The sequence below is a fragment of the Serratia sp. H402Y genome (genome assembly GCF_051172415.1).
Taxonomy (GTDB): domain Bacteria; phylum Pseudomonadota; class Gammaproteobacteria; order Enterobacterales; family Enterobacteriaceae; genus Serratia; species Serratia ureilytica.
In genome coordinates this window covers 1-115343 of record NZ_JBPIYZ010000007.1, presented here as the reverse complement: position 1 = coordinate 115343, position 115343 = coordinate 1, and the positions used below count along the sequence as shown (strand labels likewise).

98 protein-coding genes and 2 tRNA genes (1 of these 100 running past the window's edge) are annotated in these 115343 nt (G+C 61.5%); 50 read left to right on the top strand and 50 right to left on the bottom strand.

Annotation, left to right across the window (positions count from 1 at the left end):
* On the bottom strand, positions 1 to 381 hold the start of the coding sequence (gene asd, locus ACSBQS_RS22975) for an aspartate-semialdehyde dehydrogenase (protein WP_016930397.1). The gene continues 723 nt to the left of window position 1, outside the view; 381 of the gene's 1104 nt are visible here — the first part of the coding sequence; it begins with the start codon at positions 379 to 381; the stop codon falls past the left edge of the window.
* Between the two features lie 394 nt (positions 382 to 775).
* On the opposite strand from asd, the gene ACSBQS_RS22970 reads away from it, so the two are divergent.
* Positions 776 to 1369, top strand: coding sequence for a YhgN family NAAT transporter (locus tag ACSBQS_RS22970; RefSeq protein ID WP_025159894.1), 594 nt, complete (start codon positions 776 to 778; stop codon positions 1367 to 1369).
* Between the two features lie 30 nt (positions 1370 to 1399).
* Here the strand turns inward: ACSBQS_RS22970 and gntK are convergent, their stop codons facing one another.
* The 4 genes from gntK to ACSBQS_RS22950 all read right to left on the bottom strand — a co-directional run bounded on the left by gntK (position 1400) and on the right by ACSBQS_RS22950 (position 5671).
* The gene (gntK, locus tag ACSBQS_RS22965; protein WP_046687937.1) at positions 1400 to 1927 is read right to left on the bottom strand and encodes a gluconokinase; all 528 of its coding nucleotides are present in this window, start codon (positions 1925 to 1927) and stop codon (positions 1400 to 1402) included.
* Positions 1928 to 2028: 101 nt separating this feature from the next.
* Complete coding sequence (gntT, locus tag ACSBQS_RS22960) at positions 2029 to 3345, bottom strand: gluconate transporter (protein WP_004930830.1); 1317 nt, start codon at positions 3343 to 3345, stop codon at positions 2029 to 2031.
* A gap of 340 nt (positions 3346 to 3685) precedes the next feature.
* Positions 3686 to 4681 carry a gluconate operon transcriptional repressor GntR gene (gene gntR, locus ACSBQS_RS22955; protein WP_004930833.1) on the bottom strand — a complete coding sequence of 332 codons (996 nt, stop codon included), beginning with the start codon at positions 4679 to 4681 and terminating at the stop codon, positions 3686 to 3688.
* A gap of 294 nt (positions 4682 to 4975) precedes the next feature.
* Positions 4976 to 5671 carry a pirin family protein gene (locus tag ACSBQS_RS22950; RefSeq protein ID WP_033651758.1) on the bottom strand — a complete coding sequence of 232 codons (696 nt, stop codon included), beginning with the start codon at positions 5669 to 5671 and terminating at the stop codon, positions 4976 to 4978.
* Positions 5672 to 6060: 389 nt separating this feature from the next.
* Here ACSBQS_RS22950 and ACSBQS_RS22945 point away from each other — a divergent pair, with 389 nt between their 5' ends.
* Together ACSBQS_RS22945 and ACSBQS_RS22940 are read left to right on the top strand one after the other, a co-directional pair.
* Positions 6061 to 6576 carry a GNAT family N-acetyltransferase gene (locus tag ACSBQS_RS22945; protein WP_197750111.1) on the top strand — a complete coding sequence of 172 codons (516 nt, stop codon included), beginning with the start codon at positions 6061 to 6063 and terminating at the stop codon, positions 6574 to 6576.
* Entirely contained in the window at positions 6569 to 7750 is a 1182-nt protein-coding gene (locus tag ACSBQS_RS22940; RefSeq protein WP_434991363.1) for a P1 family peptidase, read from the top strand. Before ACSBQS_RS22945 ends, ACSBQS_RS22940 begins: the two co-directional genes overlap by 8 nt.
* Before the next feature lie 60 nt (positions 7751 to 7810).
* Here the strand turns inward: ACSBQS_RS22940 and iolE are convergent, their stop codons facing one another.
* From iolE to iolD, 4 genes are read right to left on the bottom strand one after another with little or no spacing between them, the layout of a single operon-like run.
* The gene (iolE, locus tag ACSBQS_RS22935; RefSeq protein WP_197666850.1) at positions 7811 to 8707 is read right to left on the bottom strand and encodes a myo-inosose-2 dehydratase; all 897 of its coding nucleotides are present in this window, start codon (positions 8705 to 8707) and stop codon (positions 7811 to 7813) included.
* A gap of 59 nt (positions 8708 to 8766) precedes the next feature.
* Positions 8767 to 9651 carry a sugar phosphate isomerase/epimerase family protein gene (locus ACSBQS_RS22930; RefSeq protein ID WP_033645316.1) on the bottom strand — a complete coding sequence of 295 codons (885 nt, stop codon included), beginning with the start codon at positions 9649 to 9651 and terminating at the stop codon, positions 8767 to 8769.
* Between the two features lie 31 nt (positions 9652 to 9682).
* A complete protein-coding gene (locus ACSBQS_RS22925; RefSeq protein WP_047026504.1) occupies positions 9683 to 10705 on the bottom strand; it encodes a Gfo/Idh/MocA family protein in 1023 nt (340 codons plus the stop codon).
* Positions 10706 to 10746: 41 nt separating this feature from the next.
* Complete coding sequence (gene iolD / locus ACSBQS_RS22920) at positions 10747 to 12687, bottom strand: 3D-(3,5/4)-trihydroxycyclohexane-1,2-dione acylhydrolase (decyclizing) (RefSeq protein WP_033651763.1); 1941 nt, start codon at positions 12685 to 12687, stop codon at positions 10747 to 10749.
* A gap of 546 nt (positions 12688 to 13233) precedes the next feature.
* On the opposite strand from iolD, the gene ACSBQS_RS22915 reads away from it, so the two are divergent.
* A complete protein-coding gene (locus ACSBQS_RS22915) occupies positions 13234 to 15165 on the top strand; it encodes a bifunctional 5-dehydro-2-deoxygluconokinase/5-dehydro-2-deoxyphosphogluconate aldolase (protein ID WP_099784937.1) in 1932 nt (643 codons plus the stop codon).
* A gap of 203 nt (positions 15166 to 15368) precedes the next feature.
* The gene (locus ACSBQS_RS22910) at positions 15369 to 16205 is read left to right on the top strand and encodes a MurR/RpiR family transcriptional regulator (protein ID WP_004930856.1); all 837 of its coding nucleotides are present in this window, start codon (positions 15369 to 15371) and stop codon (positions 16203 to 16205) included.
* 38 nt (positions 16206 to 16243) lie between these two features.
* Here ACSBQS_RS22910 and iolB read toward each other — a convergent pair whose 3' ends face one another.
* On the bottom strand, positions 16244 to 17065 hold the full coding sequence (iolB, locus tag ACSBQS_RS22905; RefSeq protein ID WP_033645320.1) for a 5-deoxy-glucuronate isomerase: 822 nt from the start codon (positions 17063 to 17065) through the stop codon (positions 16244 to 16246).
* Between the two features lie 77 nt (positions 17066 to 17142).
* Complete coding sequence (locus tag ACSBQS_RS22900) at positions 17143 to 18648, bottom strand: CoA-acylating methylmalonate-semialdehyde dehydrogenase (RefSeq protein ID WP_046687940.1); 1506 nt, start codon at positions 18646 to 18648, stop codon at positions 17143 to 17145.
* 556 nt (positions 18649 to 19204) lie between these two features.
* Here ACSBQS_RS22900 and ACSBQS_RS22895 point away from each other — a divergent pair.
* Positions 19205 to 20647 (top strand): sugar porter family MFS transporter, encoded by a 1443-nt coding sequence (locus ACSBQS_RS22895; protein ID WP_342165017.1) that lies wholly within the window; start codon positions 19205 to 19207, stop codon positions 20645 to 20647.
* A gap of 31 nt (positions 20648 to 20678) precedes the next feature.
* On the top strand, positions 20679 to 21515 hold the full coding sequence (locus ACSBQS_RS22890) for a TIM barrel protein (protein ID WP_197666847.1): 837 nt from the start codon (positions 20679 to 20681) through the stop codon (positions 21513 to 21515).
* A 35-nt stretch (positions 21516 to 21550) separates the two neighbouring features.
* On the opposite strand, the gene fetB is transcribed toward ACSBQS_RS22890, so the two are convergent.
* From fetB to ACSBQS_RS22865, 5 genes are all read right to left on the bottom strand, one after another.
* The gene (fetB, locus tag ACSBQS_RS22885) at positions 21551 to 22324 is read right to left on the bottom strand and encodes an iron efflux ABC transporter permease subunit FetB (RefSeq protein WP_033645324.1); all 774 of its coding nucleotides are present in this window, start codon (positions 22322 to 22324) and stop codon (positions 21551 to 21553) included.
* Positions 22311 to 22988, bottom strand: a complete 678-nt coding sequence (gene fetA, locus ACSBQS_RS22880; protein ID WP_033645325.1) for an iron efflux ABC transporter ATP-binding subunit FetA — start codon at positions 22986 to 22988, stop codon at positions 22311 to 22313. The genes fetB and fetA overlap by 14 nt, the downstream gene beginning before the upstream one ends.
* Before the next feature lie 189 nt (positions 22989 to 23177).
* Positions 23178 to 23465: a FaeA/PapI family transcriptional regulator gene (locus ACSBQS_RS22875; protein ID WP_033645326.1), complete on the bottom strand. Its 288-nt coding sequence runs from the start codon at positions 23463 to 23465 to the stop codon at positions 23178 to 23180.
* Between the two features lie 37 nt (positions 23466 to 23502).
* Positions 23503 to 24612 carry an FKBP-type peptidyl-prolyl cis-trans isomerase N-terminal domain-containing protein gene (locus ACSBQS_RS22870; protein ID WP_434991362.1) on the bottom strand — a complete coding sequence of 370 codons (1110 nt, stop codon included), beginning with the start codon at positions 24610 to 24612 and terminating at the stop codon, positions 23503 to 23505.
* 29 nt (positions 24613 to 24641) lie between these two features.
* On the bottom strand, positions 24642 to 25055 hold the full coding sequence (locus ACSBQS_RS22865; protein WP_033651770.1) for a hypothetical protein: 414 nt from the start codon (positions 25053 to 25055) through the stop codon (positions 24642 to 24644).
* Positions 25056 to 25812: 757 nt separating this feature from the next.
* Here ACSBQS_RS22865 and ACSBQS_RS22860 point away from each other — a divergent pair.
* From ACSBQS_RS22860 to ACSBQS_RS22820, 9 genes are all read left to right on the top strand, one after another.
* Positions 25813 to 26343: a fimbrial protein gene (locus ACSBQS_RS22860; RefSeq protein ID WP_019455211.1), complete on the top strand. Its 531-nt coding sequence runs from the start codon at positions 25813 to 25815 to the stop codon at positions 26341 to 26343.
* A gap of 91 nt (positions 26344 to 26434) precedes the next feature.
* A complete protein-coding gene (locus ACSBQS_RS22855) occupies positions 26435 to 26986 on the top strand; it encodes a fimbrial protein (RefSeq protein ID WP_033651771.1) in 552 nt (183 codons plus the stop codon).
* An 86-nt stretch (positions 26987 to 27072) separates the two neighbouring features.
* Positions 27073 to 29559, top strand: coding sequence for a fimbria/pilus outer membrane usher protein (locus ACSBQS_RS22850; RefSeq protein WP_046687943.1), 2487 nt, complete (start codon positions 27073 to 27075; stop codon positions 29557 to 29559).
* Between the two features lie 24 nt (positions 29560 to 29583).
* Positions 29584 to 30330, top strand: coding sequence for a fimbrial biogenesis chaperone (locus tag ACSBQS_RS22845; RefSeq protein WP_033645332.1), 747 nt, complete (start codon positions 29584 to 29586; stop codon positions 30328 to 30330).
* 11 nt (positions 30331 to 30341) lie between these two features.
* Positions 30342 to 30953: a fimbrial protein gene (locus ACSBQS_RS22840; RefSeq protein ID WP_033645333.1), complete on the top strand. Its 612-nt coding sequence runs from the start codon at positions 30342 to 30344 to the stop codon at positions 30951 to 30953.
* Between the two features lie 14 nt (positions 30954 to 30967).
* Entirely contained in the window at positions 30968 to 31972 is a 1005-nt protein-coding gene (locus ACSBQS_RS22835; RefSeq protein ID WP_033645334.1) for a fimbrial protein, read from the top strand.
* Between the two features lie 18 nt (positions 31973 to 31990).
* Positions 31991 to 32530, top strand: a complete 540-nt coding sequence (locus tag ACSBQS_RS22830; RefSeq protein WP_046687944.1) for a fimbrial protein — start codon at positions 31991 to 31993, stop codon at positions 32528 to 32530.
* A 109-nt stretch (positions 32531 to 32639) separates the two neighbouring features.
* Entirely contained in the window at positions 32640 to 33263 is a 624-nt protein-coding gene (locus ACSBQS_RS22825) for a LuxR C-terminal-related transcriptional regulator (RefSeq protein ID WP_033645336.1), read from the top strand.
* Between the two features lie 79 nt (positions 33264 to 33342).
* Complete coding sequence (locus ACSBQS_RS22820) at positions 33343 to 34836, top strand: PLP-dependent aminotransferase family protein (protein ID WP_033651776.1); 1494 nt, start codon at positions 33343 to 33345, stop codon at positions 34834 to 34836.
* On the opposite strand, the gene ACSBQS_RS22815 is transcribed toward ACSBQS_RS22820, so the two are convergent.
* A complete protein-coding gene (locus ACSBQS_RS22815) occupies positions 34833 to 35747 on the bottom strand; it encodes a DMT family transporter (protein WP_342165065.1) in 915 nt (304 codons plus the stop codon). The genes ACSBQS_RS22820 and ACSBQS_RS22815 overlap by 4 nt on opposite strands.
* 297 nt (positions 35748 to 36044) lie before the next feature.
* On the opposite strand from ACSBQS_RS22815, the gene ACSBQS_RS22810 reads away from it, so the two are divergent.
* From ACSBQS_RS22810 to ACSBQS_RS22800, 3 genes are read left to right on the top strand one after another with little or no spacing between them, the layout of a single operon-like run.
* Positions 36045 to 37283: an SrfA family protein gene (locus ACSBQS_RS22810; RefSeq protein WP_197666846.1), complete on the top strand. Its 1239-nt coding sequence runs from the start codon at positions 36045 to 36047 to the stop codon at positions 37281 to 37283.
* A complete protein-coding gene (locus ACSBQS_RS22805) occupies positions 37283 to 40228 on the top strand; it encodes a virulence factor SrfB (RefSeq protein ID WP_182074194.1) in 2946 nt (981 codons plus the stop codon). Before ACSBQS_RS22810 ends, ACSBQS_RS22805 begins: the two co-directional genes overlap by 1 nt.
* Positions 40225 to 42417, top strand: coding sequence for a virulence factor SrfC family protein (locus ACSBQS_RS22800; RefSeq protein ID WP_434991361.1), 2193 nt, complete (start codon positions 40225 to 40227; stop codon positions 42415 to 42417). The genes ACSBQS_RS22805 and ACSBQS_RS22800 overlap by 4 nt, the downstream gene beginning before the upstream one ends.
* 33 nt (positions 42418 to 42450) lie before the next feature.
* On the opposite strand, the gene ACSBQS_RS22795 is transcribed toward ACSBQS_RS22800, so the two are convergent.
* Entirely contained in the window at positions 42451 to 43350 is a 900-nt protein-coding gene (locus ACSBQS_RS22795; protein WP_123062028.1) for a LysR substrate-binding domain-containing protein, read from the bottom strand.
* A 141-nt stretch (positions 43351 to 43491) separates the two neighbouring features.
* Here ACSBQS_RS22795 and ACSBQS_RS22790 point away from each other — a divergent pair, with 141 nt between their 5' ends.
* The 4 genes from ACSBQS_RS22790 (at position 43492) to ACSBQS_RS22775 (ending at position 46370) form a co-directional block, all read left to right on the top strand.
* Positions 43492 to 44502: an aldo/keto reductase gene (locus tag ACSBQS_RS22790; protein ID WP_047026514.1), complete on the top strand. Its 1011-nt coding sequence runs from the start codon at positions 43492 to 43494 to the stop codon at positions 44500 to 44502.
* A 53-nt stretch (positions 44503 to 44555) separates the two neighbouring features.
* Positions 44556 to 45353, top strand: coding sequence for an SDR family NAD(P)-dependent oxidoreductase (locus ACSBQS_RS22785; protein WP_033645342.1), 798 nt, complete (start codon positions 44556 to 44558; stop codon positions 45351 to 45353).
* Positions 45354 to 45389: 36 nt separating this feature from the next.
* The gene (locus ACSBQS_RS22780; protein ID WP_047026516.1) at positions 45390 to 45806 is read left to right on the top strand and encodes an SRPBCC family protein; all 417 of its coding nucleotides are present in this window, start codon (positions 45390 to 45392) and stop codon (positions 45804 to 45806) included.
* Between the two features lie 144 nt (positions 45807 to 45950).
* Positions 45951 to 46370, top strand: a complete 420-nt coding sequence (locus ACSBQS_RS22775; protein WP_342165000.1) for a VOC family protein — start codon at positions 45951 to 45953, stop codon at positions 46368 to 46370.
* Here the strand turns inward: ACSBQS_RS22775 and ACSBQS_RS22770 are convergent.
* Complete coding sequence (locus ACSBQS_RS22770; protein ID WP_047026517.1) at positions 46367 to 47050, bottom strand: Crp/Fnr family transcriptional regulator; 684 nt, start codon at positions 47048 to 47050, stop codon at positions 46367 to 46369. The genes ACSBQS_RS22775 and ACSBQS_RS22770 overlap by 4 nt on opposite strands.
* A 158-nt stretch (positions 47051 to 47208) precedes the next feature.
* Here ACSBQS_RS22770 and ACSBQS_RS22765 point away from each other — a divergent pair, with 158 nt between their 5' ends.
* Positions 47209 to 48150 (top strand): nucleoside hydrolase, encoded by a 942-nt coding sequence (locus tag ACSBQS_RS22765; RefSeq protein ID WP_033645346.1) that lies wholly within the window; start codon positions 47209 to 47211, stop codon positions 48148 to 48150.
* A 9-nt stretch (positions 48151 to 48159) separates the two neighbouring features.
* On the top strand, positions 48160 to 49152 hold the full coding sequence (add, locus tag ACSBQS_RS22760; RefSeq protein WP_069100681.1) for an adenosine deaminase: 993 nt from the start codon (positions 48160 to 48162) through the stop codon (positions 49150 to 49152).
* Between the two features lie 29 nt (positions 49153 to 49181).
* Here the strand turns inward: add and ACSBQS_RS22755 are convergent, their stop codons facing one another.
* Positions 49182 to 50381 (bottom strand): NAD(P)/FAD-dependent oxidoreductase, encoded by a 1200-nt coding sequence (locus ACSBQS_RS22755; protein ID WP_434991360.1) that lies wholly within the window; start codon positions 50379 to 50381, stop codon positions 49182 to 49184.
* A gap of 300 nt (positions 50382 to 50681) precedes the next feature.
* Here ACSBQS_RS22755 and pitA point away from each other — a divergent pair, with 300 nt between their 5' ends.
* A complete protein-coding gene (gene pitA / locus ACSBQS_RS22750; RefSeq protein ID WP_033645348.1) occupies positions 50682 to 52184 on the top strand; it encodes an inorganic phosphate transporter PitA in 1503 nt (500 codons plus the stop codon).
* 73 nt (positions 52185 to 52257) lie between these two features.
* On the opposite strand, the gene uspB is transcribed toward pitA, so the two are convergent.
* On the bottom strand, positions 52258 to 52593 hold the full coding sequence (gene uspB, locus ACSBQS_RS22745) for a universal stress protein UspB (protein WP_004930978.1): 336 nt from the start codon (positions 52591 to 52593) through the stop codon (positions 52258 to 52260).
* 433 nt (positions 52594 to 53026) lie between these two features.
* Here uspB and ACSBQS_RS22740 point away from each other — a divergent pair, with 433 nt between their 5' ends.
* The 10 genes from ACSBQS_RS22740 (at position 53027) to ACSBQS_RS22695 (ending at position 64157) form a co-directional block, all read left to right on the top strand.
* The gene (locus ACSBQS_RS22740) at positions 53027 to 53800 is read left to right on the top strand and encodes an SDR family oxidoreductase (protein WP_033651782.1); all 774 of its coding nucleotides are present in this window, start codon (positions 53027 to 53029) and stop codon (positions 53798 to 53800) included.
* 94 nt (positions 53801 to 53894) lie between these two features.
* Entirely contained in the window at positions 53895 to 54803 is a 909-nt protein-coding gene (locus tag ACSBQS_RS22735) for a LysR family transcriptional regulator (protein ID WP_033645350.1), read from the top strand.
* A 267-nt stretch (positions 54804 to 55070) separates the two neighbouring features.
* On the top strand, positions 55071 to 55508 hold the full coding sequence (gene uspA, locus ACSBQS_RS22730; protein ID WP_004930988.1) for a universal stress protein UspA: 438 nt from the start codon (positions 55071 to 55073) through the stop codon (positions 55506 to 55508).
* Positions 55509 to 55708: 200 nt separating this feature from the next.
* Positions 55709 to 57052 carry an NADP-specific glutamate dehydrogenase gene (gdhA, locus tag ACSBQS_RS22725; protein WP_016930438.1) on the top strand — a complete coding sequence of 448 codons (1344 nt, stop codon included), beginning with the start codon at positions 55709 to 55711 and terminating at the stop codon, positions 57050 to 57052.
* A 329-nt stretch (positions 57053 to 57381) separates the two neighbouring features.
* Positions 57382 to 58368, top strand: coding sequence for an autoinducer 2 ABC transporter substrate-binding protein (locus ACSBQS_RS22720; protein ID WP_033636379.1), 987 nt, complete (start codon positions 57382 to 57384; stop codon positions 58366 to 58368).
* A gap of 105 nt (positions 58369 to 58473) precedes the next feature.
* The gene (locus tag ACSBQS_RS22715) at positions 58474 to 59973 is read left to right on the top strand and encodes a sugar ABC transporter ATP-binding protein (RefSeq protein WP_028128101.1); all 1500 of its coding nucleotides are present in this window, start codon (positions 58474 to 58476) and stop codon (positions 59971 to 59973) included.
* Positions 59966 to 60955, top strand: a complete 990-nt coding sequence (locus tag ACSBQS_RS22710) for an ABC transporter permease (RefSeq protein ID WP_015379367.1) — start codon at positions 59966 to 59968, stop codon at positions 60953 to 60955. The genes ACSBQS_RS22715 and ACSBQS_RS22710 overlap by 8 nt, the downstream gene beginning before the upstream one ends.
* Before the next feature lies 1 nt (position 60956).
* Complete coding sequence (locus ACSBQS_RS22705) at positions 60957 to 61910, top strand: ABC transporter permease (protein WP_016930441.1); 954 nt, start codon at positions 60957 to 60959, stop codon at positions 61908 to 61910.
* Positions 61911 to 61920: 10 nt separating this feature from the next.
* On the top strand, positions 61921 to 63558 hold the full coding sequence (locus tag ACSBQS_RS22700; RefSeq protein ID WP_047026520.1) for an FGGY-family carbohydrate kinase: 1638 nt from the start codon (positions 61921 to 61923) through the stop codon (positions 63556 to 63558).
* Positions 63558 to 64157, top strand: a complete 600-nt coding sequence (locus tag ACSBQS_RS22695; RefSeq protein WP_342164991.1) for an SIS domain-containing protein — start codon at positions 63558 to 63560, stop codon at positions 64155 to 64157. Before ACSBQS_RS22700 ends, ACSBQS_RS22695 begins: the two co-directional genes overlap by 1 nt.
* Positions 64158 to 64185: 28 nt before the next feature.
* On the opposite strand, the gene rsmJ is transcribed toward ACSBQS_RS22695, so the two are convergent.
* From rsmJ to ACSBQS_RS22675, 4 genes are all read right to left on the bottom strand, one after another.
* Positions 64186 to 64932 (bottom strand): 16S rRNA (guanine(1516)-N(2))-methyltransferase RsmJ, encoded by a 747-nt coding sequence (gene rsmJ / locus ACSBQS_RS22690; RefSeq protein ID WP_342164989.1) that lies wholly within the window; start codon positions 64930 to 64932, stop codon positions 64186 to 64188.
* A gap of 8 nt (positions 64933 to 64940) precedes the next feature.
* Positions 64941 to 66983 (bottom strand): oligopeptidase A, encoded by a 2043-nt coding sequence (prlC, locus tag ACSBQS_RS22685; RefSeq protein ID WP_033645356.1) that lies wholly within the window; start codon positions 66981 to 66983, stop codon positions 64941 to 64943.
* Between the two features lie 118 nt (positions 66984 to 67101).
* On the bottom strand, positions 67102 to 67563 hold the full coding sequence (locus ACSBQS_RS22680) for an HIT family protein (protein ID WP_042785540.1): 462 nt from the start codon (positions 67561 to 67563) through the stop codon (positions 67102 to 67104).
* Positions 67564 to 67579: 16 nt separating this feature from the next.
* Positions 67580 to 67984, bottom strand: a complete 405-nt coding sequence (locus ACSBQS_RS22675; protein WP_047026522.1) for an ASCH domain-containing protein — start codon at positions 67982 to 67984, stop codon at positions 67580 to 67582.
* Positions 67985 to 68119: 135 nt separating this feature from the next.
* Here ACSBQS_RS22675 and ACSBQS_RS22670 point away from each other — a divergent pair, with 135 nt between their 5' ends.
* A complete protein-coding gene (locus ACSBQS_RS22670; protein ID WP_033636386.1) occupies positions 68120 to 68962 on the top strand; it encodes a 23S rRNA (adenine(2030)-N(6))-methyltransferase RlmJ in 843 nt (280 codons plus the stop codon).
* A 130-nt stretch (positions 68963 to 69092) separates the two neighbouring features.
* On the top strand, positions 69093 to 70445 hold the full coding sequence (gene gorA, locus ACSBQS_RS22665) for a glutathione-disulfide reductase (RefSeq protein WP_033645358.1): 1353 nt from the start codon (positions 69093 to 69095) through the stop codon (positions 70443 to 70445).
* 77 nt (positions 70446 to 70522) lie between these two features.
* Here the strand turns inward: gorA and ACSBQS_RS22660 are convergent, their stop codons facing one another.
* From ACSBQS_RS22660 to ACSBQS_RS22650, 3 genes are all read right to left on the bottom strand, one after another.
* Positions 70523 to 71041 carry a DinB family protein gene (locus ACSBQS_RS22660; RefSeq protein ID WP_197666842.1) on the bottom strand — a complete coding sequence of 173 codons (519 nt, stop codon included), beginning with the start codon at positions 71039 to 71041 and terminating at the stop codon, positions 70523 to 70525.
* 67 nt (positions 71042 to 71108) lie between these two features.
* On the bottom strand, positions 71109 to 71960 hold the full coding sequence (locus ACSBQS_RS22655; protein WP_197666841.1) for a PhzF family phenazine biosynthesis protein: 852 nt from the start codon (positions 71958 to 71960) through the stop codon (positions 71109 to 71111).
* 30 nt (positions 71961 to 71990) lie between these two features.
* Positions 71991 to 72623: a LysE family translocator gene (locus tag ACSBQS_RS22650; RefSeq protein ID WP_122004537.1), complete on the bottom strand. Its 633-nt coding sequence runs from the start codon at positions 72621 to 72623 to the stop codon at positions 71991 to 71993.
* A 141-nt stretch (positions 72624 to 72764) separates the two neighbouring features.
* Here ACSBQS_RS22650 and ACSBQS_RS22645 point away from each other — a divergent pair, with 141 nt between their 5' ends.
* From ACSBQS_RS22645 to ACSBQS_RS22635, 3 genes are all read left to right on the top strand, one after another.
* A complete protein-coding gene (locus ACSBQS_RS22645; protein ID WP_434991359.1) occupies positions 72765 to 74132 on the top strand; it encodes a PLP-dependent aminotransferase family protein in 1368 nt (455 codons plus the stop codon).
* Positions 74133 to 74272: 140 nt separating this feature from the next.
* On the top strand, positions 74273 to 74767 hold the full coding sequence (locus tag ACSBQS_RS22640) for a molybdopterin-dependent oxidoreductase (protein ID WP_033645359.1): 495 nt from the start codon (positions 74273 to 74275) through the stop codon (positions 74765 to 74767).
* Complete coding sequence (locus ACSBQS_RS22635; RefSeq protein WP_116286893.1) at positions 74764 to 76548, top strand: ATP-binding response regulator; 1785 nt, start codon at positions 74764 to 74766, stop codon at positions 76546 to 76548. Before ACSBQS_RS22640 ends, ACSBQS_RS22635 begins: the two co-directional genes overlap by 4 nt.
* Here the strand turns inward: ACSBQS_RS22635 and ACSBQS_RS22630 are convergent.
* From ACSBQS_RS22630 to ACSBQS_RS22615, 4 genes are all read right to left on the bottom strand, one after another.
* Complete coding sequence (locus tag ACSBQS_RS22630; RefSeq protein ID WP_033645361.1) at positions 76538 to 77389, bottom strand: helix-turn-helix domain-containing protein; 852 nt, start codon at positions 77387 to 77389, stop codon at positions 76538 to 76540. The two genes, ACSBQS_RS22635 and ACSBQS_RS22630, sit on opposite strands and share 11 nt — an antisense overlap.
* A 456-nt stretch (positions 77390 to 77845) precedes the next feature.
* Positions 77846 to 80950, bottom strand: coding sequence for an autotransporter outer membrane beta-barrel domain-containing protein (locus ACSBQS_RS22625; protein WP_434991358.1), 3105 nt, complete (start codon positions 80948 to 80950; stop codon positions 77846 to 77848).
* A gap of 118 nt (positions 80951 to 81068) precedes the next feature.
* Complete coding sequence (locus ACSBQS_RS22620) at positions 81069 to 84092, bottom strand: autotransporter outer membrane beta-barrel domain-containing protein (protein ID WP_434991357.1); 3024 nt, start codon at positions 84090 to 84092, stop codon at positions 81069 to 81071.
* Positions 84093 to 84572: 480 nt separating this feature from the next.
* Positions 84573 to 85211, bottom strand: coding sequence for a TetR/AcrR family transcriptional regulator (locus tag ACSBQS_RS22615; protein ID WP_033645365.1), 639 nt, complete (start codon positions 85209 to 85211; stop codon positions 84573 to 84575).
* 263 nt (positions 85212 to 85474) lie between these two features.
* On the opposite strand from ACSBQS_RS22615, the gene ACSBQS_RS22610 reads away from it, so the two are divergent.
* Positions 85475 to 86692 (top strand): Tm-1-like ATP-binding domain-containing protein, encoded by a 1218-nt coding sequence (locus tag ACSBQS_RS22610; RefSeq protein WP_033645366.1) that lies wholly within the window; start codon positions 85475 to 85477, stop codon positions 86690 to 86692.
* 91 nt (positions 86693 to 86783) lie between these two features.
* On the opposite strand, the gene spy is transcribed toward ACSBQS_RS22610, so the two are convergent.
* Entirely contained in the window at positions 86784 to 87275 is a 492-nt protein-coding gene (gene spy, locus ACSBQS_RS22605; RefSeq protein ID WP_033645367.1) for an ATP-independent periplasmic protein-refolding chaperone Spy, read from the bottom strand.
* A gap of 542 nt (positions 87276 to 87817) precedes the next feature.
* On the opposite strand from spy, the gene pdeR reads away from it, so the two are divergent.
* A complete protein-coding gene (pdeR, locus tag ACSBQS_RS22600) occupies positions 87818 to 89812 on the top strand; it encodes a cyclic di-GMP phosphodiesterase (protein WP_033645368.1) in 1995 nt (664 codons plus the stop codon).
* Positions 89813 to 89828: 16 nt separating this feature from the next.
* Here the strand turns inward: pdeR and ACSBQS_RS22595 are convergent, their stop codons facing one another.
* Positions 89829 to 90695 (bottom strand): crotonase/enoyl-CoA hydratase family protein, encoded by an 867-nt coding sequence (locus ACSBQS_RS22595; RefSeq protein WP_033652699.1) that lies wholly within the window; start codon positions 90693 to 90695, stop codon positions 89829 to 89831.
* 341 nt (positions 90696 to 91036) lie between these two features.
* Between ACSBQS_RS22595 and yhjD the strand changes: the two genes are divergently transcribed.
* The 3 genes from yhjD (at position 91037) to ACSBQS_RS22580 (ending at position 94577) form a co-directional block, all read left to right on the top strand.
* Positions 91037 to 92056, top strand: coding sequence for an inner membrane protein YhjD (gene yhjD / locus ACSBQS_RS22590; protein WP_021505224.1), 1020 nt, complete (start codon positions 91037 to 91039; stop codon positions 92054 to 92056).
* A 329-nt stretch (positions 92057 to 92385) separates the two neighbouring features.
* Entirely contained in the window at positions 92386 to 93708 is a 1323-nt protein-coding gene (locus tag ACSBQS_RS22585; RefSeq protein WP_016930463.1) for an MFS transporter, read from the top strand.
* Positions 93709 to 93809: 101 nt separating this feature from the next.
* Positions 93810 to 94577, top strand: coding sequence for a CDP-diacylglycerol diphosphatase (locus ACSBQS_RS22580; RefSeq protein ID WP_033652698.1), 768 nt, complete (start codon positions 93810 to 93812; stop codon positions 94575 to 94577).
* Here the strand turns inward: ACSBQS_RS22580 and ACSBQS_RS22575 are convergent, their stop codons facing one another.
* Both ACSBQS_RS22575 and pdeH read right to left on the bottom strand, forming a co-directional pair.
* Positions 94578 to 96617 (bottom strand): AsmA family protein, encoded by a 2040-nt coding sequence (locus ACSBQS_RS22575; protein ID WP_033645371.1) that lies wholly within the window; start codon positions 96615 to 96617, stop codon positions 94578 to 94580.
* A gap of 91 nt (positions 96618 to 96708) precedes the next feature.
* Positions 96709 to 97500 carry a cyclic-guanylate-specific phosphodiesterase gene (gene pdeH / locus ACSBQS_RS22570; protein WP_042785549.1) on the bottom strand — a complete coding sequence of 264 codons (792 nt, stop codon included), beginning with the start codon at positions 97498 to 97500 and terminating at the stop codon, positions 96709 to 96711.
* 236 nt (positions 97501 to 97736) lie between these two features.
* On the opposite strand from pdeH, the gene ACSBQS_RS22565 reads away from it, so the two are divergent.
* Positions 97737 to 98672 carry a sugar kinase gene (locus tag ACSBQS_RS22565; protein WP_033645373.1) on the top strand — a complete coding sequence of 312 codons (936 nt, stop codon included), beginning with the start codon at positions 97737 to 97739 and terminating at the stop codon, positions 98670 to 98672.
* A gap of 54 nt (positions 98673 to 98726) precedes the next feature.
* Here ACSBQS_RS22565 and ilvC read toward each other — a convergent pair whose 3' ends face one another.
* A complete protein-coding gene (ilvC, locus tag ACSBQS_RS22560; protein WP_033636408.1) occupies positions 98727 to 100202 on the bottom strand; it encodes a ketol-acid reductoisomerase in 1476 nt (491 codons plus the stop codon).
* A gap of 168 nt (positions 100203 to 100370) precedes the next feature.
* Here ilvC and ilvY point away from each other — a divergent pair, with 168 nt between their 5' ends.
* Entirely contained in the window at positions 100371 to 101261 is an 891-nt protein-coding gene (gene ilvY / locus ACSBQS_RS22555; RefSeq protein WP_197666836.1) for an HTH-type transcriptional activator IlvY, read from the top strand.
* 10 nt (positions 101262 to 101271) lie between these two features.
* On the opposite strand, the gene ACSBQS_RS22550 is transcribed toward ilvY, so the two are convergent.
* The 10 genes from ACSBQS_RS22550 to ACSBQS_RS22505 all read right to left on the bottom strand — a co-directional run bounded on the left by ACSBQS_RS22550 (position 101272) and on the right by ACSBQS_RS22505 (position 111645).
* The gene (locus ACSBQS_RS22550; protein WP_434991356.1) at positions 101272 to 101973 is read right to left on the bottom strand and encodes a DUF2461 domain-containing protein; all 702 of its coding nucleotides are present in this window, start codon (positions 101971 to 101973) and stop codon (positions 101272 to 101274) included.
* Between the two features lie 21 nt (positions 101974 to 101994).
* Positions 101995 to 102573 carry a hypothetical protein gene (locus ACSBQS_RS22545; protein ID WP_172756018.1) on the bottom strand — a complete coding sequence of 193 codons (579 nt, stop codon included), beginning with the start codon at positions 102571 to 102573 and terminating at the stop codon, positions 101995 to 101997.
* Positions 102573 to 103568, bottom strand: a complete 996-nt coding sequence (locus tag ACSBQS_RS22540) for a hypothetical protein (protein ID WP_033654501.1) — start codon at positions 103566 to 103568, stop codon at positions 102573 to 102575. The genes ACSBQS_RS22545 and ACSBQS_RS22540 overlap by 1 nt, the downstream gene beginning before the upstream one ends.
* Before the next feature lie 112 nt (positions 103569 to 103680).
* On the bottom strand, positions 103681 to 105225 hold the full coding sequence (gene ilvA / locus ACSBQS_RS22535; protein ID WP_015379394.1) for a threonine ammonia-lyase, biosynthetic: 1545 nt from the start codon (positions 105223 to 105225) through the stop codon (positions 103681 to 103683).
* 5 nt (positions 105226 to 105230) lie between these two features.
* The gene (gene ilvD / locus ACSBQS_RS22530; RefSeq protein ID WP_015379395.1) at positions 105231 to 107081 is read right to left on the bottom strand and encodes a dihydroxy-acid dehydratase; all 1851 of its coding nucleotides are present in this window, start codon (positions 107079 to 107081) and stop codon (positions 105231 to 105233) included.
* Between the two features lie 106 nt (positions 107082 to 107187).
* Positions 107188 to 108114, bottom strand: a complete 927-nt coding sequence (locus ACSBQS_RS22525; protein ID WP_033645378.1) for a branched-chain amino acid transaminase — start codon at positions 108112 to 108114, stop codon at positions 107188 to 107190.
* A 23-nt stretch (positions 108115 to 108137) separates the two neighbouring features.
* Positions 108138 to 108395: an acetolactate synthase 2 small subunit gene (ilvM, locus tag ACSBQS_RS22520; protein WP_004929955.1), complete on the bottom strand. Its 258-nt coding sequence runs from the start codon at positions 108393 to 108395 to the stop codon at positions 108138 to 108140.
* Positions 108392 to 110038, bottom strand: coding sequence for an acetolactate synthase 2 catalytic subunit (gene ilvG / locus ACSBQS_RS22515; protein WP_187048471.1), 1647 nt, complete (start codon positions 110036 to 110038; stop codon positions 108392 to 108394). Before ilvG ends, ilvM begins: the two co-directional genes overlap by 4 nt.
* Positions 110039 to 110180: 142 nt before the next feature.
* A complete protein-coding gene (gene ilvL / locus ACSBQS_RS22510; RefSeq protein ID WP_013814970.1) occupies positions 110181 to 110279 on the bottom strand; it encodes an ilv operon leader peptide in 99 nt (32 codons plus the stop codon).
* A 133-nt stretch (positions 110280 to 110412) separates the two neighbouring features.
* Positions 110413 to 111645, bottom strand: a complete 1233-nt coding sequence (locus tag ACSBQS_RS22505) for an MFS transporter (protein ID WP_434991355.1) — start codon at positions 111643 to 111645, stop codon at positions 110413 to 110415.
* Positions 111646 to 111986: 341 nt separating this feature from the next.
* Here ACSBQS_RS22505 and ACSBQS_RS22500 point away from each other — a divergent pair, with 341 nt between their 5' ends.
* Positions 111987 to 113510, top strand: a complete 1524-nt coding sequence (locus ACSBQS_RS22500; protein ID WP_434991354.1) for a YifB family Mg chelatase-like AAA ATPase — start codon at positions 111987 to 111989, stop codon at positions 113508 to 113510.
* Between the two features lie 28 nt (positions 113511 to 113538).
* Here the strand turns inward: ACSBQS_RS22500 and ACSBQS_RS22495 are convergent, their stop codons facing one another.
* Positions 113539 to 113877: a DUF413 domain-containing protein gene (locus ACSBQS_RS22495; protein WP_004929946.1), complete on the bottom strand. Its 339-nt coding sequence runs from the start codon at positions 113875 to 113877 to the stop codon at positions 113539 to 113541.
* A 119-nt stretch (positions 113878 to 113996) separates the two neighbouring features.
* On the opposite strand from ACSBQS_RS22495, the gene hdfR reads away from it, so the two are divergent.
* Complete coding sequence (gene hdfR, locus ACSBQS_RS22490) at positions 113997 to 114824, top strand: HTH-type transcriptional regulator HdfR (protein WP_033645382.1); 828 nt, start codon at positions 113997 to 113999, stop codon at positions 114822 to 114824.
* Between the two features lie 269 nt (positions 114825 to 115093).
* Here the strand turns inward: hdfR and ACSBQS_RS22485 are convergent.
* A tRNA-Trp gene (locus tag ACSBQS_RS22485) sits at positions 115094 to 115169 on the bottom strand.
* Between the two features lie 51 nt (positions 115170 to 115220).
* Positions 115221 to 115297, bottom strand: a tRNA-Asp gene (locus tag ACSBQS_RS22480).
* Positions 115298 to 115343 lie beyond the last annotated feature (46 nt).

The following is a 115343-nucleotide window of genomic DNA, read 5'->3' as shown; positions in this document are numbered from 1 at the left end:
GATGCCTTTGTCCAGGCCCTGCTGAATCACCGCGTGGTTGACCGGATCCAGAATGATGATGGCGTCATCCTGCATGCGCAGCGACGAGGCTGCGTCGATCCAGTAACCCTGCCAACCGCTGGCGCGCAGCTTAGGATAAACTTCGTTGGTATAATCGCCGCCCTGACAGGTAATAATGATATCGAGCGCGCTCAGGGCGTCGATGTCATAGGCATCCTGCAGCGTGCCCTGCTGGCCGCCGAAGGCCGGCGCGGCAGAACCGTGCTGCGAGGTGGAGAAAAAGACCGGGCGAATGGCGTCGAAATCGCGCTCTTCCGTCATGCGTTGCATGAGAACCGAGCCGACCATTCCGCGCCAACCGATGAAACCAACGTTTTTCATGATATCTGTGTCCCGCCCGGATAAGGGCTTATTAGGTGATAACGAGTTGTGTGCAATATCTCCTCACCTTACAAAATGTCGGCGCGGGCGCAAAGTGAATTTATTCGATGGCTGGGGATTTCTCAGCAATCCTTCTTATATAGCCGTCGTCTTTCAAACTGCAGCGTTGTTACCTGCACGTAGTTACGTGGCCCATCCGTGGGCCACGCCCCAAGGGGCCGCTGCGAGCAGCGTTCAAATCTGCTCCCGGCAGATTTGTCATACCCCAGTCACTTACTTGAGTAAGCTCCTGGGGATGCGATCGCTGGGCGCCTAGCTGCAATTTGAAATCCATAGGGTATAGGCAAGGACGCGGCCGAAAAGGCCGAGGCGTTTTCCCAATCACGAGGGCACCATGACAGAGATGATTTCCGCTACGGTATTGCTGTTTTTAATTATGGATCCGCTGGGCAACCTGCCGATTTTCATGTCGGTGCTCAAACACCTGGAACCGCGCCGCCGCCGCGTGGTGTTGATTCGCGAGCTGCTGATCGCCCTGCTGCTGATGCTGATCTTCCTGTTCGCCGGCGAGAAAATTCTGGCGTTCCTCAACCTGCGCACCGAAACCGTCTCCATTTCCGGCGGCATCATCCTGTTTCTGATCGCCATCAAGATGATTTTCCCCTCGCAGGAAGGAAACAGCTCCGGGCTGTCCGCCGGCGAGGAGCCGTTCCTGGTGCCGCTGGCGATCCCGCTGGTGGCCGGGCCGTCGATTCTGGCTGCATTGATGCTGCTGTCGCACCAGTATCCGCATCAGCTGCCCCATCTGGTGGCGGCGCTGTTGATCGCCTGGGGCCTCTCTGCGGCCATTTTGCTGATGTCGAACCTGTTCCTGCGCCTGCTGGGCAGCAAAGGCGTCAGCGCGCTGGAGCGGTTGATGGGGCTGATTCTGGTGATGCTGTCGACCCAGATGTTCCTGGACGGCGTGCGGGCTTACATGAAGCTGTAGGCGCCTGGCGGCGCCGACAACGGCCCGCGCTCAGCGGGCGGTAACGCGGCGAATATAGGCGAGCGTATCGGCGACCACGCCGTCCAGCGGCTGGTTGATGTCGATCGCTTGCACATCCGGCTCCTGCTCGCCCGGCTCTTCCAACGTGGCGAACTGCGAAACCAGCATCTGCGGTTTGAAGAAGTGACCTTTGCGCTGCTTCAGGCGCTCCTCGATCACCGCCTTGTCGCCTTTCAGGTAGAGGAAATGCAGGTTGCTATTCCCTTCGCGCAGGCGGTCGCGATAGCTTTTCTTCAGCGCCGAGCAGACCAGCAGCGACACGGGATTGGTGCGTTGCATGGCGAAGATGGCGTCGTTCAAGGCCGCCAGCCACGGGGCGCGATCGTTGTCGTCCAGCGCATGCCCGGCAGCCATCTTGTTGATGTTAGCGCGCGGATGCAGGTAATCGCCGTCCAGCATGGCGGCATCGGCCTCGCGGGCGACGGCGCTGGCTACGGCGGATTTGCCGCTGCCGGACACGCCCATCAGGATAAATACGTGATTCTGCGGATTGCTCATTGTGTCATGCCCTTATGGGAACTGGCGCAAACGCGCCAAATGCGTCCCGACTGATAAAGATACTTTGGAACGCCGACGCCCCTCAGGGCGCCGGATAAAGATTATACGACCGTCGCCAGCAGCAGGCAGCCCACCAGGCCGCACACCGAGATGATGGTTTCCAGCACCGACCAGGATTTGATGGTTTCCATGATGCTCAGGTTGAAGTACTCCTTGAACAGCCAGAAACCCGGATCGTTGACGTGCGAGAAGATAACGCTGCCGGAACCGACCGCAATCACCATCAGCTCAGGGCTGACGCCGGTAGTGGCGATCAGCGGCGCCACGATGCCGCCGGCGGTGATTGCCGCCACGGTGGCGGAACCCAGCGCCAGACGCAGCGCGGCGGCGATCGACCAGGCCATCAGGATCGGCGAAACGTTGCTGCCTTCCATCAGACCGGCGATGTACTTCTCGACGCCGCTGTCCACCAGCACCTGCTTGAAGGCGCCGCCGCCGCCGATGATCAACAGCATCATGGCGATGATTTTAATCGAATCGGTGATGGTGCCCATCACTTCATCCATGGTGCGGCCGCGGTTCAGGCCGAAGGTGAAGATAGCGATCAGCACGGCGATCAGGGTCGCCATCACCGGGTCGCCGAAGAACTCGGCGAAGCGCAGCAGGCTGTGGCCCTTCGGCAGCACCATTTCAGCGACCGCGCGCAGCGCCATCAGGATCACCGGCACCAGCGACGTGGCGACGCTGACGCCAAAGCTCGGCATCTCCGCGTCGGTAAAGGTTTTCGGGTTGTACAGGCCTTCCGGCACCGGCTTGTCGATGCCTTTCAGGAAGCGGGCATAGACCGGGCCGGCCAGGATCACCGTCGGGATCGCCAGCAGCGTGCCGTACAACAGGGTTTTACCCATGTCGGCATGGAAGATGGTGGCGATGGCGGTCGGGCCCGGGTGCGGCGGCAGGAAGCCGTGAGTCACCGACAGCGCGGCGGCCATCGGCACGCCGACGTACAGCAGCGGAATGCGCGCGGAGGCGGCGATGGTGAACACCAGCGGCAGCAACAGCACGAAGCCCACTTCGTAGAACAGCGCGAAGCCGACGGTGAAACCGGTCAGCACCACCGCCCATTGAATGTGTTTTCTGCCGAACTTGTCGATCAGCGTGGTGGCGATGCGCTGTGCGCCGCCGCAGTCCGCCAGCAGCTTGCCGAGCATGGCGCCGAAGCCCATGATCAGCGCCAGGCTGCCCAGCGTGCCGCCCACGCCGGCCTTGATGGAGCCGATGACCTTATCGACCGGCATCCCCTGTGCAATCCCGACCGCCAGAGCAACCAGAACCAGAGAGATAAAGCCGTTCAGCTTGAAGCGGATCATCAGCAGCAGCAGCAGCGCTACGCCGCCTGCAACAATCACTAATGGCATAGTTTTTCTCCAACCTTTTATCGCGACTCTCTTTACGATAGGCGTAAAGCGTGCGGTTGTTTTATTTTTAGGCTCTTTCCCGGTGTTTAAGAAGAGCTGTAGGTGTTGTTGATTCAGAGGTTCAGTCTTGCAGCAAGATGACCGCCCACTCGTTGTTACCGGTATCATGATACCGGTAACAACATAAGCCTCGGAACCGGGTAAGCGGCTAAAATTCGCGTTCTGGGACAGAGATCAAACTTATGTCGGCAACGAGCGGCGGGCTTACAGGCGGGATAACCAGCGCGCCTCAGGGCGCGCTGCAAAAAGAAAGGGTGTTAAAACAGAACGTTAAAATGGCTCAGATGCTGCCGCCGGGGATCACGGTGAAACCGACGTCCACCATGCGCGGACACACCGTTTCCCCGCGCAGCCGGGCCAGCAGGCGCTCGGCGCCGATCTGCCCCATGCGCTCGCGCGGGGTCAGCACGCTGGCCAGCTTCGGCACCATCACCTGACCGATGTCATGGCCGTGGAAACCGGCGATCGCCATGTCCTGCGGGATCGACAGCCCCTGTCGCTGGCACTCGAAGGCCGCGCCGATCGCCAGGTCATCGTTGGTGCAGAAGATACTGTCGATCTGCGGATAATCGCGCTGCGCCTGGCGCAGCAGCTCGCCGCCGGCGGAATAGGAGGAAGAACGCGCGGTCATGATGCTGTACGGCTCCAGGCCGGATTCACGCATCGCCTGCTCATACCCCTGTTGTTTGATGATAGTACGTTCATCCTGACGGGCGCCGAAGTAGACCACGTGACGGTGGCCGTGCGCGATGATTTGCTGCGTCATCTGGCGCGCCGCCTCGAAGTTGTTGAAGCCCACCGCCAGATCGATGCACGGCGAGACGCAGTCCATCAGCTCTACCACCGGAATGCCCGCCACCTCGATCATCTTCAGGGTGCGCGGCGTGTGGTGGCGCTCGGACAGGATCAAACCGTCGATATTGTAAGACAGCAGCGAGGTCAGACGCTCTTCTTCGCGCTCCGGCAGATAGCCGTAGTGCGCCAGCATGGTCTGGTAGTTGTGCGCGTCGGTCACGCTTTCGATGCCGCGCAGCACTTCGGCGAACACCTGGTTGGTCAGCGACGGCAACAGCACGCCAATCGCCCGGCTGGTGGCGTTGGAGAGAATGTCCGGCGCGCGGTTGGGGATGTAGCCCAGCTCATCCAGCGCGACGGCGATTTTTTGCTGCAGGGCGGCGGAAACCTGGTCGGGATTGCGCAGATAACGGCTCACCGTCATCTTGGTCACGCCCACCTTGTCCGCCACATCCTGGAGTACCGGCCGTTTTTTCTTCATTATCAATGAACTGACTAACCGTGAATGGGCAGTCATTTTAGCAAAAAAAACGGCGCGCCGATATTGTCGGTTATGCGACGGCCAACGCAAAAAGGGCTCACACCGTGAGCCCTTCATACGCAGACAAAGGGGGAAAAAGCGTGGTTTCTCCCCCTTTGTGACGAGCAGCCGAAAATCAATAAATTGATTTTCCTTGTTTTTATATGTTTTGCCGGCGTTAAGTCAGGCAACGTCGGCAGGCGAATCACTCACTTCAAGGGCTCACACCGTGAGCCCTTGATATTTACCGCTTAATCACACCGGCGGCAGATCGAACAGCAGGATTTCGCTCTCTTCGTCGGCCTGAATCGTCAGCGCCGATTCATCCCACACCGCAAACGCGTCGCTGATGCCGGCGGCCTGGCCATTGACCGAGACCTTGCCGCGCACCACCTGGATCCAAATGCGGCGTCCGGCGTCGATCGCGTATTCCGCCTGCTCACCTTTATTCAGCGCCCAACGCGACAGCGTCATGTCCTGGAACACCTTCAGCGAGCCGTCACGCGCATCCGGCGACAGCACCAGCTGACGGCCCTGCGGCGCGTCGAACATGCGCTGTTCGTAGCGCGGCTCCAGCCCGACCTGATCCGGGATGATCCAAATCTGGTACAGGTGCAACGGACGATCCTGATTGGCGTTGTACTCGGAGTGACGCACGCCGGTGCCCGCACTCATGATCTGGAATTCGCCGGCCTGGATCTGCTCCTTGTTGCCCATGCTGTCCTGGTGTTCCACCGTGCCGCTCAGCACGTAGGTCAGGATTTCCATGTCTTTATGCGGGTGGGTACCGAAACCCTGCCCTGCGTCGATCACATCTTCGTTGATCACCCGCAGCGCCGAGAACCCCATAAAGTTCGGATCGTAGTAATCGGCAAATGAGAAGGTGTGCCAGCTATCCAGCCAGCCATGATTGGCGTGGCCGCGGTCTTCCGCTTTACGTACATAAATCATATTCAACTCTCCTCAATGTTTTTTTACAGTCTAGTCCTGCCAGCAGAATAAGAAAGCGTAAAAAACTCATGCCTCTGTTCAAAAATTTCGATGAAATGAAACGGCGGATGGGCAGCGGATTTGTTGAAAGCGGGAACGACTGAAAAATGGCAAAAAAAAAGCCAGCACCCGAGCTGGCTAAGTAAACACTGGAAGCAATGTGAGCAATGTCGTGCCTTCGCAGCGAGAGTATCAAGGGTTGATGCCCTCCCCGGAACGCATCGCAATAATAATCATTATCATTCGCACCTGTAAAGCGTTTTTTTTGACCCGTTTAAATAATATTGACTCAAGGCAGTAAACGGATAAATTCAGAGGTTATTCAACCGGTAAGCGACAGGAGCAGCGAGATGAGCGAGATCGTGATACGCCACGTGGAAACAACGGATGCGCAGGCCCTGCATCATCTTTATTCTCAGACGCCCGTCTACCGCGATACGCTGCAGCTCCCGCTACCGTCCGTCGACTCCTGGCAGAAGCGCCTCGCCAATCCCGAACCGGGCACGCATAACCTGGCCGCCATCATCGACGGGCAGCTTGCCGGCCAGTTGGTTGTGATGCTGAATCAGCGCGTTCGCCGCCGCCACGTCGCCACCTTTGGCATCGGCGTCGATCCGCGCTACCACGGTAAAGGCGTCGGCAGCCGCCTGATGCAGGCGATGCTCGACCTGTGCGACAACTGGGCGGCCATCGAGCGCATCGAACTGACGGTGTTCACCGATAACCCGGCGGCCATCGCGCTGTACCGCAAATTCGGCTTTGAGATAGAGGGCACCAGCCGCGCCTATGCCATGCGCGACGGCGTGCTGGTCGATGCCTACCATATGGCGCGTCTGCGCTCCGGGCAGCCACGCGCAGATGCGTGATCTCATCCCCCCGCAGGGGCCGCTGCGCCGGCCCCTTAACATCAACCGCCGAACTTTTTTACAAGCGCTGGCCGGCCTGACCGCCGCCGCCGGCATGTTCTCTCCCCTCACCCCATTAGGTGCCGCTATGCCAACTTCCGCCACCGGGCGCCCTGGCGCCCGCAACCTGATTACCGATGTGCCGGGCCTGAAGGTCGGCGTGGCGCAGGACAGCCGGGTGCGCACCGGCGCGACGGTGATCCTGCCGGACAGCCCAGCGATGGCCGCCGTGGACGTGCGCGGCGGCGGCCCCGCCACCCGGGAAACCGACGCCTTGGGCGAAGACAATCTGGTGCAAACCATCGATGCGCTGACGTTCAGCGGCGGTTCAGTTTACGGCCTGGCGGCGACGGACGGCGTCGCGGCCTGGCTGGGGCAACAGGGCCGAGGCTACGCGCTGCGCCCAGCGCCCGGCGTGCCGGTCTCCCCGATCGTGCCCACCGCCTGCCTGTACGATCTGGCCAACGGCGGTGACAAAAACTGGCAGCTCACGCCGCCGTATCGCCAGTTGGGCATCGACGCGGTCGGCAAGGCTGGATTGGACTTTCCGCTGGGCACCGTCGGCGCCGGCTACGGCGCCATGACCGGCATGGGCAAGCTGAAAGGCGGCCTCGGTTCGGCGTCTATCGTCGCCGCCAACGGCGCTACCGTCGGCGCGCTGGTGGCGGTCAACAGCCTGGGTGCGGTGGTAGCGCCCGGCACCCGCGCCTTCTGGGCGACGCCCTATGAAATTGACGGTGAATTCGGCAACGGCGGCGCGGCGGCGCTGGCGCAACTGCACGCTCAGGGCGAAGACTGGATGGTGCAAGAGCCGCAGGGCGGCAGAAAGAACACCACCCTGGCCTGCATCGCCACCGACCTGGCGCTGACGCGCGTGGAGTTGAAACGGGTGGCCATCATGGCGCAAGACGGCATGGCGCGCGCTATTCGCCCGCTGCACAGCCCGTTTGACGGCGACGTGGTGTTCGCCCTGTCCACCGGGCGGCGCGAGGTACAGGGCAGCCGCGAACTGGCGGTGCTGCAGATCGGCGCGCTGGCGGCGGACACCCTGGCTCGGGCGATCGCCCGGGGCGTGTATGCCGCCACGCCGTGGCCGGGCAGCCAGGTTGCCACCTGGCGAACGCTCGGCGGCTAACGCGCCGCCATCAAAAAGGGGCGCTGGCGGCGCCCCTCGAGTTTTATTGCCCCTTACCGCTTAAATGCCGGCGGTTTCCCGAATATAGCGGCGCGCTTTCACCGCATACTCGAACGGGTTGGCCAGCGCCGGATCCTGCTCGGCCTCCACCACCATCCATCCCTTGTAACCGCGCTCGTCCAGCAGCTTGAACACCGGCCTGAAGTCGATCACGCCATCACCCGGCACGGTGAAGGTGCCCTTCTTCACGCCGTCGAGGAAGCTCAGCTTGTTGGCCTTCACTTCCGCCACCACCTCATCGCGCACGTCCTTCAGATGGACGTGGTTGATGCGCGGCAGATACTTCTCCAGGATCGCCATCATCGCCTGCTGGCTGCCTTCCGAATAGTAGGCGTGGCCGGTATCGAACAGCAGGTAGACGTCGTCGTTGACCATACTCATGTAGCGATCGATTTCGGCGGTGGTCTGAATGCCGGTGCCCATGTGGTGGTGCAGACACACCTGCATGCCTTTGCCGGCGGCGATCTTCGCCAGCTCGTTGTAACCGGCGGCCACCCGCCGCCACTCTTCATCGCTGAAGTACGGCTTCTCTTCGAACACCCCTTTGGTGGTGCCCTGAATGCTCTTGCTCTGTTCGGAACAGCCGATCACCCTGGCGCCCATGGCATGCAGGAAATTCATGTGGTTGATAAATTCATCGATGGTTTTGTCTTTCTGACCATCGGCGAAAAAGGTGCTGAACCAGGCGTTGCAGATCTGGATGCCGCGAATATCCAGCATCGGCTTCAGCACCGCCGGATCGCGCGGATATTTGCTGCCCACTTCGCTGCCGGTGAAGCCGGCCAGCGCCATTTCGCTGACGCACTGCTGAAAGGTGTTTTCCTTGCCCAGATCGGGCATGTCGTCGTTGGTCCAGCCGATCGGCGCAATGGCCAATTTCACGTTGTCTTTATTCATGGTCTGCCTCGGTCCTTGGAGGGCCGCCGGTGCAAACGCCGCCGGCGAGCCGAATAAGATTAGTTGCCCAACAGCTCTCTTTCGATGCGCTCTCTGGTCGCCACCGCCTGGCTCGGCATCTTTTCCGGATAGCCGAACAGCGAGGTGCAGATGATCGATTCGCCGCCGACCTTGAAGCTGCGGTTGGCGAATTCCATGTCGCGCAGCGTCTGGAACAGGGCGTCGAAATTCACCTCGCCTTCGCCGATGCCGACATGCTGGTGCACCGCGGCGTCAACGCCCGGCGGGTTGACGATATAGCGGCAGTGCTTGGTGTGATTCATGGTGTCGGCGATCAGCACGTGGGAAAGATCGTCCCCGGCGTACTTCAGCATGCCGGCCACGTCGCCCTGCCCCTTGTCGTAGTAGAAGGTGTGCGGCACGCTGTAGAGGTATTTGACGTGGTCGCTGCGCAGCGATTTCACCAGATCGGCGGTTTCGTTGCTCAGCTCACAGAAGTCCCACGGATGCGACTGGATCTCCATACGGATGCCCTCACGCTCGACGATCGGCAGCAGCTCCTCCATCGAGCGATACCACAGCTCCTCGCAGATCTCCGGCTCGTTGGGGTTACCGGCCAACTCGGTGTTGATCACCTGCACGCCCATCTCCACCGCGATTTCGATCATCCGTCGCCAGTTTTTGACCGCCGCCTGGCGGCGATCTTCCCCCGGCCCGGACCAGCGATACACCACGATAAATGAGGATATTTCCACGCCGGTCGCTTTCAGGGCGTTTTTATACTCCGCCATGATTTCGCGGCTGGCCTTCGGATGCTTGTAAAACGGGTTGATCTGCGGGTGCGGCGACTGCTCGATGTACTTATAGCCCCAGTCCGCCACCTGCTGAACCATTTTGGTCACGCCCAAATCCCGGATAACGTCGACATCAAAAGCGATCTTCATGGTCACTCCTCTGCAATCGTGGGTACGGGGTTCAAGCCGATGGCTTGTTGTAAAACGCCGGGCGCGCCGGCAGGGTCACCGGTACGATCTCGCCGCTGAGCTGGGCCGCCACGCAGGCGTCGGCGGTCACGGCGGCGGCGTAGCCGTCCCAGGCAGAAGGCCCGGTCAGTTGGCCCGCGGCCACGTCGTTGATGAACCCCTGCAGCTCGACGTCATAGGCGTCGATAAAGCGATCCTTCCAGTCGGTCAGGATTTCGGTCGACAGGCGGGCGCCGCTACGCAGCTGCACCGAGGACGGCTCCGGCAGTTTGGCGATGCCGGTTTCCCCCACCACTTCACACTGAATGTCGTAGCCGTACTGACAGTTAACGAAAATCTCGACGTCGATGCGCGTGCCTTTGGCGGTTTCGAACAGCACAATCTGCGGATCTTTCAGATGCGGGAACGCCTTCGGGCTCTTGCGCGGGAACACCACCTGCACCGACACATAGTCGTCGTCGAGCAGCCAGCGCAGCACGTCGATTTCGTGGATCAGGGTGTCGGTGATCGCCATATCGGTGGTGTAAGCCTCGCCGACCGTCGGGTTGCGGTGCGCACAGTGCAACATCAGCGGTTCGCCGATCTGGCCGCTGGTCAGCACCTGTTTCAGCGCGCGATAGCCCTGGTCATAGGGGCGCATAAAACCGACCTGCACCAGCCGCTTGCCGTACTTCGCTTCGGCATCGACGATGTTTTTGCAGCCCTGCGCGGTCACCGCCAGCGGTTTCTCGCAGAACACCGGTTTGCCGGCGGCGATGGCCGCCAGCACGAATTCTTCGTGGCTCGGCCCCCAGGAGGTGACCAGCACCGCCTGCACGTCGGCGGCCTTGATCAGATCGTGGCCGCTGTCATACACCCGCGCATCCAGCTGCAGATCGTTCACCGCCTTGGCGGCGTTGTCGCGATTGATGTCGTTCACCGCCACGACGCGGGCGCCCTGCAAAACTTTGCTGCAGCGACGGATATGATCGCGGCCGATGGCGCCGGTGCCGATAACCCCAATGTTCAAAGTCATTTTCGCTACCCTCTTGAAAGTGTGTTGTGTTCGAAAACGAATCAGTAATCGCGCGCCTTATCGATGTTTTCCTGCAGCTTGCGCGCCACTGCGACGATTTTCTCGCTGTCGGCCACCTGAGCGCCGCCCACGCGCCACCAGCTGAGGTACTTGTGCACCATGGTCTTCGGCAGCACTTTGATGTCGAGCAGCGTGGACACGGTTTGCCTGCGGGCGTCGGCCAGCGCGTCGAGCAGCTGCTGCTCGGTGGTGACGCGATAGGTTTTGCAGCCGTAAGCCGCCGCCAGCATGGCGAAATCGACCGGCACCAGTTTGCCGTCGAGCTTGCCGCCCTCTGGATTACGGAAGCGGAATTCGGTGGTGTAACTGTCCATGCCGTGTTCCATCTGCAGGTTGTTGATGCAGCCGTTGGTCATGTTGTCAAACAGCACCACGTTGATCTTGCAGCCTTCCTGAATCGAAGTGACCAGCTCGGAATGGAGCATCATGAAGGCGCCGTCGCCCACCATCGCGTACACCTCGCGCTGCGGCTCGGCCAGCTTGACCCCCAATGCGGCGTTCACCTCGTACCCCATGCAGGAGTAGCCGTATTCCACGTGGTAACCGTGCTCGCCATGGTTGTGCCACACCCGCTGCAGGTCGCCCGGCAGGCTGCCGGCGGCGGCCACAATCACGCTGTCCGGCGGCAGCTCGCGGTTCAGCACCCCCAGCACCCGGCTTTGCGTCATCGCCGAGTCGGTCTGCGCGATAAATTCGGCGAACACCCGTTCGCGATCGAGGTGATCGTCTATTTCCGGCACAAAGCCTGCGCCGCTGTATTCCACCGCGTAAACCCGCTCGGTCTCTTCACGCTGGGCGCCGCGCGCCGCGGCGATGGCGTCGCCCCAGCCGGCGCGATAATCAGCCTGCGCCAGCAGCGCGCTCAGTTCGCTCAGGCCCTCGCGGGCGTCCGCCAGCACCTGCACGCCGTCGAGCTTGCCGGCGTCAAAGGCGCTGACGTTGATATTGAGGAAGCTGACGTCCGGATGTTGAAACAGCCATTTGGACGAGGTGGTGAAATCGGTGTAACGGGTGCCGACGCCAATCACCAGATCGGCCTGACGGGCCAGCGTGTTGGCCGCCAGGCAGCCGGTTTCGCCGATGCCGCCGAGGTTGAATTCATGGTCGCTCGGCACTGCGCCTTTGCCGGCCTGGGTTTCGGCGAACGGAATGCCGAAGCGCTCGGCGAATTCGCGCAGCGCCCGCCCGGCCTGCGAGTACTTCACGCCGCCGCCGCACACCAACAGCGGTTTGCGTTTGGCCGTCAGCAGCGCCAAGGCGTCCGCCAACATGCCATCGGTCGCCGGGCGGCGATCGAGCCGGTGCACGCGTTTTTGGAAGAAATAGTCGGGGTAGTCGTAGGCTTCCCCCTGCACGTCCTGCGGCAGACACAGCGTCACCGCGCCGGTTTCCGCCGGATCGGTCAGCACGCGCATCGCGTTGATGCAGGCGCTCATCAGCTGTTCCGGCCGCACGATGCGGTCCCAGTACTTGCTCACCGCGCGGAACGCGTCGTTGGTGCTGATGCTGAGATCGTAAGACTGTTCGATTTGCTGCAGCACCGGATCCGGCTGGCGGGAAGCGTAAACGTCGCCCGGCAGCAGCAATAAAGGGATGCGGTTGGCGGTGGCGGTAGCCGCGGCGGTGATCATATTGGCGGCGCCGGGGCCGACCGAGGAGGTGCAGGCGTAAATCTGCCGGCGCAATTTCTGCTTGGCGAAGCCGATCGCCGCGTGAGCCATCCCCTGTTCGTTACGGCCCTGGTGTACCCGCAGATCGCCACTATCCTGTTCCAGCGCTTGCCCCAGCCCCAGTACGTTGCCGTGGCCGAAAATCGCGAAAATGCCCGCGACGAATTTGGTTTCCACCCCGTCGGCCAGCAGATACTGGTTATCGAGAAATCTGACGAGCGCCTGCGCCATGGTTAGCCTGATCTTGCCCATTTACTCACCCTTTAGATTGAGGGCCGCCCCGGAAAGGGCTCGCGCCGAGCCGACAATCCCGTGTTTGTGTTACGCGGCGGCAGCTATTATCTTGAGCAGGCGATGCCCGCTGCTCACGAAGTCGACAACCTGAAACGTGAAGCGATTATAAACAAATATATTTTTCATAAAATCACATTACAGAAGAAACATTTCATTTTGCGATAAAGATCGCATATTAGATGAAAAGCCCGTTTCATCTCGTGGTTTGGCCTTTACCGGCTTAGCGCCGCGCACCGGCCGGGGAATGCCATCAGCACGCAGGGCGACCGTCTTTCATCCTGCCCCGGCGCCTCTTTGCCGCACGCCCTCCGCCACCCTCTCATGGCGACTTAATCCGCTTTTTCCGCTCCTCCGTCGATGTTTTAAACGCATCACATTTTTGGGGTGTAAATTTCATTCCATATTGAAATTGAAATTTTCATTCCCCATACTGTTCCCATGCTTCCTGCAAGGCGCCACGCTCGGGCCGCCGCCGGAGTTTTGCTTAAACAGAAGGAAACGGGTATGGCTACACAAGAAAAACAGCTTGATGTCATTTGTCTCGGGCGCATCGCCGTCGATTTCTATGCTCAGCAAATCGGCGCGCGTCTGGAAGACGCCGGCACATTCGCCAAATACCTCGGCGGCTCTTCCGGCAACGTGGCCTACGGCACCGCCATTCAGGGGTTGAAATCCGGCATGCTGGCCCGCGTCGGCGATGAACACATGGGCCGCTTTCTGCGTGAAGAGCTGCAGCGCGTCGGGGCCGATACCCGCTGTCTGATCACCGACAAACACCGGTTAACCGGCCTGGTGATCCTCGGCATCAAGGATCAGGAAACCTTCCCGCTGATCTTCTACCGCGAAAACTGCGCGGACATGGCGCTGACGCCGGACGACATCGACGAAACCTACATCGCCAGCGCACGCGCGCTGGCCATCACCGGCACGCACCTGTCGCACCCGAACACCCGCGCCGCCGTGTTGAAGGCGCTGGAATACGCGCGCCGCCACGGTTTGCGCACCGCGCTCGACATCGATTATCGCCCGGTGCTGTGGGGGCTGACGTCGCTGGGCGACGGCGAAACCCGCTTTGTGGAATCGGCACAGGTGACCCGCGAGCTGCAGGAAGTGCTGCACCAATTCGATCTGATCGTCGGCACCGAAGAGGAATTTCATATCGCCGGCGGCAGCACCGATACGCTGACGGCGCTGAAAAACGTGCGCCGGACGACCGCGGCCACGCTGGTGTGCAAGCGCGGCGCGCAGGGCTGCTCGGTGTTCGAAGATGACATCGCCGACGACTGGGCGCAGGTGAAGCTGCACGCCGGCGTGCGGGTGGAGGTGCTGAACGTGCTGGGGGCCGGCGACGCCTTTATGTCCGGTCTGCTGCGCGGCTATCTGAACGATGAGGGTTGGGATCAGGCCTGCCGCTACGCCAACGCCTGCGGCGCATTGGTGGTCTCGCGCCACGGCTGCGCGCCGGCCATGCCGACCAAACGGGAGCTGGACGACTACCTGCAGCGTGAACAACAGGTCACGCGCCCGGACCGCGACGCGCGCCTGAACCACCTGCACCGGGTCACCACCCGCAAGCAACAGTGGCCGGAACTGTGCGTGTTCGCCTTCGATCACCGCAAGCAGCTGGCGGACATGGCGCGCGAAGCCGGCGTCGGCGAGGAACGCATCCCGCGTCTGAAGACCCTGCTGCTCACTGCGGCGCAACAAGCTGCCGCGCAGGCCGGCCTCGACGGCAACAGCGGCATTCTGGCCGACACCACCTACGGGCAGGCGGCGCTGAACGAAATCACCGGCCAGGGATGGTGGATCGGCCGGCCGGTGGAGCTGCCCAGCTCGCGCCCGCTGCGCCTGGAGCACGGCAATATTGGCTCGCAATTGATCGACTGGCCGCAGGAGCACGTGGTGAAGTGCCTGGTGTTTTATCACCCGCACGACGCGGCGGAACTGCGCCGCGAACAGGATGCGCTGATCGCCGACGTCTACCGCGGCTGCTGCAAATCCGGTCACGAACTGCTGCTGGAGGTGATCCTGCCGGACAGCAACGCCGACAAGGACGAGCGCTATTACCTGGAGATGATTGAACACTTCTACCACATGGGCATTCAGCCGGACTGGTGGAAACTGCCGCCGCTGAGCGCGGAAAACTGGCAGCGGGTCGGCGCGCTGATCGACGCCTGCGATCCCGACTGCCGCGGCGTGCTGATCCTGGGGCTCGACTCCCCGGAGGCGGTGCTGAAGGCGGGCTTTGCCGCCGCCGCAGATGCGCGCTGGGTGAAAGGTTTCGCCGTCGGCCGCACCATTTTCGGCCAACCTTCGCGCCGCTGGCTACAGGGGGAAATCGACGACGCGGCCCTGATCGAGCAGGTGAAACAAAAATACCTGACGCTGATCGGTTTCTGGCGCCAGTACCGTCCGCAGGCGGGCGGCGCGCACTGACAGCAACAGCAGGTTCACGTCCCCTTAAGGCCATTTCGCCGCTTTAAGGGGATTTTTTTGCCCATTTTCTGTGAAGTCGCGCAATGTGCGATCGAATAAATCGCTTTTTGAGGAAATGAAATTTCCGCTCCGTCTGTTAAAATACCCTGTCAATATTTCAGGCGTCAGGCCAATGCGCCTTCACCCCACTGCGAGCCGAATGGATGAACAACCCAACTCAACTTTCGCTGTTACAGGACGAGATCCGCCACCGTTATGAAACGCTGAGCAAGCGTTTGAAGCAGGTGGCGCGCTACATTTTGGATAACAGTAACAGCATCGCTTTCGATACCGTTGCCTCCATCGCCGCACAGGCCAGCGTGCCGCCCTCCACGCTGATCCGTTTCGCCAACGCCTTCGGCTTCAGCGGCTTCAACGAAATGAAGCAGGTGTTCCGTCAGCATCTGATGGAAGAGACGGTGAACTATACCGAGCGCGCGCGTCTGTTCCGCCAAACCTCCACCGACGACAACGTCGCGCCGGAGAAACCGGCGGAGATTCTCAACGTGTTCACCATGGTCAACGCGCAGGCGCTGCAGCAGCTGGCGATGCAGATCGCCCCCGAGCAGCTGGATCGCGCCGTCGAGCTGCTCAACAACGCCGAAAACATCTACGTGATCGGCCTGCGCCGCTCGTTCAGCGTCGCTTCCTACCTCACCTATGCGCTGCGCCATCTGGAGCGCCGCGCGTTTCTGATCGACGGCCTGGGCGGGATGTTCACCGAACAGCTGAGCATGGTGAAACCGAAGGACGTGGTGATCGCCATCAGCTATTCGCCGTACGCCCGCGAGGCGGTGGAACTTGTGGAATTGGGCGCCAAGCGCGGCGCGCAGCAGATCGCCATCACCGACAGCCAGGTCAGCCCGCTGGCCGCCTTCAGCGACGTCTGTTTCGTGGTGCGCGAAGCGCAGGTGGACGGGTTCCGCTCGCAGGTGGCTTCGATGTGCCTGGCGCAGACGCTGGCGGTCTCGCTGGCGCTGAATAACGCCCGGGACGAGTAAAGCTGACAAAAAAGCCCGGCAAGCCGGGCCTCAAGCGCCTATTGCGCGGCGGGGTAGCCGTCGCCGTTAATCCAGGCGTGGTCTTTTTCCCAGGTGAACTTCCACTGCCGCACCGGCCCGGCCATCACGTTGAGGTAATAGTTGTCGTAACCCGCCAGGGTCGCCACCGGGTGATAACCGCGCGGCACTTTCACCACGTCGCGATTGTAGACCGGCATGCACTCGTCGAGCGTGCGGTCGTCGGTATAGACGCGCTGCATGCAGAACCCTTGCTCCGGCTGAATGCGGTGATAGTACGTCTCTTCCAGATAGGTTTCGTCCGGCGAGTCTTCTTGATCGTGCTTGTGGCTCGGGTAGGAGCTGGTGTTGCCCTCGTCGGTGTAAACCTCCACCACCAACAGACTGTCGGCCGGCTCGCTGTCCGGCAGAATGTTGTGCACCAGCCGCTGGTTGCGCCCCTTGCCGCGCCGCTCCACGCCGATATCCGCCGGCGTGATCAGCCGTGAAGGCAGGTGGCCGCCGCCGGGCGCGCTGCACACCGCCAGCTCCAGATCGGTTTCCGCCCGCACGTCGATGCGATCGTGGTGCGGCACATACACCGCGTAAGGCGGCGTACGTTCGAACGGGCTCATGCGTTTGCCGATATGCGGGTATTCGGCGCGCCGCGTGGCGACGGAGGCGATACCGGCCACCAGCACCAGACACAGTTCCTTGTCGCCGCATTCCAGCTGCAGCGACTGCCCGGCGGCCAGGCGGTAAACGTCAAAGCCGACATAGCGCCAACCGGCATTTTCCGGCGTCACGTGCTGGATACGCCCCTCGGCGTTCGGCGTCTGACATTTGGCAAGCAGTGAAGACATTTCGATTCTCCTGTTAACTCGCAGTGCAAAGGCCGTTGCCCCGAAGGAGCAACGGCCTGGCCTGAGTGTGAAAGCGCTTAGCCCAGCGTCGGCATGCTGAATTCGGACACCGTCTGCTGCCCGGCCGGCCAGCGCGCGGTGGCGGTCTTCATGCGCGTGTAGAAGCGCACGCCGTCGGTGCCGTGCACGTTCAACGCGCCGAACACCGAGCGCTTCCAGCCGCCGAAGCTGTGGAACGCCATCGGCACCGGCACCGGCACGTTGACGCCGACCATTCCGGCCTGCACGTCTTGCACGAACTGGCGCGCATAGTGGCCGCTGCCGGTGAAGATGGCGCTGCCGTTGCCGAATTCATGGCCGTTCACCGTGTCGATGGCGGTGCGGTAGTCCGGCACCCGTACGATGCCCAGCACCGGCCCGAAAATCTCTTCGCGGTAGATGCGCATGTTCGGCGTCACATGGTCGAACAGCGTGCCGCCGACGTAGTAGCCTTCAGGATAGCCCGGCACCTGATAGTTGCGGCCGTCGGCCACCAGGGTGGCGCCTTCTTCCACGCCCAAATCGATGTAGCCCAGCACCTTTTTCTGGTGAGCGGACGACACCAGCGGCCCCATTTCATTCTCTTCGCCGCCCTGCTGCAAGCCCGGCCCGACGCGCAGCTGCGCGATCAGCGGCTTCAGTTTGGCGATCAGTTTATCGGCAGTGTCGTCACCAACCACCACGGCGATCGGCAACGCCATGCAGCGCTCGCCGGCAGAGCCGAACGCGCCGCCCATCAGCGCGTTGACCGTGGCGTCCAGATCGGCGTCCGGCATGACGATCGCCTGGTTCTTCGCCGCGCCGAAGGCCTGCACCCGCTTGCCGTGCGCGCTGGCGGTGGTATAGATATGTTCCGCCACGGTGGAGGAGCCGACGAAGCTCACCGCCTGAATGCGCGGATCGGTGCACAGCTGCGCCGCGTCTTCATTGGCGCAGTGCACCACGTTGAACACGCCGTCCGGCAAACCGGCTTCCTTCAACAGTTCCGCCAGGCGCACCGAGGCCGAAGGCACCAGCGCCGGCGGCTTGAGGACGAAGGTGTTGCCGCAGGCCAGCGCGATGGGGAACATCCACATCGGCACCATCGCCGGGAAGTTGAACGGGGTAATGCCCGCCACCACGCCCAGCGGCTGCATCAGCGAGAAGCTGTCGACGCCGCTGCCGACGTCCGGCGAATACTCGCCCTTGATCAGATGCGGGATGCCGCAGGCGAATTCGACCACTTCCATGCCGCGCGTCAGTTCGCCCAGCGCATCCGAATATACTTTGCCATGCTCGCTGACGATAAGCTCGGCCAGCTCGTCGCGGTGCTGTTCCAGCAGCGCCTTGAAATTGAACATGATGCGCGCGCGGCGCAGCGGCGTGGTGCGCGACCAGTCGGCGAACGCCCGATGGGCCACGTCGATGGCCTGTTTGACTTCGGCGGCGGTGCTCTGCGTGACGCGCCGCTCAACCTGCCCGCTGGCCGGGTTGTGCACGTCGACGGTCTGATTGCTGCTGCTCAGGCACACCTGCCCGTCAATAAAGTTACCCACGGTTTTCATGTCACGCCCTCTTTTCAAGTCCGCTGTCGCCTGGCCACACGCAGGCGGCGCGGCGTTAATCGTCCCGCTCGCCAAACCCCGTCGGCAAGCCGGCTACATCCTGACCGGATGCAGCAAACTCTATTTCATTGAAAAAAAAGTTTCAAATAAATTGTTTTGAAAAATTTGTTTTTAGTGCGTGAGGTCGCAATTTTGCGGTGTCGATCGGGTTGGCGCTTTCATTCCCGCGCCAATCAAGGCGCGGTTTCGCAGGAGAGTCCATCGCTAATGCACACTGACTTTGCTACAGAAAATCCGCACTGCGCCTGACCTGCGGCCGTTACCGCCTCCCTCCGAGCGCCCAAGGCGCCCGGATCGCTCGCGACGGTTTTTTTTGAACTGGATCTAAAAATCAATATTCCATTATTCACTAATTATGAAATAAATGTTCTTGTTTGTTCCAGCATTTATCAACGACATCGCCTTGATGACAGGCACGGTTCACACCCTTCCGCTCGCCCTCTTCCCGACACCCCAACCGTGCGGACGGAAGCCAGGATAAAAATCGGAGCAACACATGTCATATCAGCGTAAGCACAATACCGGCTACATATTGCGAATTTGCGGCATCGCCGCCCTGGGCGGCATTCTGTTCGGCTACGATACCGCCGTGATCTCCGGCGCGATCGAAGCGTTGAAAGCCTATTTCGATCTCAGCCCGGCCGAAACCGGCTGGGCCGTCTCCAACGTGGTGATTGGCTGCGTGGTCGGCGCCTTCGCCGCCGGGCCGCTGGCGGCGCGCTGGGGCCGTAAAAAGGCGCTGATGCTGGCGGCGCTGCTGTTCACCGTGTCCGCCGTCGGCGCAGCCTTGGCCCCGACCTTCACCTGGTTCGTCATCTACCGCATCATCGGCGGGCTGGCGGTCGGCATTGCCGCCACCGTGTCGCCGATGTACATGTCGGAGGTGTCGCCGAAAGACATGCGCGGGCGGGCGCTCAGCATGCAGCAATTCGCCATCGTCTTCGGCCAGATCGTGATTTTCTACGTCAACTTCAAAATCGCCAGCCTCGCCAGCGAAGCCTGGCTGGTGGAAATGGGCTGGCGCTGGATGTTCGCCTCGGGCGTGATCCCCTGCATTCTGTTCTGCATCCTGGTATTCGTCATTCCTGAATCGCCGCGCTGGAACGTGATGATGGGCCGCGACGATCAGGCGCTGGCGATGTTGACCAAGGTATCCAACGCCGCCCACGCGCAGAATCTGCTGAAAGAAATCAAAGACTCGCTGCAGCAGGATCAACAGCAGCAGCACCGGAAGCTGAACTACGGCGATGTGCGGGTGCGGTTCATTCTGTTCGTCGGCTGCATGATCGCCATGTTGCAGCAGGTCACCGGCGTCAACGTGATGATGTATTACGCGCCGGTGGTGCTGAAAACCGTCACTGAAAACGCGCAGGAAGCGCTGTTCCAGACCATCTGGATCGGCGTGCTGCAGCTGGTCGGTTCGGTCATCGGCGCCATGCTGATGGATCGCATGGGCCGCATTCCGCTGATGCGTTACGGCACGCTGGGCGCCATCGCCGGCCTGCTGCTCACCTCGTACGCGCTCTACACCCAGGCCACCGGCTATTTCGCGCTGTTCGGCATGCTGTTCTTCATGGTGTTTTATGCGCTGTCCTGGGGCGTCGGCGCCTGGGTGCTGGTGTCGGAAATCTTCCCGAACCGCATGCGCGCGCAGGGGATGAGCATCGCCGTCGGCTGCATGTGGGTCGCCAACTTCGCGGTGTCGCAGTCGTTCCCGATGATCAACGACCACCCTTACCTGTTCTCGCATTTCCACGGCGCCTTCCCGATGTGGATCTTCGCCGCCTGCTGCCTGTTCAGCTACTGGTTTATCGGCCGCTATATTCCGGAAACCAAAGGCGTCTCGCTGGAAAAAATGGAGCAGGTGGTGCTGGCCAAACGCCACCGCCAACCCCTGCCCGACGGTAAGCCGCTGCCGCTGGAAAACGGCAAATCCTGATCTCTCACCCCTGACCGCTGGAGTCATGCCCATGAACATTGCGCTGAACCGCTTCTGCATTAACCGCAAGATCGCGCCGAATCTCGATCTGGACAATTTTTTCCGCCTGGTGAAACGCTGCGGGCTCAGCAAAGTTGAGCTGCGCAACGACATGCCCAGCGGCAAGGTGACCGACGATCTGAGTAACGCGCAGCTCAACGCGCTCGCCGCGCAATACGGCATTGAAATCGTCACGATCAACGCCCTCGGCATGTTCAATCGGGTGGATGACCCGGCGGCGCTGCAGCAGCGCGCCGAAGCGTTGCTGGCGCAGGCGCAGGCTATCCACAGCCGGGCGCTGGTGCTGTGCCCGCACTGCAGCGCCGACGACACGCGCAGCGAGCAGCAAAAACGGGACGACACCCTCGCCGCGTTGCGTCTGCTGGCGCCGCTGTTTGCCCGCTATGGCGTGCAGGGATACGTCGAACCGCTGGGCTTCGGCATCAGCTCGTTGCGATCGTCGCTGCTGACCCAAGCGATCATCCGCGATTCGGGCGCGCCGTACCGCATCGTGCTCGATACGTTCCACCACTACCTGAGCGATGTGACGCAGGCCGACTTCGACGCGCAGATCCAGGTGGCGCAGATCGGCCTGGTGCATCTGTCCGGCGTGGAGGACGGGCGGGATAAAGGCGCGTTGAGCGACGAAGAACGCATTATGCTGAGCGAGGGCGACCGGCTGGAAAGCCGCCGCCAGGTGCAGAACCTGGAACGCCTGGGCTATACCGGCGTCTATGCCTTCGAGCCCTTCTCTTCACAGCTGGACGGCTGGAGCGAGGCCGATATCGAACGGGAAATCCGCCAGAGCATCGCCCTGCTGCAAGGGTAAAAAAACGGCCTCCGCGGAGGCCATTTTTCATGGCGTTACTTCAGGTTGCCGACCACCAGCTGATGGCGCTCATTGTAAAACTTACGGTAAGCCAGATAGCAGGCGATGATGGTCGACAGGCTGGCGGTGGAAAGCAGCATGAAGGTCACCATAATCTGATATTTGATCGCTTTCACCGGATCGATGCCGGCGAAGATCAGCCCGGACATCATGCCCGGCAGGCTGACCAGCCCAACGGTTTTCGCCGAGTCGACGGTCGGGATCAGCGAAGCGCGGATGCTGTCGCGGATCAGCGCCGCCGACGCGAACTTGGGCGTCGCCCCCAGGCTGAGCATCTCCTGAATCTTCTGCTGCTCGCTTTTGAAACGCTGGCCGAGGTTGGTGTAGCACAGCCCCACCGCCACCATGGCGTTGCCGGCGATCATCCCGGAGATGGGGATCACCTGCATCGGCGTAAATTCGATGGAGCCGGTCAATACCAGCACCGCCAGCGTCAGCACCGCGCCGGTGGTAATGGCGATAAACGACGTCACGAACGCGTGTTCGACATACTTGCTGCGTTTCTTGGCGTTGTAGGCCGCGTTAAAGCAGATGAACAGCACCATCAACACGGTGAGAACGGCGTTATCCAGGTCGAAAATATACTTCAGCACGTAGCCGACGATGATCAGCTGCACCACCGCGCGGCAGATGCTCCAGATGATGTCCTTTTCCAGCGCCAGCTTTTCCCGGTGGCTGATCAGGATGGCGACCACCACCAGCACCATCGACAAGCCCAAGGATTCGTTGGTGATATTATGCTGATTCATGCTGTTGCTCCTGTGGCTCGGCGCCGTGCGCGCGCAGGGTGATCACCTCGTCCGCATGCGCTATCTCTTCGGTATCGTGCGTCACCCACAGCACCGCCAGCCGGTGTTCCGCCACCAGCTGATGCACGATTTCGTTGACGTTGCGCTTATTTTCCTCGTCCAACGCGCTGGTGATCTCATCGAGCAACAGCACCCGCGGCATAAACTGCAGGTTGCGGATCAGGGACACGCGCTGCTTCTCCCCGCCGGACAGTTCATTGATGCTTTTCGTCAGCATCGCCTCCGGCAGGCCGAAACGCGCCAGATCGGCCTTCATTTTTCGCTCGGCCGGCGGTTCCTGGCGGATCTGATACGGCAGCGCCAGATTGTCGTAAACCGTATTGCCGAACAGCGCCGGCGTCTGGAAGCAATAAGAGACCTGCTTGCGATACGCCTCCGGCGACATCTCGTCGATCGCCTGGCCGTCGAAATAGAGGCTTCCGCTGGTCGGATTCATTAAGGAAGAGATGATTTTCAGCAGCGTGCTTTTTCCGCAGCCGGAAGGCCCGGTGATCAGTTTGAACTCGCCCTCACCCAACGTGAAAGAGACGGAGTCCAGGATCACCTGGCGGTCTATTTGATAATGAATATCATCCAATCTCAGTATGTCTTTCTTTTCCTTCATTACGATGCCAGCTCCCTACACCTGTTCCCGTCTGAGCGATAAGTATATGGTCGCAAAAAACATCTTAGCAATGCCTGCGCGGAGGGCGGAAAGCGGAGAGGAGGATTGGCGGAGCGAAATGCCCCGCCAAATAATAAGATTAATTAATGTTTAGCTGTAAGATAGTCAAAAGCGACCGTCAGGGTCGAATCACTCTTTTTTTATCGCTGCCTGTTCGTCGCAGCTGTACCAGCGTAGAGAATTGTTGATGCTGCGGTGGGTGCAGCGGACCTTGCCCTCCTTTTCCAGCGCCAGCAGCAGGGTGCGGGTGGTATAAATGTTTTCACCACATTTATCCGCCAGCTCGCGGGTCTTCGGCCACTGCTCCGGCGGGGGATGATGGCCGCCGGAGCCTTCCACACGATCCCTGCACAATCCTTGCAACACATTCAGCATCAGCGATTTTCTGCTTTCAAACGTTTTCGGCGCCTTGGCCATAGCATTCCTCCTGAGTGGTTACTGCTGAGCTCCCCGCTCACGACTGCACGTCAGCGATGCGCAGGGTATAAATCATGGTGGCGTCCGGAGGGATCGCCGGCGGGCTGCCCTGCTTGCCGTACGCCAGCGCCGGCGGCACCACCAGCGTGATCGAGCCGTGGCGCTGCAGCTTCTCGATAGCCGCGCGAAACAGCGGCGGATAGCGCGTCAATGGCTGCGAGATCACCGTTCCCGCCAGCTCCATGTCTTTGATCACCCGGCCGTCGGTCAGGCTTTCGCGCACCACGATATCCACCCGATCGTCGGCGCCGATCGCACCGCTGCCGGCATAGTCCACCCGGTAGTAGAAACCGAGCGCATCTTGCTTGACTCCCTCCTGGCGGGCGAAATCGGCCAGATAGGCCTTGCCGTCCGGAGGGGGAGCCTGTGTCTGTTGCGTCTGCTGCAAACGTTGCTGCACCGTGCGCAGCGCGCTGTCGATGGCGGCCTCATCCAGCCGCAACCGCCCGGCCAGGGTATCGGCGATGCCCGCCAGCAAAAGCCGCCGATCCGCCTCCAGTCCCGCACGCCGGTTCTCCTGTTGCAGATGCAAAATATCGCGCCCCAGCGATACGCCGGCGGCATACGCCTGCTTGTCCGCCTCGCTGGCCAGCACCGGGGCCTCAGCCGCCTGCCGCCGCTCAGCCAGCAAGGTGTCTACCCGCTGTCGTTGCTGTGCCAACTGCGCCGTCAAGCTTGCGCTGCGCTGTTCGGCCCGCGTGAGCGAAGCGGCCAGCGCGGTGACCTCAGGCAACGGCGCAACGGCCTGCCGCAACGCCTTCAGGGCATCGGCCAGCGGCCGAATATCGACATCGGTCCGCGCGCTTTTCGGCGCCGCGGCGGCCTGAGCCGCCGCCAACTGGCGCTCCAGCTGACGGATTTTCTCCGCCTGCTGTTGTACAGAGTGCTTCAGAGAAGTTAAACGAGCGCCGTCTGCCCCCGCGACGGCGGCCGGTTTGGCGGCCGGTGCGGGCGCCGGTTTACGCGCGGTTTCCTCCTTGAGCGCGGCCGGCGGAGCCTGCCGCTGTTCGGCAAACTTCAACAGGGCGGGAATGCCGTCGTCAGCGGCGCAAACGGCACCGCTCAGCGCCAACAGCCAAAGCCCCATCGCCCATCTTTGCGCGCATCGCTTCATGGCTACAGATTCTCGACCCGGTTGGACAGATCGGACATCAGCTCATGTTCAACGTCGGCGCAGAATTTCTCGGTTTTATATTGATAAAGAGCATCAATCGCTTTACGGGTGCTTTCATCCACATTGCCGCGCACGCCGGCATATCCGGAAGCGTTGGAAAGCAGACCGTTAAAATAGGCAATGCGTTTTTGGTAACTCTGCGGATTAATATTTTTTAATGAGTTAACCCGTTGCTGGCAAAGCGCGATACGTTGTTCATCGGATTTATCATTAGGATTGTTCTGTGAAAGTTTTTTCACGGAATTCAGGTTTGTCTTGCTACCGCCCACGCAGCCTGACAGCGACATGACAGACAGTAAAAATATAGCAGAAACTACCGTGCGGCGGCCGCCGCAAGCATTAATCATCGTTATCATTCCGTTTATAATCCTTTAATTGTCACTTAGGTCATCATTATGTGGCGAACGGCAACAGCACATGCCTTAATTTGATTAATCAAAATGGGTTAGGCAGTGAAAAATCCCTATACCGCAGTGCGATAGAATAATTCACTACCGATGACATTGTTATTTAATTGTTAATGAATTAGACCTAAACGCGGGCTAAACACGAATAAAAAAGCCAATCCCTTAGGGGAAGAAAACCACTAAACAACAATAAAAACAATAGATTATGTTTTATATTTTGTTTCTAAAGGGAAATTCATCATCTGCTGCCTCAGGGCGATATTAGCAAAACAATATGGCGAATTGTAGGTATCAGCCTATTTCCCCCGATCTAATATCTCGCATATCGTTATTTATATAGTGATTTATACTGGATAATATTTGTATACGATCTATTGGTTTTAAAGCAAATATATTTCTTTTTCCTTTTGGTTTTATATTCTGAATTTGACTTAATTTAATAAAATCTATTTCCAAGCAATACTATTATTTGCAAGAATATTCCCAGCAACACGCCACACGTAAAACTCGTATTTTATTTACCAGAAAATCCATTGTCGATTTTCCCAATCTCGTTATTTCTCATAAATAACGGATGTTGGCGTATTGCCCAGAGCAAAAGGATCTGGCTCCAACCGTACGGCCGGCGACATGACGTTGCCACCGCTGCGGGGGATTTAGATGTGCTGTTCTTTTTATTTAAAAACTCTCTACAGGAACCTGAGAAATGAAACTGAATAAATTAATGCTGGCAACCGTGATTGCTTTCGCTTCTGCATCTGTTGCTCACGCCGCATCTAATCAGGGCAGCGGTAAAGTCACCTTTACCGGCGAAATTATCGATGCGCCATGCAGCGTCGCGCCGGAATCCGTTGACCAAACCGTACCAATGGGCCAAATCAGCAGCCGCATCCTGGCTAACCAGGGTAAATCCAGCATGCAACCTTTCAACATCGAACTGAAAGATTGCTCCATCTCCACCATGAAAAACGTCAAGGTGACCTTTACCGGCACGCCTGATCCGGTCAACAACAAACTGCTGGCCCTGAGCGGCACGGCAACCGGCGCCGGCATCGTGATCTACGACAACCTGCACTCCAAGGAAGTGGAACTGGGCACGGCAACCGACGGTCAGGGCCTGAACGACGGCGACAACTCGCTGAAATTCGCCGCTTACCTGCAGGGCAGCAGCGCCTCCGCCGCCGTGGTGCCGGGCGACTTCACCAGCGTGGCCAACTTCACCCTGGCTTACCTGTAATACCCCACAGGGGATGTCTCAGGGCATCCCCCGCTTGATTGCATGCCGACGAGAGCGGCAAGGGAACAGGGCAAGACAGGGAGACGCCAGCATGACTATCCGCCTTTGCGGCCTGTTGCTCATCGCGCTCAGCGTAGGCAGCGCGGCGGCGGCAGTGAAAAATCAGGGCCACGGCAAAGTCAGCCTAGGCGGCACCATCGTTGAAACGCCGTGCGGCATCGCCAGCGACAGCCTGGATCAAACCGTCGATTTCGGTCTGATCGCCATGACCGATGCCTCGCAGGACGGGCAATCGGTGCTGATCGGCAGCCGCCGTCATTTCACGATCAAACTGGTGAACTGCGAACTGGCCAGCCAGGTGAAGCCTGACTTCATCTATCGCGCGGCCAACGTCACCTTCGACGGCACCGCCGACAGCCGGGATCCTTCCCTGCTGGGCGTCTACGGCGAGGCGCAGGGCGTGGCTATCGAGCTGTTGACCGATGCCGGCACCCCGATCCCGCTCGGCAGCACGACGGCGGATTACCAGATCGTCGCCGGCGACAACACGCTGCGTTTTGGCGCGCAGTTGCGCCTGCATCCCGATAAGGCGCGGGCGGGCGGCTTCAGCTCTCTGGCCAAATTCACCCTGTCTTATCTCTAGCGCCGGCGGGCGCTGCACAGCATTACGTATTCAGGTCGCACGGATGACCTGCTATTGGGCGCGGACTTGCCATGAGTGATTATGCTATGACGTCATTACTGACACGGAAACACCTACCTCTTCTCGTCATTCTATCTTTCCTCTGGGTGCGTCCGGCATTTTCCGCCACGGAATTCAATACCGACGTCCTGGATATCGGCGAGCGCAGCAAAGTGGATCTTTCGCGTTTCTCCGATGCCGACTACGTCATGCCCGGCGCTTATTTGCTGGACATCAAGATCAACCAGAAAACGCTGCCCCAGCGCAGCATTCAGTATTTCCCGTCGCCGGATAACAAGAGCGGCAGCCAGGTGTGCCTGCCGCCTGATCTGGTGGAAAAAATGGCGCTGAAAGAAGAAGCGGCCAAAAAAGTCACCCTGTGGCACGACAACCAGTGCGCCGACATTCGCGGCATCAAAGGCGCGACCGTCTCCGATCGCATCGGCGGCGGCGTGCTGGCGATCACCATCCCGCAGGCGTGGATGAAATACTCCGATCCCGACTGGACGCCGCCCGAACAGTGGGACGACGGCATTCCCGGCCTGCTGCTGGACTACAACCTGAGCGGCCAGTTAGGCAAGCAGAATCACAACAACAACACCGCCCAGAACCTGAGCAGCTACGGCACGCTGGGCGCCAACCTGGGCCCCTGGCGCCTGCGCGCGGACTACCAGGCCAATTACAATCAGCAGGCCGGCGATCGCAGCACCGGCTTCGACTGGAACCAGATCTACGCCTACCGCGCGCTGCCGATGCAGGCCGCCAAGCTGACGCTGGGTGAGATTTATCTCGACTCCGGGGTGTTCGACGCCTATCGCTTCACCGGCCTCAATCTGGCCAGCGACGAGCGCATGCTGCCGCCGAACCTGCAGGGCTACGCGCCGGAAGTGCGCGGCATCGCCAAGAGCAACGCCAAGATCACCGTCTCGCAGGAAGGCCGCACGCTGTACGAAACCACCGTGCCCGCCGGGCCGTTCGCCATTCAGGATCTCAACAGCTCGGTGCGCGGCAAGCTGGACGTCAAGGTGGAAGAGCAGGACGGCACCGTCTCGACCTTCCAGGTGGATACCGCCACCATTCCGTACCTGACCCGCCCGGGCTACGTGCGCTACAACGTGGCGCTCGGCAAAACCTCGGCCTACGACCACCGCACCCAGGGCCCGCTGTTTTCCGCCAGCGACTTCTCCTGGGGGCTGAGCAACGCCTGGTCGCTGTATGGCGGGGCGCTGCTCGGCGGCGACTATAACGCCTGGGCGCTCGGCCTCGGCCGCGATCTGAACGTGTTCGGCGCCATGTCGTTGGACGTCACCCAGTCGATCGCCCGTCTGCCCGGCGAGCCGACCGCCAGCGGCATGTCGTTCAAGCTCAACTACGCCAAACGGTTCGATGAGCTGAACAGCCAGATCACCTTCGCCGGCTACCGCTTCTCGCAGCGCAAGTTCATGAACATGTCGCAGTACCTGCAGGAGCGTTACGGCGATTACGACAAGAATTACAACGGCCGCCAGAAAGAGCTGTACACCATCACCGCCAGCAAAACCTTTATGGCGGAAGACAGCGCCAAGGCGATCACCGCCTACCTGACCTACTCGCACCAGACCTATTGGGATGCGCGAACCCAGGACCGTTACGGGCTGTCGGCCAGCAAGCTGTTCAGCGTCGGCGATATCAGCAACATCACCGCCTCGCTGTCGGCTTACCGCACCTATTACCAGGGCCGCACCGACGACAGCGTGATGCTCAACTTCACCGTGCCGATCGGCGACCGTCGGCGCGTCGGTTATGCGCTGCAAACCAACAACGGCGATGTCACGCAGACCGCGTCGTACAACGACTACAGCGATCCGGACAATACCTGGCAGGTCAGCGGCGGCTTTAATCAGTCCGGCAAATCGCTGGCGCGCGGGTACTACACCCACAACGCCTCGTTTGGCTCGCTGAACGCCAGCGCCTCTTACCAGCAGGACAGCTACTCGTCGATCGGTGGCTCGTTCCGCGGCGGCCTCACTGCGACCCGGCACGGCATCGCGGCGCATCAGAACTCGAGCAACGGCGGCAGCCGCATGATGCTCGACACCGACGGCATCGCCGGCGTGCCGATCAACAACGGCCGCGCCTACAGCAACCGTTTCGGGCTGGCGGTGATTTCCGACATCACCAGCTACTACAACACCGACACCCGCATCGACGTCAACAAGCTGGCGGACGACGTCGAGGCCACTCGCGCCGTGGTGCAAGGCACGCTGACCGAAGGCGCCATCGGCTACCGCCACTTCGAGGTGGTGAAAGGCAGCAAGCTGTTGGCCACCATTCGCCTCGCGGACGGCAGCGAACCGCCGTTCGGCGCCGCGGTGCTGAGCGAGAAAGGCCGCGAGGTCGCGGTGGTCAACGACGGCGGCTCGGTTTACCTGACCGGCGTGCAGCCGGAGGAAAAACTGGACGTCGCCTGGGAAGGCCAACGCCGCTGCCGCATCGTGATCCCGGGCGCCGCCAAGCCGCTGGACCAGCTGCTGCTGCCGTGCGCCACCCTGTAATCCGTAACGCTGAGAAATAATGACATGAACAAACACCCGATAACGCTACTGACCGCCGCCGGCCTGGCCCTGAGCGCCGTACTGCCCACCGCCGACGCGGCGATATCGCTGGATCGCACGCGCGCCGTTTATGTGAGCGACGCCAAATCGATCAGCCTGAATATCGTCAACGAAAACAAAGAGCTGCCCTTCCTGGCGCAGTCCTGGCTGGAGAACGAGCAGCACCAGAAAATCACCTCGCCGCTGGTGGTGCTGCCGCCGCTGCAGCGCGTGGAACCAAGCGAGCGCAGCGTGGTGCGCATCACCAAGACGCCGGAGGCGGATCGCCTGCCACAGGATCGCGAGTCGGTGTTCTACTTCAACCTGCGCGAGATTCCGCCGAAAAGCACCAAAACCAACGTGATGCAGCTGGCGCTGCAAACGCAGATCAAACTGTTCTATCGGCCGAAAGCCATCGTCGCGCCCAAGGGCCAGGTGTGGCAGGAAAAGCTGGTGTTCCGTAAAAGCGGCGGCGCCATCACCGTCGACAACCCGACGCCGTTTTACATCACCCTGACCGGCATGACGCGGCAGACGCAAAAACAGGGCGGCGGCGCGATCGGCGGTTTTCAGCCGCTGATGCTGAAGCCGAAATCCAGCGAAAGCCTCAAGCTGCAAGAGACCGGCATGAACAGCTTCGTCATCACCTACATCAACGACTACGGCGGCCATCCGGAGCTGCGCTTCGTCTGCAATGGCGGCGTTTGCACCGCCGTGCCCGAGAAAAAATAAGGAGGTCCAGCATGGCTGAATTCACCGATCGACTGCGCCCGCTGCTGCTCGGCGCACTGCTGTGCGGCGGCGGCGCGATGGCGGCAACGCCGCTGGGCGTGATCGAAGGCACCACCGGCACCGTCAGCTTTCACGGCGGCCTGCTCAGCTCCCCCTGCAGCCTGACGCCGGACAGCCGGGATCAATCCGTCGATCTGGGCGACGTCAGCGCACGCGACTTCCGCAACGCCGGCGATCGCAGCGCGCCGGTGCGTTTTCGCCTCTCGTTCCGCAACTGCCTGCTGGGCGCGCGCGCGCTGGCGGATAACCCGGCCGGCCCGCGCAACGGCGACGCCGGCCGCCTCTACCTGCAGGGAGAGCAGGCCGCCACGCTGGTGTTTCTCGGCGAAAGCGATGTCGACAACCCATCGCTGCTGAAGCTGAACGGCGGCGTGCAGGGCATCGGTCTGCGGCTGCAAGACCAACAAGGCCAGGCGCTGGAGCTGAATCAACGCAGCCGCCCTTACATTCTGCAACCCGGCAGCAACACCCTGTGGTTCAGCGCCAGCGTGGAATCCACCCAGCGGGCGGTGATGGCGGCCGGGTTCGCCGCCGTGGCGCACATTCAGGTGATTTACCTGTGAGGCTCGAGAACGCGATGAAAACACAACTGACCAAACTCTGCCTGCCGCTGGCGATCGCGCTGGCGGCCCCCGCCGCCTGGGCCAACGGCTACGTCACGCCGGACGGCGGCCCCAAACAGTTCTATATCGATCTGAATCAAAGCAACATCACCAACCAGGTGGGGTTCACCAAACAGTTTCCCTATTCATTAGGCGGTACCTATACCGGCAAGGCCTACTGCGATACGCCGATCCCCCGAAGCCCGCACTTTTACAAGTCGGATTCGGCGCTGCCCCCCTCTGACTACGGCAACGGCTTCTTGCAGTTGAACGACTTCCTGGATTTAAAAGCCGAAGTGTGGATTGCAGGTAATAAGAAGGCCTATGTCACGGTGCCTTTTTACAACGAATCCAACGAGTATCCCAATCACAGTTGCTCACCGCCCTATGTGCAGGTCAACAACTATGAAAGCGGTTCAAAAGGCCGCATCACCTTCCGGGTGCGCAAAAAGATCATCAACGGCGTCGAGATTAACGATCGGCAGATCATCGAGATGTTCGGCCGCCTCGGCTCAACCGACGGCGGTTTCGGCCCCAATCCGATGGCGCAGGTGTTTATCCAGTCCGCGATCCTTTACGTGCCGGATAAATGCGTGGTGAACGAAGGCCAGCTGATCAACGTGGAGTTCGGCGAAATCGGCGGCAGCGATCTCAACGGTTCGAACTACCCGCAAAGCATTCCGGTGCGTTTCCAGTGCGAGGGCGGCAGCTTCGAGGACGGCACGCTGAACATCAAGCTGGCGGTCTCGGGCACGGCCGCTTCCTTCAGCAACGAGGTGTTCAAAACCGACAAGAACGATCTCGGCATCCGGCTAACGCACAACGGCCAGCTGGTCATTCCGAACGAGTTTTACCCGGTGCCGAACATCGGCAACGGCGGCTCCTGGAACCTGGTGGCGGCGCCGTTCGCCAACGGCGGCGCGGAGATCGGCGAAGGGGAATTCAACGCGTCGGCCACCATCGTGGCGGCATTCCAGTAACCGAGGGAGGAACGGAAAATGCGTCTACGCGCTTTAGCGCTGCTCAGCTGCGCGTCCTGGTGGTTTGCCGCCATGCCGGCGGCGGCGAACACCGAGCTTATCGGCGCGCCGGTGCAGTTCCACGGTACCGTGGTGAGCCGGCCGTGCAATATCGAACCGCAGTCCGCCGATCAGCTGGTGGAGATGGGCACGGTGATCGTCAAAACCCTGTATCGCTACGGCCACACCACACCGGTACCGTTCAGCATCAAGCTGACCGACTGCAAGACCACGGTATTCAAATCCGTCAGCGTAACCTTCAGCGGCACCGAAGACGGTGAGCTGCCGGGCAAGCTGGCGATCAACAACGGCGCGAACGGCGCCGCCATCGCCCTGTTCGATCATCAGGGCGCAGACATCGATTTGAATAAGGCCACCAGCGCCGTCGCGCTGCAAAACGGCCCCAACAGCCTGAACTTCACCGCCTACGTGCAAGGGCGGCCCAGCGCGATTCAAAACCAAAGCATTACCGAAGGCGAATTCACGTCCATCGCCAATTTTGTGCTGGCGTACCAATAAGCCCCGCACCGTCCCAGGGAAATCAGGAAAACGACCGGCGCGCGAACGCCGGCGATGGGCCGTCACCGTTTGCTCCGGCGCGGCGCCACGGCTTTTTAAGGAGTCACCCATGCCAGATATTCGCTTCACGCTGTTCGACAGCGATAACTTCTACCAGCAGGGGCTGCGTCTGCTGCTGCAGGACTATCTGCACTCCCTGAACGAATGCCACCGCCGGTACCCGCAGTTCTCGCCGCTGGCGCTGCAGGCGTTGGATAACATCGAAATCGTGTTCCGCACGCCGGAAGAGCGCTGGGGCTGCGCCTGTTGTTATCAAAGCCCTCACGGCGTTCCGCGCCAGCGGCAGCTGACCCTGCTGATCCTCGACGACGCGACCCAGCAACAGGTGAAAAACCTGCCGCCGCTGTTCAGCATCCATCGGCGCGATTCGGCCTACGCCATTCGCCTCAAGCTGCAGATGGCGTTGGAAAAGTTCATCCTGCATCCATGGGTGGCGCTGCACGCCGCCGGCCAGTGGAAATGCCAGGCTTGCCGCATCGCCGCGCTCAGCCACTGCGAGAAAAAGGTGCTGGGTTTGATGAGCAGCGGCATGTCCGCCTGCAGCATCGCCGGCCTGCTGCAGCGCAGCCAGAAAACCATCAGCGCCCATAAGCGTTCGGCGATGCGCAAGCTCAACGTGCGTAAAAACAGCGAGCTGAATAAGGTGCTGCTGAATCAGCGCGGGCTGAGTTGACTGACAACGGACTCGCGAGTGCCGACAGAGTGGTTTACTCTGAATACTCATTTTTGCACTGCACAGCGAGCCGGAATGCATGCCCAGAACAGCCCAAGTCGTTGACGTCCCCGCCCTCGGCGAGATTGACCGCCAAGCGGGGCAGCTAAGCCACCAACTGGCGCAGGCACTGCGCCGGGCCATCCACAAAGGCGATCTGAAAGCGGGCGATCTGCTGCCTTCGACGCGCCGGCTGTCGGCGGCGCTGAATCTGGCGCGCGGCACGGTATTGGAGGCGTTTGCTCAACTGACGGCGGAAGGCTTTCTTGAACCGCAGCCCGGCTCCGGCACCCGGGTCGCCCACTATCAGGCGCCGCGCCGCACGCCACACGCCACGGTGCAAACCGCTCCGGCCACAGCCGTGCCGCTTTCTTCACAGGCGCAGCATCTGGCGCGCTTTGCCGCCCAGGCGCGGGCGCTGCCGTCGGTGCCATTCACCGTGTCGGTCCCGATCGGCGATACCGCGCCCGACGATATCTGGCGGCGGCTCGGCAACCGCATCCGGGCGCGCGGCCCCGGCGCCCCGTCCGGCTATGGCGATCCGTTGGGCGCCCTGCCGCTGCGCGAAGCCATCTGCGATTATGTGCGCCGTTCCCGCTCGGTAAACTGCACGCCGCAGCAAATCCTCATCACCGCCGGCACCCAGCAGGGACTGTATCTGGCCGCGCAGATCCTGTTGGACGCCGGCGACAGCGCCTGGGTCGAGGATCCCGCCTACGCCGGCATCACCGCCCTTTTTAACAGCCTGTTTCGCGATCGGCACATGATCAGGGTGCCCGTCGCCGACGACGGCATCGACGTTGCCGCCGGCGTGCGCCTGGCCGCCGACGCCCGCGCCGCTTTTGTCACGCCGTCGCATCAATATCCGCTGGGCATGCCGATGAGCATGGCGAAAAGAAGCGCCCTGCTGGCCTGGGCCAGAGAACGGCAGGCCTGGATCGTGGAAGACGATTACGACAGCGAGATGCGCTACGCCGGCCACCCGTTCCCTTCGCTGCAAGGGTTGGCGCCCGAGCGGACGCTCTATCTCGGCACCTTCAGCAAGGTGCTGTTCCCTTCGCTGCGATTGGGTTACGCCATCGTGCCGCCGCCGCTGGTCGACGCCTTTTGCGGCGCCCGGATCCTGATGGATCGTCACCCGCCCAGCGCGGATCAACACGTACTGGCCGCCTTTATCGCCGAAGGGTATCTCGACCGGCATATCCGCAAAATGCGCGGCGTCTACGCCGAGAAACGCCGGGTGCTGATCGAGACGATCAACGCGCGCATCCCGGCCGAATTGGGGAGGGTGCAGCCCTGCGATCAGGGCATGCACATGGTGCTGTGGCTGAGGAAAGATCTCGACGACGTGCAGGTCGCCCAGCAGGCCAACGAAGCCGGATTGGCGCTGCGGGCGGTATCGCCGATGTATGCGCCCGGCCACGGTGAGCCGGGTCTGGTGCTGGGGTTGGGCGGTTACGATGACCGCCAGGTGCAGCAGGCGGTAGAACGGCTCGGCGAGGTGATCCGCGCCTGCGCCCGCAACGGGGCCTAGCGAGAAAAGCGCTTGGCGCCGAACACGCAAGCCACCACGCCGGCCATCACGGCGATCATCATCGGCTGGACGGTTTCCTGCAGCAGCCAGCCCGCCAGCGCCAGGCCGAAGAACGGCTGCAGCAGCTGCAATTGCCCGACGGCGGCGATGCCGCCCTGCGCCAGGCCGCGATACCAGAAGATAAAGCCGATCCACATGCTGAACACCGAGACGTAAGCCAGCGACAGCCAGGCGGCGCCGCTGACGACGGGCCAAGCGGCCGGCGCCGCCCACCATGCGGCCGCCAGCGTCCACGGCAACGCCGCCACCAGCGCCCAGGAGATCACCTGCCAGCCGCCGATCCGGCGCGACAGCACCGCGCCTTCGGCATAACCCAAACCGCACAGCAGCACCGCGCCGACCATCAGCGCATCTCCCTGCCAGGCGCCGCCGCTCCCCTGGCTCAGCGCGAACGCCCCCACCAGCGCGGCGCCAATGCCCGAAAAAGCCCAAAAAGCGGGCTTGGGGCGCTCACCGCCGCGCAAGACGCCAAAACCGGCGGTCGCCAGCGGCAGCAGGCCGATATACACCAGCGAATGCGCCGAGGTGGTGTGCTGCAGCGCCAGCGCCGTCAGCAGCGGAAAACCGATGACCACGCCGAGCGCTACAAACAGCAACGGCGGCAAATCGGCCCGAGTCGGCCGCGCCTGGCGAGTGATCCGCAGCGCGCACAGGGCCAGCAAAGCGGCGATCGCCGCCCTGATCGCCGTCAGAAACAGCGGATCGAGCTCCAGCACCGCCACCCGGGTGGCGGGCAACGAGCCGCTGAAGATAATCATGCCGAGGAAACCGTTCATCCAGCCCTGAGCCGAATGCCCGACGGCGGGATGAGCAGGGGTAACAACAAGCGTTTTTTCAGACTGACTGTCCATCATGCGAATGCTCCGCACGCCTGAGGCATACCGAAATCGGCAACCCGCGAGGCGAGGTCATAGTGAAAGAGAACATCGTTCCCCGGCGTCGCTTGCCGGGGCTGCGTTCTATTTTTCAGATAAAGCGGTTCACAGACAGGTCCAGATAGCGAGATTTTCACTGTGCCGGTTGCCAAAGTGCGCCGCTAACGTCAAAGAAGGGCGTTTTTCGGGCTGTCCTTGGCCGTTTGGCGGCATCGCCGGCGGGGTACCATCGACTTTTATGCGTTTTTGCAGAACAGGACAAGGTGCGGCGCCGTGGTGAAACCCTTCTTACGCAGTGGCAGTTTGGATGATGTGCTGGCTTTAGGCGAAAACGGGCAACCGATCTACGCCTGCGCGCAGCAGCTGCGGGAAACCCTGCGTCTTCGCCGACAGCAGCAGGCCGCCGACTGTCTGGCGATCCCCCAGCCGAACGAAAGCGGCACGCGCATCGACTGGTATGCGCCCTTTCCGGGCAAGGTGACCTCCTGGCTGGCGGCAAGCGATGCCCAGCGCGCGCAGGCGGTGCGCCACCTGGAACACTGTCTGGCGACCTTCCGCAGCCTGACCGAACAGACCCGGGCGACCGATCACCCCAGCCACCGCCTGTTCGGCGCGCTGCTGGCCAAAGCGATGCATATTCCCGATCCCAACCACGTCTACCTGGTGGACGATCGGCCGGTGCTGACCTTTTGGGGCTTTATCAAACCGCAGGCGCAGAGCCCGGACGATCCGTTAGCCTGCCTGCGCCCGCTCGAATCGGAAGTGGAAAAACCGGCGCCGATCGCCGCCGCGCCGCGCAAACCGGCCGTTGTCGAACCGGTAAAACCGGCCCCGGCCGCCGAGCCTGAACCGGTGCCCGCCCCGACGGCGCCCGCCGAATCCCCCGCCGTTGTTCGCCCGCGTCGACGCCACGCGCTGTGGCTGTTGCCGGTACTGCTGCTAGGCAGCGCGGCGCTGGCCGCCTGGCTGCACCGCTCACCGCCGCCGCAACCGGCGATGCCGGCTGAGGTGCGCCCTCCGGCACCGCCGGAAAAAACCGCCGCGCCGTTGCCTGAGCTGCGCTTGCCGCTGGCGCATGCCACGCTGATGCCGCCGCCCCCGGCGCCGGTCATCCCACAGCCGGCGGACAAAAATGCGCTGGTGCTGCCGCCCGAGGCGGTGAAGGCCGGCTCCACCCGTTTCCTTAACGGCAAATGGCGCGCCACGGTGGCGCTGAAAGATCCGATCACCGGCAAGCGCCCCAGCCTGCAATACCGCCTGAACGCGGGCAAAGGCAGCGCCGTCATCGCCTACGGCGACGGCGTCACCTGCCGGGTGGCGGTCGAGGCCGGGCTAATGCAGTCCGGCAATCTGGTGATCAACAGCCGCACCAAAGCGCGCTGCAGCGACGGCAGCCGCTACCAGATCCCGGAAATCGTCTGCCGCCAGGGCGAGACCGGGGCCGCGGAATGCACCGGCCGCTACGATGCGGACACCACCTATCCCATGACGTTCAAGCGCGAGAGTAAATGATGCTGGCACCCCTTACGGACTACAAACACGGCATTACGCTGATTCAGGACAGCGGCATTCAGTTTATGGACTTTGCCCTGACCCCGCGGCTGGACGCCGAGTTTCCCGGCAAATTCGTGCGCAAGACCGCCAGCGGCCCGCTGCTGCGCCTGCAATGGGAGGCCGAGAGCGGCAAATATCAGCTGCCGGCCGAGGGCGGGCAAGCCGCCGAAGTGGTGCGGCCGGAGTTCAGCTACCCGCTGCAGCAGTCGCTGCGCCTGCTGGATAAGCTCTGGCTGCCGTTGCCGTTCTTGCGCTATACCGCCTCGGGGATATTTTTGTCAGGCCCGGATAACTGGGCTCGCCTGCAGGTGGTGCAACTGGATGAACCGGATCAGGACGGCAACCTGCTGCGGGTGGTGCTGGCCTTCGATACCCGCGCCGCCGTGCCCGGCCAGGAAGCGCTGGCGCCGGGCGAGAGCGATCTCGGCGCCGATCTGAGCTTCGCGCTGGCGCACCGCAACCACGAGCTGGGCGAGTTCCTCGATCTGACCTGGGTGGACGGCTGGCTGCGCGAGGCGTTCAGCCAGCGCGCCGCCGAGCGGGAACAGCGCGCCGAGGCGGAGATCAACGCCGGGCTGAAAACCTTCGAGTATCAGGCGCACTACCTCAACCTATTGCACATGCTCGGCCATCAGCTGACGGTGCCGCAGATAAAAATGGCGGCGGCGACGCTGCAACAGCCGGCGATCGACGTCGATCTGGTGCTGGACGTCGGCAATTCTCACACCTGCGGCGTGCTGGTCGAAGACCATCCGGAAGAGAGCAACGGCCTGAAGCAAACCTATGAGCTGCAGCTGCGCTCGCTGTCCGAACCGCATCACGTCTACAACGAACTGTTCGAGAGCCGGGTGGAGTTTTCTCGGGCCGCGTTCGGCAAGCCGCATCTGTCCTTCCAGAGCGGACGCGACGACGCCTTCCAATGGCCGTCCATCACCCGCGTCGGCCGTGAAGCCGCGCAATTGGCGCAGCGACGCGAAGGGCATGAAGGCACCACCGGCATCTCCAGCCCGCGCCGCTATCTGTGGGACGAAGAGCGTTATGCGCCCGGCTGGCGCTTCAACGAGCGTCACGAGCCGATGGCCGCCGCCGCGCCGTTGACCACCTTGATCAACGACGAGGGCGTGCCGCTGTCCGCCCTGCCGACGGCCGAACGGCTGCCGGTGTTCGCCGCCCATTACAGCCGCAGCGCGGTGATGAGCCTGATGCTGAGCGAGCTGTTGGCGCAGGCGCTGATGCAGATCAACAGCATCGCCCAGCGCAGCCGCATGCCGAACGCCGCCGCCCCGCGCCGTTTACGCGCCATCATCCTGACGCTGCCGTCGGCGATGCCGAAGCCGGAGCGCGAGATCTTCCGCCGCCGCATGCAGGAAGCGATCGGGCTGGTGTGGAAAGCCCTCGGCTGGCACCCGCAGGATGCGCCGTTCGACGGCGCGCACACTCGCTTCCCGGCGCCGCAGGTGCAGATCGAGTGGGACGAAGCCACCTGCGGCCAGATGGTCTATCTGTACAACGAAACCCAGGTGAACTTCGCCGGCCGCACCGACGCCTTCTTCGCCGCCATGGCTCGGCCCGATCGGCCGCTGACGCCGGGTGAACAGCCCGGCAAGACGCTGCGCATCGCCTCCATCGACATCGGCGGCGGCACCACCGATCTGGCGATCACGCACTACTCGCTCGATGACGGCGTAGGCAACAACATCAAAATCAACCCGCGCCTGCTGTTCCGCGAGGGCTTTAAGGTCGCCGGCGACGATATCTTGCTGGACATCATCCAGCAGTTTGTCTTGCCCGCCGTGCAACAGGCGTTCGAGGCCGCCGGCGTGAGCGCCGCTGCGGCGCTGATGGACAAACTGTTCGGCAACGAAGGGCGCATGGACGGGCTTTCCACCCTGCGTCAACAGGCCGCGCTGCAGATCTTCATGCCCGCCGGACGCGCGCTGCTCGCCGCCTATGAGCAGTACGATCCGCTGGACAGCCGCGCGGAAATCGCCGCCGGCCTCGGCGATCTGCTGCCGCAGCGGCCGACGCCGCAGGTGCTGGCGTTTATCAACGGCGAAGTGCAGCGCGAAGCCGACAGCGACGCCTTCGATATCCTGCACACCCCGCTGGTGATCCGTCTGGCCGACCTGCACGCCGCTTTCTTGTCCGATCGCATCGGCATCGGCCGCTGTCTGCGCCTGCTGGCCGAAGTGGTGGCGCTGTACACCTGCGACGTGTTGCTGCTGACCGGCCGCCCGGCGCGCTTCCCCGGCGTGCAGGCGCTGCTGCGCCATCTGCAGCCGCTGCCCGCCAGCCGCATTCTGCCGCTCGAGGGCTACCACACCCGCAGCTGGTACCCATTCAACAAACGCGGCCGCATCGACAACCCGAAATCCACCGCTGCCGTGGGCGCCATGCTGTGCCTGCTGGCGATCGATCTGCGGCTGGAGAGCTTTTACTTCAACGTCGGCGATTTCCAGCCCTACTCCACCATTCGCTATCTGGGCATGCTGGACGGCAACAACATGCTGGCGGACGATAACGTCTATTACCGCGACATCGATCTGGATCGCGCCGATTTCGCGCTCGATCCCGCCGGCAGCTTCCAGCTGCGCGGCCCGCTGCGTCTGGGCTTCCGCCAGCTGGACAACGAACGCTGGCCGGCCTCGCCGCTCTATACGCTGACCATCAATGACGCCCAGCTGGCGCGCAAGCTGGCCGGCGACGCGGTGATCGGCCTGCGGCTGGCCATCACCGCCAGCGCCGAGCAGGGCGCCGAGAGCGTCAAGATCGCCCAGGCGCTGCTGGCCGACGGCAGCCCCGTCCCGGCGCACCACCTGCAACTGAAACTCAATACCCTGGCTGCCAGCGCCTCCGGTGCGACCCACTACTGGATAGACAGCGGGAGCATTTACCCACGATGAACACGCAAACCCTCGCCCCAGCGGCTCCGAATAACGCGCTCAGCGCCGGCATTTTGCAGGCGATCGACTGGGTGGACGCCGCACGCCGTCACTCCGCCCGCCTGGAGCGGGAAGCCGATCGGCTGATACAGCGTTTGCGGCGTTGCCATAACCGCGCCGCACTGTTGGAAAACACACGGCCTGCGCAGGTCGCCATCGGTTTATATGGCCACAACGCCGCCGCCAAAGCCCATCTGTTGGCGGCGCTGGCGCCCGGCGCGAAACGCTTCGACGCGGACCTTTCGCTCGCGGTGCGCTACTGCACGGCGGCCGAGGCGGGGCCCGCCGATTATCCGATCGCCCTCGCCTTGCTCGATGAAGCGCAGTGGTTGGCCATGACGATTGACGCCGCCGCGATGAGCGGCTTCCGCACGGACTGGGACGCCCGCGCCATCGCCGACCACCTGCAAGCGCTGACGCGCCACCGACAGGCGATCGCCATCGATGGCCTCGACGGCAATGCCGTACTGGCGCTGTGGGACAGCCTGCGCCGCCACGGCGACAAAGAGCAATCCACGCTCGACAGGCACTTCTGGCCGCAGGCGGTGACGCTGGCGCCGCAGTTGAGCATCGATGACCGCGCGCGCCTGTTTGCGCCGCTGTGGGGAGAGGAAGCGACGCTGACGGCGCGTTACCGCCAGCTGGCGCACGCGTTGCAGGCGCTCGACGGCAGCAAACGGGTTAATGCCCCGCGCCGTGCGTTGGCGCTGCTGACCGCAAGCGCCGCACCGGAAAACGCCACGATCGCCGTCATGACCGAAAACGGCGATCAACGGGAGATCGCACTGAGCGATCTGGCCTGGCTGACCGCAGAAGTGACCACCCTGCTGCCGCAGACGACGCAGGCAGGCTTGCCCGCCGACGTGGCGCTGATCGACCTGCCCGGCAGCCGCATCTGTCCGCAGGCAGAGCCGGCGCAGCGTCTGCAGCAGGCGAAGCGCGCCCATTTACTGGCCCGTTGCGCCGACGGCCTGCACGCCAGCCTGCTGCTGGTGACCGATGCCGCCGCCACGCCGCAGGACGCCGCGCGCGTCGGCCAGGCGCTCGCCGATTGGGTCAACCACACCCAGGGGGAAACCCCGGCGCTGCGCCAGCGCCGCAAGCCCGGTTTAATCTGGGCAATCACGCCGTTCGATCTGCGTCAGGAAGGCAAAGCGCGGCCCGACGATGCCGTCCAGCGTCAGGTCGGCGAGCCCGGCGACAGCTGGGCCACGCTGCTGGCGCTGGATGAACAGGACTGCCGCCGGATGGTGAACTACCTGGCTGCACAGGCGCGCCCGGCCCACAAACAAGCGCGCTTGCTCGAACAGCGTGAAGAGTTGCAGCGCGAACTGACGGAAAGCCTGCTCGGCAACTGGCTCTCCGTCGCCGATCCGCACGCGGCGCAGCAACGCGCCCAGCAGCTGTTGCGCGCGTTGCAGGCGCAGGCCGGCCGCCACGGCGAACTGCTGGAACGGTTGCTGCCCCAGCGCGATACGCTGCGCCAGCTTTATCAGCAACAGCAGCATACGACGCCGTCCCAGACGACGCCGACTTCGCCGTTTGGGCTGGATATCGATCTGTTCGGTGCGCAAGACCCTGCGGCGCCCGGCGAGCAGCCCGCATCGCCTTTCGCCGCGCGGATCTTCGCCGACTGGGTCAACCATCTGCGCGCGCTGCCTGACAGCCGCCGGTTGCTGGATCTGCTCGGCGTCGACAGGCCGCACCTCGAACTGCTGGTCGATGCGCTGATCGGCGCCGCCTGCCGCCTGCGGCTCGACGACGAACTGGAGCGCACGCTGTGCGCCGGGAGCTTGCCGGAACAGGGTGAAGATCGGCAGATCAGCCAGGCGCTGGCGCTACTGGGCGACTTCGTCGCCTGGCTCGGCTTCCAGCGGCGCGACGCGGCCACACGCCCCGAGAGCCGCGTCAATCCCGGCCAGCCGATCTTTACCCCGCCGCCGCAGCCGGCGGTGGACTGGAGTGGCCAGCAGCGGCTAACCCGGCTGGCGCCGACGCCGACCAAAAATACCGCGTTTTATATCTATGACTGGCTGATCGGCCTGCAAACCCTGCTGGCGGAGAATGCCGCGCAGGCGCAGCCCGCGCTGGCAGACGAGCAGCGCGCCGAACTGGCGGCGATCGTCGCGGCCCTGCGCGCTGCGCCGTAGTGGGCGCCATCCGGGCCGGACGCCGCCGCGCGATCAGTGGCAGGCCGGCCCGGCCGACATCACTTCGCGAAAGTGGGTGACCAGCGGGCGCAGGTTGGCCTTGTGCCACACTGCCCACAGCTGCGTGGTGTATTGCATCCAGGGCAGCTCGCGCAGCACCACGCCCTGCGGCGCGTTATGCCGCAGGCTGTGCTGGATCAGCGTCATCCCCAACCCGGCGGCGACCAGCCCCAGCGCCGTCAGCGGCTCGCCCGCTTCCAGCCGAATATCCGGATCGAACCCGGCCTTCACGCAGGCCGCCACGAAATCGTCGCGCGAATGGGCATCCTCTTTGTGGATCACCGAGATCCAGGCCTGATCGGTGAGATCCGCCGGCTGCAGCGTTTCACTGTCCGCCAGCGGATGCGTCTGCGGCAGGGCCAGCAACATGCGATCGTCCAACACCTGCGTATAGTCCAAATCCTGATCGTCGCGATCCGGCGCCGTATTGACCAGCGCCACGTCCAGGCTACGCTGCCGCAGCCCTTCCAACTGCATGGAAGAAGGCTGGCTGTAAAGCACGATGTGCACATCCGGCCGGGACACCCGCAGCGACCGCAAGGCGTTCGACAAGACGCCGGAGTGCATCGCATTTTCGATATAGCCGATGCACAGCCCGCCGTCTTCACCCCGCCCCAGGCGGCGTCCGAGCGATTCGAGCCGGTTGGCGTGCGTCAACAGCGCGCGGGTTTCGGCCAGAAACGTCTGGCCGTCGGCGGTCAGGCGAATGCGCTGCTGATTGCGCTCAAACAGCATCAATCCGAGACGTTCCTCAAGCTGGGAAATCTGCCGGCTCAGCGGCGACTGGGAAATGTGCAGCCGTTCGGCAGCGCGGCCGACGTGCTCCTCTTCCGCCACCGCGACGAAGTATTTCAACTGACGTAAATCGATCATGTGAGACCTCAAAGGACTTAACTTAGACAAATTATGTCCTATCAAGTCACAACTTGCCACGCTATCTTTAGCCTCGTGACGGGGCAGACGCACTGTGCGCCCCCCAATTTCCCTGAAAAGATAACGTATTGAGGACCTGACATGAGCATCAGAAATATTTTACCCGGCAAGATCGGTTTGGGCGGCGCACCGCTCGGCAATATGTTCCGCAACATCCCGCAAGACGACGTGCAAGCCACCGTCAGCGGCGCCTGGGATCTGGGCATCCGCTACTTCGACACCGCGCCGCTCTACGGTTCCGGCCTGTCGGAAATCCGCATGGGTGAAGTGCTGTCGCACTACCCACGCGACGAGTATGTGCTGAGCACCAAAGTGGGCCGCATCATGCTGGACGAAGAAGAAGACACTTCCGCCCGCGATCTGGGCGAGAAAGGCGGTTTGTTCGAACACGGCTTGAAGAACAAAATAGTCAACGACTACTCCGCCGACGCCACGCTGCGTTCCATCGAAGACAGCCTGAAGCGCCTGAAAACCGACCGCCTGGATATCGTCTGGATCCACGATCCGGCCCAGGATTTTTACGGCGACAACTGGATTGAACAGTTCAACATCGCCCGCACCGGCGCTTTCCGCGCGCTGACCCGTCTGCGTGAAGAAGGGGTGATCAAGGCCTGGGGCCTCGGCGTCAACCGCGTCGAGCCTTGCGAACTGGCGCTGGGCCTGAGCGAAACGCAGCCGGACGCCTTCCTGCTGGCCGGCCGTTACAGCCTGCTGGATCATGAACGCGCGCTGCAACGTTTGATGCCGGAAGCCCTGGCGAGCAACGTCGACATTGTCGTCGGCGGCCCTTACAACTCCGGCGTGCTGGCCGGTGGCGAGCACTACGAATACCAGAAAGCATCCCCGGCGGTGCTGGCGAAAGTGGCGCAAATCAAAGCGATCGCCGCTCGCTTCCAGGTCGACGTCAAAGCCGCCGCGCTGCAGTTCTCGCTGGCTAACCCGGCGGTCGCCGCCGTGATCCCCGGTTCGAGCCGCCCTGGCCGCATGGCCGAAGATCTGGCTGCGCTGGACGCCGTTATCCCGGCTGAATTCTGGGCCGAAATGCGCCGTCAGAAACTGGTGGCCGACAACGCGCCGCTGCCGATTCGTTAAGTTTTATGGGGCCGCATGGCCCCATTCACCCCATTAACTCGATGAGATACATGATGAAACTGGATCTTTCAGGCAAAGTCGCCGTCGTCAGCGGCTCCACCTCCGGCATCGGCCTCGGCATCGCGCGCGGGCTCGCCAAAACGGGCGCCACCGTGGTGATCGTCGGCCGTCAGAAAGCCGGGGTCGATAACGCCATCGCCGACATCAGCGCCAACGTGCCCGGCGCGCAGGTGCGCGGCGTGGTCGCCGATCTCGGGACGGAACACGGGGCTGCAACCCTGTTCGCCGCGGAACCGAGAGCCGACGTGCTGATCAACAACCTGGGCATTTTCAACGATAACGACTTCTTTACCGTGCCCGACAGCGAGTGGATGCACTTCTATAACGTCAACGTCCTCTCGGGCGTGCGGCTGGCGCGCCACTATGCGCAGAGCATGACCGAGCAGGGTTGGGGACGCATTATTTTCGTGTCGTCCGAATCCGGCGTCGCCATCCCGGCGGACATGATCAACTACGGCGTCACCAAAAGCGCCAACCTGGCGGTGTCTCACGGCCTGGCGAAACGCCTCGCCGGCACCGGCGTGACGGTCAACGCCATCCTGCCGGGGCCAACCTTTACCGAAGGCCTGCAAGACATGCTGGCGGATGCGGCGGCCAAATCCGGGCGCAGTGCACGCGATCAGGCCGACGAGTTCGTTAAAACCGAACGTCCAAGCTCCATCATTCAGCGCGCGGCGGACGTTGATGAAGTGGCCAACCTGGCCGTTTACCTCGCGTCTCCGCTGTCTTCGGCCACCACCGGCGCGGCGCTGCGCGTCGACGGTGGCGTCGTAGATACGCTAGCAATGTAACCCTGTACCCGAAACCGATATTAAGAGAGAAAGAAAATGGCTACTACATCCGTCTCAATGGACATCCCGGCATCCGCCGACACCGTATGGCAACTGATCGGCGGCTTCGACGCCCTGCCTGACTGGCTGCCGTTCATTCCGAAAAGCGTCATTTCGCAAGGCGGCCGCGTGCGCACTTTGACCACCGCCGACGGCGGCACCGTCATCGAGCGGCTGGAAGCGTTCGATAACCGTCAACGCAGCTACAGCTACTCCATCATGCAGGCGCCGTTCCCGGTGGTGAATTACCTGTCCACCCTGTCAGTGCACGCCACCGACGACGCCAACGTGGCGCGCGTGGAATGGTCGGGCAGCTTCACGCCGGTCAACATCAGCGACGACGAGGCCATCGCCCTGTTCAGCGGCATCTACCAGGGCGGCCTGGATGCGCTGAGCGGTAACTTCCCTCGTTAACGCTTGAACACTCAAGCCCCACGGCCGATGGCTGCACCCATCGGCCGTTTTTTTTTGGTTTGGCCGCGCGAAGCGGCAACGCCGCGAAACAGGATAAATCCGCCATCGCCGCTTATGCTGTAAAGGAGATGTTCATTTAAGGAGATGACCGTGCGCCCTTTCAACCTGCAACAGTTGGATCATGTGGTTCTGCGCGTGCGCGATATGCAGAACAGCCTGCGTTTTTATACCCAGATCGTCGGCTGTGATATCGCCAAACAGCGACCGGATTTGGGGCTGGTGCACCTGCGCGCCGGCGCCTCCATGATCGATCTGGTGGACGTCAACGGCATGCTAGGAAGAAAAGGCGGCATGCCGCCCGATGCCAGACAGCAGAACGTCGATCACTTTTGCCTGCGCATCGATCCGTTCAACGAAGACGCGTTGCTGACCTACCTGCGATCGCAGGGGATCGACGCTGATCCCGCCGAATCGCGCTACGGCGCGGAAGGCGACGGGCCGTCCATCTATTTCAGCGATCCGGACGGCAATCGCGTGGAATTGAAAGGGCCGGCGCTCGATTAACCGCTTTGGTTACCTTCGATAGCAGACAGCCGTTGGCGATCCGTCACCCGCAGTGATTTGTTTTTAAACTGAATGATGCCTTCCGCCGCGAGCTGCGCCAACGCGCGGCTTAGCTGTCTGACGGAGATGCCCAATCTCGCCGCCAACGCCTCCCGGTTTTCCAGCTCAATCAATTCCCCTTCGCTCTTTATCTTGAATAATAAAAATTTTCGCAGTTTATATTCCGCCGTCAAAACGCCGTTCGCATGCAGCAAGGAGGAATGCAGCAGCTTATTGCTCAATTGCCGGCAGATAAAGGTGAGAAACGCCGGGTCGCTCAGGGCGTGATTGTTGATGACCTCTATCGGTGCCGCGAGAAGCAGCGCGTCGGTCACCGCCTGCACGGTGCTGAACAGCGTGCGCTGCGCCTGGGAGAACAGCTCCAGATCGCCAATTACCGAGAAATCCGTTTCGAAGGAAAAGACAATGTGCGCACCATTCACATCAAAATTCTCAACCTGCAATTTTCCCTGCACGAGAAAAAACAGGTGGGTCAAACGATCGCTTTGCGTCACCAGGTATTCGCCGGCTTCGACGCTCACCAGGCGCAGTGCGGCGAGCAGCGTGGGCGAAAGCGCCGTTTGCATATCGTGAACCTCAATGAACGCTTCTTTTAGCTTGCTGTCACCGACCGTTTTCAAGGCGATTCACTCCCAAGGCTCATCCTTAAACGTCTTGCCTCCTCGCTTTCGACTGCGTTCAGCATAGCCGACGCGCTTCAGAACGAAAAAGGACATCTGACCTTTTTTGCCTTGGGCCGCCTGGGTATTTTCTCCGTACCCCCTACGAGGAGATTGCCATGCGACACATTCTGATAGACACCGATACCGCTTCCGACGATGCCGTTGCGCTGCTGATGGCGTTGCGCGAACCTGGCGTGAAAGTGGAAGCGATCACCGCGGTCGCCGGAAACTGCCCGCTAGAACACTGCGTCAAAAATGCGCTCATTTGCGTGGAAAAAGCGGGAACCTATGCTCCTCCGGTTTACGCCGGCATGGCGAAACCACTGTTTCGCACGCGCTATCACTCGCACCATATTCACGGTGAAGACGGCATGGGCGACATGGCCTTGCCGACCCCACGCTTGGCCGTAGAACCCGTTCATGCCGTGGACGCCATCATCGACTGCGCCGCACGGCTCAAGGGCGAGCTGGAAATCGTCACCCTGGGGCCGCTGACCAATCTCGCGATGGCGGTGCTGAAAGCGCCCGCGCTGGCCGAAAAGGTGAAGCGCGTGTATGTCATGGGCGGTTCCGGACTGACGCCCGGCAATATCACCCCGCTGGCCGAATTTAATTTTTACGCCGACGCCGAGGCTGCGCATCTGGTGCTCACTGCCGGGCTGCCGCTCACTCTCGTCGGCTGGGAGATCGGCATGGGGGAAGCCTTTATCGACGAACGCGATATAGAACGATTGAATAACCTCGGCGAACTGGGACGCTTTGCCGTGCGCTGCAATCGCGCGCTGATGGCGTTCAACGCACGGCGCACCGAACGCAAAGGGTTTGATTTGCCCGATCCGACCACCATGGCGGTGGCGCTCTATCCGGATATCGTCGAGACCAGTCTGGAAGCGTATTCATGGGTAGAATATAAAAGTGAGAGGTCTTACGGCCATTACGTCATCGATTCCACTCAGCTTACCGGCGAACCGGCCAATGCGCGCGTGATTACCCGCATTAAGCCCGGCCTGTTTAAAGAAAAACTGTTCTCGTTGTTATCTCAGCCGTTAATGAAATAAGTGACCCGCATGAAATTCGATCCAAGAAAATTGAAGAAAGTGGAATTACACGTCCATTTGGATACCTGTTTAAGCTACCACTATTTAAAAAAGGTCGACCCGCAAATAACCAGAACGGCATTTAATCGGCAATTTGTCGCGCCGAAACGATGCGCCGATCTGGGGGACTTTCTAAGCAAGATAGCGCCGCAAATAGATCTATTGCAGACAAGCCAGGCGATAACGCTGGCCGTCGAGGACTTATTCGCGCAGTTGGCGGCGGATAATGTCATCTATGCCGAGCTGCGCTTCGCGCCGCTGCTGCATACCCGGCTGGGGTTAAGCGGTGAAGCGGTGGTCGAGACGGTGCTGGCGGCCATGCATAACGCCTCGCGGGCTTACGGCATCGCCGCCGGGCTGATCCTATGCACGCTGCGGCATTTCGACGCGGCCGCCAGCCTGCAAACGGCGAAGCTGGTTATCGATTATCAGGGAAGCGGCGTGGTGGCGCTGGATTTGGCCGCCGATGAAGCGCGTTACCCGCTGACCCACCATGTGGCGGCCTTTCGCGCCGTGCGTGCCGCCGGCGGCAACGTCATCGCCCACGCCGGCGAGGCGAAGGGCCCCGACAGCGTGCGGGAGACGCTAGATAGGCTGCAGGTGTCACGCATCGGCCACGGCGTCAGAAGCATCGAGGACCCTGCGCTCGTCGAGCGCCTGGTAGCCACCGGCGTCCTGCTCGAGATATGCCCCAGCTGCAATCTCACCTGCAATTTGTTCGACAGCATCGACGATCATCCGATAGATCGGCTGAAAAAGTGGGGGGTGCGGCTAAACGTGAATACCGATGCGCGCACCGTCGTCGATACCACGCTGAACAAGGAGTACCAGCTGTTGCATGACGCCTTCGGCTGGCAGGATGACGATTTTAACCGCAGCAACCGACAGGCGCTGGAGGCGAGTTTTCTCGACGGCGATACTAAAATTAAATTAATGAGTCAGCTCAATGCCGGGTCGATGTGACCCGGCGCGTTTCAAGGCCAAGCGGCGTTTTACCGCCCCTGCGCCGCCAGCGCCTGGGCGCAGGCCCAGGCCGAACTCCAGGCCCACTGGAAGTTGTAACCGCCCAGCCACCCGGTCACGTCCACCACTTCGCCGATAAAATAGAGCCCCGGCGCCTTGTGGGCTTCCATCGTCTTGGAAGAAAGTTCGTTGGTGTCGACGCCGCCGAGCGTCACCTCCGCCGTGCGATAACCCTCGGTGCCGTTCGGCTGCACGCGCCAGTTCTGCAACAGATCCACCAGCGCCGCCTGTTGCGGCGCATTCAGCTGCTTCAGCGTCGCCTCCGGCAGTTGTCCCAGGGTCTGCAAGCATTCCACCAGCCGCTTCGGCAAGTGCAGCGCCAGGGTGTTTTTCAGGCTTTGGTTCGGGTGCTGCAGGCGCTGTTCATCAAGGAAGCCCGCCAGATCAAGCTCAGGAAGTAAGTTAATGCTCACATACTCACCCGGTTGCCAGTAGCTGGACAGCTGCAATACCGCCGGGCCGGACAGGCCGCGATGGGTGAACAGGATGCTTTCACGGAAGCTGACGCCGTTCTCGGCGGTGATCACCGCCGGCACCGACACGCCGGACAGCGTTTGCACATGCTCCAGCAGCGGCTTATGCAGGGTAAACGGCACCAGCCCGGCGCGCGTCGGCAGCACCCTGAGGCCGAACTGCTCCGCCAGCTTGTAACCGAACGGCGAGGCGCCCAGCCCCGGCATGGATAATCCGCCGCTGGCCACCACAAGTAAGCGAGCACTTACTTTTTCGCCATTCAGCGCCAGCTGGTAGCCGTTCTCGGTTTTCTCCACGCCCAGCACTTCGCTGCGCAGGCGCATCGTCACCTGGCCCAGCTCGCACTCTTTGACCAGCAGATCCACCACCTGCTGCGCCGAATCGTCGCAGAACAGCTGCCCCAGCGTTTTTTCATGGTAGGCGATGCCGTAACGGTTGATCAGATCGATGAAGTCCCACTGGGTGTAGCGCGCCAGCGCCGACTTGCAAAAATGCGGGTTGTTCGACAGATAGGCCGCCGGTTCGGCGTACATGTTGGTGAAGTTGCAGCGCCCGCCGCCGGACATCAGGATCTTGCGGCCCGGTTTTTTGCCGTTGTCGAGCAGCAACACGCGGCAACCGAGTTGCCCCGCCTGCGCGGCGCAAAACATGCCGGCGGCGCCCGCCCCAATCACTACGACATCAAACTGTTCCACCTGAGCCTCACTTATCAAAACCACAATCGCGACAAAAGAGCGCCATATTACGCCGTTTCGCCGCCGGTCACCGCCAAATTCACGGCGGCAGATTGTAAAGCCCCCGCGCCGCCAACGCCATAGTAAGAAAATATTACAGAGGTCAGAGCAGATTAACGCGTTGATATTCCATATTTTTGTTATAGACACACCACCATTTCGTCATGTCCAAATCAAAAAAACGTCATATTTTCCTTTTCCCCGGCACCGGTTGTCACTGATAATGCGCGGCGTTCATGTCCACAAACTGGCGTAACGCTTATGCTGCATTTGTTCGCTGGCCTGGATTTCCATACCGGCCTGATGTTAATTCTCGCATTGTTGTTCGTGTTGTTTTATGAAGCCATCAACGGTTTTCATGATACGGCCAATGCGGTCGCTACAGTTATTTATACCCGCGCCATGCGCTCGCAACTTGCGGTCGTGATGGCAGGTTTGTTCAACTTTCTTGGCGTAATGCTCGGCGGTTTGAGTGTTGCTTACGCCATCGTCCACTTGTTGCCTACCGATCTGTTGTTGAACGTCAGTTCAGCACACGGATTAGCCATGGTCTTCTCCATGCTGTTGGCGGCAATCATCTGGAACCTCGGCACCTGGTATTTCGGTCTGCCGGCGTCCAGTTCCCATACGCTGATAGGCGCAATCATCGGTGTCGGTTTAACCAACGCCCTGATGACCCACACTTCGGTCGTGGATGCGCTTAACGTCCCGAAAATGATTGGCATTTTCCTTTCTCTGCTGTTCTCGCCGCTGGTCGGCATGATGGTGGCGGGAGTGATGGTGTTCGCCTTGCGCCGCTATTGGAGTGGCACCAAGAAACGCCAGCGTATCCACATGACCCCAGCGGAACGTGAAAAGGTCGACGGCAAACGCAAGCCGCCGTTCTGGACCCGTATCGCGCTGATCCTGTCGGCGATTGGCGTCAGCTTCTCGCACGGCGCCAACGACGGTCAGAAAGGCATCGGCCTTATCATGCTGGTGCTGATCGGCGTTGCCCCGGCCGGCTTCGTGGTCAATATGAATGCAACCGGTTATGACATCACCCGTACGCGTGACGCCGTGACCCACCTGCAGCAATATTACCAGCAGCACGGCGACGCGCTGTCGCATGCGGTGTCGTTGACGCCGCTGGTGCCAAGCCCGGATGACGAAGCCACGCCTGGCAAACCGGCCGAGTTCCACTGCGACAGTTCGCGCGCCATGCCAGCGATCGAGCTGGCTCAGGGCATGCTGACCAACCTGCAAAGCTACGATCAGTTGACGGTTGAGCAGCGCAGCCATTTGCGCCGCCTGCTGATGTGCGTGACCGACACGGCGGATAAAGTCGCCAAGCTGCCGGAAACCTCATCCGCCGACCAGCGCTTCCTGAAGAACCTGCGTCAGGATCTGCTGCAGACCGTCGAGTACGCGCCGATGTGGATCATCGTCGCCGTCGCGCTGGCGCTGTCGCTCGGCACCATGGTGGGCTGGAAACGCGTAGCCACCACCATCGGCGAGAAGATCGGCAAGAAAGGCATGACCTACGCCCAGGGTGTATCGGCCCAGATGACCGCGGCGCTGTCGATCGGCGTGGCGAGTTATACCGGCATGCCGGTCTCCACCACCCACGTTCTCTCTTCGGCGGTTGCCGGGACGATGATCGTGGACGGCGGCGGCGTGCAGAGCAAAACCGTGAAGAACATCCTGTTGGCCTGGGTGCTCACCCTGCCAATCTCGATTCTGCTTTCCGGTGCGCTGTATTGGGTCGCGTTGAAGCTGATCTAAGCGACAAGCATCATGAGGAAGGCGGCCGCATGGCCGCCTTTTTTTTGCCTGCATCAAGGGAAACAGAAAGGCATTAATACCAAATCATCATCGCTATCAGGCAGATGACCACCAGGCCGCACAGGGCCGAAGTCAGCATAAACTGCCCGCGCACCCGCTCGCAGCGGCGAATAAACTCCGGATCGTGGTGCTCGACATAGCGCTGCGCGAAGATATAACGCACCAGCCTCAGCTGCTTGCTGGGTTGGCCGTGGGCGGTAAAGAAGCCGCCGCCGTCGACATATTGGTACAGCAGCGGGTCACAGCCGCGCAATACCACCAGCAGCGCGCGCAGAGAAGAGTAATACCGCACCATGTTAACCACACACACCACACACAAGGCCCAAAACAGCGCGACGGTACTGATCATGATTGCCCCCTCAAGGCGTTGTTATCCGCGGCCATCCGCCGGGTCCAACCGCCCTACCTCATTACCCGATACTCTGCTGGAGCTTACCGCTCTCATCCCCTTTTTTGCCTGCACGGGCCACGCCCATAACCCACCGCCTCCGAAGACGTTGCCGCACCGCACGATGAGATTTGCACGGCATGGTTCTACTCAGAGGAGAAATGATGAGGCCCACATCCATCATTGTAGGTTAATGAAACGCAAACTGGCCTGAGCAGTGGATAAAATTTACCGCCCTGTGCCGAAAAGTCACCTGCCGGGGCGTTATAAGCGATAACCGCCCGTTTTCGATTAGGCTGTTTTTATGGATAGTCTATCCCGCGCCACGCCGCTGATCTTTCCTCCCAGGCTGGCTAGACTCAGGTTTCCGTTACGCTTATCCAAGGAAACTGTTATGGCAAACCATTCAATCAAGGGAAAAACCGTCCTGATCGCCGGCGGCGCCAAGAACCTCGGCGGGCTGATCGCGCGCGATTTGGCTGAGCAAGGCGCCAAAGCGGTGGTGATCCACTACAACAGCGCCGCCTCCAAAACCGAGGCGGAGAAAACCGTCGCCGCCATTCAGGCCGCCGGGGCGCAAGGCGTCGCGCTGCAGGCCGATCTGACCACCGCAGGCGCGGTCGAGAAGCTGTTCGCCGATGCTGTCGCCGCCGTCGGCAAGCCGGATATCGCCATCAATACCGTCGGCAAGGTGCTGAAAAAGCCGCTGATCGACATCAGCGAAGCCGAGTACGACGAGATGACCGCGGTCAACGCCAAAACCGCGTTCTTCTTCCTGAAAGAAGCGGGTAAGCACCTTAACGACAACGGCAAAATCTGCACGCTGGTCACCTCGCTGCTCGGCGCCTTCACGCCGTTCTACGCCGCTTACGCCGGCACCAAAGCGCCGGTGGAGCACTTCACCCGCGCCGCCGCCAAGGAGTTCGGCGAGCGCGGCATCTCCGTGACGGCGGTCGGCCCCGGCCCGATGGATACCCCGTTCTTCTACCCGGCGGAAGGCGCGGACGCCGTGGCCTACCACAAGACGGCGGCGGCGCTGTCGCCATTCAGCCAAACCGGCCTGACCGATATCGAAGACGTGGTGCCGTTCATCCGTCATCTGGTCAGCGACGGCTGGTGGGTAACCGGCCAAACCATCCTGATCAACGGCGGCTACACCACCAAATAAACCCGGCGGGGGCACCGCACCTGCTCGCGCGCAACCGCGCCATGCGGCTACACTCTCTGTCAGAAACGGCGCCAAGGAACAGCAGGTCAACGAGATGGACAGATTCAATCAATACCGCGTATTCGTGCAGGTGGCGGAGATGGGCAGCTTTATCCGGGCGGCCCATGCTCTGGAGGTGCCGCGCGCCTCGGTGTCCGCCGCCGTTCAGCAACTGGAAACGCAGCTGGGCGTGCGCCTGCTGCACCGCACCACACGGCAAGTGCGGCTGACCGCCGACGGCGAACAGCTGCTCGAACGGCTGCGCCCGCTGCTGGCCGAGGTGGAAGATATCGATCAGTCGTTTCAGGCCAGCCAACGGCAGGCCTCCGGGCGGCTCAGCGTCGATGTGCCGAGCCGCATCGCCCGTCGGCTGATCGCGCCGGCGCTGCCCAGCCTGCTGCGGCGCCACCCTCATCTGCAGCTGGTGCTCGGCTCCGCCGATCGCGCCATCGATCTGGTGCAGGAAGGGGTCGACTGCGCGGTGCGCGTCGGCGATCTGCACGACAGCAGCCTGGTGATGCGCCCACTCGGCCATATCGCGCTGATCAACTGCGCCAGCCCCGCCTACCTGAGCGAATTCGGCCATCCTCTTCATCCCGCCGATCTCGCCGAGGGGCACTGGAGCATCGGCTACGCCTCGCCCAGAACCGGCCGCGAATCCCCCTGGGAATACCTGACCGGCGACGGCCACACCCAGCGGCTCGACTTGCCCAGCCGGGTGGTGGTCAACAACGCCGAAAGCTATATCGCCTGCTGCCGCGCCGGGCTGGGATTGATGCAAATCCCGCGCTACGACGTGCAACATCTGCTCGACGCCGGTGAACTGGTGGAAGTCCTGCCCGGTTACCGCGCCGCCTCCATGCCGATCGCCCTGATCTACCCCCATCGCCGCCAGCGTTCCCGCCGTTTGGCGGTGTTTCATGAGTGGTTTGAAAGCCTGCTGCAACCGCATCTGGAGCGCTGATTGCACATTTAGCGCTATACTTTGTTTAATAACGCTTATAATTCAAGCGGTCAGACCGTTAAAACCCGCATAACCCTTAGGCTTTTTCGCCGCGCGGGTGTACAACGAAAGGTATCGTGCGCAGAGATTTTCGATGCGGCGCAGTGTGATCGCCCCAACATATCATTGCGTTATCCGAATGATACTATGGAACCAAAAGCGCCAGGCGGGTACACGGAACGCCTGCTAACCCTTTTTAATCGGCATGTTTATGGAAGGAGTATTCTTATGGCTTACAAACACATATTGATCGCGGTAGACCTATCCCCGGAAAGCAAGATCCTGGTAGAAAAAGCCGTCTCTATGGCGCGGCCGTATAACGCCAAAGTTTCTCTGATCCACGTCGATGTCAACTATTCCGATCTCTATACTGGCCTTATCGACGTCAATCTCGGCGACATGCAAAAGCGCATCTCTGAAGAAACTCACCAGGCGCTGACCGAGCTGTCGCAAAACGCCGGCTACCCGATCACCGAGACCCTGAGCGGCAGCGGCGATCTGGCGCAGGTGCTGGTGGACGCCATCAAGAAATACGACATGGACCTGGTGCTGTGCGGCCACCACCAGGACTTCTGGAGCAAGCTGATGTCTTCCGCTCGCCAGCTGATCAATACCGTGCACATCGATATGCTGATCGTGCCGCTGCGCGACGAAGAAGACGAATAAAGTAAGCGCTTGCTAACTTAACTGCCCAACGCCCGCGCCCTGCGGGCGTTTTTCATGCCGCCACGCCGATTAATCGCTTGATAATCAACCGCCCTCCGATGATATAGTCGCTAAAGACACAACATTCTCCCCCGGGCATCACCTATACCCAAATCTATAAGAAATAGCGGGGGAAAATTTAATGCTAAAAGGAGTTATCCATGGAATATGCCGTATCGGTAGAGTCTTTCCTGTCCTCGTTACAACGCCATAACCCCCACCAGCCGGAATATCTGCAGGCCGTGCGCGAAGTGTTCACCTCGCTGTGGCCATTTATCGAGCGCAACCCGCGCTATCGCGAACAGGCGCTGCTGGAGCGCCTGGTGGAGCCCGAGCGCATCATTCAGTTCCGCGTCAGCTGGGTGGACGATCGCGGCCAGGTGCAGGTCAATCGCGCCTTTCGCGTCCAGTTCAACTCGGCCATCGGCCCCTACAAGGGCGGCATGCGCTTCCACCCGTCGGTAAACCTGTCGATCCTGAAGTTCCTCGGCTTTGAGCAGACCTTCAAGAATGCGCTGACCACCCTGCCGATGGGCGGCGGCAAAGGCGGCTCCGATTTCGATCCGAAAGGCAAAAGCCAGGGCGAGATCATGCGTTTTTGCCAGGCGCTGATGACCGAGCTGTATCGCCACTTGGGCCCGGACACCGACGTGCCGGCCGGCGACATCGGCGTCGGCGGCCGTGAAGTCGGCTTTATGGCCGGCATGATGAAGAAACTGTCCAACAACACCGCCTGCGTGTTTACCGGCAAAGGGCTCTCCTTCGGCGGCAGCCTGATCCGCCCCGAGGCGACCGGCTACGGCCTGGTGTACTTTACCGACGCCATGCTGCAGCGCCACGGCCTGGGCTTTGAGGGGATGCGGGTGGCGGTGTCCGGCTCCGGCAACGTGGCGCAGTACACCATCGAGAAAGCGTTGGAGCTGGACGCGCGCGTGATCACCGTGTCGGATTCCGGCGGCACTCTGGTGGACGAAGACGGCTTCACCACCGAGAAGCTGGCGCACCTGGCGGAGATCAAAAACCAGCGCTACGGCCGGGTGGCGGACTACGCCCGCGAACGCGGCCTGACCTACCTGGCGGGCCAGCAGCCGTGGAGCGTGCCGGTGGATATCGCCCTGCCGTGCGCCACCCAGAACGAACTGGATCTCGAGGCGGCGCAGACGTTGATCCGCAACGGGGTGAAAGCGGTGGCGGAAGGCGCCAACATGCCGACCACCATCCAGGCCACCGACGCCTTCCTCGACGCCGGGGTGCTGTTCGCGCCCGGCAAGGCGGCCAACGCCGGCGGCGTGGCCACCTCGGGGCTGGAGATGGCGCAAAACGCCGCGCGCATCGGCTGGCGGGCGGAAAAAGTGGATGTACGTTTACAACATATCATGGCGGATATTCATCATGCCTGCGTGGAATACGGCGGCGAGGGCAAGCAAACCCACTATGTACACGGCGCGAATATCGCCGGTTTCGTTAAGGTTGCGGAGGCGATGCTGGCCCAGGGCGTGCTGTAATCGGGCGCAAAGGTGATCTTGTTCACACATCGATTAAATGCTTCAATGCCGGCTCCTTCGCCGGCATTTTTTTCCGCGTCCAAGCCATCAAAATGATGCAAAAACGTTAATTAAAAGTTAATAAAAAGTTATTTATGGCCGTTTAATTGGTAGTAAATTTACCACCGCCAAATAATTAAACATTTATTTAACATTAAATACGCCAGTATTTTACTTAAATGTGCGCAGATCACATTTCATTAACTTCGGCTACGCTCCCTCTTCCATTCCTTTGTAATCTGCAGCGGTGGAAAAACCGCCACCCCTACAGATAAAAAAAGGTACAGCTAATGAAATTTAACCTCGCATTATTAAATGCATGTGTGGTTTCTGCGTGCATGTTATCGACAACACCTGTGTTCGCCGCTGATAAATATGAGATTGCCGTGGTCGCCAAAGTGACCGGCATTCCGTGGTTCAACCGCATGGAAGTGGGCGTCAACGAAGCGGCGAAAAAACTCGACGTCAACGCTTACCAGACCGGCCCGTCTACGCCGGATCCGGCTGCGCAGGTCAAGGTGATTGAGGATCTGATCGCCAAGAACGTCAACGCCATCATCGTGGTGCCGAACGACGCCAAGGTGCTGGAGCCGGTGCTGAAAAAAGCGCGCGACAAAGGCATCGTGGTGCTGACCCATGAATCCCCGGACCAGCAGATCGGCCAGTGGGACATCGAAACCATCGACAGCGAGAAATACGCGCAGGCCAACGTCGATGAGCTGGCGAAAGACATGGGCGGCAAAGGCGGCTACGCGATCTACGTCGGCTCGCTGACTGTGCCGTTGCACAACGCCTGGGCCGATTCCGCCATCAAATACCAGAAAGAAAAATACCCGGACATGTTTGAAGTCACCTCGCGCTTGCCGGTGGCGGAAAGCATCGACAAATCCTACGCCACCACGCTGGATCTGATGAAAACCTATCCGCAGATGAAGGGCATCATCGGCTTCGGTTCGCTCGGCCCAATCGGCGCCGGCCAGGCGGTAGCCAAGAAACGCGCCAAGGACAAAATCGCGGTGGTGGGCATCGCCATGCCGGCGCAGGCCGCTCCTTACCTGATGCGCGGCGACATCAAGAAAGCGCTGCTGTGGGATCCGAAAGACGCCGGTTATGCGCTGGTGACGGTGGCCGACCAGCTGCTGCAGGGCAAAGAAGTGAATAAGGACCTGTCGATCGAGGGCCTCGGCAAAGCCGACGTCGATATGGAACACAAAGTGATTCGGTTTAATAAGATTTTGGAAGTGACCAAAGACAACGCCCAATCGCTCGGATTCTGATTTTTCGCGTAATTTCGCCACACCGGGAAAGTAGTTAAACCCTCGTAGGGGCGCAGCGTTGCTGCGCCCAGGGCTTCGGCCGCTACGCAAGCACAGGTTAACGTTATGACAGCCTCCCCCGCATTTATCACCCTGGAGAATATCAGCAAGCGATTCCCAGGCGTGCTGGCATTAGACCAGATCAACCTGACGCTGAATAAAGGCGAAGTGCACTGCCTGGCCGGACAAAACGGCTGCGGCAAAAGCACCATCATTAAAATCATCTCCGGCGTCTATCAGCCGGAAAAAGGCGCCAATATTTCGCTGGAAGGCAAACTCTTCCACGCCCTGACGCCGCAGCTGTCCGGTTATTACGGCATACAGGTGATCTACCAGGACCTGTCGCTGTTCCCTAACCTGACGGTAGCGGAAAACATCGCCATCCACCGTTACCTGCCCGGCGGCCACTTCTGGGTGCGCAAGCGGGTGATGCGCCAGACGGCGCTGGACGCCATGGCGCGGGTCGGCGTACACATCGATCCCGATAAAAAAGTGGAAAAACTGTCGATCGCCGATCGGCAGCTGGTGGCGATTTGCCGCGCCATCGCCGCCGAAGCGCGCTTGGTTATCATGGACGAACCGACCGCCTCGCTGACCCGCCAGGAAGTCGACGGCCTGCTGCGGGTGGTCAACGAGCTGAAAGCAGCCGGCATCTGCGTGGTGTTCGTCAGCCACAGATTGGATGAAGTGATGGAAGTCGCCGATCGCATCAGCGTGATGCGCGACGGCAAGCTGGTGGGCACCTGGCCGGCCAGCGAACTGGACAGCCATGAACTGGCGTTCCTGATGACCGGCCAACGCTTCCATTACAGCCCGCTGCCCCCGCTGCCGCCGGCCGAACAGGCGCCGCTGCTCGAGGTGCGCAACCTCAGCCGCGGCGAGAAATACCGCAACGTCAATCTGGCGCTGCGCGGCGGCGAGATCGTCTCTATCGTCGGCCTGCTCGGTGCCGGCCGCACCGAACTGTGCCTCAGCCTGTTCGGCATGACGCGGCCGGACAGCGGCGAGATCCGCATCGAGGGCCGGGCGGTGCAGCTGCACAACAACCGCGAAGCGGTGCGCCACGGCATCGGCTATGTGTCGGAGGATCGTCTGACGCAGGGATTGATCATGGAGCAATCGATCTACGACAACACCATCGTCACCGTCTTCGATCGGCTGCATACCTCGCTCGGGCTGCTGGATCACGCCAAGGCGACCGAGCTGGTTAACCGGCTGATCCGCGATTTGAACATCAAGGTGTCCGACAGCGCATTGCCGGTGAAAACCCTGTCCGGCGGCAACGCCCAGCGCATCGCCATCGCCAAATGGGTCGCGACCCAGCCGAAGATCCTGATCCTCGACTCGCCCACCGTCGGCGTCGACATCGCCAACAAAGAGGGGATCTATCAGATCGCCCGCGATCTGGCGCAGCTGGGCATGGCGGTGCTGATGATCTGCGACGAGATCCCGGAAGCCTATTACAACAGCCATCGGGTGATGGTGATGCGCAAAGGCGAGCTGATCGCCGAGTTCGCGCCGCACCAGAGTACCGAACAACAGATCGCCGAGGTGGTGAATGGATAAGTCATTATTGGCCCGCCTGGCCGGGCGGCACGAGTTTTATCTCGGCCTGCTGGTGCTGCTGCTGGCGATCGGCCTGAGCGCCGGCACCGATGAGTTTCTGACGCTCGGCAACCTGACCGACGTCGCCACCAGCTACGCCATTCTCGGCATCCTGGCCTGCGGGCTGTTCGTGGTGCTGATCGCCGGCGGCATCGACATTTCGTTCCCGGCAGTCACCGCCATCGCGCAGTATGTGATGGCCAGCTGGGTGATCCAGCACGGCGGCAGCTTCCCGCTGGCGTTCGCCCTGGCGATTGGCGTCGGCCTGCTGCTCGGGCTGGTGAACGGTTTCCTGGTGTACTGGCTGAAAGTGCCGGCGATCATCATCACCATCGCTACCCTTAACCTGTTCTACGGCCTGCTGGTGTACGCCACCAACGGCACCTGGCTGTACGGCTTCCCGGACTGGTTCATGAACGGCATCAACTGGTTCTCGTTCCAGGGCGCCGACGGTTACGACTACGGCCTGACGCTGCCGCTGCTGTGCCTGCTGGCGACCATCGTCGTCACCGGCGTGCTGATGAACCGCACCCGGCTGGGGCGCCAGATCTACGCCATGGGCGGCAACCGCGACGCGGCGTCGCGCCTGGGGTTGAACCTGCTGCGGCTGCACTTCTGCGTCTACGGCTATATGGGCATTCTGGCCGGCGTCGCGGCGGTGGTGCAGGCGCAGATCACCCAGTCGGTGGCGCCCAACTCGCTGCTCGGCTTCGAGCTGACGGTATTGGCGGCGGTGGTGCTGGGCGGCACCAGCATGAGCGGCGGCCGCGGATCGTTGACCGGCACCCTGCTCGGCGTGGTGCTGCTGGCCTTCCTGCAAAACGGGCTGACGCTGCTCAGCGTCTCGGCCTATTGGCACCAGGTATTCAGCGGCGCGATCATTTTGATCAGCATCAGCACCACCGCCTGGAACGAAAAACGCAAGCTGCTCAAGGAGATCTGACATGACACAGTTAACTCGGTTGATCCCAAACGATCGGATCATTCGCCTGCAGGGCGCGATCATCATCGCGGTGGCGCTGCTGTTCGCCGGGCTGCTCGGATCGCGCTTCTTCAGCCTCGGCAACTTCCAGTCGATCGCCTCGCAGCTGCCGATCCTCGGCCTGCTGGCGCTCGGCATGGGCATCACCATGCTGACCGGCGGCATCAACCTGTCGATCATCGCCGGCGCCAACGCCTGTTCGCTGGTGATGGCGGCGATCATCGTCAGCCATCCCGACCAGCCGCTGTTCCTGGCGCTGGCGCTGTTGGCCGGCCTGCTGGTGGCGGTGGCGATCGGCGCGCTCAACGGCGCGCTGGTAGCCTGGATAGGCGTCTCGCCCATCCTCGCCTCGCTCGGCACCATGACCCTGATCACCGGCCTGAATATTCTGCTGTCCAACGGCGCGGTGATCTCCGGCTTCCCGGCGGCGATTCAATTTCTCGGCAACGGCGCCGTGCTCGGCGTGCCGGTGGCGCTGATCCTGTTCCTGCTGGTGGCGGTGGGTCTGTGGCTGCTGCTGGAGCACACCACGCTGGGGCGCAGCCTGTACCTGATCGGCTCCAACGAGCAGGCCACCCGCTTCAGCGGCGTGAACACCGCGCGGGTGCAGATCGCGGTGTATATCCTGTCGGCGCTGCTCGGCTGGGGCGCCGCCCTGCTGATGATGGCCAAGTTCAACTCGGCCAAGGCCGGCTACGGCGAATCTTATCTGCTGGTGACCATTCTGGCCTCGGTGCTGGGCGGCATTAACCCGGACGGCGGTTTCGGCCGTATTCTGGGGCTGGTGCTGGCGCTGATCGTGCTGCAAATGTTGGAAAGCGGCCTTAATTTGCTGGGGGTCAGCAGCTACCTGACCATGGCCCTGTGGGGCGGCGTGCTGATCCTGTTTATCGCGTTACAGAATCGAAAAGCCTGAGGAGAAAATAATGGCGAGCTATTTTATTGGCGTAGATGTGGGCACCGGAAGCGCGCGCGCAGGCGTATTCGATCTCAATGGCCGCATGGTCGGCCAGGCCAGCCGGGCCATCGATCTGTACCGGCCGAAGGCGGATTTCGTCGAGCAGTCGTCGGATAACATCTGGCAGGCGGTGTGCAATGCGGTGCGCGACGCGGTCAACCAGGCCGACATCAACCCGATCCAGGTCAAAGGGCTGGGCTTCGACGCCACCTGTTCGCTGGTGGTGCTGGATAAAGAAGGCAAACCGCTGACCGTCAGCCCCTCCGGCCGCACCGAGCAGAACATCATCGTATGGATGGATCACCGGGCGATCGCCCAGGCCGAGCGCATCAACGCCACCAAACACCGGGTGCTGGACTTCGTCGGCGGCATCATTTCGCCGGAGATGCAGACGCCGAAACTGCTGTGGCTGAAGCAACACATGCCCACCACCTGGGCCAACGCCGGTTACCTGTTCGATCTGCCGGACTTCCTCACCTGGCGCGCCACCCAGGACGCCACCCGCTCGCTGTGCTCGACGGTGTGCAAGTGGACCTATCTCGGCCACGAGCAGCGTTGGGACAAGAGCTACTTCCAGCAGATCGGGCTGGAAGACGTGCTGGAACACGACGCCGCCAAGATCGGCAGCGACGTTAAAATGATGGGCGAGCCGCTGGGCCACGGCCTGACTCAGCGCGCCGCCAGCGAGATGGGGCTGATCGCCGGCACGGCGGTGAGCGTATCGATCATCGACGCCCACGCCGGCACCCTCGGCACGCTGGGCGCCACCGGCGTCTCCGGCGAGGTGGCCGACTTCAACCGCCGCGTCGCGCTGATCGGCGGCACCTCCACCGGCCATATGGCGATGTCACGCACCGCGCGCTTTATCGGCGGCGTCTGGGGGCCGTATTACTCGGCGATCCTGCCGGAATACTGGTTGAACGAAGGCGGCCAGTCCGCCACCGGCGCGCTGATCGACCACGTCATCCAGTCGCACCCGTGCTATCAGGAGCTGCTGGCGCAGGCGAAAACTCAGGGCCAGACCATCTATGAGGTGCTGAACGCCATTCTGCGCCGCATGGCCGGCGAGCCGGAGAACATCGCCTTCCTGACGCAGGACATTCACATGCTGCCGTACTTCCACGGCAACCGCTCGCCGCGCGCCAACCCGACGCTGACCGGCATCCTGACCGGGCTGAAGCTGTCGCGCACGCCGGAGGACATGGCGCTGCACTACCTGGCCACCATTCAGGCCATCGCGCTCGGCACCCGCCACATCATCGAAACCATGAACCACAGCGGCTACAGCATCGACACCATCATGGCCAGCGGCGGCGGCACCAAGAACCCGATCTTCGTGCAAGAGCACGCCAACGCCACCGGTTGCGCCATGCTGCTGCCGGAGGAGAGCGAAGCGATGCTGCTGGGCGGAGCGATGATGGGCACCGTGGCGGCCGGCGTGTTCGACACCTTGCCGGAGGCAATGAGCGCCATGAGCCGCATCGGCAAGACGGTGACGCCGCAGACCAACCAGATAAAAAGCTACTACGATCGCAAATACCGGGTGTTCCACGAGCTGTACAACGACCACATGAAATACCGCCGGTTGATGCAGGAGGAGGTGTGATGCAGCAAGAGTGGCGGCAGGCCGTGCAGGGCTGGCAAACCTACAGTCAGGAGCTGGCGCAGCTGGGCGAACGCCTCGATGCGCGCACCTGGCAACGGCTGTTGGCGCTGCTGGCCGACTGCCGCGGTAAAATCGCCGTCACCGGCGTCGGCACCTCGGGGATTGCGGCGCGCAAGATAGCCCATATGCTGGCCTGCGTGGATCGGCCGGCGGTCTATCTCGACGCCACCGGCGCGGCGCACGGCGATCTGGGCTTCCTGCGCGCCGACGATCTGCTGATCCTGATCTCGCGCGGCGGCAATTCCGACGAGCTGACCCGCCTGCTGCCGACGCTGCAGGCCAAGGGGGTGACGCTGATCGCGGTGACGGAAAACCCGCATTCCGCCATCGCACAGGCGGCGCAGCTGACAATCGCCTCCGGGGTGCAACGGGAGATAGATCCGCTGAACATGCTGGCCACCACCTCGATTGTGCTGGTGTTGGCGATCTTCGACGCCGCCTGCGCCTGCCTGATGACGCGCAGCGGCTATGACAAGGCCGCCTTGCTGGCGGTGCATCCGGCCGGCGGCGTGGGGAAAAGTTTGCGGGAGGAAAACTGAGGGCCCGACACCGCGGGCCCGGCAGACATTACAGCGGCATGTAGATGTCGAAACGGTGGCTTTTGGTCAGCGTGGCGGCGTGCGCCGGCACGTCGGCCAGCGGCGGCGCGTAGTCCGGGCGTTTCACCACCACGCGCTTGGTCGCCAAACGGCGCGCCGGTTCCAGCAGGCCGTCGGCGTCATCGTCGCTGCCCACCAGCGATTGGAACACCCGCATCTCTTTCTTCACCAGCGCGCTTTTCTGCTTGTGCGGGAACATCGGATCGAGATACACCACCTCCGGGCGCGGGCTGAGATCCGCCAGCGCCGTCAGGCTGGAGGCGTGCAGCAGCGTCAGACGATCGCGCAGCCACGGGCCGATTTCCGCATCCTGATAGCCGCGCTGCAGGCCGTCGTCCAGCAACGCCGCCACCACCGGATTGCGCTCCAGCATCCGCACCCGGCAGCCCAGCGCCGCCAGCACGAAGGCGTCACGCCCCAGCCCGGCGGTGGCGTCCACCACGTCCGGCAGGTAGCTGCCCTTGATGCCGACCGCCTTGGCCACCGCCTCGCCGCGGCCGCCGCCGAAGCGGCGCCGGTGCGCCATGGCACCGGTGACGAAATCGACGTAGATCCCGCCGAGCTTCGGCTCGTCGCGCTTGCGCAGCTCCAGCCGCTGCGGGGTCAGTACCAGCGCCATCGGCGCATCGTCGTCGGACGTCAGCTGCCAGCGCTGCGCCAAAACAGACAAGGCGCCGGGATCGGCGCCTGCTTCACACAATAAACACACGCTCACGTGTCGGGTTATCCTTTAATGCCGTAATGGCGCAGCATAGCATCCAGCTGCGGCTCGCGGCCACGGAAGCGTTTGAACAGCGCCATCGGCTCTTCCGACCCGCCGCGCGACAGGATGTTGTCGAGGAAGGATTTGCCGGTCTCGGCGTTGAAAATCCCCTCTTCTTCGAAGCGCGAGTAGGCGTCGGCCGACAGCACTTCCGCCCACAGGTAGCTGTAGTAACCCGCCGCGTAGCCGCCGGCGAAGATGTGGCTGAAGGCGTGCGGGAAGCGGCCCCAGCTCGGCGAAGGCACCACCGCCACCATTTTCTTCACTTCCGCCAGCGTCGGCAGGATCTGCGCCCCTTTCTCCGGGCTGTATTCGAAGTGCATGCGGAAATCGAACAGACCGAACTCCAGCTGGCGCAGAATGAACAGCGCCGCCTGGTAATTCTTGGCCGCCAGCAGCTTGTCGAGCATGGCCTTCGGCAGCGGCTCGCCGCTCTGGTAGTGGCCGGAGATAAACGCCAGCGCTTCCGGCTCCCAGCACCAGTTTTCCATAAACTGGCTCGGCAGCTCGACCGCATCCCACGGCACCCCGTTGATGCCGGAGACGCCGGCGGTATCGATCTGCGTCAGCATGTGGTGCAGACCGTGGCCGAACTCGTGGAACAGCGTAGTCACTTCGTTATGGGTGAACAGCGCCGGCTGGTCGCCCAGCGGGCGGTTGAAGTTACAGGTCAGGTAAGCGACCGGTTTTTGCAGCGTGCCGTCGGCCTTGCGCAGGCTGCCGACGCAGTCGTCCATCCAGGCGCCGCCGCGTTTGTTTTCGCGGGCGTACAGATCGAGGTAGAAGCTGCCGCGCAGCTCGCCGTCGGCGTCGAACAGATCGAAGAAGCGCACGTCCGGATGCCAGGTATCCACGTCTTTACGCTCTTTGGCGGTGATGCCGTAGATGCGTTTCACCACCTCGAACAGCCCTTCCACCACCCGCTGTTCCGGGAAGTACGGGCGCAGCTGCTCGTCGCTGATGGAGAACAGGTGCTGCTTTTGTTTTTCGCCGTAATAGGTGATGTCCCAGGCGTCGAGCTCGTCCACGCCATAGTGCTGTTTGGCGAAGGCGCGCAGTTGCGCCAGCTCCTGCTCGGCCTGCGGGCGGGCGCGCTTGGCCAGATCGCTCAGGAAGCCGATCACCTGCTCCGGGCTTTCCGCCATCTTGGTCGCCAGCGACTTGTCGGCGTAGGTGTCAAAGCCCAGCAGCTGAGCCAGCTCATGGCGCAGCGCCAGCGTTTCCGCCATCACTTCGCTGTTGTCCCATTTGCCGGCGTTCGGCCCCTGATCGGAGGCGCGGGTGGCGAAGGCGCGGTACATCTCTTCGCGCAGCGCGCGGTTGTCGGCGTAGGTCAGCACCGGCAGGTAGCTCGGCATGTCCAGCGTCAGCAGCCAGCCGTCCTGCTCTTTGGCCTGCGCCATCGCCTGGGCCTGCGCCAGGGCGCTTTCCGGCAGGCCGCTCAGCTCGGCTTCGTCGGTAATCAGTTTGCTCCAGCCCATAGTGGCGTCGAGCACGTTGTTGCTGTAGGTAGAGCCCAGTTCGGACAGGCGCGCGACGATCTCGCCGTAGCGCTGCTGTTTGTCCGCCGACAGGCCGATGCCCGAGAGTTCGAAATCGCGCAGCGCGTTGTCCACCGCCTTGCGCTGCGGCACGCTCAGCGTCTCGAACGCCGCGCCCTCTTTCAGGCTGCGGTAGGCCTGGTACAGCCCTTCGTGCTGGCCGACCCAGGTGCCGTACTCGGACAGCAGCGGCAGCGCCTGCTCATAGGCGGCGCGCAGCTCCGGGCTGTTTTTCACCGAGTTCAGGTGCCCGATCGGCGACCAGATGCGAGACAGGCGATCGTCCGACTCCGCCAACGGCTGACACAGATTGTCCCAGGTGAACGGCCCCGGCTGCGCGACCACGCGCTCTACCGCGGCGCGGCAGTCCGCCAGCGCGGATTGCACCGCAGGCACGATATCTTCAGGGCGGATCGCCGAGAACGGCGGCAGGGAAAACGGGGTCAGCAACGGATTTGTCATAGGGCAGTCCTGATTAGCGTTGGGGCCCGCCGCGAGGGCGAGCCTTAAAATGCGTATGAATCTCTAACATGGAGCCGGGCAACAGGAAAATCAATGCCCGGCGTTGATCGTTCGTGCCTTAAACGGCGCATTGGCGAATGCGGGCGGCCAGCGCCGCCAGCTGTTCGTCGTCGGCGCGCGCGGCGTCGTGGGAGGAAATGTAGCCTTCGTAACGCGTGAAAAACTTCGGCGAGGTCGATTCGATCGGCCGCCACTGCTCCAGCGACGCAGTGCCGTGCAGCGGGATCAGTTTGGCATGCACATGGTCGACGCCGTAGCCCTCGAACACCATGCCGCAGCGGCCGACGTCGTCGAACGCGCGATCCAGCTGCCGCGCCACCCGCTTGGTCGCCAGCATCAGCGCGCTCAGCACCTCGTCCGGCAGATCAAACGCGTAGCTCGGGTGGTGCGCCTTGGGGATCACCACGCTGAAGCCGTCGGTGTTGGGAAAGATGGACAGGAACGCCAGATGGTCGTCGTCTTCCCAGATTTTATGGCACGGCGCCTTGCCCGCCACGATGTCGCAAAAAATGCAGCTCATCCTTTCTCCTTGTGATTCACAGCGTTTCAACCCGTTCGAATTCTTCGAATACCAGCCACATGTCCGGCGCAAAGCTCCCCTCGCGGGTAAAGAATGCCTGATGCCCCTCGCGCCAAAATGCCAGGCTTTTGTCGCCTTCGCCCTCTTTGGCCGCCATCTCGGCGGTCACCTGGTCGTAGCGCACCAGGCGCAGCGCCAGGGTCCTGATCACGCAGGCCGGTTCGCCGCGGCCATCAAGAACGATGTTGTAATCGCCGATCCTCGGGGTTTGTTCCCGACGATAGCTCGCATAGGAACTGCAGGTGGCGGTTTTATCCCCGCTCAGCACCAACCCCAGCAGTTCGTCGGCTAACGCGGGGCCGTCGCCGAACGCCCAGCGCGCCGCGTCGGGGTAATTCGCCAAAATCGCCTGTTTGCTCATCGTCCTGTCCCTTTCTGTTAACGTCTGCGGCAACGGAGTCCGGTTTTTCCCGGCCAGACAGTTTATACTGTGCAGATTATAAGCCTTATTGCATTGAATGCTCCGTCTGCGGAGCACAAGGAACCGCCACCCGTCATGTTAAGTTATCGCCACAGTTTCCACGCCGGCAACCACGCCGACGTGCTCAAACACACCGTTCAGAGCCTGATCATCGAGTCGCTGAAGGAAAAAGAGAAGCCGTTCCTGTATCTGGATACCCACTCGGGCGCGGGCCGTTATCAGCTCAGCGGCGAACACGCCGAGCGCACCGGCGAATACCTGGAAGGCATCGGCTTGCTGTGGCAACGCGACGATCTGCCGGAAGAGCTGGCGGCCTACATGAGCGTGGTGCACAACTTCAACCGTTCCGGCACGCTGCGCTACTATCCCGGCTCGCCGCTGATCGCCCGCCAGCTGCTGCGCCCGCAGGATAAAATTCACCTGACCGAGCTACACCCGAGCGATTACCCGCTGCTGCGCAGCGAGTTCCAGAAAGACGAGCGCGCCAAAGTGCAGCGCGCCGACGGCTATCAGCAGCTGAAATCCCAGCTGCCGCCACCGTCGCGCCGCGGCCTGATCCTGATGGACCCGCCGTATGAAATGAAGACCGATTACCAGGACGTGGTCAAAGGCATTCAGGAAGGCTACAAGCGTTTCGCCACCGGCACCTACGCGCTGTGGTACCCGGTGGTGATGCGCCAGCAGATCAAACGCATGCTGCGCGATCTGGAAGCCACCGGCATTCGCCGCATCCTGCAGATCGAGCTGGCGGTGAAACCCGACAGCGATCAGCGCGGCATGACCGCTTCCGGCATGATCGTCATCAACCCGCCGTGGAAGCTGGAACAGCAGATGAAAAACGTGCTGCCGTGGCTGCACAAGGTGCTGGTGCCGTCGGGCATCGGCCACCATCTGGTCAACTGGGTGGTACCGGAATAATCCCCGGCAGGGCGCGCTTTGCCGCGCCCTGCGTCCGCCTATCGCAGCCATCGACGCAATCTTTGCGACAAACCCCGGTCAGGCGTTAAACTCTTACCCTCTTCAAATTCACAACTCATGGAAATCCCAGATGACGAAACATTACGATTATCTAGCAATTGGCGGCGGCAGCGGCGGTATCGCATCGATCAACCGGGCAGCCATGTACGGCCAAAAGTGTGCGCTGATTGAAGCCAAAGAGCTGGGCGGCACCTGTGTAAACGTGGGTTGTGTACCGAAAAAAGTCATGTGGCACGCGGCGCAGATCGCCGAGGCCATCCATCAGTACGGCCCGGACTACGGCTTCGACACCACCGTCAACGCCTTCGACTGGAAAAAGCTGGTCGCCAACCGCACCGCCTATATCGACCGCATCCACAATTCCTACGATAACGTGCTGGGCAAGAACAAGGTCGACGTGATCAAAGGGTTCGCGCGCTTCGTGGATGCGCACACCGTGGAAGTGAACGGCGAAACCATCACCGCCGACCACATCCTGATCGCCACCGGCGGCCGCCCGAGCCATCCGGCTATTCCGGGCGCGGAATACGGCATCGACTCCGACGGCTTCTTTGAGCTGGACGCCATGCCGAAACGCGTCGCCGTGGTGGGCGCCGGCTATATCGCCGTGGAGATCGCCGGCGTGCTGAACGCGCTGGGCGCGGAAACGCACCTGTTCGTGCGCAAGCACGCGCCGCTGCGCACCTTCGATCCGATGATCGTCGACACCCTGGTGGAAGTGATGAACACCGAGGGGCCGAGCCTGCATACCGAATCGGTGCCGAAAGCGATCGTCAAGAACGCCGACGGCAGCCTGACGCTGCAGCTGGAAAACGGCAAGGCATTCACCGTCGACTGCCTGATTTGGGCCATCGGCCGCGAACCGGCGACCGACAACCTGAACCTCGGCGTGACCGGGGTGAAAACCAATGAGAAAGGCTACATCGACGTCGATAAGTTCCAGAATACCAACGTCAAAGGCATCTACGCGGTGGGCGACAACACCGGCGCGGTAGAACTGACCCCGGTCGCCGTGGCCGCCGGCCGCCGCCTGTCCGAGCGCCTGTTCAACAACAAGCCGGACGAGCACCTGGACTACAGCAACATCGCCACCGTGGTGTTCAGCCACCCGCCGATCGGCACCGTCGGCCTGACCGAGCCGGAAGCCATCGAGAAATTCGGCGCGGACAACGTGAAGGTGTACAAGTCCTCCTTCACCGCCATGTACAGCGCCGTGACGCAGCACCGCCAGCCGTGCCGCATGAAGCTGGTGTGCGCGGGTAAAGAAGAGAAAATCGTCGGCCTGCACGGCATCGGCTTCGGCATGGACGAGATCCTGCAGGGCTTCGCGGTGGCGGTGAAGATGGGCGCCACCAAGAAGGACTTCGACAACACCGTGGCTATCCACCCGACTGCGGCGGAAGAGTTCGTCACCATGCGCTGAGGCGCAACTTCGCCGGGTTCCGGCGCGTAACAGGCCAGGCGCGAAAGCGTCTGGCTTTTTTATTTATCTCGCTCGCCTCACGGCGCCCGGCGGTAATGATCGCGCAGAAACACCGGCAAATCGTTCGCCGGTGAAGCAAAGGGCACCTGATAGAGCATATCGCCGACAAAACCGCGATGATAGGTCGCGTGGTTGACGACATGCAGCACGATTTCCTGCCGCGTCATCCGGCCTTCCCCCCCGCCGACGAACTCGAAATGCACCACCTGCGCCAGCGCCTCCGGCGACCAGCTGTCCACCTGTTCGATATACCAGCGATCCATCGCCTCCACCGCTCGCCGCAAGTCGTCAAGCGCCGGTGTCCGCTCGGTGTTGCGCGCCGTGTAGCCGTGCTTGCGGCCTTGCAGATGGTGTCTGAAGATATCGTCCACTACGTACACGTGATTCAGAGTGTGCACCATATTGCCGAAACGGGTCGGGCGCGGCCGCAGCGCTTCGCCCTCCGGCAAGGCCGCCACACAGTCAAAGGTCAAGGCATTCGCCCAGGCTTTGTAACGCACCAGCATTTTCAAGGTATCGATGACCGTTGCAGACATACTGTTCACTCCTTATCGGATGAAAATCGAGATTCCGTTCAGCCGCACGCGGGTGCGGCGGCGCGTGCTACGCCGTGCCAATCCCATGCAGCCGACCTTCGACCTGAGTGCGCGTATTGCCGCCCACCCAAATCCGGCCGCTCTCGTCGCGGGTGACATGCACGCGCCCGTTGCGCCCACGACAGCGGCCCTGAGTGGCGATATAGCCGCCGCTGACCACACCGCTTGCAAACAGCCACTGAGCCAGCGAGGCATTGAGGCTGCCGGTGACCGGATCTTCGACGATAGCGCCAAGGTGATCGCTCAAAAAAGCGCGAACTTCGAAGGCTGCGTCCCCATCGGCATGTGGGCCGACGACGCCAATGTCCACTCTGCGCGGCCAGCTTCTCGCCGGCGTCAGGGAAAGCACCCGTTCGGCGCTGGCTAGCCGGATCCCCAGCCACCCCGGACCGTTATCGATCCAGGCGGCATCGAGCGCCTCCTCAGGCGCGATCCCCAAAAACCGCAGCGCGTCGGCCAACGCCGCTTCTGAGGGCGCCCCGGAGCGAATCAACGGCGGCGCGGCAAAACACAGCCGTCCGGCCTCGCGGCGAATGCTCACCAAGCCCGCCCCACACTCCTGGATGATCTCCGCCTCATTGCGCGGCATCCCCTCCGCAGTGAGCCAGGCATGACAACTGCCCAGCGTCGGGTGCCCGGCAAACGGCATTTCACGATCCAGCGTGAATATCCGCACCCGGTAATCCGCCTGGGGATGCGTCGGCGGCAGCAAAAAAGCCGTCTCCGACAGGTTGAACCAACGCGTCAAGCGCTGCATGTCCTCCGTCGACAACGCTCCGGCGCCCGTGATCACCGCCAACGGATTGCCGGCGAGCGGCCCGGCGCCAAAGACATCCACCATCTGCATGCCAAAAACCATCGCTTCTCTCCTCAGGTTAACGCCGGGCGTTCATGACCCCCGCGATATCAACAGCTCCAGGCCCGCCAAAGCGAACAGCAGCGCAAGCACTCCTTCAATCCAGCGCCTCACCCGGGTGTAAAATGCGATCATCGGTGCCGTTGAGAACAGCAGGGCATAACCCCCGAAAATCGTCACGCCGAGCAGCGCGCAACCGCCGATAATCGCCGGTAAAACGTCTTCAGGCGCACCTTGCCGCAATCCCAGCGACATGATCGCCATCCAGGACATGATGGCCTTGGGATTGCCGAGGTGCATCAGCACGCCCTGCCGATAAAGCGCCCGATAAGGCCGCGCATCGCGCCCTGCGGCCATGCCCGGCGTCGCGGCGGACGTCCGTAACGCCGACTTTCCGGCGCGCAGCGCCAGATACAGCATATACACGCCGCCAACGATTTTGATGGCCCACAGCGCCTGCGCATACGTGGCCAACACGGCGGAAAGACCGGTCGCCGCCAACATCGCCCAGCACAGCGATCCGGTCATCACGCCGGCCGCCAGCACCAATGCGGGCCTGCGGCCGTCACGCATCGCCACGCCCATGATCGCCATGTTGCTGGGGCCGGGGCTGGCGGTAGCGAGGAGATAGGCGCCGTAAACCAACGCAAGCTGACTGACCATCATGGAAAAATCCCCCTCTGTCGCCCCTGCGGGCGGACCGTTGCCGCAGTAGGTAAACGCCTGAAACCAACATAATGTGTGTTACACTTTTCGCCTATTTAAATAGTGTCACGTGACACTATATTCTTTCTCCGGAGAGCGACCATGCGGCTTCAATCCCCCTGGCAACCCCGCCTGGCCAACGTGGTAGCCACTACCGTCGAACGGCTGGTGCTGGCGTTGGCTGACGATATTATCGAGGGCAAGCTGCAAGGGGGCGATCGTTTGCCGGCTCACCGTCCCCTCGCCTGGCAATTGGCGATCGGTCTGGGCACGGTGACCAAAGCCTACGCCATCCTGGAACGACGCGGGCTGGTCCGCAGCGTGAAGGGGCGCGGGATGTTCGTGGCGATCCGCCGCGCCCGTGAAGAACGTGAAATCGATCTCTCGTCCAATGCGCCGCCGGCGATGCTGACTGACCGTTTGCTGGCGCGCACGCTGGCCGGCATCGCACGGAAAATGGATGCGGATCATCTGAACCTCTATTCCCCTCCGACCGGGCACTTGGAACATCGGCGTCTGTTGGCGCGCTGGCTGGAAAACGCCGGCGTCACGATCGATCCGTCGCATCTGGCGCTGACCAGCAATGCCCGTCAGGCGATTTCGCTGGCGTTTGACCTGGCCTGCGGGCCACGCGGCACGATACTGACCGAGAGGCTGACCTACCCCGGCGCGATCGCGCTGGCCCGACGTAAAGGCCATCGCCTGATCGGCGTGGAGATCGATGCGCAAGGCATGGTGCCGCAGGCGCTGGCGAGCGCACTCGAGCGTGTCTCCTCCGGCCATACCGCGGTCTATCTGACGCCGACGCTGCATAACCCAACGACCGCCACCATGAGCGCCGAGCGCAGGCAAGCTATCGTCGAGATATGCCGGCGGGCGAATGTCTGGATCATCGAGGATGGCGTCTACGCGCTGGGTCACTCTGCGGCGCCTGCGCTCGCGGCTTTAGCGCCCGAGCGGGTGTTCCATGTCAACGGTTTGTCGAAAACGCTCGGCCCCGGATTGCGGATCGGCATGCTCACGCTGCCGCCCGGTGCGCGCAAGGCCGCGGAGGAAGCTTTGCAGGAGATTCCCTTCGCCCCGTCGCCACTGTCTTGCGCGGTGGTAGAGGAGTGGCTGTCCAGCGGCGTGCTCGCCTCAGTGCCTCAGGCCCTGCGTCACGAGGCGCAACGCAGAGCGCAACTGGCCGCCTCTTTGCTCGGCACCCACCCATGCGTGCATCACCCCGACGCCTACCATGTCTGGCTACCGATGCCGCGTGAGGCCGCCGAACGTCTGGCCGCCGCCGCCGCGTTGGCGGGCGTTAAAGTGACGCCGCCGGCCGCGGTCATGGTCAATGGCGGCGAAAGTGAGTCGGGCATTCGCTTGTGCCTGGGCTCCCCCTCGCTCGCCATGCTGACGGAAGGCCTGACTCAGCTGGCGGGGCTGTTGGAAGATAGCCGGATGGCTGACGAATCGGGGGACGAGTGAGGCACATGACGCGATCGGGCCGACGGGTCTTTTTGTGCTCTTCACCATTCTCTTCGCACCCGCCCGCTTTTTCTGCCATTATTCTGCCTGATAAATTAGCGGGACTGATACAAACCTCCCCGCGCCTCTGGAGAACGCCGATGCTGTTCAAACTATGCAAAACCCTTGCGATGGCCTGCGTGGCCCTGATTATCGCCCAGAGCAGCGCGCTCAGCTTTACCCTGGAAGTGGCGGGCAAGATCGACAACGTGACCGATCCGGTCAAAAAAAGCTATCTGTTCACCGATAAACAGCTGTTGGCGATGCCGGTGCACAGCATCACGACCTCCACCTCCTGGACGCCGCAGAGGAAGTTTGAAGGGATTTCGGTGGCCGACATCCTGGAGCGCGTCGGCGCCAAGGGCGAGACGCTGACCTTCTACGCGCTGAACGATTATTACATCGACGTGCCGTTGTCCGACGTCAAGAAGTACAACATGATCCTGGCCTACAAGATGGACGGGGAGATGCTGAAGCTCAGAAACTTCGGCCCGCTGTTCCTGGTTTACCCGCGTGACGCCGCCGGGCCTGAGCTGAACTCGCCGTTGTACAACTCGCGCTTTATCTGGCAAGTCGACAGGATCGTGATCAAATGAAGCTGACGACCTTTAAGAACGGCAGCAGGCTGGCGATACCGGCCATCTTCGCCGCGCTGTTTCTGGTGGCTTCGACCGTCACGCTCTATTACTACAGCGCCACCCTGTCGAAGAAAGGGCTGTATGCCATCGCCGGCACGCAGGAGAACTACTCCTGGTCGATCGCCAAGTTCTCCATCAAGCTGGCGGAATTCGACACGTTCGTCGAGCAGCAGAGCCACGCGCCGCAGGTGGACAACGACAACCTGCGGCTGCGGTTCGAAATCCTCTATTCGCGCTTTTACGTGCTGGAAACCGTCTCCGAATCCACGCAACCGCTGTACGCCGAGCCGGGCTACCCGGAAGTGGTCAAGCAGATGCGCCTGCAGATGGATCGCATCGATAAACTGCTGGATAACCCGAAAATCGACTTCAATCAGGTTTTCGCGGCCATGAAGGCCATTAAGCCTTACGCCATCGAAATGGCCAACCTGACCGACCACGCCGAGGTGAAGCAGCGCACCGCCGCCTATGAGGACTACATCGAGAAACGGCACATCATTTTCTATGGGCTGGTGATTGTCATGTTCTCGGTGATCGCGCTGATCGCCATCACCCTGATCGTGTTCCGTCAGCAGCGGCTGACCATTCGCCAGCAGGCCAAGGCGATCGAGGCGGAGAAAGCGACCCGCACCAAAAACGCCTTCCTCGGCGCCATCGGCCACGAACTGCGCACCTCATTGCAGAGCGTGATGTCGGCCATCGACGTGCTGGTGAATACCCGGGTATCGGCGGAGCATGCGGACACCTTCCAGCGGCTGGAGACCGCCGCGCAGCAGATCGAAAGCCAAATGAAAGATCTGACCGACTACGCGCACCTCGACAGCGGCATGATGGAGCTGCGCATCGTGCCGTTCGACGCGCAGAAGCTGATCGCGGAGACCGCCAACGAAATCGCTACTTTGACCCGCAAAGAGCAGGTCAAACTGAGCTGCGAGGTGGAGTGCAGCCACCTGTTGGTGCATTCCGACCCGCTGCGCATCCGGCAGATTATCGTCAACCTGCTGACCAACGCCTACAAATACACCGAAAGCGGCAGCATTACGCTGCACAGCTGTCTACGCCGTCAACCCGGCGGCAGTTCGTTGATTATCGAAGTGACCGACACCGGCATCGGTATCGAAAAAGACCAGCTCGATCAGATCTTCAAACCCTTTACCCAGTTGGATCAGTCGCATACCAAGCAATATGCCGGCGTGGGGATGGGGTTGGCGATCGTGCACGGCCTGGTGACGCTGCTCGACGGCACCATCACGGTGTACAGCGAAATCAAGAAGGGCAGCACCTTTATCGTCAGCATTCCGGTGCAGATCAGTGAAGAAGAACGCGCCGACGAGCCCGCCACCGCCAATACCTCTCTGCAGCAGAAACCGCAGCAGGTGCTGGTGGTGGATGACAACAAGTCGGTGGGTGACGCCTTTGCGGCGTTGCTGGATAAGCTGGGTTACCAGCACGAACTGTGCGACTCGCCGGAGCGCGCGCTGCAGAAACTGCTCAGACGCCCTTACGACGCGCTGTTGCTGGATCTGCAGATGCCGGGCATCGACGGCGCCGCCCTGGCCAGGCAGCTGCGCAATCGTCGCGGCCCCAACCGCCATGTGCCGATCATCGGCATCAGCGCCTACACGCCGGAGCAGCTCACGGCGGATCAGCGCGCGCTGTTCGACAATTACCTGATGAAGCCGGTTCGGCTGGATGCGCTGTCGAACGCGCTGGCCGAGGTGTTCCCCGCTAAAGATTAAAACAGCGTTGCAGTGCGGCTTCGATCACATGGAGCCGCACCGGTTTTTCATAAGGGCCGAGCACATCGTACTCGCGCATCGCCTGAGCGATTTCCGATTCGCGTCGATCGGTGCCCAGCTCACCGGTCAGCACCAGTACCGGCGCATCAGGGTTGTCGGAGGCGCGGATGGTGGCGATACAGCGATCCGCCGTTTCTTCACCGATCAGCCAGTCCACCACGTAACCGTCGAACAGGCTTTGCTGCAACGCCTGACAGAAGCTGTCGACGTCGTAAAACGCCACCGCGTTGAAACCGCAGCCGCCAAGATACTTGGCCAACTCATCGGCCGCCTGATGCGAATCGTCCAATACCGCAATGCTCAGACGCTCGTCGTCGCCATAGCCGGGCCGGATTTCGATCAGTTCGACGCCATAACGCGGCCCTGCCGGCGCCTCATCGGCGCGATAGATATGCCATTGCCCCTCGATGCGCAGCGCCACAAATTCCGCCGGCCGCCCGGCGGGAAGCTCGTCGCCGATGTGCCCGACGCAAGGCATCGCGACCCCTGCCACAAAAAAGATGGCATCGCGCGCCATGTTCGGTTCGGCCGCCTCGTGTTCGGCGCTCAAATCGGCGATCGCCGCCGGCGTTTCTCCGAGCGCGGCCGCGACGCTGTTGATCTGTTCCAGCGTCCAGGGGCTTTGCCCTTTCAATTTGCGGTGCGCATGTGAAAAACTCAGATCCAAGATGCGGCTGAGCTCTCGGGCATGCTGACGTTTTCCAATCCCGTAATGTAAAAACAGCTCTCTGACCCGATTGGCAATCGACTGTGAATCGAATTTTTGGTGATTGTTATCCATTTGTTCCTTCGATTTTTTTTACTGATTTATCAGTCGTTTTGATTATTTCTGCTGAAAAAGCCACATCTAAAACTAGCATCCCATGCAATTATGCGTTAAAAACGTTGCTTGACATACCATGTTGCATCGTCAAACATGGTATCAAAAGAGACATACAGCAATACACTATAAAAAAACAACACCAGCACGTTTTTTAATAATAACCATAGTAACACCAGGGAAAATTTGTTCCGTTGCCGCTACTGAGACGATGTCCACATCGCTCGGACTGCATAAGCAAAACGGGGCTTGAGCCTTTAGCGCTAATCTGTTTTACCCACTTTTGAGCCGGGATCCGTCAGGGTCCCGGTTTTTTATTGTCCTGACGCCGCGCCATCATACGTTCTCCCCCCACCGCCGCAAATAAAAACGGAGCCGGCATGCCGGCTCCGTTGTCGTTGTAATGACCGCTGAACGTCAGAAGCGCCAGGTGAAGCCGGCGTTGACGCTGTTATCCTGATGGTGCTGCGACAGCAGCCCGCCGTAGCCCAGCGACAGCGAGGCGTTTTCGTTCACCGCCACTTCCGCCCCCACCTTCAGCACCATGCCGTCGCGCGACACCGGCACGCTGTCCACCACGAACGGCGCGTTGCCGCCGTTGAACCGCAGCCCGGTGCCGCGCGCCAGCCCGCCGTACTGGTGTTGCCATCCCAGCTCGCTGCGCAGCGCCACCGTCGTGCCCGGGGTCACCTGCCACGCGGTGTCCGCACGCAGCCCCAGCGTCGACACCGTCGCGTCGGTATGCTGCTTGTCGCCGCGCAGCGCCGCCGCGCCGCCGCTTTCCGCGATGCCGTTGTTTTCGAAGTTCACGTACGCCAGGTTGACGAACGGCTCCAGGTTCAGCCACTCGCCCCGCACGCTGTAGCCCGCTTCCGCGAACAGCTGTTCGGTACGCGCGCTGTACTTCGCCGTGTCACGGTCCGACTGCATCCCGTAGTTCACCGACCGTTTGGTGTCGATGCGGTGCCAGGTGTAGCCCGCCCCGCCACGCAGCGCCAGCGCCCCGAACTGCTTGTCGCCGTACGCCGCCAGGTGGTAGTTGTCGCTGTCCGCCTTCGACCCGTAGCCGCCGTGCAGCGAGGTGCGGGTGTAGCCGGTCGCCACCCCCAGCCGCCAGTCGGCCGCCGCCGCCGAGTCCAGCCCCACCAGCACCCCGTAGGTCGAGGCCTGATAGCCGGTGGCGTTGGCGTCGCCCGACGCGTGGTCCCACGCCCCCAGCAGCTGCGCCCAGGCGCCGTCCTCGTCCGCCTTGATGGCCGACGAGCTCGCCAGCCCTTCCGCCTGACGCAGACGCCCGTTCAGCGCCTCACGCAGGTAGCGGCTGTCGTTCACCAGCGCCGACGCGATATCCGCATGGATTTGCCCCGAAAGCTGACGGAACGCCTGCCGCGCCTCGCCCGCCGTGCCGCTGTTAAGAACGCTTTCGTACACCGGGTTGCCCGCCGCCAGCGCATCCGCCGCCGCCGCCACCGCCCGCTCGTTCGGCGTCTGCGCCACGCTGGCGAAGCTCGTGCCGTTGCGCCCGACGCTCAGCGTCACCCCGGCCGGCTGGTAGCTCAGCCCGGTGCCGAGGAACAGGTAGTTCGGCGCCACCGCGTCAAACTGCCCGCTCACCCCCTGCTGCGCGCTCAGGATGGTGTACTGCTGGCCCAGCAGGCTGCGCACCTCGCTTTGCGTCAGCAGGTTGGCGCTGTTCTCCAGCGTCACCGCCACCTCGCCGCCGCCGATCGTCGCCGATCCGCTGCTCTGGATCCGATCGCTCTGGCCGTTCGGGCCCACTTCCACCGCGTAGCGCGAACCCGGCTCGAAGCTGACGTTGCCCGCCACGTTCAAGGTGCCGATCGAGTTGCCCGGCGCCACGGTGCCGCCGCGGCGGGCGGTCAGCGAACCGACCGTGCCGCTGCCGCCGACGATGCCGCCGCTCTGCACGCTGACGTCCGAGGTGACCGAGCCGTTGATCGCCAGCCGCCCCTGATTGACCAGCGTCGGGCCGGAATAAGTGTTGTTACCGGTCATGACCAGCGTGCCCATCCCTTCCTTGGTCAGGCCGCCGTGGCCGGAGATGTTATTGGAGTAAACGTCCAACTCACAGCTGATATCGTCACACTTCCTGGCATGCAACGTACCGGCATCCACCTCGGCGCCCAGTCCCGGAATATTGACGACAAACTGGGTCGGGCCGTAGGCCACGCCCGTCGGATCCGGGATGCGGAACTCTGCGGGAATATCCTCGACGGTATAGAACATGCCCGGGCCGTTGATGGCCTTGCCCAGGTTGATCATCCCCCAGCCGTAGAGCGCGTCGATGCCCGGCGCGCCCATGTCGGTGGCGGTGGTTTTCAGCACGTCGGCAATCTGCGCCGAGTTCATGTACGGGAAACGCTGCAGCAACACCGCCACTGCGCCGGTGACGTGCGGGGTCGCCATCGAGGTGCCGTTTTTATTGCCGTAGTCCGACACCAGATTGGCCGGATCGGAACCGTTGGCCACGGTGCTGTAGATTTTGCTGCCCGGCGACGAGACGCAGAAGCTGGCGGTATAGCCGCAGCGGGACGAGAAGCTGCTGATGGTGTAAGGCACGCTGTTGGCCGATGCCGCATCCTGCGCCACGCTGGCGACCGACAGCCAGTTCGGCGCGATGTCCGGCACGAAGTAGGCCAGCCCGCTGATCACATCCGGTTGGTTGTAATTGCCGTCGTTACCGGCGGCGAACAGCACCAGAATATTTTTGCGCGCCGCGTCGATGGCGCCCTGATAGCCTGCGCCGGCCAGGCTACCGAGCAGCGGCTTGACCTGATCGAATTGCTCCTGCGCATCCTTCAGCTCAAAGTGCAGCGCGTTAGGATCGCGGCCGCCGTCGGACAGGAAATCGGGAATGCTGACGCCCCAGCTGTTGTTGATCACCCGCACGCCGCTCTTGATCATCGCCTGCCAGCCGGCATTGGTGACGGCGCCGTCCAGGCCGAGGAATTCGCCGTACGCCGGGCCATCGTTGTCGTTATCGACGCTGATCACCTGCGAATCGAAGGCCACGCCGTGCATGCCGATGCCGTCGCGATTCGCCGCGCTGATCCCCGCGACGTGCACCCCGTGATTGCTCAGCATGCCCTGCGAACCGCTGTAGAAGTGGAAGGTGCCGTCGAAGTAAAAGCGATCGCCGGCGTTAATTCCCGGCCGGTGTGGATCGGTATAGGCGCGGTAGCCTTCGGTGACGACGTTGATCAGTTTGCCTTCGCCGGCGAATTCGGGATGGCGGTTAACCGGAGTGTCGAAAATGCCCACCTTTTGCCCTTTGCCGGTGTAGCCGGCGGCGTAGGCCTCATCGGCGTGGATCGCCCCCAACCCCCAGTTGGCGTTGAATTCGGCGCTGCGCCAGCTGGCCGGATCGCCGGGTTGGCCATTCACCTCGTGCGGCGCCGCCTGCGCATACCCTGCCAGCGCCATGCAGCAGACCAGCGCATTCAGCCGCCACGGCGAGCGACGAACGTTTCCTTTGCTATCAAAACCCATTGTTGTTGTCATTTCCTTACCTTTTGCTTGTTATTGGCCGACGCCCCAGGTGCGCCGGGTTCTCATTAGCAGGATGTGAAAAAGGAACCACCCGCAGGCGGTTCCCGTACAAGGATTGAGTCGATGTTGCTTAGAAACGCCAGGTGAAGCCGGCGTTGACGCTGTTGTCCTGATGGTGCTGCGACAGCAGCCCGCCGTAGCCCAGCGACAGCGAGGCGTTTTCGTTCACCGCCACTTCCGCCCCCGCCTTCAGCACCATGCCGTCACGCGACACCGGCACGCTGTCCACCACGAACGGCGCGTTGCCGCCGTTGAACCGCAGCCCGGTGCCACGCGCCAGCCCGCCGTACTGGTGTTGCCATCCCAGCTCGCTGCGCAGCGCCACCGTCGTGCCCGGGGTCACCTGCCACGCGGTGTCCGCACGCAGCCCCAGCGTCGACACCGTCGCATCCGTGTGCTGCTTGTCGCCGCGCAGCGCCGCCTCGCCGCCGCTTTCCGCGATGCCGTTGTTTTCGAAGTTCACGTACGCCAGGTTGACGAACGGCTCCAGGTTCAGCCACTCGCCCTGCACGCTGTAGCCCGCTTCCGCGAACAGCTGTTCGGTGCGCGCGCTGTACTTCGCCGTGTCACGGTCCGACTGCATCCCGTAGTTCACCGACCGTTTGGTGTCGATGCGGTGCCAGGTGTAGCCCGCCCCGCCACGCAGCGCCAGCGCCCCGAACTGCTTGTCGCCGTACGCCGCCAGGTGGTAGTTGTCGCTGTCCGCCTTCGACCCGTAGCCGCCGTGCAGCGAGGTGCGGGTGTAGCCGGTCGCCACCCCCAGCCGCCAGTCGGCCGCCGCCGCCGAGTCCAGCCCCACCAGCACCCCGTAGGTCGAGGCCTGATAGCCGGTGGCGTTGGCGTCGCCCGACGCGTGGTCCCACGCCCCCAGCAGCTGCGCCCAGGCGCCGTCCTCGTCCGCCTTGATGGCCGACGAGCTCGCCAGCCCTTCCGCCTGACGCAGACGCCCGTTCAGCGCCTCACGCAGGTAGCGGCTGTCGTTCACCAGCGCCGACGCGATATCCGCATGGATTTGCCCCGAAAGCTGACGGAACGCCTGCCGCGCCTCGCCCGCCGTGCCGCTGTTAAGAACGCTTTCGTACACCGGGTTGCCCGCCGCCAGCGCATCCGCCGCCGCCGCCACCGCCCGCTCGTTCGGCGTCTGCGCCACGCTGGCGAAGCTCGTGCCGTTGCGCCCGACGCTCAGCGTCACCCCGGCCGGCTGGTAGCTCAGCCCGGTGCCGAGGAACAGGTAGTTCGGCGCCACCGCGTCAAACTGCCCGCTCACCCCCTGCTGCGCGCTCAGGATGGTGTACTGCTGGCCCAGCAGGCTGCGCACCTCGCTTTGCGTCAGCAGGTTGGCGCTGTTCTCCAGCGTCACCGCCACCTCGCCGCCGCCGATCGTCGCCGATCCGCTGCTCTGGATCCGATCGCTCTGGCCGTTCGGCCCCACTTCCACCGCGTAGCGCGAACCCGGCTCGAAGCTGACGTTGCCCGCCACGTTCAAGGTGCCGATCGAGTTGCCCGGCGCCACGGTGCCGCCGCGGCGGGCGGTCAGCGAACCGACCGTGCCGCTGCCGCCGACGATGCCGCCGCTCTGCACGCTGACGTCCGAGGTGACCGAGCCGTTGATCGCCAGCCGCCCCTGATTGACCAGCGTCGGGCCGGAATAAGTGTTGTTACCGGTCAGCACCAGGGTGCCGATACCCTGCTTGGTCAGGCCGCCGTGGCCGGAGATATCGTTGCTCCAGACGTCCAGCCCGCACAGCACATCGCTGCAGACGCGCTCGGTCGGTTTGCCCTTGTCCAGCACCGCGCCGACGCCCGGCAGATCCACCACGAATTGGGTCGGGCCGTAAGCCACGCCCGTCGGATCCGGAATACGGAACTCCGCCGGAATATCCTCGGCGGTCACCAACATGCCTGGCCCGTTGATAGCCTTGCCCAGGTTGATCATCCCCCAGCCGTAGAGCGCGTCGATGCCCGGCGCGCCCATGTCGGTGGCGGTGGTTTTCAGCACTTCCGCCACCTGTGCGCCGCTCAGATACGGGAAACGCTCCATCAGCACCGCAACGCTGCCGGCCACGTGCGGCGCCGCCATCGAGGTGCCGCTGTATTTGGCGTAGCCGGTCGTCAGATTCTCCACGCTGGTGCCTTCAATCACCGAGCTGTATACCCGGGTGCCCGGCGCCGAAACGCAGAAGCTGGCGGTGTAGCCGCAGCGGGAAGAGAAGGTGCTGATGCTGTAGTCGCCGGTATTGGTGGGATCCTGCAAGCTGGCGACCGACAGCCAGTTCGGTGCAATCTCCGGCACGAAATAGGCCAGGCCGGCCATGGCATCGGGGTTATTCAGATTGCCGTCGTTACCGGCGGCGAAGATGGTGACCACGCCGCTGCGCGCCGCGTCGATCGCGCCCTGATAGGCGCCGCCGGGCTTGGTGCCGAGGATCTGTTTGATCTGATCGAACTGCTTTTGCGCATCGTTTACTGTGAAATGCGGATAAGCCGGGTCATAACCCCCCTCATCAAACTTTTCGGTAATGCCGATGCCCCAGCTGTTGTTGATGATGCGCGCGCCGCTGGCCACCAGCGCATCCCAACCGGCCTGGTACACCGCGCCGTCGTTGCCGAGGATGATGCCGTCCTCCGGGCCGGGATCGCCGTTTTCGGCACTGATGATCTGCGCATTGAACGCCACGCCGTGCATGGCGCCGCCGTCGCGGCTGCCGGCGGCGATGCCGCCCACGTGGGTACCGTGCGAACCGAGCGTGCCATCGGAGTCCACGCTCGGCGTACCGTCATAGCGGAAAGTGTCGCCTTTTTTCACCGGAATATAGGGATCGGTGTATTCGCGGATGCCTTCGGTAACCAGATTGATCACCTTATTCTCACCGGCAAACTCCGGGTGCTTGGCGTAGACCGGCTGATCGAAAATGCCAAGTTTGATGCCTTTTCCGGTATAACCGGCGGCGTAGGCCTGGTCGGCGTGGATCGCCCCCAGCCCCCATTCCGCGTTGAACTCACTGCTGCGCCAGCTGGCCGGATCGCCCGCTTTGCCGTTCTCTATATAGCTGGAGGCCTGCGCGCCGCCGATCGCCGTCAGGCAGATCAGCATCGCGCTCCATTGTGCGCGATGAACTCCGATTTCAGGCCAGCCGAAGGCCGCCCGAGCGGATTTAACTCCTCTAAGTTTCTTCTCCATCCCAGATACCGTCCGTTGTTGTTTGCAAATGTTTTATAAGATTTTTTGTGTAACAGTTTGGTAACACCAAATAAATAAAGCACAACAATCTCAAGTGCGCTTAATGTGTCACTCGGCAGTTCGGTGGGCGGAGAGAACGTTTCAGGGATGAATCAGACGGGGGACGATAAGGAAAGAGAATGATCTCGCTCAGCGCTGAGGCGGCATTTATTCGCGGGGGATAATTAAATTAATACAATGATAAATAATGATATTTAATTAAAAGACAACCAAAGAAAGCGTCGCCTGAAAAGTGCTTAACAGGCGCTTTTTATCACTTTTAATTATAACTTTTGCCAATATTTACTCAGTGAATTATGCTGATTTTTCACTCAGGCAGCGGCAAAAATTGGATTATCCTGCTGATGTTTTTTTGCTGTTCATCGCATCCTCTTCCGCCTGACGCAGGATGGCTTTGGCCATCCATTGCGTGACATCCTGGATACCCTCAAGCTCCAGCCCCCAGATATCTTTCAGCACCAGGAACACCTCAGAACCGTAAATCAGCGAGAAAGCATGAATCACTCTCTGTAAAGAATCTGGCGGCAGTTTACCCTGCAACGGCTCTACCGCCAGCGCCAGCAGCCGCTTGCGGTTGCCGCGCACGAACTTTTCGCCCGGCGTGGCGTGCGCCCACTGCTGCAAAGAGAGCTGCAATGCGGCGCGCAGCGCCCCTTCGTGTCGCTCCATCTGAGGATAGGCCAACGTCAGCAACTGCTGGATGCGCTTCAGGGCATCGTCGTCCTGCGGGCGCCACGCCAGAATAGGCCCCAGACTTTCCGCCACCACCGCAGTAATTAATGCGCTTTGGGTCGGGAAATAGCGGTAGGCGGTCGCGCGCGATACCTGCGCATGCGCCGCCAGATCGGTGATCGATGGAAACGCGCCCTCGCCATACAGCGTCATTGCGCTGGCCAGCAACAAACGATGTGTTTTCGCCCGGGCGGAGGTCAGAGAAAGGTCGGACGGGGTGGGAAAAGCATTTATCGGCACTTAAACCTCATACATCTGTACACGCTTGCGCGACAGGCGAGACGCCACTGCCGACAGGTTGACGACAAAGGGTTGGCCGCGCAAAAAGCTCAAAAATGAGACAGGAGTCCCATTTTGCACTGAGCTGCCCTTGCAAAAATGATACTGCCGTCTCATTATATAAATACATTAATCAATTTAATTTAAATGCCAACACCAGGGCACCTAAAAAAATATAATGCATTAATTTTTAAATAAAAATTAGAAACACCCCGGAAAAATCCATGAAAGATACTTCAAATTTTGTCTATATTGCTACCACAGCAGATACGAAAGGACAAGAGTTGGAGTATGTGCGGCGGCTGATTGCCAGCCTGAATTTACCCACGCGAACCGTCGATCTCTCCACCCGAAGCTTGCCGTTTGACTCCCCGGCCGATATCGGCCCAGAAGAGGTCGCTCGCCACCATCCGGCGGGCGCAGGCGCGGTCTTTCTAGCCAGCCGCGGCCAGGCAATCGCCGCCATGGCGACCGCTTTCGAACGTTTTATCCTGACGCGCCGCGATATCGCCGGCCTGCTTGGCCTGGGCGGCTCCGGCGGCACCGCCATCATCACGCCGGCAATGCAGCAGTTGCCGATTGGCCTGCCGAAATTGATGGTCTCGAGCATGGCGGCGGGAGACGTTTCCGCCTATGTCGGCGCCAGTGATATCAGCATGTTGTATTCGGTCACCGATCTCGCCGGCCTGAACCGTATCTCGCGCCGGGTGCTGGGCAATGCGGCGCGCCAGATAGCCGGCGCAGTCCGCTTCGCCGCTGTCGATCATCACGACGACAAGCCCGCAATCGGCCTGACGATGTTTGGCGTCACCACCCCCTGCATTCAGGCGCTGGTTGCCGATCTTGAGCCGCAATGGGACTGCCTGACGTTTCACGCGACCGGCAGCGGTGGCAGAGCGCTGGAAAAACTGATCGATAGCCGGCAACTGCACGGCGCCATCGATTTGACCACCACCGAAGTGACCGATTACCTGTTTGGCGGTGTGCTGCCCTGCAATGCAGATCGTTTCGGTGCTATCGCGCGTACCGGCATCCCGTGCGTACTCTCCTGCGGCGCGATCGACATGATCAACTTCGGCGCGCTGAATACGGTGCCGGCTCGCTACGCGAACCGCCTGCGCCATCATCACAATCCGCAAGTGACGCTGGTGCGCACCAGCCCGCGGGAAAATGCGCTAATCGGACATTGGATTGGCGAGAAAATCAACGCCTGCGCGGGCGAAGTGCGCTTCGTGATCCCGGCGGGCGGCGTGTCGGCGCTGGATGCCCCTGGGCAACCGTTCTGGGATCCCGCAGCGCTGGCCGCCTTTACGCAAACGTTGGAGGAGACGGTGCACGCCACCCATAAGCGCCGGTTAATAAAAACGCCTTACCATATTAACGATCCGCGCTTTGCGCAGGCCGTTGCCGAACAGTTCCGACATATTGCCGGTGGGGAATGATAATCACTCGCTGCCGGGTCTGCCGGAGATAACGCCGAAAAAAAAGGCCAGACAAATAGTCTGGCCCTTTTTTATTTACCGCGAGCGTATATTACTGACCGGAGGACATCTGCTCCTTCATTTTATTCATATGGTCCATCATCTTTTGCTCACGTTTCTGATAATTCTCATTGTATTGTTTTTTCTGCTCAGGGGTCAGCAGGTTATACATTTTATTTTCCGCCTTGGCGCGTTCCAGCATGCGTTCGGATTGCGCTTTGCCGATCGCGTCAATTTGCGCCTTCGCCTTCGCTTCATCGAAGCTGTCGGAAGCCACCAGATTATGCAGCGCCTGGCGTTCCTCTTTCATGCCCGGACCGCGTTTCGAGTGCGACTCTTTCATGATATCGCGCATTTGCTGGCGCTGCTGCTCGGTCAGGTTCAGCCCGGCGAACGGGCCGCCTTTACCTTCACCCTTGTGATGCATCATTTTCATCGGCGCGGCATCCGCAGCCGGGGCCGCCGTCGTATCAGCGGCGAACGCCGCAGAAGCAGAACCCAGAGCCAGCGTGGAAGCAATAAATAAAGCCGTCAATTTACGCATAATCATTTCCTTAAAAATTTTTCTTCATCAGGAGCGCTGTACGTTAACAGGCTCATTCGTTCGTCGAAGATAATAATAGGCTGATAAAATTCAAGTAATGCGAGGGTGTGTAAACTTTTTAAAACCCGTCACGGGTTTATTCACCAATTATGAGAAAACTATGAAGAAGGCGTTTATTTGATGGAAATTTTAATTTCCCGGCAAAAATCTCCCCGACAGGGTTATTTTTCAGCCGCCCTCTCACCGCTATAATTTACTCGCCCACAAGGCAACCTTGCATCAACCGTTTTTCGTTAGCGGGGAAGCCGGTACAAACTTCGCACGACCCGATGTTCTCCTCCTACACTTTAAGGCAACCGGTCGCCGGGTGGCGCGTACACCGCAAAACTAATCATTGCTTATAGAATAGTTTCCATTACCCGCCCCGCCTGTGAAAACCTGTTATATGATGCACAGACGCGCACGGCGACCACTTTCGGGCCCACAGGCCGCCAGCGGTTCTTCGTGCTGACCGGCCGCCCGTGCTCTTTTGAGGAATCATCATGTCCGCAGACCAAGGCCCTGAGCTTCTTAACGCCCACTTCGGCACCCAGAGCCCCCACTGGCGGCTGGCGTTTGACAGCAATGCCCTGGAGCTGTCCGCCGTTAAGGGCAAAGCCCACGTCGCGGTGGCGCTGAGCGCCATGGACGCGGCGAAAATTCGCCGTTTGACCGGCGTGACCGCCAGCCTTGAACTCACCATCACGCTGGCCGGCGAACCGCTGCATCTGCATCTGGTCGGGCGCCGCGTCAATAACCTCGAATGGGCGGGCACCGCGTCCGCGTTCAGCGATACCCAATCCGTGGCGCGCGATCTGGTGCATGGGCTCTCCTTCGCCGAGCAGGTGGTGTCCGAAGCCAACTCGGTGATCGTGATCGTCGACCAGCACGGCCGCATCCAGCGCTTCAATCGGCTGAGCGAGGAGTACACCGGGCTGCACGAACACGAGGTGATCGGCAAGAACGTTTTCCAGCTGTTTATGAGCCCGGAAGAAGCCGCCGCCTCGCGGCGCAACATCGCCGGCTTCTTCCGCAACGGCTCTTCGTATGAGGTGGAACGCTGGGTAAAGACGGTCAAGGGCGAACGGCTGTTCCTGTTTCGCAATAAGTTCGTGCACAGCGGCAGCGGCAAGAACGAGGTGTTTCTGATCTGCTCAGGAACCGACATCACCGAAGAGCGTCGCGCGCAGGAACGGCTGCGGGTGCTGGCCAACACCGATATTATCACCGGCCTGCCGAACCGTAACGCCATCCAGGACAAGATCAACCACGCCATCGCCACGCGCGGCGAAGAAAGTTTCGGCCTGGTGTACCTCGATCTCGACAATTTCAAAAAGGTCAACGACGCCTACGGCCATATGTTCGGCGATCGGCTGCTGGTTGAGGTCTCGCTGGCGATCCTCGGCTGCCTGAGCCCGGATCAGGTGCTCGCCCGCCTTGGCGGCGACGAATTTTTGGTGCTGGCGCCTCAGACCGATCGCGAACGTTTGCAAACGCTGGCGCAGCGCATCATCGATCGGCTGAAGACCCCTTTCCGCATCGGCCTGATCGAAGTGTATACCGGCTGTTCGATCGGCATCGCGCTGTGCCCGGAGCACGGCAACGATCTCGACAGCCTGATCCGCAGCGCCGATACCGCCATGTACGTCGCCAAGGAGCACGGCAAGCGCACCTATACCGTCTTCTCGCCGGAGATGAACAAGCGCGTCGCCGAATACATGTGGCTGGACACCAACCTGCGTAAAGGGCTGGAGCAAAATCAGCTGGTATTGTATTACCAGCCTAAAATCGACGCGCGCAGCGGTGAAGTGCACAGCGTGGAAGCGCTGGTGCGCTGGGATTCGCCGGAGCGCGGCCTGATCCCGCCGCTGCAGTTCATCTCCTATGCCGAGGAGTCCGGCCTGATCGGCCCGCTGGGCCAATGGGTGTTGCAGACCGCCGCCTGCCAGGCGGCGCAGTGGCGAGAGCGGGGATTGAATCTGCGGGTGGCGGTCAACCTCTCCGCCCGGCAGCTGGCAGACGACGGCATCGTCAACGATCTGCTCGGGGTGCTGCGCCGTCACCGCATGGCCCCTTGTCTGCTGGACTTCGAGTTGACTGAAAGCAGCCTGATTGAAGACGAAAACCGCGCGCGCGTGCTGATCACCCGGCTACGCGAGCTGGGCGCGCAGGTGCATCTCGACGACTTCGGCACCGGCTATTCGTCGCTGGCGCAGCTGGCGCGTATTCCGCTGGACGCCATCAAGCTGGATAAAAGCTTCGTGCGCGGGGTGAATTTCAACCCGGTTTCGCAATCGCTGGTGCGCGCGATCGTCGCGGCGGCGGAGGCGCTGGCCTTCCGCGTGATCGCCGAAGGGGTGGAGACCGAGAGCGAAAATCAGTTCCTCGACGAGGTCGGCGTGGACGAAAAGCAGGGCTTTCTGTTTGCGCGGCCAATGCTCCCGGAACAGCTGGAGCATTGGCTGCAGTCCTATCGCCCGCGCTCACCTTCCGCGTGAGGCGGGCGCGTTAACGTTAGCCGGCACGACGCAGGTTCAGGGTGTGGCGATCCTGCAACATCACCAGCCGCTCGATGTAGGCGCGATCTTTTTCCTCAATGGTGAAGGCCGAGTGCACCCAATCCTCGGTAATGTCCATCAGCTCGGAACGCGTCAGCTGCAGCACGCGCTGACGCGCCCGCAACATGGCGCGCATGCCGTTGAGCTTCGGCCGGATGGTATCGATGAAAGTGCGCGTCGCCATGTAGGCGTCGCCGGGCTGGAACAGCTGATCCACCAGCCCACGGCTCTCGAACCACTCTGCGGTGTGCGACTCGCCGCCCCAAATCAGTTCTTCGGCCAAGCGCATGCCCGCCTTGCGCGCCACCAGCGAGTAACCGCCCATGCCGGGAAACAGGTTGAACGCAATCTCCGGGAACCCCATGCGCGCATTGTTCTGCGCCAACACGAAATGGTGCGCCAGCGCCGCTTCAAAGCCGCCGCCCAGCGCGCTGCCTTCGACCATCGCAATGCTGACCGCGCCGGTATCGAAACCGCGCGCCGCCGCATGCACGCAGTCGATGCAGGCACGCGCGTAGGCCATCATCGCCTCGCGTTTGCGGTTCTTGATGGCTTCGGCGAAGAACTGCAGATCGCCGCCGACGTTAAACATGTTCGGCACCAGCGAGCCGGTGACCCAGAAATCGAACCGCAGCGAAGACTCTTTCGCCGCCTGCGCCAGCGTCATGATGTCTTCGATCAGCGCCTGATTAAAGCAAGGACGCGGCGCAGCGCGCAGCAGCATCCACATGATATGCCTCTCCTCTTCATAGTAGGCGGAAAGCTGCGACAGATTGCCCGCTTCGGTAAACGGACGGCAGGTGGGGTGATTGAGCAATTTCATAAGACCTTCCAGTTTTTCTGTTGATGACGGGTGAGACCGTTCCAGCCCCTACGGCTGCAGCGGAGCGGCGCTCGGCAACGCGTGGCGCCACATCATGAGTAAACGCTTTCTCGCCGACGAAACAGATAAAAATTGGAGGTAGGGAAGTGAAAAAAACCGAGGCGCGGCGGGGTTTTCATAGGAATTTTACCTATCGACCGCCTCCTGGCATTTCATGCCGGGCGCTAACGCGTTAAGCTCGGAAAATGACCGTTTGCCGCCCCGGCGCTCAAAACGCCGCGGGGCTTTGGCTATAATCAACGCGGATACATGCCGTTTAACGTTAAGGAAATCGTGAAGTAATGCCTACAGGACCAGACCAGGAACGCCGCCAGCCCGCACAAGACACGCCGCCGAAGCCGCTTATCGCCATCAAGACCGGCCATGAAACGCTCGACCGCCGCATCAGCGGTTTTTCACGTCTGATTGAACGCATCAAAGCCTGGCCGAGCGTTGCGCACCTGCTGCGCGCCGCCGAACGCTTTAACGATCGGCTGGGCAGCCAGTTCGGCGCCGCCATCACCTATTTTTCATTCCTCTCGCTGATCCCGATCCTGATGGTGTCGTTCGCCGCCGCTGGTTTCGTGCTGGCTTCCAACCCGGATCTGCTGGCCCGTTTGATCAACCGGATCGTCGGCAGCATCAGCGATCCGACGCTGGCCAGCACGCTGAAGAACACCGTCAACACCGCCATTCAGCAGCGCACCACCGTGGGATTGACCGGCCTGGCGCTGGCGCTCTATTCCGGCATCAGTTGGATGGGCAACCTGCGCGAAGCGATCCGCGCGCAATCGCGTGACGTCTGGGAACGCAATCCGCAGGATCAGGAGAAAATCTATTTCAAGTACACCCGCGACTTCATCTCGCTGACCGGCCTGGTGGTCGCGCTGATTATCACGCTGTCGCTGACCTCGGTCGCCGGCTCGGCGCAGGCGGCGATCGTCAACGCGCTGGGGCTGGACGGCATCGAATGGCTGCGGCCGGCGTTGACGACGATCGCGCTGTCGATCTCGATTTTCGCCAACTATCTGCTGTTCCTGTGGATTTTCTGGATGCTGCCGCGCCACAAACCGAAGAAAAAAGCGCTGCTGCGCGGCACCTTGCTTGCGGCTATCGGCTTTGAGGTGATCAAGTTCGTGATGACGATGACGCTGCCGCAGGTGGCGAAATCGCCTTCCGGCGCGGCCTTCGGCTCGGTGATCGGGCTGATGGCGTTCTTCTACTTCTTCGCCCGCCTGACGCTGTTTTGCGCCGCCTGGATCGCAACGGCCGACTACAAAGGCGACAAAGCCTTGCCGGAACGCGAGCCGCCGGCGCGCTGAAGCCATGCAATCGTGCCGGTGTTATCGCACGCGCCGGCACTTTCCTCTGGTTAATAAGCAGAAAACCAGTCGATCCCTCTAAGTCATGCGGCATGGCATTCGAAAAACCAGCATAACAAACTACCCAGTCACTTTTCTTTCCCGTTTTTACAGCCATTCACACTGTATGAACCCCATTTCTCAACGTTTAACGCTACAGAAAAGAAGCCAGGTAAAACATTAGTCTTTTTAACCGGTTAGCGGCGGCGCTGCCCAGAGTTCCAGCGTTGAAAAGGCGGAATGCTGTCACTAAGATGGATTTTTACCCCCTCCAACAATAAGAAATAGATATGCAAGCCACCATCGCACCCCCACTCGACGCCGACGACGCGTCTACACCGGTGAATTCCCGCGGGAAAGTCATCGTCGCCTCGCTGGTCGGCACCGCCATCGAGTTCTTCGACTTTTACATCTACGCCACCGCCGCGGTGATCGTGTTCCCGCACATCTTCTTCCCGCAGGGCGACCCGACCACCGCGACGCTGCAGTCGCTGGCCACCTTCGCCGTCGCCTTTGTCGCGCGCCCTATCGGCTCTGCGCTGTTCGGCCACTTCGGCGATCGCGTGGGGCGCAAGGTGACGCTGGTCGCCTCGCTGCTGACCATGGGGATTTCCACCGTGCTGATCGGCCTGCTGCCGAGCTATGAAACCATCGGCATCTTCGCCCCTATCCTGCTGGCGCTGGCGCGCTTTGGCCAGGGGCTGGGGCTGGGTGGCGAATGGGGCGGCGCCGCCTTGCTGGCGACGGAGAACGCGCCGGCCAAAAAACGTGCGCTGTACGGCTCCTTCCCCCAGTTGGGCGCCCCGATCGGCTTCTTCTTCGCCAACGGCACCTTCCTGCTGCTCTCGTGGCTGCTGAGCGACCAGCAATTTATGGAATGGGGCTGGCGCGTGCCGTTCATCCTCTCCGCCGCATTGGTGCTGATTGGCCTGTACGTCCGGGTGTCATTGCATGAAACGCCGGTGTTCGCCAAAGCGGCCAAGGCCGGCAAACAGGTGAAAGTGCCGCTCGGCACGCTGCTGAGCAAGCATCTGAAAGCCACCATCCTCGGCACCTTCATCATGCTGGCGACCTACACGCTGTTTTATCTGATGACGGTCTATTCGATGACCTACGGCACTGCGCCGCAGCCGCTGGGGCTCGGTTACTCCCGCAACAGCTTCCTGTGGATGCTGATGGTGGCGGTGATCGGTTTCGGCGTGATGGTGCCCATCGCCGGCCTGCTGGCGGACGCGTTCGGCCGTCGCAAGACCATGATCGCCATTACCCTGCTGATGATCGGCTTCGCGTTCCTGTTCCCGACCCTGCTGGGTTCCGGCAACCAGGCGCTGGTGATGGGCTTCCTGCTGTGCGGCCTGAGCATCATGGGGCTGACCTTTGGCCCGATGGGCGCGCTGCTGCCGGAGCTGTTCCCCACCGAAGTGCGCTATACCGGCGCATCGTTCTCCTACAACGTCGCGTCGATTCTCGGCGCGTCCGTGGCGCCTTACATCGCCACCTGGCTGGCGGCCCACTACGGGCTGTTTTACGTCGGCATGTACCTGGCGGCGATGGCCGGGCTGACGCTGCTGGCCCTCCTGCTGATGAAAGAAACCCGCCACCAGTCGCTGTGATCCTCTGCGGCCCCCTCACTGCGGGGGGCCGCACGCGTTGTTCGTTTCCTGTCATAAAACCGGGCTATGCTGGACGTTTCTCTCGGTAACAGGATCGGCCGATGTCTCTGCGTCGTGGGGTATTTGTCTGCGTGGCGCTGCTGGCGGCTCTCGCCATCGCGCTCTATTACGGGTTGAAACCCGACCATCCCGATGCGCTGTGGCGCATCGTCAGCCAGCAATGTCTGCCCAATCAGCAGGCGCATGACAACCCGGCGCCCTGCGCGCAGGTGGATGTGCAGGCCGGTTTCGTGGTGTTTAAAGATCGCAACGGGCCGCTGCAATACCTGCTGATGCCCAGTGCCAAAATCACCGGTATCGAAAGCCCGGCGGTGCTGGACGCCGCCACGCCGAATTTCTTCGCCCAGGCCTGGCGCGCGCGCCACGTGATGGCGGAACGCTATGGCAAACCGATCGACGACGGCGATATTTCATTGGCGATCAATTCGGAATATGGCCGCACGCAAAACCAGCTGCACATTCATATCTCCTGCCTGCTGCCGGCGGTAAAACAGCGGCTGGCGCAGATCGGCCCCCATTTCATCGAGCAATGGCAACCGCTGCCCGGCGGCCTGTTGGGGCATGACTATCTGGGGCGGCGGGTAACCCCTGCCGAGCTGGAGCAACAGGGCGCCTTCCGCCTGCTGGCCTCCGGCCTGCCGCGCGCCGACGGGCGCATGGGCAGCTTCGGCCTGGCGATGACCGCGCTGCCGGACGGGGATTTCCTGCTGCTGGCAACCGAGCGCAGCCTGCTGCCGTTCACCCTGGCCTCGGCGGAAGAGATCCAGGATCACGACTGCCGGCTGCTCACGCCGCCGCCGCGCGCCTGATTATTTTTTGCCTTTCATCTCCCGCAGGATCTGCCCGCACTGGTTCTCCTCGCCGCCTTCACTGGGCGAGACCAGCGCCAGCAGCGCCGCCGCCGGCGTCAGCACCGCCCCCAACGCCACCGCCGCCGCGCCGCGCGCGATCAGCGGCCCGGCTTTGACCCCGGCGTCCGGATGCTTGAAGGTGCCTTTCACGTACAGCGGCGATCGCAGGGTCAGCACGCGCATGCCCTTGCTTTCCGGATCGATGGACAAATCCAGCCGTTCGGTGGCGAGGTTGGTGTTGCCGGTGATGTTGATCACCGCGTTTTCGGTGTCGAACACGAACAGTCGCGGTGCGGCGACGCCGCTGCGGATGCCGACGTCCGCCGCCGCGCAGTTGATGCCCACCACGTCGTCACCAAACAGCTGTGCCACCAGATAGTTACCGACGTTCAGACCGAGGATCTCCATCAGGCTACGGCTGATCACCCCGTTATTGATCAGCAGGCGCAGATCGCCGTTGCTGGTCGCCAGCAGCTCGGCCACCGAATTGCCGCTGCCCGTCAGCCTGGCGTCGCCGTTCATCTGCCCGAGGCTGCGCTTCATCGCCTCCACATTCGGCAACAGCTGTTTAAGCTGAAGTTTGCGTGCATGCATATCCACCTGCCCGCGCATCGGCTTTTTGCCGCCGTCGAGGCGTACGACGGCGTTCAGGCTGCCGCCCGCCATGCCGAAGCGCAGCGGATCCAGGCGCAGTTCGCCATTGTTCAGCTTCAGGTGCGTGGCCAGATCGCTCAGCGGCAAATCGCTGCCGCGTTCAATGCGCGCGGCGGCAAACTTCACGTCCGCATCCATCTTGCTCCAGCTTTGCGTATCGAACTGTTCGACCGGCAGCACCTTATCCGCAGGCTGACGGCTTTTCTCGCCGCGCCCGGCTTTGGCGGCGTTGGAGTCGGCGCCGATCAGCGGCGCCAGATCCGCCAACCTCAGCTGCCGGGAGTTCACCGCGCCGCTCAGCGTGGGCCGCGGTTTACCGGCAACGTACTTCAAGCTGCCGTGAATGTCGCTGTCGCCGATTTTTCCGTCGAATTTCTGGTACTCAAACACCGCGCCGCCCGGCTGATGCAGGCGGGCGGTCAGATGGCCATCGGTCGCATACGGCGGGGTATTCGGCAACAACACGCCGGTCAGGCCATAGAGGTTGCTCAGGCTTTCACCGGAAAATTTCAGCTGTACATCCAGGCCGCCGAGGTTCAGCGGATCGGACAAGGTGCCCGCGACCACCACCCGGGTGCTGCCGGAGCGCACATCGGCCTGCAGCGGGAACGGCAAATCGGCGCTCTGCAGCGACAGCATGCCGCCAATCTTGCCGCTGCCGCTCAACGGTTCGCCGTTATATTTGCCCTTCACCTGCCAGCCGAAAACGTAATCGGGGGTCGCGGTCTTGTCGCCGCCCTGTTTGCCGGTCACTTCACTGAACGGCAACGGCTTGCCGAGCGGATCGATGACGGCGCGGAAATCCGCCTTCAGCGTGGCGTCTTTAAAGGCGATCTGCCCCTTGTCGAATACGATGTCGTGAACGGTGAACGACCAGTCGGAAGGCGGCTGCTTGGGATCCTGGCCGGCGGCCAGGTCAAACGTCCAGTTGTTGTCGCCGTTGGCCAGACGTTGCAACGAAGCATTCGGCTGCTTCAGCCAGATGCGCGGGATCAGCAGCTCTTTACCCAGTAACGCCAGCGGCGCAATGCTGGCGTCGACGCGCTGCAGCGTTACCATGCTGTCGCCGGGCATGTTTTTCGGGTTACCCAGCCACACGTCTTCGGCGTGAATATGCGGCCAGGGCACCCAGGCGCGCCAGCCGCCCTCATCCGGATTGCGCGACCAGTCGACGCCCAGATCGCCGCGAATGGCGAACGGTCGCCGCAGTTCGGCCGACACTTTGTCGTTGATGGTGGGCTTGAGTCGATTCCAGTCGAAGGTAGCAATGAAGATCGCCAGCGCGACGATCAGCAGCAGCACAATGCCGCCCAGCCAGCTGAAAACCTTTCCTGTTCTTGTCATAGCGGCTCCCTCAGCGCATAAATCGGGCTGCCGAATGAAAGGAAAAGGAGTTAGCAGCCCCGTTTAAGCCTAGCTGAGGATAGGCCGGAGTTCACGCCGGCGCGCCGGGCGCGGCGAACAGCGTCGGCACGCTGTGCAGAGTTTCAAAGCACGCCGGGCGGGAAAGGTAGTAGCCCTGAGCGGCCAACGCGCCGGAACGCTGCACCAGCCGCCACTCTTGTTCGGTTTCCACACCCTCGACGATCACCCCGTCGCTGTGCTGGTTCATCATCTTGATCAGGGTGCCGAGCAGCTGGACGCCCTCTTCCGACTGTTTGAGCAAGGTAAACAATTCGCGCGCCACCTTGATGTATTGATAACGCCAGGCGCCGACGGCGGAGAAGTTGGCCAGCCCGCTGCCGAAATCGTCCAGCCACAGCCGCTCGCCGCCGACGATCTGCTGCAGCGGGCGGTTTGACGCCGTTTCGGCGTGCTCCACCAGCTCGAAGCGCAGATAGGGCATCTCGGCGATCTGCCGTTGCAACGCGCTATGGCGCTGCAACGCTTGCAGCGCGATGCCGTCGATATTGACCGACACCATCACCGCGTGACGAATGAACAACGCCTGCCAGCGCTGCAACAGCGCCAGCTGTTCCTGGATCACCTGCAAACGCTGGGCGACGCCGAGCGAGGAAAAATAATGCTCCGGGGATTGCCGCTTGTCCGGCTCATTCGGGTGATACACCGCCGTCAGCAGTTCCACCGCCAGCAGCGCGCCGCTGGTGCGATAAATCGGCTGGAAGGTATACAAGCGCCGGCATTGCCGCCAGTAGCGCCGCGATTTGGCGCAGGCATAGAGGGCAAAACAAGGCGCCAGCAGACCAGAGATCAGATTGGTTATCATCGGTACTATCGCCGTGGCGGGGAAATGAGAGCGCTGCCGCTGTTTCTTTACCCAGCTTATCGGCAACGCGGCGTAAAACTTTAAGCCGAATTGCCGCCCGTTTCTCCTCCGTCCTGCCCGCGTTCGCCGATCGCGATCATAAAAAATTAAAACGCCGTTTTAATTTATTGACTCACTGACCCCCTTGCGTGGAGACTGGCGGCTATTGCTTCTTCTTTAGCCAGGGCTTATTGACGATGACTATCCGAAATCTCGCCGTGATCGGCGAATGCATGATCGAGCTGTCGCAGCAGGGCGCACAGCTGACGCGCGGCTTTGGCGGCGATACCCTCAACACCGCCGTCTACCTCGCCCGCCAAATGCCGGAACAGACGCTACGGGTGCATTATGTCACCGCACTCGGCACCGACAGTTTCAGCGGCGACATGCTGCAGGCCTGGCGGCAGGAGAAGATCGAGACCGGGTTGATTCAGCAATTCGACAACAAGCTGCCGGGCCTGTACCTCATCGAAACCGACGCCGCCGGCGAACGTACTTTCTACTACTGGCGCAATGACGCCGCCGCCCGGTATTGGCTTGCGGGACCGCAGGCCGACGCACTGTGCGAACGGCTGGCGCAGTTCGATTACTTGTACCTCAGCGGCATTAGCCTGGCGATCCTCGCGCCTGCCGATCGCATGAAACTGCTGGCGCTGCTGCGCCGCTGTCGCGCCAACGGCGGCAAGGTGATCTTCGACAACAATTACCGTCCGCGCCTGTGGCAAAGCCGTGAGGAAACGCAGCAGGCCTACCGCGAGGTGCTGGCCTGTACCGACATCGCTTTTCTGACGCTGGATGACGAAGAGTTGCTGTGGGGAGCGCAGCCTATCGAACAGGCGGTAGCTCGCACGCAGGCGCTCGGCGTCGGCGAGATCGTCATCAAACGCGGCGCGCACGCCTGCCTGGTGTTCAGTATGGCAGGGGAGAAACTTGAGGTGCCGGCGATCGCGCTGCCGCCAGAGCGTGTCGTCGACACCACCGCAGCGGGCGATTCTTTCAGCGCCGGTTACCTGGCGGCCCGCCTGAACGGCGGCAGCGCCCAACGGGCGGCGCAGCGCGGCCATCTGCTGGCCGCTACGGTGATCCAGCATCGCGGCGCCATCATTCCCGCCGCAATGATGCCGGAGGCATAAAAAAAGCCGGCATCGCTGCCGGCTCTTTCTCTTTGTGCTTTGCCTTGCGGAAAATCAGCCCGCGACGGCGATGCGTTTCATATCGGTCATGTAGCCGCGCAGTTTACGGCCGACGGTTTCGATAGGGTGGCTGCGCACCGCTTCGTTCACGTCGCGCAGCTGCGCATTGTCCACCGCCGTACCCGCCACAGCTTTGCCCAAATCGCCCGCCTGCAGGGTGGTCATAAAGTCCTTCAGCAGCGGCACCGCCGCGTTGGCGAACAGGTAGTTGCCGTACTCTGCGGTATCGGAGATGACCACGTTCATTTCATACAGACGCTTACGCGCAATGGTGTTGGCGATCAGCGGCAGCTCGTGCAGCGACTCGTAGTAAGCCGACTCTTCGATGATGCCGGCATCGACCATGGTTTCGAACGCCAGCTCTACGCCCGCTTTCACCATCGCCACCATCAGCACGCCGTGATCGAAGTACTCTTGCTCGCTGATTTTGCCTTCAAACTGCGGTGCATTCTCGAATGCGGTTTTGCCGGTCTCTTCGCGCCAGGTCAGCAGTTTCACGTCGTCTTCCGCCCAGTCGGCCATCATGCCGCTGGAGAACGCGCCGGAGATGATGTCGTCCATGTGCTTCTGGAACAGCGGCGCCATGATGGTTTTCAGCTGTTCGGACAGCGCATAGGCGCGCAGCTTGGCCGGGTTGGACAGGCGATCCATCATCAGGGTGATGCCGCCCTGCTTCAGCGCTTCGGTGATGGTTTCCCAGCCGAACTGAATCAGTTTCTCGGCGTAAGCCGGATCGGTGCCCTCAGCAACCAGCTTGTCGAAGCACAGCAGCGAACCCGCCTGCAGCATGCCGCACAGAATGGTCTGCTCGCCCATCAAATCGGATTTCACTTCGGCGACGAAGGAAGACTCCAGCACGCCGGCGCGGTGGCCGCCGGTCGCCGCCGCCCAAGCCTTGGCGATCGCCATGCCTTCGCCTTTCGGATCGTTTTCCGGGTGAACCGCAATCAGGGTCGGCACGCCGAAGCCGCGCTTGTACTCTTCACGCACTTCGGTGCCCGGGCACTTCGGCGCAACCATCACCACGGTGATGTCTTTGCGCACCTGCTCACCCACTTCAACGATGTTGAAGCCGTGGGAGTAACCCAGCGCCGCGCCGTCTTTCATCAGCGGCTGCACCGCACGCACTACGGAAGAGTGCTGCTTGTCCGGCGTCAGGTTGACCACCAGATCCGCCTGCGGGATCAGGTCTTCGTAGGTGCCGACCTTGAAGCCGTTTTCGGTCGCCTTGCGCCAGGAAGCGCGCTTCTCGTCGATCGCTTCTTTGCGCAGGGCATAGGCGACATCCAGACCGGAATCGCGCATGTTCAGACCCTGGTTCAGCCCCTGGGCGCCACAGCCGACAATCACCACTTTTTTACCTTTCAGGTAGCCGGCTTCGTCAGCAAATTCGTCGCGCGCCATAAAGCGGCATTTACCCAATTGCGCCAACTGCTGACGCAGGTTCAATGTGTTGAAATAGTTAGCCATGGTGGTACTCCGGTTTGATGTTGTCTTGCATTGTTATTTTCATTCCCCGCCCTGTCTGTGCGGAGATTCGTTAAACTCAATGTATAACAGGAAATGCGTTGCTTAAATTGATATATTGAGAACGTGACATTGCAATTTTTGCAACACTCTCACTGCGAGCGTATCGATATGGATTTACGTGATTTAAAGCTGTTCCTGCATCTGGCCGAAAGCCATCACTTCGGGCGCACCGCCAAGGCGATGCACGTCAGCCCGTCGACGCTCTCCCGCCAGATCCAGCGGCTGGAAGAGATCCTCGGGCAGCCGCTGTTCCTGCGCGATAACCGCGCCGTGCAGCTCACCGACGCCGGCGAACAGCTGAAAGAATTCGCCCAGCAAACGCTGCTGCAATATCAGCAGCTCAAGCACTCGCTCGGCCAGCACGGCCCTTCGCTGAGCGGCGAACTGCGGCTGTTCTGCTCGGTGACCGCCGCGTACAGCCACCTGCCGCCGATCCTCGACCGCTTCCGCGCGCAGCACCCACTGGTAGAGATCAAGCTGACCACCGGCGACGCCGCCGACGCGGTCGACAAGGTGCAGTCTAACGAGGCCGATCTCGGCATCGCCGGCCGGCCGGAAACGCTGCCCGCCAGCGTGGCGTTCACCAAAATCGGCGAAATTCCGCTGGTGCTGATCGCGCCGGCGCTGCCCTGCGCGGTGCGCAGCCAGGCGTTCGCCGACAAGCCCGACTGGGCCGAGATCCCCTTCATCTTGCCGGAGCACGGCCCTTCGCGAAAACGCATCGAACTGTGGTTCCGCCGTCACCGCATCAGCAATCCGCTGATTTACGCCACCGTCGGCGGCCACGAAGCCATCGTGTCGATGGTGGCCCTGGGCTGCGGCATCGCGCTGATCCCGAGCGTGGTGGTGGACAACAGCCCGGAACCGGTGCGCAACCGCATCTCGCAGCTGGATAACATCTCGATGGTCGAACCGTTCGAGTTGGGGGTCTGCGTCCAGAAAAAACGCCTCAGCGATCCGCTGATCGACGCCTTTTGGCGATTGCTGCATCCCCGCTGACGCGGGGTTTTTACAGGTCGGCCGGATCGACCTGCTTCATCGCCTCCACCTGCATCAGCCAGTGATAGAGCGGCTCAAGCTGCAAAAATGCCCCGGCCAGCAGCGGCGCCAGATCGGCGTTGAACAGCTTTTCCACCGCGCTGTCGCTGACCATCACCGCGAACGATTTGCGGTTGTACCAGGTGGCGATCTCCGCCGCCTGCTCCTTGACCAGCGGACGCTTGTAGCTCTCGCCCACCAGCTCGAACGGCGGCCGGCAACAGGCGGCCACCTCCAGGAAAGGCTGCGGCCGCTGTTTCAGCGTATGGCGGAACAGATCCATGGTCGGCTTGTTGGCGCTGTAGTAACCGAGCCCATAGCGCAGCATGTCCGGCCCCAGTTCGAAAAAGTAGACCGGCGCATCTTTCCAGTCTTTGCTCGGGCGCTTGAACGTCAGCCACATGCGGCTGCGGTAGCGCGACTTGTCGTGAGAAAACCGTGTATCGCGATGAATGCGCGACAGCGTTTTGCCGATCGCCGGGCGAGTCTCGAACTGCGGATCGATCGCCAGCATGCTGGGAGCAAGCTGCTCCGCCAGCGCGCGAAACGGCGCCAGCAGCTCGCGATCGTAGATGTCGCGGTTGCCGTCGAACCACGCCTTATCGTTCTCGATCCGCACCTGCTGCAGGAAATTCAGGCCCTGCTGGCTAAAGCCGGAGAAAGGTTGCGTCATAAGTTTTTCCGTTCTGACGGTTTATCGGGTATTGCGCAGATCTTCCCTCTGCCAACGGCGTTTGATAAACACGCGCCGACGCGTGCGGAAATAGGCGACATACAGGTAGAACGCCGCCCGGTTGCTGAACAGCGCCCCGCCAACCGCGCCCCCTAGCAGTAGGGCGCCGGTGGCGATGCCGGTCATGCCCGCCGCCCACGCCGCCGCGGTGCCGAGGCAACACAGACCGAGCATGCCAAGGTAATATTGCAGCAATACCACCCCGCTGTTTTTACCCTGCACCAGTTGGAACAGGATCAGCGTCATCCACACCGCCACGATCGCGCCGCTGCCCATCAACACGGCGGCGGAGGTCTTGCCGCTCCAGGCGGCCGCCACATCCGTGACCAGACCCATCACGCCCGCCAGGCCCAGCATCAGGCACACCATCAGCAGCATGACGTTGCCGACGCCCGGTGGTGACAGCCGCTGGCCCGGCGTCAGGAAATGCTGCTCGAGCTGCGCATCCACGCCGGCGAAAAGCGCACGATCGCGCGCCGCGATTTGGCTTTCCATCTCCCGGCCCTGCACGATCAGGCGTTTAATCATCCAGTCCGCCATTACCTCACCATCTGCGGCAATTTCTGCATAATGCCCACAAAATACTGCCCGGTGGTTTTCACATTCACCGGTGCAGACAGGGTGCCGCTGATGCCGCTGCCCACGAACGTCAATGAGTTATTGAGCGCCGAATGCAATTGCTGACGCAGCCCGTTTTGGATCGCTTCCGTCGGATAGCGCTTCGGGTATAAACCGTTCTTCACCATCTCTTTCAAGACGTTATTGGAAATCCCCGGGTTTTCCGCCCGAATGATGTTTTCGGTCAGCCGCTTCCTTTCGCTGCGGGGCATGCTTTTCAGCCATTCCGTCGCCTTGCGCGCCGAAATGCGGCGCATGGCGCGATAGGTCATCGTCGCTTCCTTTAGGGCGGCCCCGGCGCTGGCCAGCGAGATCACATCGAGCACGGTACTGGTGGCGATATACCACTGCTCTGAATCGAGCTGAGCCAATTCATCCCCTTTCCCGTCATAAAGCTTGTTGACGCGGTACAGCCCATTGCCGCACTGCAGCGCGCTGGCGGCCATGCCGGCATAGCCCAGATAAGCCACCGCTGAGCTGGTGCCGCCGGTAAACGGCACGGCGACGCTGCCCGACGCCAGTAAAAATACCGATACCAGCAGCGTTCCGCACGACAGCGCGGCCGAGGCCAACTCTTTGCTGACGCTGGGTTTGCTCAGCGCTTCCGACAGCGTATTGGTTGCGGCAACGCGCGAAGTATGAGCCACCGTTTTGCTGATGACCACATGAGTGACCTGCGAAGCGTTCGAATAACCGGTGTGCTGCGTCGGACGAACTAAAAATGAGTTTTGCCCGTCGGAAAAAATAATCCCCACGCCATGAAAGGCGAGGCTGCAGTCCAGAGAGTCCTGCAGGGCTTGCAGATTAATATCGCGATAGAATTCTTGTACGCCGGTATTGCCCAACAGGCGGGCAAACTCGGCGTTGGTCAAATCGTCTTCGGGAGAACCGAACGGCGTAGAAAAAGCAGTTTTCATTGTCGTGCATCCCTATACGTCAGAAGTCTTGGCAGTATAAAAATGCACGACAAAATCACAACCGCGCAACCCATAAACTGACTAATGCGTCACGGTTACTTATCAATCCGACTCACCCCTGCAAAAAGAAGCGGAACGCCGGGTTGTCGGTTTCGTCGTGGCAATCGTAGCCCAGCGCCTGCAGGTGCCGCTCGAATTCCGGCTCGCTTTGCGCCAGCTCGAAGGCCGCCAGCACCCGGCCGAAGTCGGTGCCGTGGCTGCGATAGTGAAACAGCGAGATGTTCCAGTGCGTGCCCAGCGTCTGCAGGAACTTCAGCAGCGCGCCCGGCGACTCCGGAAACTCAAAGCTGTACAGCCGTTCGCGCAGCGGCTTCGACGGACGCCCGCCCACCATGTAGCGCACGTGCAGTTTAGCCATCTCGTCGTCCGACAGATCCACCACCTGATAACCGTCGGCGTTGAGTTCGTCGATGATCTCCCGCCGTTCGGCGTGGCCGCGCGTCAGCCGCACGCCGACGAAAATGCAGGCGTTGTCGGCATCGGCGTAGCGGTAGTTGAATTCGGTCACCGAGCGCCCGCCCAGCAGTTGGCAGAACTTGAGGAAGCTGCCCTGCTGTTCCGGAATGGTCACCGCCAGCAGCGCTTCGCGCTGTTCGCCCAGTTCACAACGCTCGGAAACATAGCGCAGCCCGTGGAAGTTGAGATTGGCGCCGGACAGCACGTGCGCGAGACGCTCACCCTGAATGTTGTGCTGCTGGACGTACTTTTTCAGCCCCGCCAAAGCCAGCGCGCCGGAAGGTTCGGCGATGGCGCGCACGTCCTCGAACAGATCTTTGACCGCCGCGCAGATGGCGTCGCTGTCCACGGTGATCACGTCGTCCAGATACTCACGGCACAGGCGGAACGTTTCGTCGCCGATGCGTTTCACCGCCACGCCTTCGGCGAACAGCCCGACGCGCGCCAGATCCACCGGATGGCCGGCATCCAGCGCAGCGCGCAGACAGGCGGAGTCTTCCGCTTCGACGCCGATCACTTTGATCTGCGGCATCAGCTGTTTGATCAGCACCGCCACCCCGGCGGCCAGGCCGCCGCCGCCGACCGGCACGAAGACCCGATCCAGATGCGCGTCTTGCTGCAGCAGCTCCATCGCCAGCGTGCCCTGCCCGGCGATCACCGTCGGGTGATCGAACGGCGGCACGAAGGTCATGCCCTGCTGTTGGGAAAGCTCGATCGCCTTCGCTTTTGCCTCGTCGAAATTGGCGCCGTGCAGCAACACTTCGCCGCCGAAGCCGCGCACCGCATCCACCTTGATGTCCGCGGTGGACACCGGCATCACGATCAGCGTTTTGATGCCCAGCCGTTTACCGGAGAAGGCGACGCCCTGCGCGTGGTTGCCGGCCGAAGCCGTCACGACGCCGCGCGCCTTCTGCTCTTCGTCCAGCCCGGCGATCATCGCATAGGCCCCGCGCAGCTTGAAGCTGTGCACCGGCTGGCGATCTTCGCGCTTCACCAAAATGGTGTTGCCGAGGCGCGAAGAGATTTTGCTCATGGCCTGCAACGGGGTGACTTGCGCCACCTCGTAAACCGGCGAGCGCAGTACCGCTCGCAGATATTCCGCGCCGCAGGGGGCGCTGGGTAGGGGTTGAGAGACCGCCATGCTGCTTATCCCCCCAGTTTGCTCTTGTCGCGCACCGCGCCTTTGTCGGCGCTGGTGGCCAACGAGGCGTAGGCGCGCAGCGCGAAGGACACCTGACGTTCACGATTTTTCGGCGTCCAGGCCGCGTCGCCGCGCGCCAGTTCCGCCTCATGCCGCGCCGCCAACTCCTGCTCGCTGACATCCAGCTGGATGCCGCGATGAGGAATGTCGATCGCGATCATGTCGCCGTCCTGCACCAGGGCGATCAGGCCGCCGTTAGCCGCTTCCGGCGAAGCGTGGCCGATGGACAACCCGGAGGTGCCGCCGGAGAAACGCCCGTCGGTGATCAGCGCGCACGCTTTGCCCAGCCCCATCGATTTCAGGTAGGTGGTTGGGTAAAGCATTTCCTGCATGCCCGGCCCGCCTTTCGGCCCTTCGTAGCGAATCACCACTACGTCGCCCGCCACGACTTTACCGCCGAGGATCGCTTCTACCGCGTCGTCCTGGCTTTCATACACTTTGGCCGGGCCGCGGAAGGTGAGGATTTCCTTGTCGACGCCGGCGGTTTTGACGATGCAGCCGTTTTCTGCCAGGTTGCCGTACAGCACCGCCAATCCGCCGTCCTGACTGTAAGCGTGCTCACGGGTGCGGATGCAGCCTTCCTTGCGGTCGGTGTCCAGCGAATCCCAGCGGCAATCCTGGGAGAATGCCTGCGTGGTGCGGATACCGGCCGGCCCGGCGGAGTACATTTTCTTGACGCTTTCGTCGCGGGTCAGCATCACGTCGTAGGCTTCCAGCGTCTGCGGCAGGGTCAGCCCCAATACGTTGTTCACCTCGCGGTTCAGCAAGCCGGCGCGGTCCAGCTCGCCGAGGATGCCGATCACGCCGCCGGCGCGGTGCACGTCTTCCATGTGATATTTCTGCGTGCTCGGCGCCACTTTGCACAGGTGCGGCACTTTGCGCGACAGACGATCGATGTCTTCCATGGTGAAGTCCACCTCACCTTCCTGCGCCGAAGCCAGCAGGTGCAGCACGGTGTTGGTCGAACCGCCCATGGCGATATCCAGCGTCATGGCGTTTTCGAACGCCGCCTTGTTGGCGATATTGCGCGGCAGCGCGCTTTCGTCATCCTGCTCGTAATAACGTTTGGTCAGCTCGACGATGCGCTTGCCGGCGTTGAGGAACAGTTCCTTGCGATCGGCGTGGGTGGCCAGCAGCGAACCGTTGCCCGGCTGCGACAGGCCCAGCGCTTCGGTCAGGCAGTTCATCGAGTTGGCGGTGAACATGCCGGAGCAAGAGCCGCAGGTCGGGCAGGCGGAACGCTCGATCTGCTCGCTGTCGGCGTCGCTGACGTTCGGGTTCGCGCCCTGGATCATCGCGTCCACCAGATCCAGCTTGATGATCTGGTTGGAGAGTTTGGTCTTGCCGGCTTCCATCGGACCGCCGGAGACAAAGATCACCGGAATATTCAGGCGCAACGCCGCCATCAGCATGCCCGGGGTGATCTTGTCGCAGTTGGAGATGCACACCATCGCATCGGCGCAGTGGGCGTTCACCATGTATTCGACCGAGTCGGCGATCAGCTCGCGCGACGGCAGGGAATAGAGCATGCCGCCGTGGCCCATGGCGATGCCGTCATCCACCGCAATGGTGTTGAACTCTTTGGCCACGCCGCCGGAGGCTTCGATCTGTTCGGCGACCAGTTTGCCCAGATCGCGCAGATGCACGTGGCCAGGCACGAACTGGGTAAAGGAGTTGACCACGGCGATGATTGGCTTGCCGAAATCGGCGTCGGTCATCCCGGTCGCGCGCCACAATGCGCGGGCACCCGCCATATTGCGGCCGTGGGTGGTGGTGGCGGAACGGTACTTAGGCATGCTCTTTTCACTCCAAATGTATTTATGACAGGCGGCGAACGAACCGCCTGGATATTCTTATCTTGTCTGTCTTGTCGTCCGCCACGCTGCGCGGCGAACCTTATCGTTACGGATTGACCGGATCCAGCCAACCGTATTTGTCTTCGGTCTTGCCGCTGAACAGGCCGAAGAACGCCTGTTGGATCTGTTTGGTCACCGGGCCGCATTTGCCGATGCCGACCTGAATGCCGTCCACGCTGCGCACCGGCGTGATCTCCGCCGCGGTGCCGGACATGAACACTTCGTCGGCCAGGTACAGCGATTCGCGTGACAGCACCTGCTCGCGCACGTCGAAGCCCATGTCTTTCGCCAGCTTAATGATCGCGTCGCGGGTGATGCCCGGCAGCGCCGACGAGGTGAACGGCGGGGTATAGAGCACGCCGTCTTTCACTTCAAACAGGTTCTCGCCCGCCCCTTCGGAAATGTAGCCGTGCACGTCGAGCGCGATGCCTTCCTGATAGCCGTGGCGGCGCGCTTCGCTGCCCACCAGCAGGGAGGAAAGATAGTTGCCGCCGGCCTTGGCCGCAGTGGGGATCGTGTTTGGTGCGACGCGGTGCCAGGAGGAGACCATCGCATCGATGCCTTGATCCAGCGCTTCTTCACCCAGATAAGCGCCCCAAGGAAACGCCGCGATAATCACGTCCGTTTTATAACCGGCCGGTGGGTTGACGCCCATGCCGACATCGCCGACGAACACCAGCGGACGAATGTACGCGCTGACCAGGTTATTCTTGCGCAGCGTAGCGCGGCAGGCTTCCATCAGCTCGTCGACGCTTTGCGACACCGGCATGCGGTAGATTTTCGCCGAATCGTGCAAGCGCTGCATATGCTCGCGATGACGGAATACCACCGGCCCCAAGTGCGAGTCATAGCAGCGTACGCCTTCAAACACCGACGTGCCGTAATGCAACGCGTGCGACATCACGTGCACTTTGGCCTCGGCCCAAGGAACCATCTCACCATTGAACCAAATGTAATCGGCTTTCTTTGTCATTGTTATTTATCCTTCTCGGCGCCTCAGGCGCGTATTTGTTGTGATGTTGGCTGCTGGATCTCGACGCAGGAGACGTCCATCAGTTTGCTTAATTGAGATGACAACAGGGCGACCGGACGCGGGCTGGCAACGGTCAATTCGATATTGATGCTGTCGGCGTTGGCCGGGGAAACCATATTCATAGCACAAACCTGAAAGCCGCGATGACGCACGACCCGCAATACGCGCTCTAACATTTCGGGGCGAAAACGCGCCTGGATCGAGAGTTGATGCTGCATCATGATATTTCCTCCAACATGGTTTCGTTGCCGGCGCCCGGCGGCACCAGCGGCCAGACGTTTTCGAGTTCGTCGATAGAGACCTGCAGCAGATAAGGGCCTTCGGTGTTGAACAGCGCCTCGAGCGCGCCCTCCACCTGATCCTTGCGGCTGATGCGCTGGCCGGGAATGCCGAAGGCGGCGGCCAGCATCAGGAAGTCGGGGTTATCGGACAGGTTGGTTTCGCTGTAGCGGCCGTCGAAGAACAGCTGCTGCCATTGGCGCACCATCCCGAGACGCTGGTTGTCCAGCAGCACGATCTTCAGCGGCAGCTGTTTGCGCTTGATAGTGCCCAGTTCCTGCACGTTCATCATGAAGGAACCATCGCCCGAGACGCAGATCACCGTATCTTGCGGACGCGCGATCTGGGCCCCGACCGCCGCCGGCACGCCGAACCCCATAGTGCCGAGACCGCTGGAGGTGATGAAATTCTCCGGGCGCTCGAACGTCATGTGCTGCGCGCTCCACATCTGGTGCTGGCCGACGTCGGTGGTCACCACGCTGTTGGCCGGCTTGCGGGCGGACAGCTGGCGCAAGAACAGCGGCGCGTAGATCGGCTGGCCGGGGTGATCGTAGCGGCAGGCGTGCTCGGCTTTCAGCGCCGTCACCTGCTGCTGCCAGGCGGCGATGTTCAGCGGGCGCTGCAACGCCGGCAGCAACGTTTTCAAATCGCCCTGCAGGGCCACATGCGCCTGGCGCAGCTTGCTCATTTCCGCCGGGTCGATATCCATGTGGATCACTTTGGCGTGCGGCGCGAAGGCGTTCAGCTTGCCGGTCACGCGGTCATCGAAACGCGCGCCGACGGCAATCAGCAAATCGCACTCCTGCACCGCCAGGTTAGCGGCCTTGGTGCCGTGCATGCCCAGCATGCCGAGGTACAGCGGATCTTGCGCATCCGGCGCGCCCAGCCCCTTCAGGGTGGCGACGTTCGGCATGCGGGTCACGGCGATGAACTCGCGCAGCGCCGGCACCGCCTGCGCCATGCCCACGCCGCCGCCGACGTACAGCATCGGTTTATGCGCCTGCGCCAGCAGCTCAGCCGCCTCGGCCAACGCCGCCGTCGGTAACGCCGGCGCTTCATCGACCGGCATCAAATGCGGATGCAGGTCGCCTTGCGCCAGCTGGATGTCTTTCGGGATATCGATCAGCACCGGGCCAGGACGGCCGCCGGCGGCGATGGCGAAAGCTTCCGCCATGATGCCCGGCAAGGCATCCAGCGATTCCACCAGGAAGCTGTGCTTGGTGCAGGCCAGAGACAGGCCGAGAACATCGATCTCCTGAAAGGCATCGGTGCCGATCAGCGCGGACCCCACCTGACCGGTGATGGCGACAACGGGAACGGAATCGAGCAGCGCATCCGCCAGCCCGGTGATCAGGTTGGTGGCGCCGGGACCGGAAGTGGCGATACAGACACCGACTTTGCCGGTGGCGCGGGCGTAACCGATGGCGGCCATGGCGGCGCCCTGTTCATGGCGGCACAGCAGGTGTTCCACGCCGCCGTCGTACAGCGCATCGTACACCGGCATGATTGCCCCGCCCGGATAGCCGAATACGGTATCCACACCCTGCGCACGCAACGCTTGAACTACCCACTGAGCGCCATTCATAGTTATTTCCCCGCCTTACTTCGACAATCGCAGGATTTTGTTCTGTTTTTCATGCTCTGCCCCTTGCTCCACTTTTCTCTTGCCAATAAAAAACCCCCGGACCTGACGGTGCGGGGGTTCTCTTGCGATTCCGGCTTGTTTGCTAAGCCTTTCTTCGTCCAAGTGCAGCCCCGCACGGTGGGATAATAATCACCACCACGCTAATCACGACTAGGCTAATCACTTGGGCAAAGGCTTTCATAATGGGTTTGTTCACTGTGCTCATTCAGAACTAATGCTTACAGAGGTATCATAGTCGCGCGCGGCATGACAACACTTTTTTTGCGTTATTATTCGGCGCAATCTGGTCATACCTCACGCGAATCGCCCGGATTTCACACGTTGGCGCGCATACCTGGATTTTTCACCGCGCCGGTGATGGCCTTGCCGCGCGTATCCTTGCCGAAGAACACCAACAGAGCGATCGCCACCGCCACCGTCCCGGCAACCATGGCCATCGCCAGGCCATAATTATGCCCATGATGCTCGGCGAGGGTGGCTTGCAGCGTGGCGTTGACCGAAGCGATCAGGTTGCCCAGCTGATACACGAACCCCGGCAGCACCGCGCGGGTGTTGGCCGGCACCAACTCGGTCAGGTAGGTCGGCACCACGCCCCAGGCGCCCTGCACCATGAACTGCATCAGGAAAGCGCCGATCCCCAACATCAGCGAACCGCTGGAAAACGCCCACAGCGGGATCACCGGCAGCGCCAGCAGCGCGGCAATGATGATCGCTTTTTTGCGGCCGATCTTTTCCGACAACGAACCGAAGAAAACACCGCCGATAATTGACGCGATATTGTAGCTAATGGCGATGATACTGACGGTTTTAGGGTCGAAACCGTGCTGAACTTTCAGAAACACCGGATACAGATCCTGCGTGCCGTGGGAGAAGAAATTGAACGCCGCCATCAGCAGCACCAGATAGCAGCACAGCTTCCAGTGGCTCTTCAACACCGGCAGCAAGGCGGTGCTCTCTTTGCGTTCACGCGCCGCCAGCCACACCGGCGACTCCTGCACGCAATAATAAATAAACGGCAGCAGCAGGATCGGCGCCGCGCCGATGACGAACATGCCGCGCCAGCCGACCGTTTCGAACAGCAAGCCGTACACCACCGCCGCCAGCAGATAACCAAACGGATAGCCGGCCTGGAAAATACCCGACATCAGGCCGCGTGAGCGGTCCGGTATGGTTTCCATCGCCAACGACGACGCCACGCCCCAGATGCCGCCCATCGCGATACCGTACAACACCCGCAACAGCAAGAAGACCGTCAGCGAGGGCGCGGCGGCGGAGAGCAGCTCAAACACCGAGAAGAAGACGATATTCAGCATCAGGATCGGTTTGCGGCCATATTTTTCCGCAGCGCGCCCGAAGATCAGCGCGCCGATCGGCCGCACCGCCAGCGTGAGCAGAATCGCCAACGTGACCTGTTCCAGGCCGACGTGAAAGGATTGTGCGATGTCGCTGAGTAAGAATACCAGTACGAAAAAATCGAAAGCGTCGAGCGTCCAGCTTGAAAAACTGGCGATTGCCGCATTGCGTTGCAGCGGGGTCCAACCAAACATAGTGTTATCCCTACCGTAGAGTACGAAGTCAGGAGATTTAGCGGCTGCCGGGCAGACTGCCGCGGCGGTCGGAGTGTGTTAAAGAAGTGATTTTTCTTTTAATCAATTGTTAAATACACCCATCAAGCCTATGGCTGCAATGCGTACAGGCCGCTAATGTGTTGCAGGCTTCAGCGAATTGTTAATGGGTATTGCCACAGGCTGCGAGGCGGTTCGCACAATCTTTTTCAATTCGATGAAAATCAGTGATTATGCTGCGAGTTTCATGGAAAAAATGCCAAGAACGCCGCGCGGCACCTGGATAAATCGCGCATCATGCCGCCCTCAGCAAGGAGAGCGATATGTCACTGGCGGTAATCTATAGCCGCGCCATCATCGGCGTTCAGGCCCCTTCCGTAACGGTAGAGGTGCATATCAGCAATGGCCTGCCCGGCCTGACGCTGGTTGGCCTGCCGGAAACCACGGTAAAAGAGGCGCGCGATCGGGTGCGCAGCGCCCTGATCAACAACGGTTTCACCTTTCCCGCCCGCCGCATCACCGTCAATTTGGCGCCGGCCGATCTGCCGAAAGAAGGCGGGCGCTACGATCTGCCGATTGCGCTGGCGATCCTCGCCGCCTCCGAGCAACTGCCCCTCGCCCCGTTGGCACGCTACGAGTTTCTTGGCGAACTGGCGCTGTCCGGCGCGCTGCGCGCGGTCAGAGGCGCCATCCCGGCGGCGCTGGCGGCGGCTGACGCCGGGCGACAATTGGTCCTCTCCACGGACAACGCCGCCGAGGTCGGCCTGATTGCGCAGTCACAATCCCATACTGCCCAACACCTGTTGGAGGTCTGTGCCTTTTTGCTCGGCCAGGGCGAGCTGCCGGTAGCCATCACGCCTCCCGCGGCAGACAACCCGCACGAGAACGCCGATCTGCGCGACATCATCGGCCAAGAGCAGGCCAAGCGGGCATTAGAGATCGCTGCCGCCGGCGGGCATAACCTATTGTTGATTGGGCCGCCGGGCACCGGTAAAACCATGCTGGCCAGTCGACTGACTGGCTTACTGCCGCCGCTGACGGAACCTGAGGCGCTGGAAAGCCTGGCGGTCGCCAGCTTGCAGCATCCTGTTCTCACCGCTTTGCCATGGCGCCAGAGGCCATTTCGCGCACCGCATCACAGCGCATCGATGGCGGCGTTGGTCGGCGGCGGCTCACTGCCGCGCCCGGGTGAGATATCTATGGCGCATAACGGCGTGCTGTTTCTGGATGAGCTGCCGGAATTCGAGCGTAAGGTGCTGGATGCGCTGCGTGAACCGCTGGAATCCGGCGAGATCGTGATTTCACGTGCCAACGCCAAGGTCTGCTTCCCGGCCAAGGTGCAATTGATCGCGGCGATGAATCCCAGCCCAACCGGGCATTACCAGGGTATGCATAATCGCGCCTCGCCGCAGCAGGTGCTGCGCTACCTGGCCCGGCTGTCAGGGCCTTTTCTCGATCGTTTCGATCTGTCTATCGAAGTGCCGCTGTTACCTCCAGGTACGCTCAGTAAGCGGCAAACTCAGGGAGAAAGCAGCGAGCAGGTGCGGGAAAGAGTGCGACAGGCACGCGCCCGGCAGCTCGAACGCGCCGGTAAAATCAACGCGCTGTTAAACAACCGTGAAGTGGAACGGGATTGCGTGTTGCAGGCGGCAGACGCCGAGTTTTTGGAAGCGACATTAAACGCGTTGGGGTTATCGGTCCGCGCCTGGCAGCGCATCTTGAAAGTGGCGCGCACGCTGGCGGATTTGGCGGGGGATGCCGAGATCGGCAGGCGCCACCTGAGCGAAGCGCTGAGCTATCGCAGTATGGACCGTCTGCTGTTACAACTGCATCGTAGTCTGGAATAGAAAATGGGGCCCGAAGGCCCCATCGTCTTTAGTCTTCGCTGTCGCTGTAATCTTCTACTGCGTCAGCCTGCGGCTTACCGCCGGACAACGTATGGAATTTCTTCGGGCGACGTGTGCGCGCCAGATATTTAGCCCATACTTTTTCCTGCTCGGTAGCCGCTTCGCGCTCACCGCGGCACACTGCGACGAACAGCTGTTCTTCTTCAGTGGCCGGCTGGCGTTTGCCCGAGTCCAGCTCGTTAAACGCGTAGCCGAAGCGCTCTAGCAATTGCGCCTCTTTAATGGTGAAATCGCCGTGACGGGAGAACCCGCGAGGGTAATGTTTATTATCAAAAAAACGATTGGTCGTGGTGAAGCTATCCGCCATCTGACACGCTCCTAATTCTCTTATGGCCGTGCTGTTTATGGCGCGGAGTATTAGATAGGCTTGACAGCGTGTAAAACAAAACATTTAAATCTTAACGACAAATTTTTTTGGAGATAGGTGTGGATACCGAATTACTGAAAACCTTTTTGGAGGTCAGTAGAACGCGTCACTTTGGCAGAGCCGCAGAATCTTTGTACTTAACGCAGTCCGCGGTCAGTTTCCGCATCCGTCAGTTAGAAAACCAGTTGGGCGCAAATTTATTTACCCGTCATCGCAATAACATCCGCCTGACGCCTGCCGGCGAGCGGCTTCTGCCCTATGCCGAAAGCCTGATGAACACCTGGCAGTTGGCGAAGAAAGAGGTCGTGCGTTCACTGCAACATACCGAGCTGTCGATCGGCGCGACTGCCTCGTTGTGGGAGGCTTATTTGACCCCCTGGTTGCAATCTCTCTATCAACAAAGAGAGGCGCTGCAACTCGAAGCCAGGGTGGCCTTAAGGCATTCTTTGGTAAAGCAACTGCATGAAAGGCAGCTCGATTTACTGATCACCACTGAGCCGCCAAAGATGGATGAGCTGGCCAGCCAGCAGCTGGGCAATTTCTCATTACGCTTGTTCTCATCCGCGCGTCGTGACAAGCAATCCCCCATGCCGTACATCAAGCTGGAATGGGGGGCCGACTTCCACCAACAGGAAAACCGCATGTTGGAAGGTGATAACGTGCCGGTACTCACGACCACCTCGGCACACCTGACGCGTCAGTTGCTGGAAACCACAGGCGGATGCGCTTTCCTGCCCAGCCAGTGGGAAAAAGAGTATCCGCAGTTGCTTGCCGCCGCCGAGATCCCGCCGATTGTCCGCCCACTGTATGCCGTCTGGTTGCAAAATAGCGATCAACAGCCTTTGATTCGGCAATTACTTAAAATACCTTTAAATACCGCAGCCTAAAGCGCTATGGCGGCCTTAAAAGCCGCCACCGTGGTCATGGCTGTCTATCATGCCAAAAGCCGCCCATCGCCTTCTGAGAGAAGAAAATGCAAAACGGTAGGAGAATCAGGAGGTCTGCTGGGGTAAAGATCGAAAGATCATAAGGTAACTCGGATCAGATAGACATCAGCATAGAGCAGCCAATACGCTCTTTTCCAAAGCGGGAATGCTCCAAGGGAAGGGATAATAGGTAAAAAAAAACCCTTTGCTTTCGCAAAGGGTTCTTAATATGGCAGGGGCGGAGAGACTCGAACTCGCGACACCCGGTTTTGGAGACCGGTGCTCTACCAACTGAGCTACGCCCCTAAATCTCGCTTAACATTATGCCTGCTAAAAAAGCAGGCATAATTAAATAAGTGGCGGAACGGACGGGGCTCGAACCCGCGACCCCCTGCGTGACAGGCAGGTATTCTAACCAACTGAACTACCGCTCCACCGATTCTTTTACGTTGTATCTTTCGATACCGGCAATATCGCGCT

Excerpts from the sequence above, each read along its gene's own strand:
- prlC (WP_033645356.1), bottom strand. The coding sequence starts at position 66,983 with ATGACAAATCCGTTGCTGACCCCGTTTTCCCTGCCGCCGTTCTCGGCG.
- ACSBQS_RS22855 (WP_033651771.1), top strand. The coding sequence starts at position 26,435 with ATGACTATCCGCCTTTGCGGCCTGTTGCTCATCGCGCTCAGCGTAGGC.
- ACSBQS_RS22940 (WP_434991363.1), top strand. The coding sequence starts at position 6,569 with ATGCGTGATCTCATCCCCCCGCAGGGGCCGCTGCGCCGGCCCCTTAAC.
- iolE (WP_197666850.1), bottom strand. The coding sequence starts at position 8,707 with ATGAATAAAGACAACGTGAAATTGGCCATTGCGCCGATCGGCTGGACC.
- ilvC (WP_033636408.1), bottom strand. The coding sequence starts at position 100,202 with ATGGCTAACTATTTCAACACATTGAACCTGCGTCAGCAGTTGGCGCAA.
- gntR (WP_004930833.1), bottom strand. The coding sequence starts at position 4,681 with ATGAAGAAAAAACGGCCGGTACTCCAGGATGTGGCGGACAAGGTGGGC.
- fetA (WP_033645325.1), bottom strand. The coding sequence starts at position 22,988 with ATGAAGGAAAAGAAAGACATACTGAGATTGGATGATATTCATTATCAA.
- ilvG (WP_187048471.1), bottom strand. The coding sequence starts at position 110,038 with ATGAATGGCGCTCAGTGGGTAGTTCAAGCGTTGCGTGCGCAGGGTGTG.
- ACSBQS_RS22815 (WP_342165065.1), bottom strand. The coding sequence starts at position 35,747 with ATGGACAGTCAGTCTGAAAAAACGCTTGTTGTTACCCCTGCTCATCCC.
- ACSBQS_RS22695 (WP_342164991.1), top strand. The coding sequence starts at position 63,558 with ATGCAGCAAGAGTGGCGGCAGGCCGTGCAGGGCTGGCAAACCTACAGT.
- ACSBQS_RS22775 (WP_342165000.1), top strand. The coding sequence starts at position 45,951 with ATGACCGTGCGCCCTTTCAACCTGCAACAGTTGGATCATGTGGTTCTG.
- ACSBQS_RS22680 (WP_042785540.1), bottom strand. The coding sequence starts at position 67,563 with ATGAGCTGCATTTTTTGCGACATCGTGGCGGGCAAGGCGCCGTGCCAT.
- ACSBQS_RS22765 (WP_033645346.1), top strand. The coding sequence starts at position 47,209 with ATGCGACACATTCTGATAGACACCGATACCGCTTCCGACGATGCCGTT.
- ilvD (WP_015379395.1), bottom strand. The coding sequence starts at position 107,081 with ATGCCTAAGTACCGTTCCGCCACCACCACCCACGGCCGCAATATGGCG.
- ACSBQS_RS22705 (WP_016930441.1), top strand. The coding sequence starts at position 60,957 with ATGACACAGTTAACTCGGTTGATCCCAAACGATCGGATCATTCGCCTG.
- ACSBQS_RS22650 (WP_122004537.1), bottom strand. The coding sequence starts at position 72,623 with ATGATGGTCAGTCAGCTTGCGTTGGTTTACGGCGCCTATCTCCTCGCT.
- ACSBQS_RS22850 (WP_046687943.1), top strand. The coding sequence starts at position 27,073 with ATGACGTCATTACTGACACGGAAACACCTACCTCTTCTCGTCATTCTA.
- ACSBQS_RS22915 (WP_099784937.1), top strand. The coding sequence starts at position 13,234 with ATGGCTACACAAGAAAAACAGCTTGATGTCATTTGTCTCGGGCGCATC.
- ACSBQS_RS22805 (WP_182074194.1), top strand. The coding sequence starts at position 37,283 with ATGCTGGCACCCCTTACGGACTACAAACACGGCATTACGCTGATTCAG.
- ilvA (WP_015379394.1), bottom strand. The coding sequence starts at position 105,225 with ATGGCGGTCTCTCAACCCCTACCCAGCGCCCCCTGCGGCGCGGAATAT.
- ACSBQS_RS22785 (WP_033645342.1), top strand. The coding sequence starts at position 44,556 with ATGAAACTGGATCTTTCAGGCAAAGTCGCCGTCGTCAGCGGCTCCACC.
- ACSBQS_RS22640 (WP_033645359.1), top strand. The coding sequence starts at position 74,273 with ATGCTGTTCAAACTATGCAAAACCCTTGCGATGGCCTGCGTGGCCCTG.
- ACSBQS_RS22645 (WP_434991359.1), top strand. The coding sequence starts at position 72,765 with ATGCGGCTTCAATCCCCCTGGCAACCCCGCCTGGCCAACGTGGTAGCC.
- gntK (WP_046687937.1), bottom strand. The coding sequence starts at position 1,927 with ATGAGCAATCCGCAGAATCACGTATTTATCCTGATGGGCGTGTCCGGC.
- ACSBQS_RS22835 (WP_033645334.1), top strand. The coding sequence starts at position 30,968 with ATGAAAACACAACTGACCAAACTCTGCCTGCCGCTGGCGATCGCGCTG.
- ACSBQS_RS22625 (WP_434991358.1), bottom strand. The coding sequence starts at position 80,950 with ATGACAACAACAATGGGTTTTGATAGCAAAGGAAACGTTCGTCGCTCG.
- ACSBQS_RS22740 (WP_033651782.1), top strand. The coding sequence starts at position 53,027 with ATGGCAAACCATTCAATCAAGGGAAAAACCGTCCTGATCGCCGGCGGC.
- ACSBQS_RS22825 (WP_033645336.1), top strand. The coding sequence starts at position 32,640 with ATGCCAGATATTCGCTTCACGCTGTTCGACAGCGATAACTTCTACCAG.
- ACSBQS_RS22895 (WP_342165017.1), top strand. The coding sequence starts at position 19,205 with ATGTCATATCAGCGTAAGCACAATACCGGCTACATATTGCGAATTTGC.
- pdeH (WP_042785549.1), bottom strand. The coding sequence starts at position 97,500 with ATGATAACCAATCTGATCTCTGGTCTGCTGGCGCCTTGTTTTGCCCTC.
- ACSBQS_RS22610 (WP_033645366.1), top strand. The coding sequence starts at position 85,475 with ATGAAAGATACTTCAAATTTTGTCTATATTGCTACCACAGCAGATACG.
- ACSBQS_RS22675 (WP_047026522.1), bottom strand. The coding sequence starts at position 67,984 with ATGAGCAAACAGGCGATTTTGGCGAATTACCCCGACGCGGCGCGCTGG.
- ACSBQS_RS22945 (WP_197750111.1), top strand. The coding sequence starts at position 6,061 with ATGAGCGAGATCGTGATACGCCACGTGGAAACAACGGATGCGCAGGCC.
- ACSBQS_RS22550 (WP_434991356.1), bottom strand. The coding sequence starts at position 101,973 with ATGACGCAACCTTTCTCCGGCTTTAGCCAGCAGGGCCTGAATTTCCTG.
- ACSBQS_RS22500 (WP_434991354.1), top strand. The coding sequence starts at position 111,987 with ATGTCACTGGCGGTAATCTATAGCCGCGCCATCATCGGCGTTCAGGCC.
- gntT (WP_004930830.1), bottom strand. The coding sequence starts at position 3,345 with ATGCCATTAGTGATTGTTGCAGGCGGCGTAGCGCTGCTGCTGCTGCTG.
- ACSBQS_RS22875 (WP_033645326.1), bottom strand. The coding sequence starts at position 23,465 with ATGGCCAAGGCGCCGAAAACGTTTGAAAGCAGAAAATCGCTGATGCTG.
- ACSBQS_RS22900 (WP_046687940.1), bottom strand. The coding sequence starts at position 18,648 with ATGAAAACCGTGGGTAACTTTATTGACGGGCAGGTGTGCCTGAGCAGC.
- yhjD (WP_021505224.1), top strand. The coding sequence starts at position 91,037 with ATGCCTACAGGACCAGACCAGGAACGCCGCCAGCCCGCACAAGACACG.
- ACSBQS_RS22800 (WP_434991361.1), top strand. The coding sequence starts at position 40,225 with ATGAACACGCAAACCCTCGCCCCAGCGGCTCCGAATAACGCGCTCAGC.
- ACSBQS_RS22860 (WP_019455211.1), top strand. The coding sequence starts at position 25,813 with ATGAAACTGAATAAATTAATGCTGGCAACCGTGATTGCTTTCGCTTCT.
- ACSBQS_RS22585 (WP_016930463.1), top strand. The coding sequence starts at position 92,386 with ATGCAAGCCACCATCGCACCCCCACTCGACGCCGACGACGCGTCTACA.
- ACSBQS_RS22720 (WP_033636379.1), top strand. The coding sequence starts at position 57,382 with ATGAAATTTAACCTCGCATTATTAAATGCATGTGTGGTTTCTGCGTGC.
- ilvM (WP_004929955.1), bottom strand. The coding sequence starts at position 108,395 with ATGATGCAGCATCAACTCTCGATCCAGGCGCGTTTTCGCCCCGAAATG.
- uspA (WP_004930988.1), top strand. The coding sequence starts at position 55,071 with ATGGCTTACAAACACATATTGATCGCGGTAGACCTATCCCCGGAAAGC.
- ACSBQS_RS22870 (WP_434991362.1), bottom strand. The coding sequence starts at position 24,612 with ATGGGGCTTTGGCTGTTGGCGCTGAGCGGTGCCGTTTGCGCCGCTGAC.
- ACSBQS_RS22970 (WP_025159894.1), top strand. The coding sequence starts at position 776 with ATGACAGAGATGATTTCCGCTACGGTATTGCTGTTTTTAATTATGGAT.
- gorA (WP_033645358.1), top strand. The coding sequence starts at position 69,093 with ATGACGAAACATTACGATTATCTAGCAATTGGCGGCGGCAGCGGCGGT.
- ACSBQS_RS22575 (WP_033645371.1), bottom strand. The coding sequence starts at position 96,617 with ATGACAAGAACAGGAAAGGTTTTCAGCTGGCTGGGCGGCATTGTGCTG.
- ACSBQS_RS22580 (WP_033652698.1), top strand. The coding sequence starts at position 93,810 with ATGTCTCTGCGTCGTGGGGTATTTGTCTGCGTGGCGCTGCTGGCGGCT.
- ACSBQS_RS22505 (WP_434991355.1), bottom strand. The coding sequence starts at position 111,645 with ATGTTTGGTTGGACCCCGCTGCAACGCAATGCGGCAATCGCCAGTTTT.
- ACSBQS_RS22495 (WP_004929946.1), bottom strand. The coding sequence starts at position 113,877 with ATGGCGGATAGCTTCACCACGACCAATCGTTTTTTTGATAATAAACAT.
- iolB (WP_033645320.1), bottom strand. The coding sequence starts at position 17,065 with ATGTCTTCACTGCTTGCCAAATGTCAGACGCCGAACGCCGAGGGGCGT.
- ACSBQS_RS22635 (WP_116286893.1), top strand. The coding sequence starts at position 74,764 with ATGAAGCTGACGACCTTTAAGAACGGCAGCAGGCTGGCGATACCGGCC.
- ACSBQS_RS22830 (WP_046687944.1), top strand. The coding sequence starts at position 31,991 with ATGCGTCTACGCGCTTTAGCGCTGCTCAGCTGCGCGTCCTGGTGGTTT.
- ACSBQS_RS22790 (WP_047026514.1), top strand. The coding sequence starts at position 43,492 with ATGAGCATCAGAAATATTTTACCCGGCAAGATCGGTTTGGGCGGCGCA.
- pitA (WP_033645348.1), top strand. The coding sequence starts at position 50,682 with ATGCTGCATTTGTTCGCTGGCCTGGATTTCCATACCGGCCTGATGTTA.
- uspB (WP_004930978.1), bottom strand. The coding sequence starts at position 52,593 with ATGATCAGTACCGTCGCGCTGTTTTGGGCCTTGTGTGTGGTGTGTGTG.
- fetB (WP_033645324.1), bottom strand. The coding sequence starts at position 22,324 with ATGAATCAGCATAATATCACCAACGAATCCTTGGGCTTGTCGATGGTG.
- ACSBQS_RS22630 (WP_033645361.1), bottom strand. The coding sequence starts at position 77,389 with ATGGATAACAATCACCAAAAATTCGATTCACAGTCGATTGCCAATCGG.
- ACSBQS_RS22660 (WP_197666842.1), bottom strand. The coding sequence starts at position 71,041 with ATGTCTGCAACGGTCATCGATACCTTGAAAATGCTGGTGCGTTACAAA.
- ACSBQS_RS22595 (WP_033652699.1), bottom strand. The coding sequence starts at position 90,695 with ATGAAATTGCTCAATCACCCCACCTGCCGTCCGTTTACCGAAGCGGGC.
- add (WP_069100681.1), top strand. The coding sequence starts at position 48,160 with ATGAAATTCGATCCAAGAAAATTGAAGAAAGTGGAATTACACGTCCAT.
- ilvL (WP_013814970.1), bottom strand. The coding sequence starts at position 110,279 with ATGAAAGCCTTTGCCCAAGTGATTAGCCTAGTCGTGATTAGCGTGGTG.
- ACSBQS_RS22715 (WP_028128101.1), top strand. The coding sequence starts at position 58,474 with ATGACAGCCTCCCCCGCATTTATCACCCTGGAGAATATCAGCAAGCGA.
- gdhA (WP_016930438.1), top strand. The coding sequence starts at position 55,709 with ATGGAATATGCCGTATCGGTAGAGTCTTTCCTGTCCTCGTTACAACGC.
- ACSBQS_RS22795 (WP_123062028.1), bottom strand. The coding sequence starts at position 43,350 with ATGATCGATTTACGTCAGTTGAAATACTTCGTCGCGGTGGCGGAAGAG.
- ACSBQS_RS22655 (WP_197666841.1), bottom strand. The coding sequence starts at position 71,960 with ATGGTTTTTGGCATGCAGATGGTGGATGTCTTTGGCGCCGGGCCGCTC.
- ACSBQS_RS22545 (WP_172756018.1), bottom strand. The coding sequence starts at position 102,573 with ATGGCGGACTGGATGATTAAACGCCTGATCGTGCAGGGCCGGGAGATG.
- ACSBQS_RS22710 (WP_015379367.1), top strand. The coding sequence starts at position 59,966 with ATGGATAAGTCATTATTGGCCCGCCTGGCCGGGCGGCACGAGTTTTAT.
- ACSBQS_RS22910 (WP_004930856.1), top strand. The coding sequence starts at position 15,369 with ATGAACAACCCAACTCAACTTTCGCTGTTACAGGACGAGATCCGCCAC.
- ACSBQS_RS22820 (WP_033651776.1), top strand. The coding sequence starts at position 33,343 with ATGCCCAGAACAGCCCAAGTCGTTGACGTCCCCGCCCTCGGCGAGATT.
- ilvY (WP_197666836.1), top strand. The coding sequence starts at position 100,371 with ATGGATTTACGTGATTTAAAGCTGTTCCTGCATCTGGCCGAAAGCCAT.
- ACSBQS_RS22525 (WP_033645378.1), bottom strand. The coding sequence starts at position 108,114 with ATGACAAAGAAAGCCGATTACATTTGGTTCAATGGTGAGATGGTTCCT.
- ACSBQS_RS22890 (WP_197666847.1), top strand. The coding sequence starts at position 20,679 with ATGAACATTGCGCTGAACCGCTTCTGCATTAACCGCAAGATCGCGCCG.
- ACSBQS_RS22840 (WP_033645333.1), top strand. The coding sequence starts at position 30,342 with ATGGCTGAATTCACCGATCGACTGCGCCCGCTGCTGCTCGGCGCACTG.
- ACSBQS_RS22670 (WP_033636386.1), top strand. The coding sequence starts at position 68,120 with ATGTTAAGTTATCGCCACAGTTTCCACGCCGGCAACCACGCCGACGTG.
- ACSBQS_RS22700 (WP_047026520.1), top strand. The coding sequence starts at position 61,921 with ATGGCGAGCTATTTTATTGGCGTAGATGTGGGCACCGGAAGCGCGCGC.
- ACSBQS_RS22845 (WP_033645332.1), top strand. The coding sequence starts at position 29,584 with ATGAACAAACACCCGATAACGCTACTGACCGCCGCCGGCCTGGCCCTG.
- ACSBQS_RS22925 (WP_047026504.1), bottom strand. The coding sequence starts at position 10,705 with ATGACTTTGAACATTGGGGTTATCGGCACCGGCGCCATCGGCCGCGAT.
- ACSBQS_RS22780 (WP_047026516.1), top strand. The coding sequence starts at position 45,390 with ATGGCTACTACATCCGTCTCAATGGACATCCCGGCATCCGCCGACACC.
- iolD (WP_033651763.1), bottom strand. The coding sequence starts at position 12,687 with ATGGGCAAGATCAGGCTAACCATGGCGCAGGCGCTCGTCAGATTTCTC.
- spy (WP_033645367.1), bottom strand. The coding sequence starts at position 87,275 with ATGCGTAAATTGACGGCTTTATTTATTGCTTCCACGCTGGCTCTGGGT.
- ACSBQS_RS22540 (WP_033654501.1), bottom strand. The coding sequence starts at position 103,568 with ATGAAAACTGCTTTTTCTACGCCGTTCGGTTCTCCCGAAGACGATTTG.
- ACSBQS_RS22950 (WP_033651758.1), bottom strand. The coding sequence starts at position 5,671 with ATGATTTATGTACGTAAAGCGGAAGACCGCGGCCACGCCAATCATGGC.
- pdeR (WP_033645368.1), top strand. The coding sequence starts at position 87,818 with ATGTCCGCAGACCAAGGCCCTGAGCTTCTTAACGCCCACTTCGGCACC.
- ACSBQS_RS22565 (WP_033645373.1), top strand. The coding sequence starts at position 97,737 with ATGACTATCCGAAATCTCGCCGTGATCGGCGAATGCATGATCGAGCTG.
- ACSBQS_RS22865 (WP_033651770.1), bottom strand. The coding sequence starts at position 25,055 with ATGATAACGATGATTAATGCTTGCGGCGGCCGCCGCACGGTAGTTTCT.
- ACSBQS_RS22620 (WP_434991357.1), bottom strand. The coding sequence starts at position 84,092 with ATGCTGATCTGCCTGACGGCGATCGGCGGCGCGCAGGCCTCCAGCTAT.
- ACSBQS_RS22735 (WP_033645350.1), top strand. The coding sequence starts at position 53,895 with ATGGACAGATTCAATCAATACCGCGTATTCGTGCAGGTGGCGGAGATG.
- ACSBQS_RS22930 (WP_033645316.1), bottom strand. The coding sequence starts at position 9,651 with ATGAAGATCGCTTTTGATGTCGACGTTATCCGGGATTTGGGCGTGACC.